The 115343-nt window shown below is 53.1% G+C and carries 103 protein-coding genes, 1 tRNA gene, 3 pseudogenes and 3 riboswitches (2 of these 110 running past the window's edge); of the genes and pseudogenes, 73 read left to right on the plus strand and 34 right to left on the minus strand.

Features of this window, described 5'->3' with window-relative positions:
• From MKY86_RS00725 to MKY86_RS00735, 3 genes are all read left to right on the plus strand, one after another.
• On the plus strand, positions 1-193 hold the 3' end of the coding sequence (locus MKY86_RS00725; RefSeq protein WP_076086685.1) for a response regulator. 1391 nt of this gene lie to the left of the window's left edge; the window shows 193 of its 1584 coding nt (coding positions 1392-1584); the start codon falls outside the window, past its left edge; the stop codon is at positions 191-193.
• Between the two features lie 107 nt (positions 194-300).
• Positions 301-1104: an aminoglycoside N(3)-acetyltransferase gene (locus MKY86_RS00730; protein ID WP_076086682.1), complete on the plus strand. Its 804-nt coding sequence runs from the start codon at positions 301-303 to the stop codon at positions 1102-1104.
• A 38-nt stretch (positions 1105-1142) separates the two neighbouring features.
• Positions 1143-1778 carry a histidine phosphatase family protein gene (locus MKY86_RS00735; RefSeq protein ID WP_076086679.1) on the plus strand — a complete coding sequence of 212 codons (636 nt, stop codon included), beginning with the start codon at positions 1143-1145 and terminating at the stop codon, positions 1776-1778.
• A 472-nt stretch (positions 1779-2250) separates the two neighbouring features.
• Here MKY86_RS00735 and MKY86_RS00740 read toward each other — a convergent pair whose 3' ends face one another.
• Both MKY86_RS00740 and MKY86_RS00745 read right to left on the minus strand, forming a co-directional pair.
• The gene (locus MKY86_RS00740) at positions 2251-3486 is read right to left on the minus strand and encodes an MFS transporter (RefSeq protein WP_076085870.1); all 1236 of its coding nucleotides are present in this window, start codon (positions 3484-3486) and stop codon (positions 2251-2253) included.
• Between the two features lie 5 nt (positions 3487-3491).
• Positions 3492-4397, minus strand: a complete 906-nt coding sequence (locus MKY86_RS00745) for an ArsR/SmtB family transcription factor (protein WP_076085867.1) — start codon at positions 4395-4397, stop codon at positions 3492-3494.
• 169 nt (positions 4398-4566) lie between these two features.
• On the opposite strand from MKY86_RS00745, the gene MKY86_RS00750 reads away from it, so the two are divergent.
• Both MKY86_RS00750 and MKY86_RS00755 read left to right on the plus strand, forming a co-directional pair.
• Positions 4567-5172: a sigma-70 family RNA polymerase sigma factor gene (locus MKY86_RS00750; RefSeq protein WP_083685774.1), complete on the plus strand. Its 606-nt coding sequence runs from the start codon at positions 4567-4569 to the stop codon at positions 5170-5172.
• The gene (locus tag MKY86_RS00755; protein ID WP_076085864.1) at positions 5159-6316 is read left to right on the plus strand and encodes a DUF4179 domain-containing protein; all 1158 of its coding nucleotides are present in this window, start codon (positions 5159-5161) and stop codon (positions 6314-6316) included. Before MKY86_RS00750 ends, MKY86_RS00755 begins: the two co-directional genes overlap by 14 nt.
• Positions 6317-6503: 187 nt before the next feature.
• Here the strand turns inward: MKY86_RS00755 and MKY86_RS00760 are convergent, their stop codons facing one another.
• Both MKY86_RS00760 and serS read right to left on the minus strand, forming a co-directional pair.
• A complete protein-coding gene (locus tag MKY86_RS00760; RefSeq protein WP_076085861.1) occupies positions 6504-11627 on the minus strand; it encodes an S-layer homology domain-containing protein in 5124 nt (1707 codons plus the stop codon).
• Between the two features lie 634 nt (positions 11628-12261).
• The gene (gene serS / locus MKY86_RS00765) at positions 12262-13542 is read right to left on the minus strand and encodes a serine--tRNA ligase (RefSeq protein ID WP_076085858.1); all 1281 of its coding nucleotides are present in this window, start codon (positions 13540-13542) and stop codon (positions 12262-12264) included.
• 407 nt (positions 13543-13949) lie between these two features.
• On the opposite strand from serS, the gene ssuE reads away from it, so the two are divergent.
• Positions 13950-14519, plus strand: a complete 570-nt coding sequence (ssuE, locus tag MKY86_RS00770; protein WP_076085855.1) for an NADPH-dependent FMN reductase — start codon at positions 13950-13952, stop codon at positions 14517-14519.
• A 91-nt stretch (positions 14520-14610) separates the two neighbouring features.
• Here ssuE and nrdG read toward each other — a convergent pair whose 3' ends face one another.
• Both nrdG and MKY86_RS00780 read right to left on the minus strand, forming a co-directional pair.
• A complete protein-coding gene (gene nrdG / locus MKY86_RS00775) occupies positions 14611-15138 on the minus strand; it encodes an anaerobic ribonucleoside-triphosphate reductase activating protein (protein ID WP_076085853.1) in 528 nt (175 codons plus the stop codon).
• Complete coding sequence (locus tag MKY86_RS00780; RefSeq protein WP_076085851.1) at positions 15135-17120, minus strand: anaerobic ribonucleoside triphosphate reductase; 1986 nt, start codon at positions 17118-17120, stop codon at positions 15135-15137. The genes nrdG and MKY86_RS00780 overlap by 4 nt, the downstream gene beginning before the upstream one ends.
• Positions 17121-17429: 309 nt before the next feature.
• A riboswitch (cobalamin riboswitch) is annotated at positions 17430-17660 on the minus strand.
• A 339-nt stretch (positions 17661-17999) separates the two neighbouring features.
• On the opposite strand from MKY86_RS00780, the gene MKY86_RS00785 reads away from it, so the two are divergent.
• From MKY86_RS00785 to MKY86_RS00795, 3 genes are all read left to right on the plus strand, one after another.
• Positions 18000-18308 (plus strand): MTH1187 family thiamine-binding protein, encoded by a 309-nt coding sequence (locus MKY86_RS00785; RefSeq protein WP_076085848.1) that lies wholly within the window; start codon positions 18000-18002, stop codon positions 18306-18308.
• Between the two features lie 48 nt (positions 18309-18356).
• On the plus strand, positions 18357-19136 hold the full coding sequence (locus MKY86_RS00790) for a sugar phosphate isomerase/epimerase family protein (protein ID WP_076085845.1): 780 nt from the start codon (positions 18357-18359) through the stop codon (positions 19134-19136).
• A gap of 99 nt (positions 19137-19235) precedes the next feature.
• A tRNA-Thr gene (locus MKY86_RS00795) sits at positions 19236-19307 on the plus strand.
• Between the two features lie 94 nt (positions 19308-19401).
• On the opposite strand, the gene MKY86_RS00800 is transcribed toward MKY86_RS00795, so the two are convergent.
• A complete protein-coding gene (locus MKY86_RS00800) occupies positions 19402-19695 on the minus strand; it encodes a tyrosine-type recombinase/integrase (protein WP_076085842.1) in 294 nt (97 codons plus the stop codon).
• A 125-nt stretch (positions 19696-19820) separates the two neighbouring features.
• Positions 19821-20334 (minus strand): annotated as a pseudogene (locus MKY86_RS00805) (transposase); the annotation flags it as partial.
• Here MKY86_RS00805 and MKY86_RS00810 point away from each other — a divergent pair.
• Positions 20333-20514, plus strand: a pseudogene (locus MKY86_RS00810) (IS3 family transposase); the annotation flags it as partial. The pseudogenes MKY86_RS00805 and MKY86_RS00810 sit on opposite strands and share 2 nt — an antisense overlap.
• Before the next feature lie 28 nt (positions 20515-20542).
• On the opposite strand, the gene MKY86_RS00815 reads toward MKY86_RS00810, so the two are convergent.
• A complete protein-coding gene (locus MKY86_RS00815) occupies positions 20543-21352 on the minus strand; it encodes a hypothetical protein (RefSeq protein ID WP_076085836.1) in 810 nt (269 codons plus the stop codon).
• 1244 nt (positions 21353-22596) lie between these two features.
• Between MKY86_RS00815 and MKY86_RS00820 the strand changes: the two genes are divergently transcribed.
• On the plus strand, positions 22597-23079 hold the full coding sequence (locus tag MKY86_RS00820; RefSeq protein WP_076085830.1) for a hypothetical protein: 483 nt from the start codon (positions 22597-22599) through the stop codon (positions 23077-23079).
• 229 nt (positions 23080-23308) lie between these two features.
• Here MKY86_RS00820 and MKY86_RS00825 read toward each other — a convergent pair.
• Positions 23309-23574: pseudogene (locus MKY86_RS00825) on the minus strand (cupin domain-containing protein); the annotation flags it as partial.
• Between the two features lie 602 nt (positions 23575-24176).
• On the opposite strand from MKY86_RS00825, the gene MKY86_RS00830 reads away from it, so the two are divergent.
• Positions 24177-25325 (plus strand): hypothetical protein, encoded by a 1149-nt coding sequence (locus MKY86_RS00830; protein ID WP_076085827.1) that lies wholly within the window; start codon positions 24177-24179, stop codon positions 25323-25325.
• Here the strand turns inward: MKY86_RS00830 and MKY86_RS00835 are convergent.
• Positions 25304-26053: a YukJ family protein gene (locus tag MKY86_RS00835; RefSeq protein WP_076085824.1), complete on the minus strand. Its 750-nt coding sequence runs from the start codon at positions 26051-26053 to the stop codon at positions 25304-25306. The two genes, MKY86_RS00830 and MKY86_RS00835, sit on opposite strands and share 22 nt — an antisense overlap.
• A 97-nt stretch (positions 26054-26150) precedes the next feature.
• On the opposite strand from MKY86_RS00835, the gene MKY86_RS00840 reads away from it, so the two are divergent.
• Positions 26151-26573: an ASCH domain-containing protein gene (locus MKY86_RS00840; RefSeq protein ID WP_076085821.1), complete on the plus strand. Its 423-nt coding sequence runs from the start codon at positions 26151-26153 to the stop codon at positions 26571-26573.
• 362 nt (positions 26574-26935) lie between these two features.
• Here the strand turns inward: MKY86_RS00840 and MKY86_RS00845 are convergent, their stop codons facing one another.
• Complete coding sequence (locus tag MKY86_RS00845; RefSeq protein WP_076085818.1) at positions 26936-27301, minus strand: hypothetical protein; 366 nt, start codon at positions 27299-27301, stop codon at positions 26936-26938.
• A gap of 751 nt (positions 27302-28052) precedes the next feature.
• Positions 28053-28145, plus strand: a riboswitch (cyclic di-GMP riboswitch).
• An 81-nt stretch (positions 28146-28226) separates the two neighbouring features.
• Between MKY86_RS00845 and MKY86_RS00850 the strand changes: the two genes are divergently transcribed.
• The 13 genes from MKY86_RS00850 (at position 28227) to MKY86_RS00910 (ending at position 44183) form a co-directional block, all read left to right on the plus strand.
• Positions 28227-30161, plus strand: a complete 1935-nt coding sequence (locus MKY86_RS00850; RefSeq protein ID WP_340825658.1) for a choice-of-anchor A family protein — start codon at positions 28227-28229, stop codon at positions 30159-30161.
• Between the two features lie 1031 nt (positions 30162-31192).
• Complete coding sequence (locus tag MKY86_RS00855) at positions 31193-31315, plus strand: LPXTG cell wall anchor domain-containing protein (protein WP_340827756.1); 123 nt, start codon at positions 31193-31195, stop codon at positions 31313-31315.
• Positions 31316-31695: 380 nt separating this feature from the next.
• The gene (locus MKY86_RS00860; protein ID WP_076085316.1) at positions 31696-32889 is read left to right on the plus strand and encodes an IS256 family transposase; all 1194 of its coding nucleotides are present in this window, start codon (positions 31696-31698) and stop codon (positions 32887-32889) included.
• A gap of 348 nt (positions 32890-33237) precedes the next feature.
• Positions 33238-34203 (plus strand): alpha/beta fold hydrolase, encoded by a 966-nt coding sequence (locus MKY86_RS00865; protein WP_083685738.1) that lies wholly within the window; start codon positions 33238-33240, stop codon positions 34201-34203.
• Between the two features lie 496 nt (positions 34204-34699).
• Entirely contained in the window at positions 34700-36235 is a 1536-nt protein-coding gene (locus tag MKY86_RS00870; RefSeq protein WP_076085360.1) for an HD-GYP domain-containing protein, read from the plus strand.
• Between the two features lie 204 nt (positions 36236-36439).
• Positions 36440-36829: a NusG domain II-containing protein gene (locus MKY86_RS00875; RefSeq protein ID WP_036700638.1), complete on the plus strand. Its 390-nt coding sequence runs from the start codon at positions 36440-36442 to the stop codon at positions 36827-36829.
• Positions 36813-37376: a Gx transporter family protein gene (locus MKY86_RS00880; protein WP_036700635.1), complete on the plus strand. Its 564-nt coding sequence runs from the start codon at positions 36813-36815 to the stop codon at positions 37374-37376. The genes MKY86_RS00875 and MKY86_RS00880 overlap by 17 nt, the downstream gene beginning before the upstream one ends.
• A gap of 19 nt (positions 37377-37395) precedes the next feature.
• On the plus strand, positions 37396-38262 hold the full coding sequence (locus MKY86_RS00885) for an ATP-binding cassette domain-containing protein (RefSeq protein WP_051477769.1): 867 nt from the start codon (positions 37396-37398) through the stop codon (positions 38260-38262).
• A complete protein-coding gene (locus MKY86_RS00890) occupies positions 38238-39140 on the plus strand; it encodes an energy-coupling factor transporter ATPase (RefSeq protein ID WP_076085363.1) in 903 nt (300 codons plus the stop codon). The genes MKY86_RS00885 and MKY86_RS00890 overlap by 25 nt, the downstream gene beginning before the upstream one ends.
• Positions 39133-39924: an energy-coupling factor transporter transmembrane component T family protein gene (locus MKY86_RS00895; RefSeq protein ID WP_076085408.1), complete on the plus strand. Its 792-nt coding sequence runs from the start codon at positions 39133-39135 to the stop codon at positions 39922-39924. Before MKY86_RS00890 ends, MKY86_RS00895 begins: the two co-directional genes overlap by 8 nt.
• Positions 39925-39945: 21 nt before the next feature.
• Positions 39946-41871 (plus strand): peptidase U32 family protein, encoded by a 1926-nt coding sequence (locus tag MKY86_RS00900; protein ID WP_076085366.1) that lies wholly within the window; start codon positions 39946-39948, stop codon positions 41869-41871.
• A gap of 126 nt (positions 41872-41997) precedes the next feature.
• The gene (locus tag MKY86_RS00905; protein ID WP_051477770.1) at positions 41998-43281 is read left to right on the plus strand and encodes an aspartate aminotransferase family protein; all 1284 of its coding nucleotides are present in this window, start codon (positions 41998-42000) and stop codon (positions 43279-43281) included.
• Between the two features lie 17 nt (positions 43282-43298).
• Positions 43299-44183, plus strand: coding sequence for a UbiA-like polyprenyltransferase (locus MKY86_RS00910; RefSeq protein WP_051477771.1), 885 nt, complete (start codon positions 43299-43301; stop codon positions 44181-44183).
• An 860-nt stretch (positions 44184-45043) separates the two neighbouring features.
• Here the strand turns inward: MKY86_RS00910 and MKY86_RS00915 are convergent.
• The 4 genes from MKY86_RS00915 to MKY86_RS00930 all read right to left on the minus strand — a co-directional run bounded on the left by MKY86_RS00915 (position 45044) and on the right by MKY86_RS00930 (position 49563).
• Complete coding sequence (locus MKY86_RS00915) at positions 45044-46024, minus strand: polyprenyl synthetase family protein (RefSeq protein ID WP_076085369.1); 981 nt, start codon at positions 46022-46024, stop codon at positions 45044-45046.
• Positions 46025-46042: 18 nt separating this feature from the next.
• A complete protein-coding gene (locus MKY86_RS00920; RefSeq protein ID WP_076085372.1) occupies positions 46043-46492 on the minus strand; it encodes a hypothetical protein in 450 nt (149 codons plus the stop codon).
• Positions 46493-46730: 238 nt separating this feature from the next.
• Complete coding sequence (locus MKY86_RS00925) at positions 46731-48608, minus strand: FAD-dependent oxidoreductase (protein ID WP_076085375.1); 1878 nt, start codon at positions 48606-48608, stop codon at positions 46731-46733.
• A gap of 49 nt (positions 48609-48657) precedes the next feature.
• Positions 48658-49563 carry a hypothetical protein gene (locus MKY86_RS00930; RefSeq protein ID WP_036722123.1) on the minus strand — a complete coding sequence of 302 codons (906 nt, stop codon included), beginning with the start codon at positions 49561-49563 and terminating at the stop codon, positions 48658-48660.
• Positions 49564-50045: 482 nt separating this feature from the next.
• On the opposite strand from MKY86_RS00930, the gene MKY86_RS00935 reads away from it, so the two are divergent.
• The 5 genes from MKY86_RS00935 (at position 50046) to MKY86_RS00955 (ending at position 54420) form a co-directional block, all read left to right on the plus strand.
• Positions 50046-50249: a CsbD family protein gene (locus tag MKY86_RS00935; RefSeq protein ID WP_036695255.1), complete on the plus strand. Its 204-nt coding sequence runs from the start codon at positions 50046-50048 to the stop codon at positions 50247-50249.
• 201 nt (positions 50250-50450) lie between these two features.
• Positions 50451-51866 carry an ATP-binding protein gene (locus MKY86_RS00940; RefSeq protein WP_076085378.1) on the plus strand — a complete coding sequence of 472 codons (1416 nt, stop codon included), beginning with the start codon at positions 50451-50453 and terminating at the stop codon, positions 51864-51866.
• Between the two features lie 101 nt (positions 51867-51967).
• A complete protein-coding gene (locus MKY86_RS00945; RefSeq protein ID WP_076085381.1) occupies positions 51968-53242 on the plus strand; it encodes an MFS transporter in 1275 nt (424 codons plus the stop codon).
• Positions 53243-53267: 25 nt separating this feature from the next.
• Positions 53268-53930: an oxidoreductase gene (locus tag MKY86_RS00950; RefSeq protein ID WP_076085384.1), complete on the plus strand. Its 663-nt coding sequence runs from the start codon at positions 53268-53270 to the stop codon at positions 53928-53930.
• Positions 53931-54039: 109 nt separating this feature from the next.
• Entirely contained in the window at positions 54040-54420 is a 381-nt protein-coding gene (locus tag MKY86_RS00955; RefSeq protein WP_036722134.1) for a RidA family protein, read from the plus strand.
• Between the two features lie 175 nt (positions 54421-54595).
• On the opposite strand, the gene MKY86_RS00960 is transcribed toward MKY86_RS00955, so the two are convergent.
• A complete protein-coding gene (locus MKY86_RS00960) occupies positions 54596-55360 on the minus strand; it encodes a tryptophan-rich sensory protein (protein WP_076085387.1) in 765 nt (254 codons plus the stop codon).
• 197 nt (positions 55361-55557) lie between these two features.
• Between MKY86_RS00960 and MKY86_RS00965 the strand changes: the two genes are divergently transcribed.
• The 3 genes from MKY86_RS00965 to MKY86_RS00975 all read left to right on the plus strand — a co-directional run bounded on the left by MKY86_RS00965 (position 55558) and on the right by MKY86_RS00975 (position 62311).
• The gene (locus tag MKY86_RS00965) at positions 55558-58008 is read left to right on the plus strand and encodes a glycoside hydrolase family 31 protein (protein ID WP_076085390.1); all 2451 of its coding nucleotides are present in this window, start codon (positions 55558-55560) and stop codon (positions 58006-58008) included.
• Between the two features lie 379 nt (positions 58009-58387).
• Entirely contained in the window at positions 58388-61477 is a 3090-nt protein-coding gene (locus MKY86_RS00970; RefSeq protein WP_076085393.1) for a DEAD/DEAH box helicase, read from the plus strand.
• Between the two features lie 39 nt (positions 61478-61516).
• Positions 61517-62311, plus strand: coding sequence for a hypothetical protein (locus MKY86_RS00975; protein ID WP_076085396.1), 795 nt, complete (start codon positions 61517-61519; stop codon positions 62309-62311).
• Positions 62312-63099: 788 nt separating this feature from the next.
• Here the strand turns inward: MKY86_RS00975 and MKY86_RS00980 are convergent.
• Both MKY86_RS00980 and MKY86_RS00985 read right to left on the minus strand, forming a co-directional pair.
• Positions 63100-63762: a GTP pyrophosphokinase gene (locus tag MKY86_RS00980; protein WP_076085411.1), complete on the minus strand. Its 663-nt coding sequence runs from the start codon at positions 63760-63762 to the stop codon at positions 63100-63102.
• Between the two features lie 284 nt (positions 63763-64046).
• Positions 64047-64421 carry a hypothetical protein gene (locus MKY86_RS00985; RefSeq protein ID WP_076085399.1) on the minus strand — a complete coding sequence of 125 codons (375 nt, stop codon included), beginning with the start codon at positions 64419-64421 and terminating at the stop codon, positions 64047-64049.
• Between the two features lie 278 nt (positions 64422-64699).
• Here MKY86_RS00985 and MKY86_RS00990 point away from each other — a divergent pair, with 278 nt between their 5' ends.
• From MKY86_RS00990 to MKY86_RS01000, 3 genes are read left to right on the plus strand one after another with little or no spacing between them, the layout of a single operon-like run.
• Complete coding sequence (locus MKY86_RS00990) at positions 64700-65530, plus strand: zinc ribbon domain-containing protein (protein WP_076085402.1); 831 nt, start codon at positions 64700-64702, stop codon at positions 65528-65530.
• Positions 65531-65566: 36 nt separating this feature from the next.
• Positions 65567-66385: a TrmB family transcriptional regulator gene (locus MKY86_RS00995; RefSeq protein ID WP_076085405.1), complete on the plus strand. Its 819-nt coding sequence runs from the start codon at positions 65567-65569 to the stop codon at positions 66383-66385.
• A gap of 49 nt (positions 66386-66434) precedes the next feature.
• The gene (locus tag MKY86_RS01000) at positions 66435-66740 is read left to right on the plus strand and encodes a hypothetical protein (protein ID WP_036722149.1); all 306 of its coding nucleotides are present in this window, start codon (positions 66435-66437) and stop codon (positions 66738-66740) included.
• Positions 66741-67306: 566 nt separating this feature from the next.
• Here MKY86_RS01000 and MKY86_RS01005 read toward each other — a convergent pair.
• Positions 67307-68290, minus strand: a complete 984-nt coding sequence (locus tag MKY86_RS01005) for a YegS/Rv2252/BmrU family lipid kinase (protein ID WP_083685824.1) — start codon at positions 68288-68290, stop codon at positions 67307-67309.
• Between the two features lie 192 nt (positions 68291-68482).
• Entirely contained in the window at positions 68483-68821 is a 339-nt protein-coding gene (locus MKY86_RS01010) for a DUF4870 domain-containing protein (protein WP_076086522.1), read from the minus strand.
• Positions 68822-69347: 526 nt separating this feature from the next.
• Here MKY86_RS01010 and MKY86_RS01015 point away from each other — a divergent pair.
• From MKY86_RS01015 to MKY86_RS01045, 7 genes are all read left to right on the plus strand, one after another.
• Positions 69348-69536 carry a hypothetical protein gene (locus MKY86_RS01015; protein WP_019913840.1) on the plus strand — a complete coding sequence of 63 codons (189 nt, stop codon included), beginning with the start codon at positions 69348-69350 and terminating at the stop codon, positions 69534-69536.
• A gap of 416 nt (positions 69537-69952) precedes the next feature.
• Positions 69953-71002, plus strand: a complete 1050-nt coding sequence (gene coxB, locus MKY86_RS01020) for a cytochrome c oxidase subunit II (RefSeq protein ID WP_076086525.1) — start codon at positions 69953-69955, stop codon at positions 71000-71002.
• 128 nt (positions 71003-71130) lie between these two features.
• Positions 71131-72969, plus strand: a complete 1839-nt coding sequence (gene ctaD / locus MKY86_RS01025) for a cytochrome c oxidase subunit I (RefSeq protein WP_076086550.1) — start codon at positions 71131-71133, stop codon at positions 72967-72969.
• A gap of 6 nt (positions 72970-72975) precedes the next feature.
• Complete coding sequence (locus tag MKY86_RS01030; protein WP_076086529.1) at positions 72976-73602, plus strand: cytochrome (ubi)quinol oxidase subunit III; 627 nt, start codon at positions 72976-72978, stop codon at positions 73600-73602.
• Between the two features lie 4 nt (positions 73603-73606).
• Positions 73607-73930, plus strand: a complete 324-nt coding sequence (locus tag MKY86_RS01035; RefSeq protein WP_036722158.1) for a cytochrome C oxidase subunit IV family protein — start codon at positions 73607-73609, stop codon at positions 73928-73930.
• 28 nt (positions 73931-73958) lie between these two features.
• On the plus strand, positions 73959-74867 hold the full coding sequence (gene ctaG, locus MKY86_RS01040; RefSeq protein ID WP_076086553.1) for a cytochrome c oxidase assembly factor CtaG: 909 nt from the start codon (positions 73959-73961) through the stop codon (positions 74865-74867).
• A 36-nt stretch (positions 74868-74903) separates the two neighbouring features.
• Positions 74904-75368, plus strand: a complete 465-nt coding sequence (locus tag MKY86_RS01045) for a DUF420 domain-containing protein (protein WP_036722160.1) — start codon at positions 74904-74906, stop codon at positions 75366-75368.
• A 396-nt stretch (positions 75369-75764) separates the two neighbouring features.
• On the opposite strand, the gene MKY86_RS01050 is transcribed toward MKY86_RS01045, so the two are convergent.
• Positions 75765-76448 carry a helix-turn-helix domain-containing protein gene (locus MKY86_RS01050; RefSeq protein WP_076086532.1) on the minus strand — a complete coding sequence of 228 codons (684 nt, stop codon included), beginning with the start codon at positions 76446-76448 and terminating at the stop codon, positions 75765-75767.
• A gap of 267 nt (positions 76449-76715) precedes the next feature.
• Between MKY86_RS01050 and MKY86_RS01055 the strand changes: the two genes are divergently transcribed.
• On the plus strand, positions 76716-77570 hold the full coding sequence (locus MKY86_RS01055; protein ID WP_076086535.1) for a phosphotransferase enzyme family protein: 855 nt from the start codon (positions 76716-76718) through the stop codon (positions 77568-77570).
• Positions 77571-78044: 474 nt separating this feature from the next.
• Entirely contained in the window at positions 78045-78581 is a 537-nt protein-coding gene (locus tag MKY86_RS01060; RefSeq protein ID WP_340825695.1) for a nucleoside deaminase, read from the plus strand.
• A gap of 259 nt (positions 78582-78840) precedes the next feature.
• On the opposite strand, the gene MKY86_RS01065 is transcribed toward MKY86_RS01060, so the two are convergent.
• Genes MKY86_RS01065 through MKY86_RS01075 form a run of 3 tightly spaced genes read right to left on the minus strand, consistent with a single transcriptional unit; the run spans position 78841 to position 82918 of the window.
• A complete protein-coding gene (locus MKY86_RS01065; RefSeq protein ID WP_076086541.1) occupies positions 78841-80430 on the minus strand; it encodes a methyl-accepting chemotaxis protein in 1590 nt (529 codons plus the stop codon).
• A 29-nt stretch (positions 80431-80459) separates the two neighbouring features.
• On the minus strand, positions 80460-82460 hold the full coding sequence (locus MKY86_RS01070) for a chemotaxis protein CheA (RefSeq protein ID WP_076086544.1): 2001 nt from the start codon (positions 82458-82460) through the stop codon (positions 80460-80462).
• A gap of 29 nt (positions 82461-82489) precedes the next feature.
• The gene (locus MKY86_RS01075; protein WP_076086547.1) at positions 82490-82918 is read right to left on the minus strand and encodes a chemotaxis protein CheW; all 429 of its coding nucleotides are present in this window, start codon (positions 82916-82918) and stop codon (positions 82490-82492) included.
• Between the two features lie 210 nt (positions 82919-83128).
• Between MKY86_RS01075 and MKY86_RS01080 the strand changes: the two genes are divergently transcribed.
• The 6 genes from MKY86_RS01080 to MKY86_RS01105 all read left to right on the plus strand — a co-directional run bounded on the left by MKY86_RS01080 (position 83129) and on the right by MKY86_RS01105 (position 88891).
• Positions 83129-84088 carry a tyrosine-type recombinase/integrase gene (locus MKY86_RS01080; protein WP_076086956.1) on the plus strand — a complete coding sequence of 320 codons (960 nt, stop codon included), beginning with the start codon at positions 83129-83131 and terminating at the stop codon, positions 84086-84088.
• A gap of 495 nt (positions 84089-84583) precedes the next feature.
• Complete coding sequence (locus tag MKY86_RS01085; protein ID WP_076083758.1) at positions 84584-85312, plus strand: hypothetical protein; 729 nt, start codon at positions 84584-84586, stop codon at positions 85310-85312.
• Positions 85313-85364: 52 nt separating this feature from the next.
• Positions 85365-85775, plus strand: coding sequence for a GntR family transcriptional regulator (locus tag MKY86_RS01090; protein ID WP_076083761.1), 411 nt, complete (start codon positions 85365-85367; stop codon positions 85773-85775).
• Complete coding sequence (locus MKY86_RS01095) at positions 85775-86704, plus strand: ATP-binding cassette domain-containing protein (protein ID WP_076083764.1); 930 nt, start codon at positions 85775-85777, stop codon at positions 86702-86704. Before MKY86_RS01090 ends, MKY86_RS01095 begins: the two co-directional genes overlap by 1 nt.
• A gap of 2 nt (positions 86705-86706) precedes the next feature.
• The gene (locus MKY86_RS01100; RefSeq protein WP_076083767.1) at positions 86707-87609 is read left to right on the plus strand and encodes an ABC transporter ATP-binding protein; all 903 of its coding nucleotides are present in this window, start codon (positions 86707-86709) and stop codon (positions 87607-87609) included.
• Entirely contained in the window at positions 87602-88891 is a 1290-nt protein-coding gene (locus MKY86_RS01105; RefSeq protein ID WP_076083770.1) for an ABC transporter permease, read from the plus strand. Before MKY86_RS01100 ends, MKY86_RS01105 begins: the two co-directional genes overlap by 8 nt.
• 48 nt (positions 88892-88939) lie before the next feature.
• Here the strand turns inward: MKY86_RS01105 and MKY86_RS01110 are convergent, their stop codons facing one another.
• Positions 88940-89824 carry an AraC family transcriptional regulator gene (locus MKY86_RS01110; RefSeq protein WP_076083931.1) on the minus strand — a complete coding sequence of 295 codons (885 nt, stop codon included), beginning with the start codon at positions 89822-89824 and terminating at the stop codon, positions 88940-88942.
• Between the two features lie 148 nt (positions 89825-89972).
• Here MKY86_RS01110 and MKY86_RS01115 point away from each other — a divergent pair, with 148 nt between their 5' ends.
• Both MKY86_RS01115 and MKY86_RS01120 read left to right on the plus strand, forming a co-directional pair.
• The gene (locus MKY86_RS01115; protein ID WP_076083773.1) at positions 89973-91631 is read left to right on the plus strand and encodes a family 43 glycosylhydrolase; all 1659 of its coding nucleotides are present in this window, start codon (positions 89973-89975) and stop codon (positions 91629-91631) included.
• A gap of 114 nt (positions 91632-91745) precedes the next feature.
• Entirely contained in the window at positions 91746-91943 is a 198-nt protein-coding gene (locus MKY86_RS01120) for a hypothetical protein (RefSeq protein WP_143803861.1), read from the plus strand.
• A 516-nt stretch (positions 91944-92459) separates the two neighbouring features.
• Here MKY86_RS01120 and MKY86_RS01125 read toward each other — a convergent pair.
• The 4 genes from MKY86_RS01125 to ytxJ all read right to left on the minus strand — a co-directional run bounded on the left by MKY86_RS01125 (position 92460) and on the right by ytxJ (position 95430).
• The gene (locus MKY86_RS01125; protein WP_076083782.1) at positions 92460-92915 is read right to left on the minus strand and encodes a hypothetical protein; all 456 of its coding nucleotides are present in this window, start codon (positions 92913-92915) and stop codon (positions 92460-92462) included.
• A 134-nt stretch (positions 92916-93049) separates the two neighbouring features.
• A riboswitch (cyclic di-AMP (ydaO/yuaA leader) is annotated at positions 93050-93219 on the minus strand.
• A gap of 206 nt (positions 93220-93425) precedes the next feature.
• Positions 93426-94757 (minus strand): WD40 repeat domain-containing protein, encoded by a 1332-nt coding sequence (locus MKY86_RS01130; protein ID WP_076083785.1) that lies wholly within the window; start codon positions 94755-94757, stop codon positions 93426-93428.
• A gap of 107 nt (positions 94758-94864) precedes the next feature.
• A complete protein-coding gene (locus MKY86_RS01135) occupies positions 94865-95107 on the minus strand; it encodes a glutaredoxin family protein (RefSeq protein WP_036722203.1) in 243 nt (80 codons plus the stop codon).
• A complete protein-coding gene (gene ytxJ / locus MKY86_RS01140) occupies positions 95104-95430 on the minus strand; it encodes a bacillithiol system redox-active protein YtxJ (protein WP_076083788.1) in 327 nt (108 codons plus the stop codon). Before ytxJ ends, MKY86_RS01135 begins: the two co-directional genes overlap by 4 nt.
• Before the next feature lie 228 nt (positions 95431-95658).
• Between ytxJ and MKY86_RS01145 the strand changes: the two genes are divergently transcribed.
• Both MKY86_RS01145 and MKY86_RS01150 read left to right on the plus strand, forming a co-directional pair.
• Positions 95659-96381, plus strand: coding sequence for an SDR family NAD(P)-dependent oxidoreductase (locus tag MKY86_RS01145; protein ID WP_076083811.1), 723 nt, complete (start codon positions 95659-95661; stop codon positions 96379-96381).
• Between the two features lie 78 nt (positions 96382-96459).
• Positions 96460-97095: a ThuA domain-containing protein gene (locus MKY86_RS01150; RefSeq protein ID WP_076083833.1), complete on the plus strand. Its 636-nt coding sequence runs from the start codon at positions 96460-96462 to the stop codon at positions 97093-97095.
• 93 nt (positions 97096-97188) lie between these two features.
• On the opposite strand, the gene MKY86_RS01155 is transcribed toward MKY86_RS01150, so the two are convergent.
• The gene (locus MKY86_RS01155; protein ID WP_076083836.1) at positions 97189-98088 is read right to left on the minus strand and encodes a CHAD domain-containing protein; all 900 of its coding nucleotides are present in this window, start codon (positions 98086-98088) and stop codon (positions 97189-97191) included.
• A gap of 223 nt (positions 98089-98311) precedes the next feature.
• Between MKY86_RS01155 and MKY86_RS01160 the strand changes: the two genes are divergently transcribed.
• Positions 98312-99217, plus strand: a complete 906-nt coding sequence (locus tag MKY86_RS01160; RefSeq protein ID WP_076083839.1) for a lipoate--protein ligase family protein — start codon at positions 98312-98314, stop codon at positions 99215-99217.
• A gap of 374 nt (positions 99218-99591) precedes the next feature.
• On the opposite strand, the gene MKY86_RS01165 is transcribed toward MKY86_RS01160, so the two are convergent.
• Entirely contained in the window at positions 99592-100374 is a 783-nt protein-coding gene (locus MKY86_RS01165; protein WP_076083842.1) for a carbon-nitrogen family hydrolase, read from the minus strand.
• Between the two features lie 108 nt (positions 100375-100482).
• Here MKY86_RS01165 and MKY86_RS01170 point away from each other — a divergent pair, with 108 nt between their 5' ends.
• The 7 genes from MKY86_RS01170 to MKY86_RS01200 all read left to right on the plus strand — a co-directional run bounded on the left by MKY86_RS01170 (position 100483) and on the right by MKY86_RS01200 (position 106609).
• Positions 100483-100911, plus strand: a complete 429-nt coding sequence (locus MKY86_RS01170) for a MarR family winged helix-turn-helix transcriptional regulator (RefSeq protein WP_051477777.1) — start codon at positions 100483-100485, stop codon at positions 100909-100911.
• A gap of 41 nt (positions 100912-100952) precedes the next feature.
• Positions 100953-101588, plus strand: coding sequence for a nitroreductase family protein (locus tag MKY86_RS01175; RefSeq protein WP_143803862.1), 636 nt, complete (start codon positions 100953-100955; stop codon positions 101586-101588).
• A gap of 37 nt (positions 101589-101625) precedes the next feature.
• Positions 101626-101922, plus strand: coding sequence for a putative quinol monooxygenase (locus tag MKY86_RS01180; protein WP_076083848.1), 297 nt, complete (start codon positions 101626-101628; stop codon positions 101920-101922).
• 283 nt (positions 101923-102205) lie between these two features.
• Complete coding sequence (locus MKY86_RS01185) at positions 102206-103834, plus strand: phospholipase D-like domain-containing protein (protein WP_083685640.1); 1629 nt, start codon at positions 102206-102208, stop codon at positions 103832-103834.
• A gap of 67 nt (positions 103835-103901) precedes the next feature.
• Positions 103902-104282 (plus strand): hypothetical protein, encoded by a 381-nt coding sequence (locus MKY86_RS01190; RefSeq protein WP_076083851.1) that lies wholly within the window; start codon positions 103902-103904, stop codon positions 104280-104282.
• A 115-nt stretch (positions 104283-104397) separates the two neighbouring features.
• Positions 104398-104724 (plus strand): ArsR/SmtB family transcription factor, encoded by a 327-nt coding sequence (locus tag MKY86_RS01195; protein ID WP_036700195.1) that lies wholly within the window; start codon positions 104398-104400, stop codon positions 104722-104724.
• 106 nt (positions 104725-104830) lie between these two features.
• Positions 104831-106609 carry a SulP family inorganic anion transporter gene (locus MKY86_RS01200; RefSeq protein ID WP_076083855.1) on the plus strand — a complete coding sequence of 593 codons (1779 nt, stop codon included), beginning with the start codon at positions 104831-104833 and terminating at the stop codon, positions 106607-106609.
• A 116-nt stretch (positions 106610-106725) separates the two neighbouring features.
• Here the strand turns inward: MKY86_RS01200 and MKY86_RS01205 are convergent, their stop codons facing one another.
• Positions 106726-107037, minus strand: coding sequence for an ArsR/SmtB family transcription factor (locus tag MKY86_RS01205; RefSeq protein WP_076083858.1), 312 nt, complete (start codon positions 107035-107037; stop codon positions 106726-106728).
• A 174-nt stretch (positions 107038-107211) separates the two neighbouring features.
• Between MKY86_RS01205 and MKY86_RS01210 the strand changes: the two genes are divergently transcribed.
• Both MKY86_RS01210 and MKY86_RS01215 read left to right on the plus strand, forming a co-directional pair.
• Positions 107212-107640: a polyketide cyclase gene (locus MKY86_RS01210; protein ID WP_083685641.1), complete on the plus strand. Its 429-nt coding sequence runs from the start codon at positions 107212-107214 to the stop codon at positions 107638-107640.
• Between the two features lie 171 nt (positions 107641-107811).
• Complete coding sequence (locus MKY86_RS01215) at positions 107812-108519, plus strand: DUF1361 domain-containing protein (RefSeq protein WP_076083861.1); 708 nt, start codon at positions 107812-107814, stop codon at positions 108517-108519.
• On the opposite strand, the gene MKY86_RS01220 is transcribed toward MKY86_RS01215, so the two are convergent.
• Positions 108516-108881 carry an MGMT family protein gene (locus MKY86_RS01220; protein ID WP_076083864.1) on the minus strand — a complete coding sequence of 122 codons (366 nt, stop codon included), beginning with the start codon at positions 108879-108881 and terminating at the stop codon, positions 108516-108518. The genes MKY86_RS01215 and MKY86_RS01220 overlap by 4 nt on opposite strands.
• Before the next feature lie 295 nt (positions 108882-109176).
• Here MKY86_RS01220 and MKY86_RS01225 point away from each other — a divergent pair, with 295 nt between their 5' ends.
• The 7 genes from MKY86_RS01225 to MKY86_RS01255 all read left to right on the plus strand — a co-directional run.
• Positions 109177-110724, plus strand: coding sequence for a spore germination protein (locus tag MKY86_RS01225; protein ID WP_340825717.1), 1548 nt, complete (start codon positions 109177-109179; stop codon positions 110722-110724).
• Positions 110721-111878 (plus strand): Ger(x)C family spore germination protein, encoded by a 1158-nt coding sequence (locus MKY86_RS01230; RefSeq protein ID WP_076083867.1) that lies wholly within the window; start codon positions 110721-110723, stop codon positions 111876-111878. The genes MKY86_RS01225 and MKY86_RS01230 overlap by 4 nt, the downstream gene beginning before the upstream one ends.
• A 2-nt stretch (positions 111879-111880) precedes the next feature.
• Positions 111881-112084 (plus strand): hypothetical protein, encoded by a 204-nt coding sequence (locus MKY86_RS01235; protein ID WP_076083870.1) that lies wholly within the window; start codon positions 111881-111883, stop codon positions 112082-112084.
• A gap of 27 nt (positions 112085-112111) precedes the next feature.
• The gene (locus MKY86_RS01240) at positions 112112-113236 is read left to right on the plus strand and encodes a GerAB/ArcD/ProY family transporter (RefSeq protein WP_076083873.1); all 1125 of its coding nucleotides are present in this window, start codon (positions 112112-112114) and stop codon (positions 113234-113236) included.
• Positions 113237-113359: 123 nt separating this feature from the next.
• The gene (locus MKY86_RS01245) at positions 113360-113980 is read left to right on the plus strand and encodes a hypothetical protein (protein WP_076083876.1); all 621 of its coding nucleotides are present in this window, start codon (positions 113360-113362) and stop codon (positions 113978-113980) included.
• Between the two features lie 57 nt (positions 113981-114037).
• On the plus strand, positions 114038-114838 hold the full coding sequence (locus tag MKY86_RS01250) for a phosphotransferase family protein (protein ID WP_076083879.1): 801 nt from the start codon (positions 114038-114040) through the stop codon (positions 114836-114838).
• 48 nt (positions 114839-114886) lie between these two features.
• Positions 114887-115343, plus strand: partial view of a DUF1697 domain-containing protein gene (locus MKY86_RS01255; RefSeq protein ID WP_076083882.1) — the 5' portion only. Its footprint extends 89 nt past the window's final position; only the first 457 of its 546 coding nucleotides appear in the window; it begins with the start codon at positions 114887-114889; the stop codon falls past the right edge of the window.

The following is a 115343-nucleotide window of genomic DNA, read 5'->3' on the forward strand; positions in this document are numbered from 1 at the left end:
CATCCGTCACGCCAAAGAGCTGCTGGCCGATAACCGGGTCAAGCTGGCCTCCGTCTCTGAGTCCGTCGGCTTCGAGAACAGCAAGCAGTTCGCACGGGTATTCAAGGAGCTGGAGGGCATCTCCCCCGGAGAGTACCGGGCGAAGCTGTTGATGGGGCGTTATCCCGGCCAGGCTGAGGATAAGGAGTCTTAGGATTAGAGCAGCTGCAGGAGTGATAATGAGCGGGAGTTAAGGGCCGGGTGGCAAGACTGGCGGTTCTGGTCTATGATAGGATAGATGGAAGGTCTGGAGGTATTTGTATGGAAGAGATCCAAGGAACATTGATTACAGTAGACAGGCTTGCCGCCGACTTCCGGCGGCTGGGTGTGCAGGAGGGGATGACGCTACTGCTGCACTCCTCCTTCAAGTCACTCGGGCAATGGGTTGCCGGCGGGCCGGTTGCCGTGATCCTCTCGCTGGAGCAGGTGCTGGGCGAGGAAGGAACGCTGGTGATGCCGACGCAATCCTCGGATCTGACCGATCCGTCAGGCTGGAGCAGACCGCCGGTGCCGGAGGCCTGGTGGCCGGGCATCCGCGAGCATATGCCGGCGTACGACCCGGACCTGACGCCTATTCGCGGTATGGGCATTATCCCGGACTGCTTCCGCAAGCAGCGGGGTGTGCGGCGCAGCAGCCATCCGATTGATTCTTTTGCCGCCTGGGGGAAGCACCGGGATGTCATTATTGACGGCCATGGCCTGGAATATGCCTTCGGAGAGCGGTCGCCGCTGGCCCGGATCTATGAGCTGGGGGGAAGCGTGCTGCTGCTGGGCGTGGACCATGGGAACAATACCTCGCTGCATCTGGCGGAGCACCGGGCCGATTATGCAGGGAAGCAGGAGGTTATCGCAGGTGCTCCGATGCTGGTGGATGGCGTCCGGCAATGGGTAGAGTTCAGTGATTACAACTGGAATTCAGATGATTTCGCTGAGCTTGGCGCGGACTTTGACAAGGAGACCGGGCGGATTGCCAAGGGCTTCGTTGCAGCATCTGCGGCGCAACTGGTCCCGCAGTGGGAGATTGTCGATTATGGGGTGAAGTGGCTGGAGCGCCGCCGCAGGTAATTATCGATACATACTTGGGTAAAGGGGAATCGGAATTCATGACTACTACGGTGTATATTACAAGACACGGGCAGACGGAATGGAATGTGCAGAAGCGGATGCAGGGTCATCAGGATTCGCCGCTTACGCCACTGGGCGTCCAGCAGGCGGAGTGGCTGGGCGAGGCTATGAAGGATGTCCATCTGGACGCGGTCTATGCCAGCTCCAGCCCCCGGGCGCTGCGGACGGCAGAGATTATCCGGGGCGGGCGGGAGATCCCGCTTACCGCTTATGATGAGTTCAAAGAGATTAACCTTGGCGTCTGGGAAGGCCGGGAGGCCGGTGAGCTGGAGGAGCAGTACCCGGAGCAGCACCAGCTATTCTGGGGGGACCCGGCGCTGTTCAGCATCCAGGGCGGCGAGACCTTCGCAGCAGTGCAGGAGCGTGCGCTCGGCAAGCTGCGTGAGCTCATAGACCTGCACGAAGGCGGCACGATCCTTATTGCCACCCATACGGTAGTAGTGAAGGTGTTGATGGCTTATTTTGAAGACCGGGCTATGGACAAGCTATGGGATCTGCCCTACATTCACCCTACCTGCCTATGCAGAATTGATATTACTGACGGCGTGCCGGAGATTGTGCTGCACGGGGACACCAGTCATTATGTGACCAGTGAGGGCGGGCTGGAGTCCTGAGTAGCAGTTACAGGATAGCAGCACAGCAGGTGAATTACGATAAACAGGCGATGCGCATGTGGCATCGCCTGTTTGGCGTGGGGCGGCGTAAGGCGTGCGCGGGAATCCTGCACATTGTGCAACACTGTGGCTCGCTAGGGGGCAGTGTGTGAGAATCCTGCATGAAATGCAACACTGGAGCTCGATAGGGGCAGCCTGCGTAGAGATCCTGCACGAAATGCAACAATCCAGCTCCCACTCGCCCCGAATCGCCGGAAATCCTGCAATAGTTGCAACAATGCGCCATAGCCAGTAACAAATTAGAAAAAATCCTGCATAATGTGCAACACTGGAGCACGATAGGGGCTGCTTGCGCGGACATCCTGCACGAAATGCAACAATCCAGCTCGATAGGAACGACCTGCGCGGACATCCTGCATGAAATGCAACGCTGCCAGCTCCTTGAGGTCCATCTACATAGAGATCTTGCCCGTCAGTGCAGCCTCTCTGCGCTGACGGTCCCGCTGCTCCAGCACAGACAGGTCGCCGTCCAGCGCCTTAAGGCCGGGCAGGCGCAGGGCCACTCCGGCGTAGAGCGCCGGAAGCAGGCCTGCGGCAAGCAAAAGAACAGGAACCCCATACAGCTCGGCGACCGTACCGGCTGCCAGGGCGCCAATCGGCGACAGGCTCCCGCCGAGTTGACCCGGCCCTGAAGCTGGCCGGGCACGAGCCGCCCGTGCAGGGAGGAACTCAGGGAGCTGAAGAAGGGCCCCATCAGTCCGGCAGCGAATACGGCGAATAAGGCGAAGGCATAGCTGGGGATGAAGCCCCACAGCATGGTGACGATGCCTGACAAGCCCAGGCTGCCCAGCATGACAGCGCGCCGCTGCTTAATCTCGCCCATGATGGAGATGACCCCGAGTCCTGCGAGGTACCCAAGCGCAGAGGCTGTAGACAGCGTGCCTACAGCCGCCGCATCGCGGTGCAGCACCTCGCGGACATAAGGGACCATCATCGTCCATATGGCTGTGGAGCTAAGATTGCTGACGGCAGCCATCATCATGATTGTCAGTATGGCCGGGAACCGCCGGTAGAATGAGAAGCCTTCGGCTACCTCCCGCAGATAGCCGGATACGGAAACGGCAACAGCAGACGGCCCGGCGGGCTTGCCCATCCGGGGCAGCCACAGCAGCATGGCAATCGCAGCCATATAGCATACGGCGTTGACCCCGAGCGCTGGCAAGGCGCCGCTGGCCGCGGTCAGGATACCGGCAAGCGCTGGACCGAGCAGCGCGGCGGCACCCTTGCAGCCGTCAATGATCGCGAAGGCGCGCATCAGCTTGCCGGTTCCGGCGATTTCCGGGATGACGGCCATGGCCGTCGGCAGGAACAGCGCGGAGCAGGCGCCGCTCAGGCTGGCGGCCGCGAACAGCTGCCAGAGCTGGAGATGGCCGGCGAGGCCCATGCCGAGCGGAAGCAGGAGCGCCAGCAGCCGAAGCACGGCGAGGCAGGCCATGAACCGCACGCGGGGCAGCCGGTCGGATAGCGGCGAGCCGAGCAGGCGCAGCACCTGCTCGGGAATCATGGAGCTGAGTGCAAGCGCCCCCATCGCCACCTTGGAGCCAGTCAGGTCATAGACCAGCCACTCCATGGCCAGCAGCCCAAAGGCATCGCCGAAGGCGCTGAGTGAAACCGTGGATAACAATCCGTAATAGCTCCGTTTCTGCAACCCGCTCACCCCTTCAGATAGTCCTCAATATGTCCGGGCAGATCGTCCAGCGCCTCCAGCCGCAGGCTGTAGGAGACACTTTTGCCGCTGGTGTGAACGATGACCAGACCTGCTGCGCGCAGCGCGATCAGGTGGTAGTGGATCGTGCTTTTGGACAGCTGGACTGCCTTCACAATCTCCGTGAAATTCATCTGACGTCCGGTAAGCTGCCGGAGAATGAACAGCCGGGTCTCATCCGACAATGCCCGGGTAAGCCGCAGGAGCGCGGCAGCAGGACGTCCTTCTCCGGGAGGGAGTGCATCGCAGGAGTAGCTGGTGAACACAAACTCATCATATTGAGAGGAGATGACCAGCGGACGGGCGTGATATTGCGGAGTGATAATAACCTGCTTCAGCGTCTCCGACGGATAGAGCCGCATCCCTTCGGTAGCTGCCTCGTAGATGGCCATATCATTCGTGCCGTCCAGCATCGCTGCCCGTGCTTCGGCCTCCTGCCGCAGCCCTTCCATAATGGCCGGTTCAATGCTGCTGAAATAGCTGTCATTCCATACCCGGATCACTTCAGCCGCAGCATCACGCAGCCCGGCAAGATTCGCAGGCACACTCTGCCCGAACTGCCCTGCAATGTCGTAGAGCTCCCCCGGAGACAGCGCTTCGAACCAATGCAGGAACTCCGCCGCCGTACGCTCTCCGGGACAGCTCCAGATGTAGGGGGAGAGACTGAAATTATCGGTGAGCTTCAGCACTTCCTTCATGCGCTGGAGCATGACAGGGGCAAACTGCGTCTGGACCTGGCGGACCCAGGAGGTCCCGGCATCCATAGCCGTATGATTTTGCTTGCCGATAAAAGCGTTCAGGCTGGTAATGCATTCATAGACAGGCGCGAAGTCCACGGTTACTTTATAATTCATAAGAAATTCCTGCTTTCTGGTGTAGTTGAGATAATTGTTCTATAAACATAGAACTTATATTTGTTTTATTATAAACGAACTTTTTGGGTTTGGGAAATGATTCTTTTTGGTGGGTCTGTCACAAAACACAGCCTTTTGCAGTTATACAGGCAGAGAGGAGAGAGAAGCTGTGGATAAAGCGGAAATCAGCGGTTCGGATAACCGGACAGAGCAGGGGGCGGAGCCGAAGCTGGCAGTGGAGCAGACGGTAAAGCAAGTCCAGCAGGGGGATGTACAGGCATACACCCTGATCATTAGACATTTTCAGCGGCCGATCTACTTGTACTGCTACTACTTACTGGGAAACCGGGAAGAGGCTGAGGATGCGGCGCAGGATATTTTTATCAGGGCACTAACGCGGCTGCAGCAGTATTCGGAGGAAGTTTCTTTCTCGGCTTGGCTGTACACCATTGCGCGCAACCATTGTCTCGACCGGATTAAGCGCAGGAATAAGAGCTTCAAGCTGCTCAGTCTCTACAGGCAACATCAACACCAGGAGGAAGAGCAGGCCGGAGATACAAGATATACAGAGATTGTCCACGGTCTGCTTGAGAAGTTAAATATGGAGGAGCGGCAGATTCTGCTGCTGCGGGCGCTTGAGGAGCATAGCTTCGAGGAGATCGGGATCATCATGGACATGAAGGCCGGGACGGTCCGCAAAAAATATGAACGGCTGCGCAAAAAGCTAGGACGCCGTCAGAATAGTGGAGGGAGAATCACCCATGAACCAAGTTAAACGGGAGGAAGCCGAACTGGAACGGATTGGACGCATGATCCGGGAGACCCCGGTTCAGATTGATCTGGAGGAACGCATCATGCGCCGGGCGCTTAGCGGGCGACTGTCAGGCGTGAAGGCAGAGCCTAGAAGGCTAAGAAGAACAGGCCGGATGCTGCGGAAAAGTGCGGGGATCGCAGCGGCTGTCCTCCTGGTTACCCTGCTGATTGCAAGCACTGAATGGATCTCTCCTACGCTGGCGGCATCCATTAAGCAAATACCGGGGATGAACTCGATCTTCCGGCTTGCCGGGGATCTGGGGCTGCGGAATGCAGATGAGCAGGGGCTCGCAGCAGTACCGGAGCGTAGCGATACCCACGGCGGGTTAACGCTCAAGGTGTCTGAGGTGATGTACGACGGAATTCGCGTGACCCTTGGGATAGAGCGCCATACGGATGTAGAGAAGCTGCAGCAGGGCGATATCAGCGACCTGATGACAGATATCAAGCTGTCGGTGGACGGTGAGGATATTAACACCTATGGTCCGCTTGGCGGCACCGGCGGCGGTTCCTTTGGTCCGTTCCTGCTGCGCGGGAAGGATGCCGATTCCAGGATCATTCAGTTCACGGATTTGCAGAATCAGGGCGGGCGTGCCTTCCCGGATACCTTCGATCTGACGATGGCTGTTGATATCCAGGGCATCGCGGAGCCTTTTGAAATCACGCTGCCTGTGGTCAAGAAGACCTATCGTAACAGTATTGCGGAGCCCATTGTCCGCAGCGTCTCTGGCATGACCTTCACGCTGGAGACGCTGGAGCTTACGCCGATTACTACAAGACTCACCACACGGATTGAACGGCCTGCGGGGCAGCCCGTCGATGCAGTGAAGGACTTCTTGGGCTATGATCTTATAGATGATGAGGGCAACGTATTGCAGGAGATTAACGGGGGTACCGGCTGGAGTGCCTCGGGAGGAACTGCTCTGCTGTCAGCAGCCCTATTCGAACCGCTGGTGCATCCGGGCGGACGGCTCACGGTCAAACCCTTCCGTACACTGTCCATCAACAAGGACGGAGTGCGGGAGAAGGAGTATATCCCCGAATTCGAAGTGACTGTGCCGGTATCAGTACCAGTACCAGTACCATTGCCGATAACGGAGAAGTAATCTTATGCTTCACAAAATAACCCCACAAAGTGGAGTTCCAGCTTCGAAGATGACTCAGGTACTTTGCGGGAACCCCAAAATATAAAAATTCTTATCTATCAAAAAAGGCGGTTCCCAAGGCGCATGATGCGCTGCGGGAACCGCCTTTACTGATTTAAACCTCGTATAACGCTGTAGCGTGCGTGCGTTAGTTAATGAATTGCAGGGACTTCAAGGTCTTCTCCAGCATCGTAGCCGCTTCCGCACGGGTAGCCAGCTTCGCCGGAGCGAACGCACCATCAGGGGTACCCTGGATGATGCCTGCGGCGGCGATCTCTGCTACCGCTGCTCTGGACCAGGCCGGGATGCTTGAGGCATCGCGGAATTTAGCCAGTACAGCCGGATCGGCCGTCAGGGTCTTGCCGGTGTATTTCATGGCTTTGGACAGGACGGCTGCCATCTCCTGCCGGGTAATTGGACTGCCCGGCTTGAAGCTGCCATCCGTATATCCGGTAATCAGACCTGCGGCTGAGGCTGTCTGTACGGCATCCGTGTACCATGCTCCAGCACGGACGTCACTGAAGGACGTTCCTGTTGCTGCCGGGGCAAGGCCCAGGGAACGGGTAATCAGTGCCGCGAACTCTGCCCGTGTTATGGACTGGGCAGGCGAGAAAGCGGCGGCGCTGGTGCCGGTAATCACCAGCTTCGAGGCCAGCAGTTCAATGGCGGATTGTGCCCAGTGCCCGGTAGTGTCACCGAAGGTCTTGGACGACTTCACCACAGTATAATAGCTGTTGCTGTTGCGCTTAATCGTTACTTCCGTATGCCCCTCTGCCGGATTACCAAAGACCGAAGGCACGAAGGACAGCTTGCCTGTGGCCGGGTCAAAGGCGACACCGGTCGCACCCTTGGCATCAAGTGCCCCTGTGGCCGTGAGGGTCCGCTTCACATAAGTGCTGCCGAAGCTGTTCAGAGGTACGCTCTTGCCGCCGGCCTGGGCAGTGATGCTGAATTCAATCACGGGCGCAGCCACAGTAACACTGCCGGCATGCACTGCGATAGCCTTGTTCAGGCTGTCAAGTATAGCGTTACCCGCCTGAAGCAGAGAGACGGTAACCGTGAATTCACTAGTGCCAAGCTGGGCAGCCAGAGCCGTTCCGTTAATAAGACCCAGCGGCAGGGAATAGGAAGCACCGCCGGTAGAGATGAAGGTCAGCACTGTGTCCGGATGGGCCGCAGCCTGCTGCACCAGCACATTGCCTGGCAGCACAGCCTGTGCGCCGCCTGCTGAAGCTGTGAGCGGGAGCTTCAGCTCATTAGTACCGGCAGGCAAGGCTGCAAACTGAGCGGTAAGCTCCGCTGCTGTAAACGTGGTAATCTGCGGCGCTGCTGCACTTGAAGCCGGAGTCGGACTTGGTGCAGGCGTTGCTGTAGGCGTCACTCCTCCGGAGCCTCCCGGATTAGATCCACCCGGATTGGTGGTTGGTGCTGGTGTTGTAGTCGGACTTGGGTTTGGAGCGGCACCCTTCAGATCGGTGATCCGTCCTTCAACGCTGGAGGTCACCTGAAGGTGTTTCTTCAGATAGGCCAGCAGAACTTCGAAGTCAGGAAGACCCAGCTCGTAATAACGTCCGTCTGCCTTGGCTGAGGCCAGTGCACGGTAGAAATCCCCGCCGCCTGCCATGAAGGAATTCGTAGACAGAATATAATAGCCTGCCGGATCAATCGGCAGGTAAGACCCGTCTGCCTGTTTGATTTCAACGGAGATTATGCGTTCTCCCGCTTGCGTGACCTTGCCGGTTAATGAATCTATAATCTCCGGCTTCTTGGTAGAGTCATACGTGTATTTCATCCCCGAGACATGGGCGAAACGTCCCTGGTCAGATTCCAGGCCGCTGACTGCGTTCTCCAGGGAGGAGATGATCTCTGCACCGGTGACCTTCAGGGCTGCCAGACTGTTATTGAATGGGAGTGTGGTCAACACCTCACCCATCGTAATATCGCCCTTGTCAATCGCTGCACGAATGCCTCCGCCGTTCTGGATGGCGACGACCCCTTTGATCGTACTCTGGTCCTCCTTGGAGACGAAGTTAGGCATTAGCTCGGTTACTTTCTCCGCAATACTGTCAGCAATCATGTTGCCGATTGGCGTCTCTTCCTTACGCACTACGCGGACGGATTTCCCGTCAATGTCGCGGTTGGTGTAGAGGTCAACGTCCGAGTAACCTACCACCTGGCTTCGAACCGTTGCCAGTTCGGCATCGTATGGGGCAAGAATTTTTTTGGCAGCAGCATCTTCACCGAACAGGTTAACATCCAGCAATTTACCTTGGTATGCCTTAACCTCACCGTTCTTATCGAAGGTAACGTCAAGCTCACCGAGGAACTGGCTGTACTCGCCGGTTTGTACAATCAGGACCTTCTTGTCCGTCCCTGCAATCACCACAGGAGTTGGCGGGTTGTCGATCTTCGTGTGGGAATGTCCGCCGACAATGATGTCGATCCCCGGAACGGCCTTGGCAAGCTCCTGATCCACGGTGTACCCCAGATGGGTGACGGCGATAATCTTGTTGATACCCTGGGCTTCAAGCGCCTGGACGGTCCGCTTCGCGCTTTCTATATGATCTTTGAAAATAATCTTGTCACCGGGAGATGCGAGGCCTACAGTATCCTCAGTCGTCAAGCCGAAGACTCCGATCTTCTCTCCATATACGTCCTTGATGACGGAAGGATAGATATGACCGTCTTTGGCGGTACTTTTGGACTCATCGGTCTCAAGAATACCAGTCACCTCATGATACAGGTCGGCAAGCTCACTGTTCTTCGTAGTGAAATCAATATTGGAGCTGGCAAAAGGGAACTTGGCTGCCGTCACGAAATTCCGCAGAATCTCCGGATTCTCCTTATTCATATCAAACTCATGATTGCCGAAGGTCATCGCATCATAGCCGATATGATTCATGAACTTGATGTCTGCCTGACCCTTGAACTGGTTGAAATACAGAGTTCCGGAGAAGACGTCACCCGCATCCAGCAGCACCGTATTGCCTGTCCGTTCGCTGCTGATGGCTGAGGTCCGCTTGGTGATATTCTCCAGATGGCTATGGGTATCGTTCGTATGCAGGACGCGCAGATTGAAATCTGCCCCGCCGAAGTCAATCTGTGCGAGCAGCGGATCATGGTCACTGATCCGGATGCCGTCTGCATCAGATACAGTACCTTGCGGATAATCTCCCGGATCTGCGTAATCGGCATTAATATGCACGATATCAAGCTTGCTGGCAGAAGCCAGCCGGTTATTGACGAGGATATGATCCAGCGTCTGGGAGTTGCCCTGGAAGTTGTAGGAATACCGTTCACTCAGCGGCAGGGTATTTACAAGATTCGTAAGTGCGCTGCCCTTGAGGATATTCAGCGTGTCTGAGAACTGGAAGTCATTCAGATCGCCGAGCACGACAAGATTTGCCGCCGGGTTCTTCTGAAGCACATCCTCAGCGAAGCTGCCTACCACCTTGGCGATCTTGGCCCGCTGAACTTCAGTCGAGAAGACCGGAGGTTGTACGGAACCGAACAGATAGTTGTCACTGCTCTTGGAGTTGAAGTGATTGGCAATCACGATGATTTCTTTGCCTCCGAAGATGAACTCGGCAGCCAGCGGCTTGCGCGACTCCTTGAAGGCTTCATTGCCGGGATCAATGCGGCCCGGATTCAGGCTGAGGCCGGAACCGGCGGTATAGCTTACAGCGTCAGTAGCATTACCAGGTGTGCCCGGCTTCAGCGAGACGCGGTTCATATTGTACAGGAAGCCGGAGCGGATATTGCCGTCCGGAACGCCGCCATCCTGGTTGTTCAGCGGTGCGATATCCGTGTAACCATAGTCAGATGCACCGCCGTCAACAGCTGCAATGGCGGCAATCAGCGCTGTGTAGCTGTTGACGGCATCCGTTCCGCCTTTGCCGGTTCCATCATTATCCTGCACTTCTGTCAGGCCGATAATATCGGGTGTTTTGAGATTGACCACGATATCTTTGGCGACATTGGCGATTTTGGCCGGATCATTATGCTGGGAGAAGTTCTCAATGTTAAAAGAAGCGATATTCAGCTTATCCGCATCTCCCGGGGAGAGCGAAGTCACTTCTCTCTTCAGCTTGCTTGGGGAGACATCCGGCAGGCCGTCTGTTTCCGTAGAAATCAGGAATTTGCCGTAATCATAGGTCAGAATACCGGTGACATTGCCCAAGAATTGTTGGCCTGTAGTGAGTACCGGAGCAGTCTTCACAGAGAGTATTAGGCGCTGCGGGTTAAAGTCGGCACCCGTCAGTACCAGCCCGCCGGCAGGGGAAGTCACTTCAGTCGTGTTGCCCGTACCGTTGACGGTCACCACTGGGATTTCAAAAGTACTGCTGGAAGCATAGTAGACTGCCGGGCCCACAGTGGTCGGCTTGGCAATCTCCAGCCGCATGCCTTCCAGACTCTCATAGAAGTCTATGGCATCGGTGGCCGGCTCGAACTTGGCCGGATTCAGACCATCATCATCGATCACGGCTGTTGGGATGAGGCGTCCGCCAGTGCCCAGCAGGGTTGGGGCCGGAAGCGGATTACCGCTGCTGATAACCGTTGTCTGGGTGGCAGTGATCTGTGTAGTGGATAACTGCCCAGAGCGGCCGAATTCCTTGACTACTCCGTCTACCGTTACAGTATCGCCTGGTTTAACGGCGCTGCTTTTTCCTTTTTGATAGATTTGGATGGCCTCTGAGGTCTTGATATCCGTATCCATATCAGCGGCTGCAGACTGAATGAAGAAGCTGTCCGCATCCTTGATGTAGGTAACAATTCCCTTGATATCAGTGACCATCTTGTCCGCGTAAGGGGAACTATGTCCTGCACCTTGAATCTGGTTAATCTTCAGACCCACCAGTGCAGAGGCGACGCTGTATTCAAAAGTGGAGGTTGGACCTTTCTCAGAATCAGGTATTGAGGAGTAGGCTGTAATCTTAAGCGAGGTAATGCCGGAATGAACGATGATTGGGGCAGTATATAATTGGTCTGCCACTTCTGGGGTAGCACTCTTGTTAGCGTAAACACTGTAATACACACTTGCCGTTACCGGGGTGCTTAGCATAATGGTTGAGCCTGTGCCAATCTTAGTACCCGAAGCGGGAGATGCAGTAACGGGGGGCGCTTGGGTCGCTACAGCAGTGTCGGCTGCTATAATCGGCTCTGCTGAGGCCGTCCCTGAGCCTCCTGATAATGCCGGGAACATCCCGGTTAATAGCAATGCTACCGCCAGGAATAGACTGAGCGGCTTCCTGCATTGTGAAGAAAGTTTCATGTGAGTATACCTCCCCATAAAATATCATTCGTACTCTATTATAATAGAGATAATATGAATCTAGCGCAATTTTTCGGCAATATTTGTTAAACTTGCATAAATCCATGGTTGGAAATGCATGAAATATATAAAAACTTACTATGTTTATACGAAATTCGTTATGTTTTCTGAAAATCATGTAAACTACATGTTATTTATATGCTAAAACAGCGTTCCTCTCCTGAGTGTGGGGGAGCGCTGTTCCACTTTCCCCTCAACGCCTTCGGTGCGCTAAAAACCGATAATAATGTGCTGGCGGGAGGGTGCGGGGGTGATCGGACCGAATGTATGCGAAAAATAGTATACAATGGGGCTGTGCGGAGGCGAGCGGACTGGATGTATGCGGAAAACAGTATACAACGGAGCTGTGCGAGGTCGAGCGGGCGAATGTATGCGAAAAACAGTATACAATGGGGCTGTGCGGGGGCGAGCGGGTGAATGTATGCGAAAAACCGATTACATTGTGTAGCGGGAGGGTGCGTAGGACGGGTGAAGCTCAGGTAAGGGCAAAAATCAGGGGCAGTATTGCCCCTGAGTGTCCCCCGAATGCCCCCAGAAGTCGGCGGATGAGTAGCCGATGGTGGTTAAGGTGAGGTTACTTGAGTTCAATCCGCTCCGCCCCGCCCATATAAGGCCGTAGTGCCTGCGGGATATAGATCGATCCGTCCTCCTGCTGGTGGTTCTCCAGCAGCGGAATCAGAATGCGCGGCGTGGCGACCGCTGTGTTGTTCAAGGTATGGCAGTATTGCAGCCGCCCGTCTTCATCACGGTAGCGGATGCCCGAGCGGCGGGCCTGGAAGTCGAGCAGATTGGAAGCCGAGTGGGTCTCCCCGTAAGCTTCTCTGCCCGGCATCCAGGTCTCGATGTCATACTGCTTATGGGTCTTCATCGCCATGTCTCCGCTACAGACGGCGACTACCCGGTAAGGCAGCTCCAGCAGCTGAAGAATATGCTCGGCATTGCCGAGAATCTCCTGGAGTATCTGCTCCGATTCTGCGGGATCATTCTTGCACATGACCACCTGCTCGATCTTCGAGAACTGGTGGACCCGGTACAGCCCGCGCACATCGCGGCCCGCCGAGCCCACCTCGCGGCGGAAGCAGGCCGACATCCCGGCCAGCCGCAGCGGCTGATCCAGCTCCAAAATCTCATCGCTGTACAGCGAGACCAGCGACACCTCCGAGGTCCCGGCCAGCCAGCGCTTCTCGCCTGTCAGCTCGTAGGTCTGGTCCCGGCCGCCGGGGAAGAAGCCGGTCCGCTCCAGCGCTTCCGGCCGGACGATCACGGGCACATCCATCGCGGTGAAGCCGCGCTGCATCAGCACATCGAGGGCCAGCCGCTGCACGGCAAGATGCAGCAGCAGCCCGGCCCCCTTCAGCACATAGCTGCGGGGCCCTCCGGCTTTGACGCCGCGCGGAAGGTCGATGATGTCGTGCAGCTCTCCGAGCCGGGCATGGTCCCGCGCGCGGAAGCCGAACACCGGCGGCGCGCCATGCCGCCGCAGCTCCACATTCGCGCTGTCATCCGGCCCGATCGGCGTATCCGCCGACACGGGATTCGGCGCGAGCAGCAGCAGCTCGCCGCAGCGCTGCTCCGCATCCAGAAGCTCCGCCTCCAGCAGAGTCAGCTGGCCGTTGATCACCCGCACCTGCTCCTTGGCCAGCTCGCCACCCGAAACGTCGCCCCCGCGCAGCAGGCGCTCGACCTCCTTCGTCAGCGCGTTGCGCTCCGCGCGCCGCTGCTCCGTCTCCCGGCGGGCCAGCCGCCGCCGGTCATCCCACTCCAGAAGTTCCTCCAGGGGGAACTTCAATCTTTTCCACTCGGCTGTCTTCCGTACAATGTCCTCATTCTCCCTGATCCAGTTCATATCCAGCATCTGCATCCGCTCCTTAAGTGTGGGTAAAAAAACGCAAAAAACGCCCTCATCCATGGGACGAGGAGCGTCAGCTCGCGGTGCCACCCAGGTTGACCTCATTCGCGTATAGCAGCTAAGCAGCGCGGAATCAGGCCCTCTTTGGTCTTCGCGGTAACGGGCGAAACCCGGTAAACTTAGGGAACAGGAAGCTGCTCCGGTCGCAGACGCCTCGCGGTTGGATGCCGGTCATTGGCCTGGTCGGGATATAGGTTTGCCGTTTATTATAACCAGAGCGGCAGCGGTTTGCAAGCATAAGAGGGGTTTGACAATATTCCTTGTACTCTGCTAGGATTATTACTAATTTAAAGTATTGATGCCCGGCGAAGCAGCCCGGTTTATCCTATCATGCGGACGGAAGAGGTGCGGAAATGGCCAAAATAGTCGTAATTAACGGAACACCCTCGCTGGTCTCACGGATCAATGCCGTGATTGAGTATGCAGAGAATGCCCTGCGGGAGCGCGGGTTTGAAGTGGAGCGGATCAATGTGGCGGAGCTGCCCGCGGAGGATCTGATCCATACGAAATTCGAGAGCGAAGCCATTGTCAAGGCGAACGGTCTTGTAGCTGAGGCTGATGCGGTCATCGTAGTTAGCCCGGTGTATAAGGCCTCCTATACCGGAGTGCTGAAGACCTTCCTGGATCTGGTGCCGCAAAAAGGGCTGGCCGGCAAAATCGTGCTCCCGCTCTTCATGGGTGGAAGTCTCGCTCATCTGCTGGCGATCGACTATGCACTGAAGCCGGTACTGTCCGTGCTGGGTGCCCGCTACATTCTTGGCGGCGTCTACGCCGTAGACTCCCAGGCGGTTCGTAACGACCAGGGCGTAGTTGAGCTGGCTGAAGAGCTGCGTTTACGCCTGAACAGCGTGCTGGAAGAGCTGGCGGAGGAGACGGAGCATAAGGTGGGGCGCAAGGCAGGGCAGACAGGAGCCGCGGAATAAGGTTAAGCTGCCGGTCCGATCATCCCCGGTACAATCAAAAGGCACTAAACCACCCGGATGCGGGAGTTTAGTGCCTTTGTTTATTTAGAAGTTATACCCCTTGAAAGCTCAGCTCCGGCTCCCACAGAACAACCCTATCTCCCGCCAGACTCGCAGGAATATCAATGATCCGCTGGTTGCTGCTTCCCCGGTAAGAGAGGGTAAGGTCTTTGAGCGCTTCGACGAACCGTCCGTCGATCACGACCTGGCACAAGGCCAGCAGGTTCCATTCCGCTGAACCGGGGGAAGCCGTAAGCTCCTCGTACGTATAACCGGTATAGATCCAGATTGGGAAGTCCGGCAGCTCGGCGCGCAGCTCGTGAATGAAGTCTGCAGCCTCCTCAGCCGAGAAAAAAGGGTCCCCGCCCGCCAGCGTCAAGCCGTCCAGCAGCGGATTGCCTGCAATCTCTTCTATGATCTCCCGCCGCCGCTCCGGGGTGAAGGCCTCCCCGAAGTTAAAGTTCCAGGTCTTCGGGTTGAAGCAGCCCAGGCAGCGGTGGCGGCAGCCGCTGATGAAGAGGACGGCCCGCAGGCCTTCCCCTTCATTGATCGACTCCGGGTAATATCCGCAGATGTTCATAGATGCTTAACACGGTCCCGGACTTCGGCTTGCTTGGCCGCATTGAAGCGGGTCTGATAGTCACCGGTCAGATACCCGGTAACCCGGCGCAGACGGCGGATATGGGTGGTATCCTCATGGGCATTGCAGGTCGGGCAATTCGTACCGATGACCCCTTCATAGCCGCAGCCGGAGCAGCGGTCAATCGGATGGTTAATGCTGAAGTAGCTGATGTCCTGCTCCAGCGCGTATTTGATGATTTTGACGAAGGCTGCAGGGTTGCTCCGGGCATTGCCGTTCAGTTCGACATAGGAGATCGCTCCGGCGTTGCAATATTCATGGAACGGGGCTTCCAGGCTGATCTTCTTGGCTGCGCTCAGTTCATGGTAGACCGGAATGTGGAACGAGTTCGTATAATATTCACGGTCGGTTACCCCAGGGATAGAGCCTAGCACCTTGCGGTCGATCTTGGTAAATTTGCCGGAAAGACCCTCGGCCGGCGTGGCGAACAAGGTGATGTTGAGGTTAAGCTCCTCGCTCTTGCGGTCGCAATATTCACGCATGTGGCGGACGATGGCTACAGCCTTGGCGTGAATCTCCATATCTTCGCCGTGGTGCTTGCCGTACATGGCCTTCATGCACTCTGCCATTCCAATGAAGCCTAGCGACAGGCTGCCGTGCTTCAGCAGTTCGCCTACGCTGTCATCGGGGGCAAGCTGCTCTCCGCCTTCCCAGACGCCTTCACGCATCATGAAATCAGAGGCTTTGGCCTTCTGGGAAGCCTGGATACGGAAGCGGTGCAGCAGGCCGTCCAGCGCAATATCCATATAGTGATTCAGGTCGTCGAAGAACCCTGCTTCATCAGCAGCGAGGCGGCGGCCGGTTATCGTGCCGTGGGCAAGTCCCAGACGCACCAGGTTGAGCGTGTTGAAGGACAGGTTGCCTTTGCCGGAGCAGTGGTTGCGTCCGAAGCGGTCGCCGAGCACACGGGTCCGGCAGCCCATCGTAGCGAACTCGGTATCCGGGTCAGCCGGATCGTAATACTGCATGTTCAGCGGAGCGTCCAGATTGGCGAAGTTCGGATACAATCTGCGCGCCGAGCACTCCGCTGCCTTCAGGAACAGCTCATAGTTGGGGTCCCCCGGCTGCTGGTTGATGCCTTGCTTGCATTTGAAGATCTGAATCGGGAACACCGGCGTCTCCCCGCTGCCCAGTCCGTTCATCGTGGCCGTCAGCAGTGAGCTGATCACAAGCTGGCCCTCCGGGGAGGTGCAGGTCCCGTAGTTGATGCTGGTAAAAGGAATCTGGCCGCCGGAGCGGCTGGACATCGTATTCAGGTTATGTACCATACTCTCTGCGGCCTGCAGGGTCTCACTTTGCGTCTCCTTCAGGGCAAAACGGAAGGCGCGCGGATACTGCTCAGCCAGATCGCTGCGGCTCATCGTAATCTCCCCAAGCTCAGACACCTCTGCATTCTCCTCGAAATACTCCAGACCTTTGCGGAAGAGCTTGGAGAAGGACTTGGTCACATAAGGAGCCAGATCATAATCCAGCTTGTTGGCGGACACACCGCCGTACTGCGCATTCTGCTGCGACTGGAAAATAATCGCCACCAGCGACATCGCCGTCATAATCGAGTTGGGAGGCCGTACGCTGCCGTTGCCGGTGTTGAAGCCTTCACGGAGAAGCCGTTCGAACGGGATGAAGATGCAGTTGGTGGTTCCGATGGCGTATTGATCCAGGTCATGCACATAGACGACATTATCCAGGGTAGCCTGTACCAGCTGCGGCGGCATGGTGAAGTTGCGGGCATACCATTTGGAGTATTCACTGCCGAACTTGCTCATTTTGCCGGAGAAGCTCTCCCCGTTCAGGTTGGCGTTCTCGCGCAGCAGATCCAGATCCCGGCTGTCGATAATATCCCGTCCCAGATGAATGACCTCTTCCAAAAGATCCTCCTGTGCAGCTTGTCCTTCGTTATAACGTTTCTCCAGCAGCGTCATTATATAACTCTCTCCTCTCGGGTATTGTAAGCGTTAAAAAAGCACCTCCGGCCGGGACGGCCGGAAATGCCCGAATGCATGATGCAAAGATCCGGGAAGCGGAAATTTGCCTGTGGTCTGGGTGGAATATACGAGCAGACAAGGGGCAAATAGCTTACGCCCGTTCTTGTATATTCCGCAGAGCCGATACCTGAAAATAATCCGCGATCGTCCTCAGGTATCGGCAGCCTCTGGCCCGATTGACGGAAGGCTAACTCTGCTATTGCAGGCCGCATACGGACACCTTCCCTGTTCCTCGCAGGAGTCTAAGCGGTGCCACCGAAACAGGCAGGTCTCCTGGCTTCCGGCAACTCCTCCGGCGCCTTCCCGGGGGGCTTATTCCGCCCCTTAGTGGCAATTAGCCGGAGAATGCAGCCCTGGGCAACGCACCCTGGGAGCATCCGGTTACAGTGGCGGGACCGCAGCGGTTTTGCACCGCACTTCCCTATTAAGTCGCACCTCTATTACAAGGGGTGAAACGCCCGTTTCTACTATATTTTGTTGTTATCTATTAAAGCTACCGCAATATATTGTGTTTGTAAATGTTTTTTTGCAATCCCGCACGGGGAGCGGGTTCGGCGCTTTTACTCACAGCTGATCCACAGTTAGTCCACAGGTAATCCACAACTTTCCTATGAATCTGCCGTGAATTTTTCATAAAATCTCCGAAAATACGCCACAAAGAATCCATAAATAGAGTGCGTCTAATCCTGGTAATCATTTTGACGGATATTAATAGAATAGAGAGGGTGCAGGTGATTTGTAGCAAGCCTGGCGAAGCGTTACAATAAGAGGATAAGTTAGAGGCAGGCACATCAGATCATTAGGAGGCAGTTCACAATGGCAATTGGCGAAGTGACCGTTATTCCGGTTGGGACAGGCAGCACCAGTCTCAGCAGCTATGTGGCCGAGATGCAGCGCGTGCTGGAGACGGTGGAGGGCATTACCTACGAGCTAACTTCTATGGGTACGATTATTGAGGGGCCGGTAGCGCGGATTCTGGCTGCGGTAGAAGCGCTGCACGAGTCACAGTTCACCGCCGGGGCGCAGAGAGTCTCAACCTCGCTCAAGATCGATGACCGGCGCGACAAGATCTCGACCAGTCGCAGCAAGCTGGAATCCGTGGAGCGCAAGCTACAGGGAGAGTAGCGGGAATACAGTATCTAATCAGAAATGATAATAAGGAGCGGATTATTCATGGCAGAAGCAGCTCAGCAGATCGGAATTCAAATGTATACACTGCGTGACCAGACGGAACGCGATTTCCTCGGCACACTGGCCAAGGTGGCAGAGATGGGGTACCAGGCAGTGGAATTCGCCGGTTATTTCGGTGTATCTGCAGGGGAACTGCGCCGTAAGCTGGATGAACTTGGCCTGGCGGCCCCTTCGGCGCATGTAGGCCTGGACTTCAGCAGTCTGGATAAGATGGAACAGGCCTTAGCCAAAGAGATTGAATACGCGGTAGAGCTCGGACTGCAATATATAATCACCCCGTCGGCACCGCTTCCGCCGAATCCTTCCATAGAGGATGTAACGAGAATCATTCCATTCCTGGAGAAGGCTTCCGCGATGGTCCGGGCGGCGGGGATGCAGTACGGCTACCACAACCATGATTATGAATTCAAAGAGGTTGACGGCAAGGCGGTCATCGATATCTGGCTGGAGCAGATTCCTGCCGAGCATATGCTGGCTGAGTTTGATCTGGGATGGGTATACCGGGGCGGAGCCCGGCCCGTTGATTATGTGTCACGGTACGCCGGACGTGTTCCGCTGGTCCACATTAAGGATTTCGGAGCCAACCAGGAGGAGACCGATCTCGGGAAGGGAGAGGTCGATTTCCGAAGCGTCTTCGAGATCGCGGAGCAGAGCGGAATTCTCTATTATATTGTGGAGCAGGAGGCCTATGAGGTATCTTCTCTTGAGAGCGCTAAGCTCGCACTGGATTATTTCCGCGGGCTGGGGCTGATGCACGGCTGATGCACGGCTGAGGATACAGCAACCAGCGGAAAAAGGGGTTGCGTTTTCCGCTGGAAGAGTTATAATATTTTTTGCTTGGCAGGACAGCAAAGCCTGTTCGCTGGTGTAGCTCAGGGGTAGAGCAACGCACTCGTAATGCGTAGGCCGGGGGTTCAATTCCCTTCACCAGCATTTGTAAGAACTCAATAGTGGCGCGGCTTCTCAAGGTTTTGGGAGGGCGCGTTTTTTTGTGGGAAAAGCTGAACTTCTAACATTCTTCTAACCTTTACTCAACTAAAGTGGTTATTTTACCCTCTTCCTTTACTTCATGGCGGGTTCCTAAGATAGAGTCACCGATGCCTCGAAGCACTGCTTCCTGCAGATTGGGCAGGACATGAGAGTAAGTATCCAAGGTAACATTGATAGAGGAATGCCCCAGTCTCTCCTGGACGATCTTGGGATGAACCCCGGCCTTCAAGAGCAGAGTTGCGTGAGTATGCCTGAGATCATGGAAACGAATGTTTGGGAATGATGGGTGTTCCTTGGTAATCTGCTCAAGTATTCGATAATAATGACGCATTAAGAGGCGTGGACCAACCGGGGTACCAATGCTGGTCTGGACAACCAACCCGGTATACCGTTAGATCTCAAGCTGAGAACAAGATGAAAATGGACAGACGGGCAGAATTTTCGGAAGATTGAAATTTAAGCGGCGTTTGTGACTTGTCGTCTCGATATAGCTAGCGCAGAAGCAAGCAAAACAATAGCATTCAAATATTGATGAGTTGTGACTTTCTGAATGCCCCAAACATGTAATTGGTCTGCGGTTAGATAGGTCTTCATTCGAGAATTGCATCGTTCTACAATTGTTCGCTTGTTGTAGAGTTCTTTCCAATTTCGGCTTTCTCGGTGTGGTAACGCATAGCGGCGAAAATCGTCTCTGCTGCTGCTGACCTTAACGACCATTCCGTAATTGGACGACTAACAGGCCGTCATACCTAAAGGACAATCCACTTGTCCGGTAGCATGTGGACGACGAAACTTCAAACGTCCTTTTCCTGTCCCCCAATACGTCATCAGAACCCCCATTGAACACAAGGTGTCCCTTTGCTTGCATAGTTGGGAGTTCCTTTTCGTTCTGCGGATTCATGGGAATAATCGCTTGGGCCTTGATGCTACGAGCCGTTTCGTAGTTTTTCATTTGGTCATTTGTAGGATCATTTTCACGGCGAGGTAACGTGGGATAACGCCCGATAAGAATCATTCTTTGGGCATTTAAAGACGAGGCCTGTCTTATAAATTATAAAAAATGGAAAAATTGAGGAAGGAAATCAAGAGCTACATGCTTTACTACAATTTCAGATATCAATGGAATTTAAAGAAGATGACTCCTGTATAATACAGAAATCACCTTCACATACCTCATATCACAGACGTGTTATAGATGCATACGCATTCTCTTCCGCAGTAACAGCTGTGTTAAACATGGCAATTACTCCTCCAGCAGTAACGGCTGATAATATTCCAAGGCTAACTAATCCAGGAGGGCCTAACCATGGGGCAGTCAATGAACTTCCTGTTAATCCAACCAAAGCCGTTGCGTAAGACGCTCTATAGTTCGAATAAGCATTTCCAAAATTATCTACATCTTGTCTAGCTCTATTAAAAAAGCCGTTTGTACTTGTAACTCCATATTTCGCAATATGATTCCCCTCAGGTTCACCGTGACCATTCCCCTCACCAACCCAGTTATAGTTCATAGATTCGTAAGCTCTAAAAGTATAACTTGTCCATGCATCGTTAGAATAGTAGTGACAAACTGCTGCAAAACCACCTGTATCCCCAGCGCGAGCGGATAAACCTTTTTGGACAGCGTCTATATCTTTCTTTTCTCCGTTAATAAACAATTCGTTATTATTTGCAAATAGAACTACAGTTTGGTCGGTAGAATCGTTATACATTGTACCATACTCTTCTTGATAAGCAGGTAAGATAGTATAGTCATAATTGATGTCGACAGTGACTTCAGTCCCATTCGTTTTTGTAACACCTGTAGAATCTGTAGTCACTGTTACACTTCCAATTATTTCCTTAGAATCACCGACCACAACATTATTCGTAAAACTACTGGTTTCTTTCACTACTTCTGGAGTTACTATTTCTTCTGCAAGTGCAACAGAACCCATGCTAGAAATTATGATAACTAAAGCGACAAATGATGAAATTAACCTTTTCATTAATGTAACCCCTCTTCTTAATATTATTGAACTTTTAGAAAGAACGATTTTTAGATATGCACCAAACAATTCACCACCAATCCGAGAATGAGTGAGTAGTAACTGCCCTAAACTTGAAATTTTCCGATTAAACAATATAATTGGAATTATATCCATTATGAACCAATGGAATCTATGTTTAAATAGGTATAAATGATCAAATAATAGAAAAAAATGTCGAATATTAGGGGCGCTGCTGTGTGTAGAACATTTAAGGAAAAAGGGAGATTCAGGTTATGCTTGCAGAAAAACTAATCCGGATTACTGGAATAGTTTTAGAGAGAGTTTTTCGCTCGTGTTATGAATACTTATAAGCTGCAGCAAATGAATAATAGACTAGGAGTTGGCCATTATAAGGAAATCAGTCATGTTCGAATATCATTTGAGTAGTTTCGTTGATTTATTTTTACAATGTTAAACACAGAACACGGAGATAGAATCCAACTCTTAGAAGGTAAGGCAGAGGAAACTGAGAGGTCCTGCCCTTAAATTGTCTAATCAACACAACGAGATTAAAGAGCCTGACAGACCAGAGGATCTAATGAATGAGGAACAAGTGGATCTGCTAAAACTTAACACTGATCAACTGAAAGAGATTGCCAACATTGGTCAATTAAATGGTAAGTACGAAGATATCCTCACAGAAAATCGAGAACGCATAGAACGTTTCTCAAGATGTAATTATGCTGAACTATAGATTTTGTGCTTGTGCTGAAACATTGGGCTAGGTTTTGTACACATTTCCAAACCAGCCTCAATCTTAGTGATGACAAGTAGTAGTGGGGAACATTATAGTGCTCGGGATGAACCCCTACGGGCAGGAAGGTTCGATCCGGCTACCTTAATTCTTAAAGCTAATGAAAAGGGATCAATCAGAAAGAACTGGTTGATCTTATAATCACAAAGAGGATATTATGAACTGATCTGCTGAATTACACTTAAAAATAATGTTACAAAATATGGATATTTTATGAATCCCTTATTAATTCTTTATAATGCTATGGAGGGAATGGTTATTAAATTTATGTATTGGTTGATTTTATGGGCGTATAGGCGTTAGCGGGCGAATACAATAGAACTATAGAAACACAGTAGTGTGTTAAACTGTACATTCAAGGGAACAATTAGTTTATCCCGCATCAGCCATAGATGTTTGATTGCTTATTATTGAAGTGGACAATATCTCAGGAGGGATTGGAGAAAGTATGAAGAAAAAAGACTGGATTTTAGTAATTTTAGTAGTTTCTCTATTCGGGAATGCTGCATTATTTATGAATCAGAAACGTGTCAGCAGAAATGAAGATTTGCAATATGAATTATTGAATGCTTACATTCAACGAGATCTAGCTCAACTTGAAGAAACTATACAGTATCAACAAGATAATAATTGGAAAAATGAAACTCTTGTTACACAGAAACTAGATGATGCCATCGATTCAATTATCTTGCACAGTGGAATGGAACGACATAAGGATAGAGAAGATATCCTTATGAAATTGTACGATTACATGAATGAGTTCAAGGTTGGTGACACTACTTTTGATGTTAGCCTAAACGATAAGCAACGAGCCGATTACATCCTTTTAGGTCAAAAGCTGCGTTCTAACGGGTGGAATTATGGTGTAGGATATGATACAAGCTGGGATTCTTTTGCATCAAAAGTTAACAAGTTCGTAGGAGAATCATAGAAGTTATTATATGAATCACTCTTTCTCTAATTGGGATGTTTTATGGTGGAATTACAATAGCTCTCATACACATATAGTTTAAGAGCCTGTTCAAAAAGCTATCAATTTCATAAAAGAAACAAAAATGTACCGCTGCATTAAATGGTAAAATGGAGGTATCCCTACAACCATCAAACCAACTATGCGAGGTGCATTTTCATGGAGTTGCAGTTAGAACTGCTACCCTACCTAAACCGATATCATCGCCAACATTGATACTCATCAAAGTCACTTGAAATGTTTCCCTGTCCATAAAGTAGTACGGTAAGTTTGGTTTTGCTTTGCTACCTGGTCAATATTCACTACAAGTGGACATTGTCTATAATCTCTTAAGTTTATTTTTCCATAGGGGTAACAATTATAATAATGTTGAGGCTGATATGTTTGATAGTTGTTATTCCAATTGTTATGCATAGGGTAATGCAATTGATACTGGTGGCATGAATTATGGTACATACTCATTCTCCTCTTACGATTTTGTGTGTACTTTAGTCAGATGCATTTGCCTATACAAAGGAGTGCAAAACCTGCAAAAATGGGCTGCAGGCATAAGGAATTTACAATTAGATTCTTCCTTCGTTTCAATGGAAGGTTAAAGACGTTTATAATAAACGTGTTAACACAAGGACGCTCATGTTCAAGGAGATTTAGGAAGAAGTGATATGCTGGCCCCAATACTTAGTATTATTCCAGCGGGAACGTGGTGTTAAGGTAGCGTTACGTTGCGGTTTTTCTTCTAACAAAACTTCTAACCAATCTTCTAACAATCCAAATATCAACAATACTTTAGAAGTAACTATACGCTTAAAACACGCGATTTATTGCCCAACAGACCCCAGGAAAACCTTATAAATCTATGCTGGGTCGCACTCGTAATGCGTAGGCCGGGGGTTCAATTCCCTTCACCAGCATCTTACAAAGTCGATAGTGGCGCGGGTTTCCGTTTTTTTGGAACTGCGCCTTTTTTCTATGCAAGCATCAACATCTACCATTCTTCTAACCTTTAGTTAAGTAAAGTGGGGAGCATAGGGTTGGATGCTAGGAGGCAAGGATCTTATATGGGAAACCGGACATTCCTGTGTGTTACCAGTGCCGATACAGATTTGATTAATTATGAGAATACAGCTTTCGAAACGAATAATTTTCTCGCTCCAATATGGTTTTGTCTGGTCAGCCAAGACCAGTTCCAGCGCTATAGCAGACAGCTTATGCAAGCTTGGAGCAAGATTCAACCCCACATGGACCAACCGGATGTGGAGGATTTGCCTGAGTGGGTACATTTTTCAGAGGCCTTCCAATGGCAGATTCCATGGGCGGATGCTGCAGAGCAATTGCGCCTGAGTTTACCCGGCACGCTGGCCCATTTCCCAGCGCTTTCCACTCCTGTACATGAGTGGCTGGAAACCTTATCGACCCATGTACAGCGTTATTCTGCTCCCGTTATTCATCTGGAGCTTTCGCAATATTTCTCATTCACGGGCGATCCCGCCTTGTATCTAAAAGACATTCAAGAATACGTTACCCTCTGGCAGTCGCCGCATCCCTCGCAGGAGAAGGTCTGGCAGGGAGCAGCCGGTAACTTTTATATGCTGAATGGGGAGCATTTGCCTAGGAGGGAACGAACGGCAGCTCAACCGGAGCAAGCTACCGATATTCAGCCAGCACAGTCCATTCCTCCAGTATCCGGGAAGCGCCAGTCCAAATGGAGGCAGGAGCTCTACATCTGGTTGCTTGCGATTCTATCCGCAGCCCTCTTTTTTGCCGTCTATTTTAAGACCTCCAGTGGTTGGTTGGCGGCGCTCTGCTTCTTCATCCCCTCTCTGTGTATCGTTTTGTGGAATATAATTATCGGTCGTAAACAAACCTCCCGTCATCAGCTCGAAGCGGCTAGGACCTTGAAGAGGAACAGTCCCCCTTCTGATGCTGTGCTCAGAATTGAGTATTTCGCTGGGCATTCCCCTATTGGGGTGGATGGCATGGAGACCGGTCCTTCGGAGGATAAAGCGTTACCGGATCTTATCCCCTGGCTGCAAATCCTGCAAGCGAAGGTGCTTTCATCTCATGAGGTTGAGCTTATCGTTTCTGTTAACCCTTCAACAGTCGCTACCTTACAACTTCATTTGAAGCTGGATGAACAGCTGGATGCCAAGGATACCGTATCAGCGGTTAATGCGTTGGTGTTGGCTCATGACAAAGCATTGGTATGATTACATTCACTAACCGGCTTGGTGGCATCTCCCTGGTCGTTAGTACACCAGGATTGGGACTGGAAGGCCAGGAAGATAGCCACCCATCTGTGTTCATTCTCGAAATGAATAAGCACTCCGCCGTCTTGCCACGTGCCATTTTCACTGGCGTACCCGCCTGCATTGCCTTGGTTCATATGAATATTATGAACCCCCTGTCCAGGGGAGAAGCCGAAGTATTTATCGGATTTATCCTCAGGTCCCCAGGGTTCGCCGAACACATACAGGGTAGCACTCTGCTTTCTTGCTTCCTCGATATAAGAAGTTATTTTGTCATAAAAATTGTTGTGGGGATCATTGTCTTCCTTGTCATCTTGGTTCGTATTAGGCAGAGCTACCATCTTACTGGGAATCACCAGGTTTCCCCTGATATAATCAAGGGCAAGGCTCCGGTTATGCCTGGTGATCTTCGTGAAGCCGGATTCAAGCGTGAGCCAACGGGCCGTTTCTTCCGCTTTGAAATCTTCGCCCACATAATACAGCACCTGATTGGCAGTGTCTTCCGGTAAATGCTCGGCTTTATTGCTTGATCGGATGTTGATGGCCAATCTATACTTTTTGTGGTCATCGTCTTCAACGTCAACCAGCACCTGAATATGATTGTTTTTGTAACCTAGCTTATAGACATTATCCTCATTGGATAATTTGCATTTTAATACCCCGTACCCTTGATCTAATCCGTTACCCATAGTTCGTCAGTCCCCCTTCTTAGCTATTAATGTTTCCCATAGAAGGCCATAGTAATTCTGAGTAAAAAGGTGTTCATCAGAGGAGGCAAGCTACATTATGAAATGCCTGACCATACGCCAGCCGTGGGCCACGTTAATTGCGCTGGGAGAGAAACAAATCGAAACCCGGACCTGGCGGACCGCCCACCGGGGAGAGTTAGCCATTCATGCTGGGATGCAGGTGAATAAGGCGATCTGCCGGATGGAGCCGTATCAGTCGTTGCTGGCACGTTACGGTTACACTGCGGACAACCTGCCAACCGGCAAGATCATTGCAGTCAGCCGCATTGCGGATTGCTGTGAGGTGACGCCGGAGCTTGCGCAGCAAGGCTGGCCGGGTGGCAATGAATATGTATTCGGTAATTATGCCGAAGGAAGGTATGCCTGGAAGCTGGAGGAGGTTGTTCCGCTGGTACATCCCATACCTGCTAAGGGACGTCTGGGTTTCTGGGAATATCCTGTTGTGGAAGAGGAATTGTGAATTTCTTGACGGCCATGTGCAGAAAAATTGCTCCAGATTGGCTGTCAGCTGGTATAATTGGGATATTCGGCGGGAAATCTTCCTATATATAAGGAGAGTTGTGCTCTGAGGCGGTCTACCGCTGGAGAGGGGCAGGAATGCCGGGAAGGAGCGTATGCATAATAGATGGGAAGCCTTCTAATTGCATGGCTTTGTATGCTTTGTTTGTTTCTTGCGTTCAGGGATCAGGTAAGCCGGAGAATCCTGTACCCGGTAGCTGTGGTGGTGATATGCGGCACATTGGGGTATTGGACGTTGTTAATGTAGCCGCATCCGGGTGATCATTTCATGCAGAAGTCTGCCGCTTGCGGCAGGCTTCTTTGTTATCGCTGCTCCATCTTCTCCATACCCAGATATCTGCGCATATGCAGAGTGGCCTGGGCGGCAATCACATCATCCAGCAGCAGCATCCGTTCGTGATAGCCCCTGCAGACAAATTTGGCTTCAACACCCGTCTCCAGCCGCTGCTGTTCATAGACCTTCAGACCACGGGCGCGCATCCCGGCACGGACCTCCCGCAGATCGGCAGAAGCGGCATGAGCGGCCGACTGGATTACCTCCAGATAAGGTGCAGGCGTGCGCAGCTCAGAGGCTATAGCAGAAGCATCGCGCTCGAAGGCGGATAGAATAAGCGGCAGCAAAATATAGGATTTGACCAGCAGGTTGTCCTGGCTCTCTACTCTTTGCATCCTTCTCAACCCCTCGAAGAGAACGTATATTCGCATTGTAACTCATCCTTCAAAAAATAATCAATGGGTTTTATAAATTAACTCAAATAATGTGATATATTTCACAAAAAAATAAGATGAATTATTTTATATTAAAATTGAAATATTAAAGATTGAAAAAATAAATCAGCTCAAAGGAGAATGGCAATGAGTCATGAAGGAAGCCTCCGCCGTGGTTTGGTATTCGGGATCATTCTAAGTGTTCCGCTCTGGGTATCGATGATTGGCTGGGTTCAGCTGTTCGGGTCTGCCTAGGCGACATTTTATTCAAAATATATGAACTCTATTAGCAGGTGTCGTCCCTATGGGCGGCACTTTTTTTTCGAGCTGAGCTGCCCATAAATAGGTAAAATTTCATTGAACAGGAGCAGATGATGAGTAGAGGTGGGCTGAGGGCGATAAAATAGGACAAATGCATCAAATTTAAATAATACAAATTAATATTATTATAGGTAAGAGAGATAAACGGCTACAGTCAATCCTCTGATTTCTCGACTTTTTTCGTCAGTAGATAAAAAAGAGACTCGCCCCCGAACCCTTATGGTACAAGGGATCAATGAGCAACCGTCGCAAAAATAATTTCAAAAAATATACTGGGAACGGATTGACAACAGGGTGGGGGAGCGGATAAACTGAAATTAGTACAAAAGTAACAAATGTCATAGACTCAACAATGATCTTACATAAGCAAATCTCAATTGCATACCGAAATCATGTACAAACGCAAACCGTATCGAAAGAACGGGACGCAAAGTCAGGAATCTACTGTCTCTAAAGTTGAGGCTAGGGTCGTCCGGCCGCCGTGAAGCTAACCCTTCGTGGCGGTCTTTTTGTTGTTATAGTCGTGTGACAGATTCATAGAATAGTAACTAGGAGGTGTAGACTATTGAAAAAAGGAGTACGTAAAACAGCCGCCATCATTATGGCGGGCCTATTGACCGTATCCAGTGCTTTTACGTGGGGGACGGATGTCAGAGCAGCTTCAGGGGTGCCGTATACGCCAACACCGGTTTTGGGGGTCGCAGGGAATTTTAATGCTTTTATCCTCGGGGATTTTAAACAAGCCAATGATCAGATTGAAGGCCGCCTGGCAGCGGCAGGGGACATTACCCTCTCCGGAGGTTACGGAGTAGCTAGGGCATACAGGGATGCTTCACCGACGGATGTACTTGTGGCCGGTAAGAATTTTGTACATTCAGGCAGTGGAGAGATCTATGGAAATGTGGTATTTGGGGATAGCTTTACAGCCAATGAGCCTGGTGTCAACATCAAAGGCGGGAAGAAAAATGCCAGCCCGATTGATTTTGCAGCCGAGCAGGAGATTCTGATCTCCCGTTCCACAGAGTATGGGGCCTTGGCTGACACGAATGAGATCGGCAATAACAATTATGGACAGCTCAAGATCAGTGCACCGGATCGTTTCAATGTAGTTCATTTGGATGCCTCGACACTGGCGAAGACCAACTATATCGAATTCAACATTGCCCAGAACGCCACGCTGATTATTAATATAAGCGGGTCTACAGTCAATGTGCCGAGCTTTTCAATGAATAACGGCAGAGCCAGTCAGGTATTGTTCAACTTTTACGAAGCTTCTGAGGTGAATATCGCTTATACCTCATTCTTCGGGACGATCCTCGCACCTAGAGCGGATGTTCATTATGCCGGAGCAGAGCTGTACGGGACTCTGATTGCAAAATCTTTTAGCGGCGGGGTTGAGATGCATCTTGGAATGTACGAGGGAGAGGGGCCGCCGCCGAGTCCGACGCCTACCGCAACGCCGACACCTAGTCCATCACCGACACCGACGGCTACACCGACACCGACGGCTACACCAACACCAACGGTAACACCAACACCTACAGTGAAGCCGACACCGACGGTAACGCCTACACCTACAGTGAAACCAACACCGACGGTAACGCCTACACCTACAGTGAAGCCAACACCGACGGTAACGCCTACACCTACAGTGAAGCCAACACCGACGGTAACGCCTACACCTACAGTGAAGCCAACACCGACCATAAAACCGTCACCTACACCTGTGTGCACTCCAACTCCAAAGCCAACACCGACTGTAAAGCCGACACCAACGCCAACGGTGAAGCCAACACCAACGCCGACTGTGAAGCCAACACCAACGCCGACCGTGAAGCCAACACCAACGCAGACCGTGAAGCCAACACCAACGCCAACGGTGAAGCCAACACCAACGCCGACTGTGAAGCCAACACCAACGCCGACCGTGAAGCCAACACCAACGCCGACCGTGAAGCCAACACCAACGCCGACCGTGAAGCCAACACCAACGCCGACCGTGAAGCCGACACCAACGCCGACTGTGAAGCCGACACCAACGCCAACGGTGACCAACACCAACACCGACTGTAAAGCCGACACCAACGCCAACAGTGAAGCCAACACCAACGCCGACTGTGAAGCCAACACCAACGCCGACCGTGAAGCCAACACCAACGCCGACCGTGAAGCCAACACCAACGCCGACCGTGAAGCCAACACCAACGCCGACCGTGAAGCCACACCAACGCCGACTGTGAAGCCAACACCAACGCCGACCGTGAAGCCGACACCAACGCCGACTGTGAAGCCAACAGCGACACCAACAGCGGTGCCGACGCCAACACCAACGGCCGAGTACCGACACCAACGCCAACAGCGGTGCCGACACCAACACCAACGGACCGTGAAGACACCAACGCCGACACCAACACCAACGCCACCGAACCGACACCAACGCCGACAACAGAACCGACACCAACGCCAACGGCAGTACCGACACCAACGCCAACAGCGGTAGGCAGACCGACACCAACACCAACGGCAGAACCGACACCAACGCCGACAGCAGAACCGACACCAACGCCAACGGCGGTACCGACACCAACACCAACGGCACCAACGGCAGAGCCGACACCAACGCCGACCGACACCAACGCCAACGGCGGTACCGACACCAAGAAGCCGACACCAACACCGACGGTAGAACCGACACCAACGCCAACGGCCACACCAACACCGACGGTAGAGCCGACACCAACACCGACGGTAGAGCCGACACCAACACCGACGGTAGAACCGACACCAACGCCAACAGCAGAGCCGACACCAACACCAACGGCAGAGCCAACACCAACACCGACGGTAGAACCGACACCAACGCCAACGGCGGTACCGACACCAACACCGACGGTAGAACCGACACCAACGCCGACGGTGGAGCCGACACCAACGCCAACGGCAGAGCCAACACCAACACCGACGGTAGAGCCAACACCAACACCAACACCGACGGTAGAGCCGACACCAACGCCGACGGTAGAACCAACACCGACACCGACGGTAGAACCGACACCAACGCCGACGGTAGAACCGACAGCAACGCCGACGGTAGAACCAACACCAACACCGACACCAACACCGACGGTAGAGCCGACACCAACGCCGACGGTAGAACCGACACCAACGCCAACGGCAGAGCCAACACCAACGCCGACGGTAGAGCCGACACCAACACCAACGCCAATTCCGACGCCGACACCAGATCCAACACCAGTAACAACGCCAGCGCCAACATCGCCGCCGTTCAGTTTCCCTCCAGTGCCTACGCCGACTCCGATTATCGGATTTATCGTGAGCAATGATGTGGTTGTGAATGATGATCCGCTGCCGCTTGGACCTGTAGCAACTCCAATAGCTACAACAGTGCCTACGCCAACACCAGCTGTTGCGGTTGCGCAAATAGCAGCAACACCGGAGCCAACGCCTTCAGCAGAACCGGCACCCGATGTAGTCCTTATTGATGATGAGGTTCCTCTAGGCGGTGTGCCTGTGGATGGAACCTTGCCGAAGACGGGCGAATCCAGTCCTGCGCCTTATTATTTTGCCGGTTTGGCACTCGCTGGTCTGGGCTTGATTCTTAGAAGAACCACCAGAAACAGCAAACGTAAGTGAGTGACCCGAACTGAGATTTATACAAACAAACGATGATCCTGTAATTTGACAAGGGCTGCTTTCGGAGAAGATGTTCTCCTGGAAGTAGCTCTTTTTTTCGTTGGAAGTAAGTGCCCGGATACAGAATGTATGCGAAAAACAACATACAATGTGCCGGTGAGAGAGTCAGCGGACCAAATGTATGTGGAAAACAGCATACAATGTGCCGGTGAGAGAGTCAGCGGACCAAATGTATGCGAAAAACAATATACAATGTGCCGATGAGAGAGTCAGCGGAGATGGCGTAAAGTAAGTTGTGTACCAAGATTTGGAGCCTAGTCAGGCACCAAAAAAGTAGGGTATCCTCGGGATTGCGAAACCACCAAGGAGGAACCCTACCAATGAATATTTTACCCGAAAGTTCTCTGAATAATCTATTTGAAAAACTTGTTAAAGATTTTGTGAAAGACAACATGGAACGCCTGTTGCGGGCCGAAATCCAGGGGTTTATGGACAGTGAAGAAGCCGGTGCCAGCAATAGTCGCAACGGCTACTATACGCGAGATTTACACACGAAATACGGCCATATCGAGGAGCTTCAGGTGCCCCGGGACCGCCAAAGCCTTTTCCAGACGCAGTTGTTTGAGCCGTACCAGCGGCGGGACGGATGGTTAGAAGAGGCCGTCATCCAAATGTATAAATCGGGCATGGGTACGCGGGATGTGGGCCGGTTCATTGAAAGTATGTTTGGCAGCCACTACTCCCCCACCACGGTCAGCAATATTACGGCTACAGTGCTGGACGATATCCACCAGTGGCAAAAGCGGCCACTGAGCAAACGGTACTCTGTGATCTATTTAGATGGGCTGTACGTGAAGCTGAAACGGGGCACGGTTCGTGGTGAAGTGGTCTACTTTGCGATGGGAATTGACGAGGAGGGACAGCGTCAAATTCTCGGGTTCTACGTGGGTGGCCAAGAGAGTTCGAATGGCTGGCGGGAGGTACTCAAAGACCTGTACGACCGCGGAGCGCAGGAAGTCCTGCTGGGTGTGTTTGACGGGCTACCGGGACTGGATGCGGCGTTTAAAGAGACCTATCCTCAGGCGGATGTACAGCATTGCGTAGTGCACAAAGTGCGGGCCACGTTTCATAAAATTCGGGTGGAGCACAAAACCGATGTCATGGAGGCGTTGAAAACCGTATATACCGCACCGGATGAAGTGGTAGCCCGGGCTAACTTTGATACGGTCAAAGCGAAGTGGGACAAGCTGTATCCGAAGGAAATGAGGTCCTGGGAGGAACAGTTATCCACACTCCTGACGTTCTACAAGTATCCGCAGTCGATCCGTAAAGCGATCTACACGTCGAACCCCATCGAACGGATGAACAAGGAAATCCGCAAGCGTCTGAAACCGATGAACAGTCTGACGAACATGGATGCGGCAGAGAAAATCGTGTACCTGGAGATGCTGGAATACAATGAACGTCATGCAGGGCGGGTCGCCCAAGGCTTTGGCATGGATGCCGTTAAAAAGAAGCTAAAAGAGCTATTCGAAACACGCTACCCCTCTTTGCCCACACCGGAAGAGGCGTAACAGAGAAATCCAGTTTCTGGGGGTCGGGGTTCCCCCTTCCCCCAGAAACACTACATCCCAACCCGTAACCCGGGGGAGGCACTTCTACTCTTTTACACAAACTTCTTGACGCTACCTCAGCGGATCAAATGTATGTGGAAAACAGCATACAATCTGCTGCAGGAAGACGAGTGTACCCATTGGAGTCCAGCTGCTTCTTTCAAGAGTCTTGCAGAGTAGAAGGGGGTTGAAGTTTGTGTATTTTTAGTTGGCCTTACTCCCGTGCTATACTAGGCTCAAATTAATTAAGCAAGAGATCCTATTCCCTGGCTGGAATGGTTGCTTACTGAAGGAGGAACGTTGATGTGGATGATATACCTGCTTGTGGTGCTGATCGTGGTGGCCGGAGGGGTGGGGTATGCCGGATTCTATTTTTATGGAGTAGCCATTAAGCGGGCCCCTAAGGAATTCCTGGCCAAGACCCCAGACCTTAAGATCGATCCGCCGCCGGTGGCCGGAGCCTCGTGGGGAGAAGGAGCGGAGTGGGTGTCCCGGCAGACCTTCCGTGAGGTAGAACTGGTGTCTGAGGACGGGCTCAAGCTGCAAGGTTATTATCTGGCGTCAGAGCGTGCTGCGGGACGGACGGTCATTGTTGCCCACGGGTATTCCGGGAAGGCTAAGGATATGGGAGCGACCGCCAAGAACTATTATGAGAACCTGGGGTATAATGTGCTGTTGCCTGATGCCAGGGGACACGGGAAAAGTGAAGGGGATTATATCGGCTTTGGCTGGCCGGAGCGCCGGGATTATCTGAAATGGATCGGATTCGTCCTGCAGGAGAACGGCCCGGACGCGCAGATCGTGCTGCATGGTGTATCTATGGGCGGAGCCACGGTGCTGATGACGTCCGGCGAGGAGCTTCCTCCGCAGGTCAAGGCCGTTGTCGCCGATTGTGGCTATACCTCGGTTCAGGCACAGCTGGCCTACCAGCTGCGGCGGATGTATCGTCTGCCAAGCTTCCCGTTTGTGCCGAGTGCCAGTCTGGTGACCCGGATGAAGGCCGGTTATTCCTTCGGGGAGGCGTCTGCGCTGAAGCAAGTACGCAAGGCCAAGGTGCCAATTCTGTTCATCCACGGGGATGCGGATAAGTTCGTGCCTTATGCGATGATGAATGAGCTGTATGAGGCCTGTAAGAGTCCGAAGGAGAAGCTGGTGGTGCATGGAGCGGGGCATGGTCTTGCCTATGATACGGATAAAAACACATACATCCGCACAGTAGGCGAATTCGTGGAACGCTATGTACACAGCCCGGCTAAGGCTGAATTCGTCCGGTAAAAAAGTCCCCAGAACGTAGACGCGCCCGATATCCGCAAACAGCGGGTATCGGGCGCTAATTATGTTCCACACACGGGGCCTTTCCCTGAAGAACAGAGAAGCAGCCATCCATGTCTTATCGGTATATTAATCCCCCGCCGTCTGTGAGCAAGACGGGTGTCGTTATTCCTTGTTATTTCCAGCAGCCGTGTGGCGAGAATAATCCTTCCAATACGACAAAAGCCCTACCTCTCTTTTGTCCTTGCGGCTCCGTGGCCGCGCCAGTGTGAATCGGAATGCTATGTTCGAATTTAGTCTCATAAAAGGGATAAGTACTGCAAGAAAACGTAAGATATTGTGTCCAAACCGCCGATAATATAGAGAAGTGATTCATCGGCCTGACATCTTCTTGATGGGGATAAACATACTCGAAAACAAATATTATTTTATTATAGCATGGTCTTTACATAAATGCAACTGTATATTGGGCTGAGGCCGGACGGGGATGAGGGGACAGATGAGACTATACAGAAGCTTTTTGAGAAATCAGATCCGGAACTATATCTTCGGCTCAGCTGTAGCGGTACTCGCGGTCGGGAGTCTGCTTATGCTATCTTCCCTGGAGATCAGCCGGGTTGAATATTACCGCCTCTTGCTGGTGCTTGCTTGTTCTTTTGTAATAATGGCGACGATAGAGATTACTGTCTTTCTCAGACAGATCAGGCCCATACGGGCTGCGCTCGTTCAGGAGAATGCTGTGCTAACGATGCTGGAAGAAGCATATCTGCACACGCACCAGCTGCCCAAACGGGCCATACAGCGGATTATGGGGCCGCATCTGCTCGGCTTATCCGTTCCGGCCCTGCTGTTAACGTTCTGGATGATTCATACGGGCTTGGTTACGTTCCCTTATATCTATCTGATTCTGGCGATGTGCTGCGCAGTGCTTGTGGCTTGTATGCATTCCCTCATTGAATTCTTCCTGACCTGCACCTCCATTATTCCGCTGATCAAGGAATTCAGGAACCGTGCGCTGGAGCGGTATGGCGTGGATTTTTCCCTGGAGGGTCATGTGTTCGTGCCTATCCGCCCCAAATTCCTGGTGAGCTGTATGCTGATCGGCACGTTCCCGCTGTTCCTTTTTATTATGGCGACACATATCCGTATGAACGGTGAGGGGGATTCGATAGTCGTCGTCGGACTTCAGAGCTATTGGGCCTGGGCGGGGATGGTGCTGCTGATCGGCACGCTGTTCTCCTCCATTGCGGCCTGGCTGCTGACGAACAGCGTACAGCATCCGATCCATGAGCTGTATCAGGCGATGAACCAGGTGAAGGACGGCAGTCTGGTCCAGGTGCAGGATGAGTATTCCGATGAGTTCTCGAAGCTGGTTGCGGGCTTTAACATGATGGTCCGCGGGCTCCAGGCCAGGGAGCAGCAGAGCCGCCAACTGCTGGACAGCTACTTCTCCACCCTGGCTGTGGCGCTCGACGCCCGCGATTCCTATACGGCAGGACACTCGCTCCGTGTAGCGGAGTATTCGGTGATTATCGGGCAGCTGGCCGGACTGAGGGGGCAGGAGCTGGATGATCTGCGCAAGTCGGCCCTGCTGCATGATATTGGCAAGATCGGGGTGAGAGACAGCATCCTGTTCAAGGAAGAAGCCTTAACGGATGAGGAATTCCTCCAGATTCAGAGTCATACTGTGCTGGGAGAGAATATTCTGCGGCAGATTGAACCGGCGGACAAAATGGCACCCTATCTGGGCGGCGTCCGCTCGCATCATGAGCGTTATGACGGCCGGGGCTACCCGGATGGTCTTGCAGGTATGAATATTCCGTTGCACGGCCGGATTATCGCTGTGGCGGATGCTTATGATGCGATGACGTCGGACCGGCCTTACCGTAAAGGGATGGACCATGAGCGGGCGCTGAATATTCTGGAGCAGGGCAGGGGGAGTCAGTGGGACCCTGAATTCGCCGGACTGTTCCTGGGGTACTTCGGCCGGAATCCGGAAGCCCGTAAGGGTGCTCAGCCCGTCCAAGCCGGGTAATTCTATAAATGATTGCATTATCCTTATATTCCTTGCCGAAGCGGATACTATCCAGTTTATGGAGGATCCGCTTCAGCTTTGCGTGCCTATTTTGTGAACTGACATGGAATTGCGACAATTAACGACTACATTCATTGAAGGATTGAGGGCAGACCGTTATAATTATTAAGTCTGGATTTTAATTAAAAAATAAGGGAGATTTCTATGAAACGCGCAGATGTGCTGCTGATTTCTATCGTTCTGATTGCTGCGCTCGCTTTTCTCGTGCCAAGGTGGTTGTCTAACGATGCTGATAAAGGTGGGCCGGGCAAAGAACTCAAGGCCAATATAACGGTAGATGGTAAGTTATTCAAAACGATAACCCTGACCAAAGAAGAGCAGACTATTGAGGTCCGCACCGAACGGGGCTATAACATTCTGAAGGTGCATGATTACGGGGTCGAGATGTTCGATGCCGATTGTCCCGATAAGGTATGTCTTGGCTTCGGATTCATCACGCTGCCCAAGCAGACCATCGTATGCCTTCCACACCGGGTATTGGTTGAGATTGCAAGTGCGGCCGGGGAGGATGAAGTAGATGGCTATGTCCAGTAGTGAATCGGCTACAGCGCTGAAGCGGACCGTAATTATTGCTATATTCGCTGCCGTTGCTGTCGTGTTGAGTATTGTGGAGGCACAGATCCCGCTGGCTGGAGTGGGGCTAATGCCCGGAGCGAAGCTGGGCTTCGCCAATATTATGATTTTGACCTGTATTTACTTTTTGCGCGGACGGGATGTATTGGTTCTGGTGATCCTGAAGACACTGCTGACCGCCTTCCTGCTCGGCACGCTGTCCAGCCTGCTGTTCAGCCTGTTCGGTTCCCTGTTCAGCTTCATCGTGATGTTCGCGCTGGTGAAGCTTGGCCGCAGAAAGTTCAGTGTCATCGGCATCAGCATTGCGGGCGGATTGGCTCATAATACGGGACAACTGCTCGCAGCCTCGTTCGTATTCAATTCAACCAGTATTTTCTATTACCTGCCGGTTCTGCTGATTACCGGTATTATTACGGGCATTGCTGTCGGCTTCGCCGTCCGGTATGTGGTTGACTCGCTATCCAAAATATCCTTGTTTGAAGAGTTCCTGAACGGACCGGGTCACTAGCTGCGGAAGGATGAGTAACATGAACCAAGCGTACAACGATACAAAAGCCGGTGAGAAGCCGGCAGTGATTGCCCTTGAGGGAGTATCCTTCGGCTATGACCCGGAGCATCCGATTCTTCATGATATCAATGTGTCGATCCCGCAGGGCCAATGGGTGAGCATTGTGGGGCCTAACGGCTGCGGCAAATCGACCCTGGTCAAGCTGTTGAATGCGCTGCTCCCGAAGAGCGCCGGCCAGATCTCTGTCTGCGGGCATACGCTGCAGGAAGAGACGGTCCAGTCCATCCGGCAATGCATCGGAATGGTCTTCCAGAACCCCGATAACCAGTTCATCGGGCAGACGGTGGAAGAAGATATTCTCTTCGGCCTGGAGGGCCAGTGCCTGTCCTACGAAGAGATGAAGGAGCGGCTTGAATTCTATACCGGTAAGCTCGGGATTGGCCATCTGCTGTCGAAGCATCCCGGAGAGCTGTCGGGCGGGCAGAAGCAGCGAGTGGCCATCGCCTCGATTCTCGCCATGAAGCCAGGCATCGTCATCTTCGACGAGGCCTCTTCTATGTTGGACGAAGGCAGCCGCGATGAGCTGATGGGGATTCTGCGGGACATGCAGGCCGCGGGCAGCTACACGATTCTGCTGATTACCCATGATGCCGATGAGATTCTGGCTTCGGACCGGGTGCTTGCGCTGCACGGGGGAAGCATTGCAGCAGATGTATCACCTGCGGAGCTGTTCCGTGATGCGGAGCTGCTGGAGAAGTGTCATTTGCGGGAGCCTTATACTTGGCAGCTAGCCCGTGAACTGGAGAGCCGGGGAATTACGGTGGATGTACCCGCCAGCGAAAAGGAGCTTATAGACACACTATGGCAATACAACTACAGCAAGTAAGCTACACGTATGCTGACCGCAGCATGTGGAAGCAGACGGCGCTGCACGGGATTAATCTGGAGATTGCCGAGGGTTCGCTGACCGGCATTGCCGGAGCCACCGGCTCCGGCAAATCTACACTGCTCCAGCTGTTCAATGGCATTCTTAAGCCGACGGAAGGCACGGTGCAGGTGCTGGATGTAACGATAACTGCTGGGGAGAAATCACCGAGGCTGCTTCCGCTGCGGCGGAGGGTAGGCCTCGTCTTTCAATTCCCGGAGCAGCAGATGTTCGAAGATACGGTGGAGAAGGATCTCTGCTTCGGGCCGCTGAACTTCGGAGTCAGTCTGGAGGAGGCCAAGGCACGGGCCCGCAAGTCGATGACGGACATGGGGCTGGATCTGGCGCTGCTGGAGCGCAATCCCTTCCGGCTCAGCGGAGGACAGATGCGCAAGGCGGCTATCGCTTCCGTGCTGGCAATGGACCCGGACATTGTGGTGCTGGATGAGCCGACAGCCACCCTGGACCCGGTAAGCCGCGCGGAGCTGATCGCGCTCTTGGAGCGGCTGTGCCGCGAGCAGGGCCGGACGATCATCATCGTGACGCACCGGATGGATGAACTGTTGCCGTATGCCGACAACTGGGTGCTGCTTAAGGATGGGGAGCTCGCCTTCCAGGGCAGTGGCGGCGAACTGGCCGCTGATCCGGCGATTCTGGAGCGCTGCGGACTGCGGGTTCCGCAGTCTCTGCGTTACTGGCAGGCTGCCGCCGAGCGCTTTGGCCTTAGCGGTGAGAAGCCGCTCCTAACAGCAGAGGGCCTCGCGGGGCGGCTTGCGGCCTTGCTCGAAGAGCGCCGGCACACAGCCGGAACGGAAGAAATGGGGAATGGCCATGAATGAGCGTCTGCTGCTGGGACGCAGCATTGATACGGGCTCCTGGGTCCATAAGCTGGATGCCCGGTCCAAAATCACCGGGATGCTGCTCTATGTAGCCATCATCCTGCTGTCTACTTCGTGGATATCAATCGGGCTGGTTGCGGTCTTCTCCATCGTGGTGATGGCGACGACCCGCATTCCACTGAAATATTTCATCAAGGCTGCGAAGCCTCTGCGTTATCTGATGTTGTTCATCTTCATCGTACAAGCGCTGTCCGTGAAGGAAGGGGAGGTGCTGTGGTCGCTTGGCTCGTTCTCGCTGCATGCGGGCGGCCTGCGGATGGGGGCATTTTCTGTGATACGCATGTTATTCCTGCTGACCTTCACAGCCCTACTGACCTTCACGACGACACCCGCCAAGCTGAATCAGGGACTTGAGGGAGTACTGGCCCCGCTTAAGAAGCTCAGGCTGTCACCCGACCGGATTACGCTGATGATCAGCATCGCGCTCCGCTTCATCCCGACGATTCTGGATGAGGCGCAGATTATCCTGAAGGCGCAAGCCTCGCGCGGAGCGGATCTGAAGGAGCTGCCGCTGAAGGAGAAGGCGCGGATGCTTGTCTCGCTGCTGGTCCCGGTTATCGCCAGTGCGTTCCGGCGCGCCCAGGACCTGATCTATTCCATGGAAGCCCGGGGCTTCCGCATGGATGCGCCGCGCAGCCGGTATCACCGGCTCAGGTGGGGCGCGGCGGATACGCTTTTTGTTGCTATGTTTGTTGTACTGGGAGTTGCAGTTGTATTATTGTAAGACATTTAGGGGGATACGGGAATGGCACGTTATTTTAATGGTAAAGAAGTAGAGTTATTGGCACCAGCGGGAACCTTCGAGATCTTCAAGGCTGTTATTGAATCGAAGTGTGATGCGGTGTATTTCGGCGGTCCGGTGCTGAACATGAGAATGATGCGCAAGGGCTACAACTTGAGTCATGAAGAGATTATCGAAGCCCTGAATATCGCTCATAGTATGGACAAAAAAGTATATATCACGGTCAACAATCTGTTCAGCGAAGAGGATGTGGAAGAGGCCAGAGCGTACCTTAGCTTCCTGGACACGGTCCGCCCGGACGCGCTGATCGTGCAGGATATGGCGGTGCTGGAATTGATCCGCGAGATGGGGCTGAATCTGCCGGTTCACGCATCCGTCATGATGAATGTGCATAATCTGGAGATGATCCACGCGCTGAAGGAGCTGGGCGTCAGCCGGGTCGTTACCTCGCGGGAGATGGATCTGCAGACTGCGAAGCTGCTGGGACGCCAGAGCGGTATGGAGCTGGAGTATTTCATCCATGGCGATATGTGCTCTGTCCACGGGGCGAACTGTTATTTCAGCTCTCAGGTGTTCGGGATGAGCAGCAACCGGGGCAAATGCATGAAGCCTTGCCGCTGGGATTACCGGATCAAGCGTGACGGCTATGTCTTCCCTGCGGAATATCCGCTGGCGGTGAAGGATATGTTCATGTATGAGCATCTTCCGGAGCTGATTGAATCGGGCATTACTTCCTTCAAAATCGAAGGCCGTATGCGCGATAAAGACTTCATGGTGATGCTGTCCAACAGCTACGGCGATGCGATTGACCGTTATATCGATGATCCGCTGGGCTTCGACCGGACCCAGGATTCCAAAGAGCTGTATAACAACCGTAAGCGTGATTTCTCCACGGCGTATGCTTTTGGCAGACCGGGACTGTCGAATATCAACCGCCGTTATGAGGGAACAGGCAAGTTCTACAGTACCGGCAAAGTGTTCAGTACGCCGACTGCCGAGCGTGAGCTATCTGTGGAGCGGGTGACGGAACTGCGGGCACGAATGGCTGAAGACAGACGCAGTACCCTTATCAAGCCTGAGCTGGCAGTGCGTGTGAATAATATGGAGCAGGCTCGTCTCGTACTGGAGATGGGAGTAGACAGCTTGTATCTGCCGGGCGATGTGTTTGAGCCGGACCGTCCTTTTACGAAGCAGGATATTAAGGATCTTGGAGCGGTAAAAGGCCATACCAAGCTATATCTGGGTCTGCCGCGGATGATGAACGAGCTGCATTTCGACCAATATGATCATCTGCTGAACGGGGAACGGCTGCCGATTGACGGCCTGATCATTACGAACCTGGGGGCGATCCGCCGTTACCGTGGCACCGGTTACCCGATGATGGGCGATGCCAATCTGAATGTATATAACCATCTGTCAGCCGGACTGTATGCCGGACTGGGCCTGACGAAGCTGACCGTTTCGCCGGAGATGACGCTGGAGCATTTCGCCTCCTTCACCTCGCACAGTGACTTGCCGCTGGAGGTTGTGGTTCACGGAACGCCTGCATTGATGTATATGGAGCATGATCTGTTCGAGAATACAGAGGTGATGGAGCCGATTGGGGAGGAAGACAACCAGTATGTCCGTAATGAAGTGCTGGTGCTCAAGACCGACAAGGGCGAGAACCCGGTCTACCGTGACCAATATGGCCGCTGCCATCTGCTGTTCGCCAAGGAGCTATGTTATCTCCCGATGCTGGGTGAAATGAACGGCCTGGGAATTACAAGCTTCCGGATTGAAGGTGCGACATACAGCATAGAGGAGCTGCGTACCATTATTGCTGCTTATCAGGCTGCAATGGATGGGGCGAAGCCGGAGGAGGAACTGCTGGGCGGGCTGAAGCCGGTCTATGCGGGATACACCCTCGGTTCACTGCAATTCAACTAATGCTAATAATTCAATTTTAAAATAACGCCGAGGAGAGTATAATAAGGGCATATGGCGCAATTATAAGTACTTTTTTTCACAAACTAATCATCTTGAATTATCAGCAGTTGAAAGTGAGGGATTTACATGGAACAGAGCGTCATCATTGGAAGAGAAGCGGTAGCTGCCAAAAGAAAGCAGTATTTCTACCCGTGCACCGCACATTTTTACCGGGATGCCCCGCAATTGGTACGCGGAAGCATGCAGTACGTCTACGATGAGAACGGCAAGGAATACACCGACTTTTTCGCGGGAGTCTCCGTGGTTGCCTGCGGCCACTGTAATCCGGCTATTACTTCCCGTACGATAGCACAGCTTCAGCAATTGCAGCACACTTCGCCGATCTACCTGACCCAGCCGAATGTAGATTTGGCGGAACGCCTGGAAGAAGTGCTGCCGGGCGCGCTGCGCCGGACATTCTTCGTCAACAGTGGCTCGGAGGCGAATGAAGGGGCGCTGCTGCTGGCGCGGATGCATACCGGCCGCAAAGGCTTCATCGCCCTGGAAGCTGGCCTGCATGGCCGGACCAATCTCACCATGAGTGTGACCGGGCTGCAAATGTGGAGAACCGATGCTTACCTGGATGAGGATGTAACGTTCATTAAACGCCCGTATCATCCGGAATTGACGCTGGAGGAAGCGGCGGCGCAGTCGATCCAGAATCTGAAGGAGGTACTCGCTGCCCAAGGAGACACCATTGCCGCCATGATCGTGGAGCCGATTCAAGGGAACGGCGGGATCGTCATGCCTGCGCTGTCCTATTTCCGTGAGGTGAAGGCGCTGCTTGAGCAGTACGGTGTACTGCTGATTGACGACGAAATCCAGACCGGCTACGGCCGGAGCGGAGCTATGTTTGCGATGGAGCATTTCGGCGTCGTGCCGGACATTATCAGCATGGCCAAGGCGCTGGGGAACGGAGTGCCCATCGCTGCCTTTTCCACAACGGATGAGATTGCGGCATCGCTGAACAAGCCTTCCGCCTCGACGTTCGGAGGGAATCCGGTCTCAGCGGCTACGGCGCTGGCGGTGCTGGACTACATCCGTGATGAGCGGCTGGCAGAACGTGCGGCTGAGCTGGGCGGGCAGCTGAAGCAAGGCTTGCTTGCTCTCCAGGAGCGTTACCCTGCGTTGATTACCGACGTACGGGGCAGCGGACTTATGCTGGGGGCCGAGCTGGCCGGTTCGGAGACTGAGGATGCCGCTGCGGTGACAGACTATGTGCTGGAAGAGCTGAAGGACCGCGGATACCTGATCGGCAAAAACGGTATAGGCCGCAACGTCCTCGCCTTCCAGCCGCCGCTTGTGGTCACTTCCGGTAATATCGATGCCCTGCTGGATGCACTCCATGAAGTGCTGCAAGCGATCCACTGAGAAAGAGGCCTAACAATATGGTTATCATTAATGCTTTTAAACATACGGCGCTTAAAATGAAAATGTTCAGCGAACTGGTGATGTTCTCGCATACGCTGTTCTCACTGCCTTTTGCCATCATCTCGATGGTATGGGCGGCGGGAGGCTGGCCTTCCGGCCATATGATGTTATGGGGACTGATCGCGCTGATCGGGGCACGCAACGGGGCGAATGCGTTCAATCGCCTGGTAGACCGCACCTTCGACGGCAACAATCCGCGAACCGCCCACCGGCATCTGCCGCAGCGTCTGCTCGCAGAGAAGGAAGTCATTCTGTTCATTATCATCAATTATGCCCTGTTCATTGTGGCCTCCGGGATGCTGAACCTGCTCTGTCTGGTGCTGTCCCCGGTAGCCATTGTACTGATCTCATCCTACTCTTATACGAAGCGGTTCACCTTCCTGAGCCATCTGTATCTGGGCTTCGTGATTGCTTCGGCGCCGATTGGCGCCTGGTTTGCGGTTACCGGGAATATCGCGTTCACGCCATTCGTGATCGGAACCGTGGTGATGCTCTGGATTGCCGGGTTTGATATCATCTACGGGACTCAGGACATTGAGTTCGACCGGAAGAACGGCTTATGGTCCATACCGAGCTTCTTCGGCCTGGAGAACGCGCTGCGGATCTCCAAAGGGCTGCATTTCATTATGGTTATGCTGCTGCTGTTCCTGTACGTCTGGCGTGATCTCGGCTGGATGTATCTGGTGGGCATCGGCATCGCTACGGTACTGCTTATGACAGAGCACAAGATTATCAAGCCTGCTAACCGTAAGCTGATGAAGGTGGCTTCTTATAATTTGAATCAGGTGATCAGTATGGTGATATTGCTGTGTACGCTGATTGATTATTTTTACGTTAATTAGGGTGGGGCGGCGCGTCGGAGTGGGGCGCGTGCTGGAGGTTGGGGAGCTGCACTGCGCGGAATATTTGGACTTCCGGTCGCTGTTATATTTGGATTTCCTGATTAGAACCGCTGGCCGAGGTAGAAATCCAAATATAAAGGCGGACGCTACCGCTCCTCCAGTTCCAAAATCCCTCTCCGTTCCGTCCTAACCTCCCCCAGGCAGGATTAACTACAAAAAGACAACAGGCCTACCCAGAGGGGGGAGGCAGAAAAAGCGCGAATAAGCTTAGAGCTTCGCGCTTTTCTTCATTTTTTGGGGCATTCCAACCCCCAACCCCCAATAGCCAAAGCTCCCTGCTAAACTCACTCACGTACGCTCCGCTGCGTTCGCTATTTAGCGGATAGGTGAGATGTGGGCGGTTAAGTGTATTTCGTACAACTAAAAGACATCCAAAAAGCTAATTTCGTATGATACATGTATTCTGTACAACTAAAAATAATGAAAAGTAGCTTTTGAGGGCATTCCAGCCTAAATAGGTGTACAGAGTGCAATTAAAGCACCTGCCAGCTCATTAGAGGGGATTTTAGTTGTACAAAATACAATTAGCGCGGCGAAGTGTGATAAAAAACAAAAAAACGAGCCTTACTCAGGCTCGTTTACTTAATATGTGTTAATACATATAGTGTGAAGGGTAGAGCGTACAGTATGAACTAATAAAGCAGCGTGGAGCTTGCAGCATCATAATACAGCTGAGCTACGTAAGCATTGTACGAAAGCTTACAGATGCTAACCGATTGCAACAGCCTTGGCCAGGTATTCCCTGCTGACGGCCACAATGCGTTAGAGCATCGCTGGCTATAACCCATTCAGTCCGGAGCTCAGCGGTCACGCCCGGCGAAGTATTGCAGCAGGGTCCTCAGGTCGGCATGGGCCGGGAAGCTGGAGAGCTGCTCCACAATCGCAGCAGCCTGGGCCAGATAGTCCTGGCTGACGGCCTCTGAGCGGGTTAGGGCATCACTGCCCCTTACCAGCTCCAGGACTTGCTCGATGTCCGCAGGAGAAGAGCCAGGGCCTATTCTGCGGATGACAGGGGCAAGCTCGGCATCCTCTAAGGCGAAGAGCACCGGAAGGGTAACCTGGCCGTGGCGGAGATCGCTGCCGGCCGGCTTGCCGAGTACATCCGCCGATTGTGTGAAGTCCAGGATATCATCCTGGATCTGGAACGACATCCCCAGCGCTTCGCCGAAATCATAGAGGAGCTGGGCTGTCTCTGCGCTGCTCTCCGCCGACAGTGCGCCTACCCGCAGGCAGGTGGCCATTAGCAGCGCGGTTTTGTTACGGGATTTCTCCAGATATTGCTCCAGCGTAAGATCATAATCGAAGGCATGCTCCAATTGCTGATATTCACCAAGACATAACTGGGCTGTGGCGACAGAGGACAGATCGTGAACATAACGATCCTTATCCCCTGTGTACTTGCTGAGCAGTTCAATGATACGGGCTGACATATAATTACCGATATGAACAGCGGATAGAATACCGGTCTTGATATGCAGCGCAGGCTCGCCCCGCCGCAGCTCGGCGTTATCAATAATATCGTCATGAATCAGTGAGGCCACATGGATAAATTCAGACGCAGCGGATAATTGCAGAGTTCGGCGTCCGGCAGGTCTCAGGCCAAACCGGCTGCCGACAATAACCATCAGCGGGCGGAGGCGTTTACCGCCGGAGCCAGTTAATTCGAGAATGCTCTGCGCCAGCTGCGACTTTTTGGGAACATCCTTATCATGGGTGACCAGATTCTTAATTTCACGGTTAATTTCATTCAGATCAATATTCAAGGCTTCATGCAGCTTCATCGTTCATGTTCCCACCTGTCAAATGGCTTTACTGGTACGGCTTCGTTGTCTGCGCTCCTGAATGAGGAATTCATCCAACTCCCGGGCCGGATTGTGTTCGGTGAACTCTCCATTTGAACGTTCGATCTGCATTTTTTTGATGGAAGGGGCCATGTAGGCCACCAGATCCAGCTCTCGGCATTTCACTGCAAACTGCAGATAGAAGCTGTACAGATAATCTCCATCCAAAATGTTACGGGTCAGGTCAGGATGATGTGGGACACATTCCATATGGCGCTGTGCTGCCACGGTAAGAATGGTATAAATGCCTAGCAAATGGGTTTTGCGGTCATATTCCAGATCATGGCGTTCCAGTACCGAGAGCATTTGCTCACATTCTGCCGGAGAGAGAGACAACTGAATTCCGGCGATCTTAGACATCTCAGCCTGAAGCAACCGGAATGTATCTTGGGCGATTTTTTGGTTCACAAGCTTCTCTCCTTCATGTCGGTTTTGCTGGATGGAACCGAATCCTGATTATCCCTACAAAACCATTTTGTTGAAAACAAACATATAAATGTACTTTCACCTCGTTAAACAAGGAGAGTAATGTGTCCTAGGGACACATTACTCTTAAGAATATCCTATTCAGCTTGCAGCAGCGCAGCTTGTGCATACGCTGCTGTTATAAATGAATGTAGTTCTTAACCACCGGTTACCTGGTTCATCAGTCGGTATACAGATACCAGCGCCGGACGAGAGGTATTCTCTTCCACTGCTTTTTGAGCCAAGGAAGAACATAGTAATCCAGGCTGAACACGGTGCCGGAACCGCCGATGCAGGCAATCGCTGCCCCAACATACCAGAGCATTTCTGTTGCTGCCATCTTGGTGGTCCAGATCATAACCGCCATACCTATCGTGGCTATAGCAGAGATAGCTGTGAACAGACCGACGATCAGCATTACACCGAAGACGATCTCGGCACATACCATACCGATTTGGAACCATTTGGCGAGGAAGGTGTAAGAACCATCCGGGTTATAGAACATGAGATCCATGAACCAGTTAGAGATATCATAAATGAAGCCTGGAACCGGAAGAGCCGATACAGCTTCTTTGGCAGTGGATACTGCGGAAGCGGCAGATTGGGCATCTACGGTAGTTTTGACTGCATCCACAGCCTGACTTGCTGCCGATGTGGCGTCTGCATAAGGAGCCGCAGGAATCAGGAAAATCTTATTCGGATCAACCCAGATTTTGCGGATCTTCTCTATACCTTCATATAACCACATTCCCCCAAGGAGCATACGGAGTGGAACGAGCCAGAAGTTCGGCGAGCGCTTGGAGAAGTAACCGCCGACGAAGCTCTTGCGGTTCTCAACATGGAAGAACTCGTGCATCATGTAGGTCCAGACCTTGTTGAAGCCTACAACCTGTGACAGATAGAACATATTGATGAAATGTTTGGACAACATAGCCATGAAGCCGGTCAGCATGAAGAACTTGCCTGGAAGACCGACGTTCGCTACACCGTAGCGGCTGCCGATCGAAACCATGGTGCCGTGGAAGCCTGGTTTGTATGCTTTTTTAGGCGTACCCTTGATATCGGCAGTGATATTGCCTGCGATAACCGGAGCCGCTTGTTCAGCATTCTCAACCATTTGCGGAACTGGACGTTCTTCGCCTTCAGGGATGAAGAAGATGTTATCCCCTACAACATACACATTCTTATGGTCAACACTTTCTAGGTGTTCATTGGTAACAATACGTTTACGGCCTTGCTGCTGAACATCAAGGTTGCCGACGATTTCGGAGCCTTCAACACCGGCTGTCCAGACGATTGTCTGTGCATCCACGATGTTCTTCTCGCCGAGGGCAACAGAGCCTGCGCCTACTTCGGTGATTTTGGCGCCTGTAACAATTTCTACCTTCAGCTTGCGCAGACGGGCTTCGGCTTTCTGAATCAGCTTATCCGGCAGGATAGGCAGAATCTTCGGAGCCATATCAGCCACAACCAATCTAACCTCAGAAGGATCAATGAAGAATTCCTTGCAGAGCTCCTCGCGCTGCTCGGCCATTTCACCTACAAGCTCAACGCCGGTAAAGCCGGCACCGATGATTACGAAGGTCAGCATAGCGCGGCGTGTAGCCGGGTTCTTTTCCTTCGCAGCTTTGGTGTACATGTCGCGGATTTGACGCTTCAAGGCAACTGCATCATCGTAGGACCAGAAGGAGAAGGTGTTCTCTTCTGCTCCGGGGATTCCGAAGAAGGTTGGCTTGCTTCCTGTGCCGATGACCAGATAATCATAAGCATAAGTGGCTTTGTCGGACTTCAGCTTCTTGTTCTTGAAATCAATGTTGCTGATTTCGTCCAGAACAACATCTACCTTCAGGCCGGCAAAGATTTTCTTCAAGTCAATTTTGATCGAATCCTCAGGTGCGCGATTCGCAGAAACCTCATGCAGCTCAGTCAAAAGAGTGTGGTATGGATTTCGGTCGATCAGTTTGATTTCTACATCTTTGTCGTTCTTAAATTTCTTTGCCAGTTTCTTAGCCGTGAGTACGCCGCCGTAGCCGCCGCCCAAAATGACTATTTTCTTCAAGAGAAACTCACCTCATTCATCTGATTAGCTGCAAAAGGGTAGCGAATAATTATTTCGCGCCTTCGAGTGCTTTTTGTGCAAGTGTGAAATATTCACCAACGTGGATGGATACGCCGGAGATTGCATCTGTTTTACCTTCAGCATCCAGAGTAGGAGCTACGCCTTTGTTCTCAAGGAAGTATTTCTCGGCAAGGGCGATTTCTTCATGCCATTCAGCAGCAGCGCCGCCGGCTTTCATGCCGTATTTGCCATCTACAGAATATTGTTTCTTATCGTCGCCTGCAGCATTCACACCGCTGAAATTAACAGCTACAACGTTGCCGTTAGCAACAGAGAGAGCTACTGTGGACTTCCAGCCGGATTTAGCATCCATTTCACCTTCAGCAGTATATCCGCCATCTTTGTATGGGCCTGCTTGTGCAGGGCCGGCAGCAAGTGCAGCCTGAGCCGCGCCAACGAAATCACTAACGTGTACGGATACACCGGAGATTGCATCTGTTTTGCCTTCAGCATTTACAGTGAGAGCAGCAGGATCTTGTTTTTCAATCAGGTAGGCTTCAGCAAGAGCAGCCTGTTCATGCCATTCGGACTTCGCTCCGCCGATTTTTACCAGGCCGTAGTTGCCGTCTTCAGATACTTTTTTCTTTAAATCGCCCGCTTTTTTAACATTGAAAGCATTCCAGTCAGCTTTGGTGATTTTGCCGCCTTCTACAGTCAGTTGTGTAAAGGTCTGCCAGCCAGTCTCTGGATCGGCATCCACTGTACCGTAGTAGGTTCCGTCCTGGTACTTGCCTGTTTCGGCTGCAGGTGCAGTAGTTGCTTCAGTTGCAGCAGTAGCAGTTGCTACAGGTGCTGTTGTTGCAGCAGCGTTCTCTGCTTTGTTGCTGTTGCCACAACCTGCGAGTAAAGTACCCAATACCAGAGCGCTCGACAAGATTACAGAAGCTTTTTTCATTTTGATATGACCTCCAAGAAAATAGTTTAAAATATATATATTAAAATGTAAAACATTTTAATAGCGGTGGAAGTGATAAAAATCACTTTATAAATGATAAATGTCACTTTCATCTCGGTCTTAAGTCCCTTTTTGTAGCAGGCATACGACATATATCGGCAGGCAATAAGAAAAAATTGAATCAAATCGTTTCTTGTTCGATGGCATTTTAGCACAAGCTATGGAACTATCATGTGAAAATAATCACTTAAATCATAAATAAATTTACTTCTGAAGTATATCAAATTTTAAGATAGTTGAATAGCTTTTTAAAAAGACTTTTATGTGACAAAAGTTGAGTTATTCTGCATGGTTTCATGCAATTGCAGGTGCAGCCCCTGCACAGCCTGGAGATTCAGCCAAAAGTCATGGGGGTAATAGTTCACAAGCAATTATAAGCTTTCGCCAGACATTAAATAGACAACTAAGGAGATGAGCTTGTAGTGGATAACAATGTGATCAAAGGTAAATGGCTGCAGATTAAAGGTGAAGCCAAGAAGCAATGGGGCAAGCTGACAGATGACGATCTGGATATCATCGATGGTGAAAAAGACAAGCTGGTAGGCAAGCTGCAGGAGCGTTACGGCCATTCCAAGGATGAAGCCGAAGCGGAGTACCATAAATGGGAGTCCTCCCACCGCAGCTAATCAGCAGTTAACGATAAGCAGGGCAAGGAAAGAGCGCAAATCGTATCTGATTTGCGCTTTTTTGCTGTCTCCCGGACATTCCGCAGCCATCACTCTCATACATATACATATGCAATAGCCCTCACGCTTCATGTTTTTCATTCCTCCAGTATGATACTATAAATATTATTGTGAACTTATTTTCGCTGCAGGAGTGAAGCCATGGAATATGTCAAAATCTTTTTTGTGAATACAGCTTTACTAATCACTCTGTCGTATCTGGCGAATCTAATATACAAGTACACTGTAACCCACGCATCCGAGCCTGTAAAAAGAGTAAGCTGGGTGCTGCTCGCGGTCTTTGCAGGGTGGATCAGCACCTTTTTCGGCTACAGACTGCATGAGCATGTCATTTTTGACCTGCGGTATGTACCGCTGATCATCTCTACACTGGCTTACCCCCAGCCCTTGGTTCTGATTATCATCGGAATCGCCACCGGGCTTACGCGCCTGACCTTTGGAGTGAACGAGGCAGCGCTGGTAGGCGTGCTGAATCTGACTATCCTGGGCTTTGTCTGTGCCGCGCTAAGCGTATGGATGAAGCGTTCGTCTTCGTCGGTGATGTATAAGGGGATTGCTACTATTCTGGTAGTCAATGTAGTGAATGTGCTGAATATTGCCGTATTTGGGGTCATTCCCACACATGATTACATAACGAAGATTCTGCCGGTTACCTTTCCCGCAGGCCTTGTCCTCAGTGCGTTGTTCGCGCTGATTATCCGCGATTTCCATCTGGACCTGATGCGTACAGGACAGATCATTAGAGCGAATAAGCTGTTGTCCGAGCAGACGGAGGAGCTGCATAAGAATAAAATTGTGCTCGAGGAAAGAGCCAAACAGCTCATGCTCGCCTCACAGTTCAAATCGGAGTTCCTGGCGAACATGTCCCATGAACTAAGAACCCCGCTGAACAGCATTATCAACCTGTCTCAGATGATTGAAGAAGGCGATGAGTCCCTGAGTGCGGAGGAGCTTGCTGAATATGGCGGGATCATTCACCGCTCCGGGGAGGATCTCCTGTCGCTCATCAATGATATTCTCGATCTGTCCAAGGTGGAGGCAGGGAAGCTGGATATTATTATAGAGGATTTAAATACCAGCGAGGTCCCTGATCTGCTCGTCCAGCAGTTCGGCGTTTTAGCCAGACAGAAGCAGCTCACCTTCAGTGTCTCCCTGGACGAAGGGGTGCCTGCGGTAATCTACACGGACCCCCAGCGGGTGCAGCAGATTCTGCGCAATCTGCTCTCGAATGCGTTCAAGTTCACGATGACTGGCGGGGTCACTATGAATATCCGTGTAGTGGAACGTCAGGAGGGGGCTGCTGCACAGAAGTGGATTGCCTTTGAGGTGCAGGATACCGGAATCGGCATTCCCCCGGAGAAGCATGATCTGATCTTCGAGGCCTTTGAACAGGCGGATATCAATGTCAGCCGCAAGTATGGCGGTACGGGGCTGGGCCTGTCTATCAGCAATGATCTGGCCAGGCTCCTGGGCGGCTTCATTACCCTGCATAGCCGCGAAGGCCAGGGCAGTATATTCTCCTTATATTTACCACTGCATTCAGGCGCGTCCGTATAATCCCCGCAGCTCCAACTTTATTTGTGATTTCGGTGTATTGACAGGAACCTGGTGCTGAGTAGAATGAAGCAAAAGCCGCATCAAAGGAGAGTCAACACCCCATGAACATCATGAGAAGCCAGCCGCTGCGGAACCGTTCCAAGGATTTGCGCAAGGCCTCCGTACACCGCAAGAATCTGCAGATCGCTACCTTTGAGGGGATACCATCCACCATATTCCAGGTGCTGCTGCAAGGCCAATTTCTTACAGGATTTTTGTTATACCTGGGTGCCAGCTCCAGTCAGATCGGATTTGTCCTCGCGCTTACTACGCTGGTGAACGTCGCACAGATCGGTGTGGCTTTCCTGATTCAGAAGCTGCCGAGCCGCAAGTGGGCGCTCGTGACTTTTATTGGCTTACACCGGCTGTTGTGGGGATCTACGGGCCTGGTTCCGTTTATTTTTCCGCAAGAACACTGGGTTACTGCCTTCATCGTACTATATACCATTGCCTTTATTGCCAACACTGCCGGCGGTGTGCTCTGGAATTCGGTCATCAGTGACCTGGTGCCTGCAAGGGTCCGGGGCCGGTATTTCGGTATTCGCAATACGTTCCTTAATGCGCTGGGAAGCCTGGTGATGTACGGAGGCGGTATTATTCTTGACCGTTATCCGGGCGGACACGGATTCCTTATCCTGTATATTGTAGTGTGGATTTTCTCGATCTCGAATATTGTGGTGTTCTTCTTCTACCCGGATGTGCCGTTTGAGAAATCGGAAGAGAAGGCCTTCCTGCCGATGCTCAGGAAGCCGCTTCAGGACAAGCTGTTCATGAAATCCACACTGTTCCTGTCTGCTTGGCTGCTGCTGCAGAACCTGACCGTGCCGCTGTATTCCTATGTCATGCTGCAGCTGTTGAATATCAATTATGAGAAGCTGTCCCTGCTGAATGTCGCGCAGACGGTCTTCATGATGGCCAGCTTCTATGTATGGGGCAATCTGAACGCCAGGCACAGCAACAAGAAGCTGCTGCTGTGGACGCTGCCGATTATCGCGGTCTCTTCCCTGATCTGGGGACTCTTGTCTGTGCTGCCGATGCTTCCGGTATTATTTGCGGCCCATATTGTGTTCGGCGTGGGTGTGGGAGGCTTCAACCAGCTCGCCTTCAACTTCATTATTGGCGATACGCCTAAGCGCGAACGGCCGATGTATATGGCGATGTATGCGGCGCTTACCGGTCTGGCGGCCTTCTTCGGCCCGCTGCTGGGTGGCCGTATCTATGAATGGATTAAGGAATGGCCCCAGTGGATGCAGATCTACGGCATGCAGTTAGTGGTAGGCGTGCTGATGATTCTGCTGGCACTGCTGCTGGGCCGCCGTATTCTGCGGGATGAATAAGGAGGAATAGAAGGAGGCTATTTCGGTGACAAGAATTGCACTGGTACTGGGAGCTACAGGGCTGGTCGGCAGTGCGCTGACCCGGGACCTGCTGGGTGGGAATTGGGACGAGGTCCGTGTACTGGTCCGCCGTCCTCTTGCCCTTGAGCATCCGAAGCTGAGACAGATTCAAGTGGATTGGGACCGGCTTGAGCAATACAGCGAGCAATTCGCCGGTGTATATGCAGTATTCTGCTGCCTGGGAACGACGATTAAGCAGGCGGGCTCGCAGGAGCAGTTCGAACGGGTGGACCTGGAGTATCCGCTTGCGGCTGCGGCCCTGGCCAAAGAGCATAACGTGAAGCAGTTCCTGGCCGTGTCCTCTATGGGAGCCAGCGCCAAATCGCGCACCTTCTATAGCCGGATCAAGGGGCGGACGGAGGAGGGCTTGATTGCTGCCGGATTCCACGGCCTGCATCTGTTCCGGCCTTCGCTGCTGCTGGGTGACCGGGCAGAATTCAGGCTGGGGGAACGCGCCGCGGCTGTGCTGATGAAGGCGCTGGATTTCGCCATGATCGGCAAGGCTGCGAAGTTCCGGGCCATACCGGCCGCCACGGTAGCGCGGGCGATGATGAACATTGCCTTGGCCGATACAGGCGGCGTTCATATCTACACCAATGAGGTCATTCATGTGATCGGCAAGCATTAGAGGGGCAGCAGGGTTTGCAAACTGCAGACCCCAGGATTTACAATAAACATACGATTAGAATGTACATAGCGGTCTACAGGCCGCGTACAGCATGCAGGAGGCGTTCACTATGACCAAAAAACAAGTAGCTACAAAGAAAGCTCCAGGAGCGATCGGCCCTTACAGCCAGGCCATTGTTGCCGGCAACTGGGTCTACACTTCAGGCCAGCTGGGAATGGACCCGGAGACGGCGGAACTGCCGGGCAGTGTGCAGGAGCAGGCACGCCAGTCGCTTAACAATGTGAAGGCCATCCTGGAAGAGGCCGGAGCATCAATGGATCAGGTGGTGAAGACAACCGTGTATCTGAAGGATATGAATGATTTCGCGGCGGTTAACGAGGTGTATAGCACCTTCTTCACCGAGCCTTACCCGGCCCGCAGTGCCGTTGAGGTAGCCCGTCTGCCGAAGGACGCGCTGGTCGAGATCGAAGCGGTAGCACGCAAGAAATAAGCCAGGCCGGATGCATCCGGTAAGGGCATAGTACAACGAAATCCCCCGCACGTGAATCACCCGTGCGGGGGATTTGGCGTGCCAATATAAGCGAATCTGCATAGATTGAACTTGAATCAAAACTTCTCTGGAGTCACGGCTAATCCTAAAATAGAAAACCATTAGTTCAATTTATTTAGTATCTGCTGCGGGAACGGCGCGGAGTCAGTAGCAGCCAGATACTGTAGAGCAAGAGAAGTCCTGCTGCAATCAGACCGGTGAAATACACCTCATTCGTGTCCTTATGCTCGATAGCAATGGCGATATAGGCCCAGACGAAGACGAGCGGATAGATGCTGTCCCGGTACGGGAAGCTTACCAGCACAGCGAGCACAGCACCGACGCAGAGCATGATGACGGCCCAGAACGGGCCGCTGAGTCCGAAGCCTCCCCAGTCGTTCTTCACCAGCACAACGCTGACATTGACGATGGTGGCTACCGAGATCCAGCCGAGGTAGAGGCTGAACGGCAGCTTCACGAGCCATTTCTCGCCTGTCGTGGGATCTGCGATGAAGCGGGTTTTGCGGTAAATGACGATCAGGGAGAGCAGCAGAAGCACCATCGCCACCAGCGACAGCTCAATGTACAGGTAATGCCAGAGGAGCAGCCAGCCCATATTGAAGAGACAGCTGAGCATGAACCAAATTCCGATCCGCTGGACGGAATCCCTGCCCCCGGTATCGCTGCGGAACTGATAAATAATGAATCCGGCCAGCAGCAGATAGATCAGGGACCAGATGGAAAAAGCATATCCGGCCGGTGTGAGGTACGTATGATACCTGTCCGAGATTTCGGCGGTGCTGTTCCCGCCAAGCGGCAGGACGACCGAAAGGGTATTGACGGCAATGACGCCGAGGAAGAGCAGTAAATTCCCCCACTTATAAGGATTAGTTCTAGTCATATGACCACTCCCTAACTTGTTTGATAACTACGTTTTGGCCTTGGCCTATATAGAATATACCCGCTGTGGCGGCAATTCAGACTAATCCGGCAAAAAAATGACCAATTGGTCATAAGAATCGCGGATAGTATTCCTTAGGCCCGGGGTAATATGTAGTCAAGAAGTAGATCAGCAAGCAGCGAAGGGAGAGAAGATTCATGGAGAGCAGTGAGGCGATACGCCCCGAGAAGATGGGGCCGATGGTGATGAAGGAGACCTGGAACACGCCGGGCAGCGTGGTGTCCTGGGAACGCTCCGAGAATATCTACATCGTCCGGGGGGAATGCGCCGGGATGGCTTTTATCTTCCTGAGCGATGATATGTTCCGGATGAAGGTCTTCCATAGCAAGGTACCGGACCTAACCACCTCGGAGGCTGTGCTGAAGGAGTGCTGTATTCCGCATCTGTTTCCGGTAGAGGAGACGGAGGAGCAGCTCATTTTTTCTACAGGCGCCATCCGGCTGATTATTGAGAAGGCCTCGTTTCTGCTCCGTGTGGAGAATACATCCGGGAAGGTGATCATGCAGCAGAATCTGGCGAGCTGGAACCCGCGCGGCGCAAGCCATGCGGAATATGATATGCAGCCGGACTCGCATTTCTACGGACTGGGTGAGAAATCGAGCTTCCTGGACAAACGCGGGGAGCGTTATACGAACTGGAACACCGATGTGTTCGCCCCTCATCTGCCGGAGATTGAAGCGCTCTATGAGTCGATACCGCTCATTATCCACATGCACGGTGACCTCTCCTACGGGCTGTTTCTGGATAATACGGGCCGGAGTGATTTCGACATGCGCTCGCACGGCGTTGCTTTTACCATTGGCTGTTCTACGGGAGCGTACGATATCTATTTCATTAATGGGCCCGAGATGAAGGATGTCGTCCGAAGATACACCACGCTCACCGGCCGGATCGCACTTCCGCCCAAGTGGGCGCTCGGTTATCACCAGTCCCGCTACAGTTACATGAATCAGCAGGAGGTGCTGCAGCTGGCCAAGACCTTCCGTGAGAAGAACATCCCATGCGATGTGATCTATCTGGATATCCACTATATGGACGAGTACCGCGTATTCACCTTCGACCCTGTCAACTTCCCTGATCCGCAGAAAATGATCTCGGAGCTTGCGGAGCTGGGTGTGCGCATTGTCCCGATTGTAGATCCCGGCGTCAAAAAAGACCCCAAATACGAGGTGTATAAGCAAGGGGTGCTGGAGAAGCATTTCTGCCGCCGCCTGGAGGGCGATATTTTCTTCGGTGAGGTGTGGCCGGGGATCAGTGCCTTTCCTGATTTCAGCGACAGCCGGACCGCCGAGTGGTGGGGAGATCTGCACAAATACTACACAGAGCTTGGCATTCAGGGTATCTGGAACGATATGAACGAGCCTGCGGTCTTCAATGAGACCAAGACGATGGATCTTGATGTGATGCATTTCAACAACGGGCGGCCGGTGACGCATGAGGAATACCATAACCTGTACGGGATGATGATGTCCAAAGCGACCTATGAAGGGCTGGCCGAGCATATGGGGGGTGAGCGTCCCTTTGTGCTGACCCGTGCCGGGTATGCGGGCATCCAGCGCTATGCAGCCGTATGGACCGGCGATAACCGCAGCTTCTGGGAGCACATGGCGATGGCGATGCCGATGGTGCTCAACATGGGGCTGTCCGGGCTGGCCTTCTCGGGACCGGATATCGGCGGGTTTGCCCATCATACGTCGGCGCAGCTGCTGGTGCGGTGGACGCAGATGGGCGTCTTTTTCCCATACTGCCGCAATCACTCCTCCATCGGGACGCTGCGCCAGGAGCCGTGGTCCTTCGGGGAAGAGGTGGAAGGGATTCTGCGTGAATTCATCGGGCTGAGGTACCGCTGGATGCCGCATTTATATAATCTTTTTCATGAAGCGGAGAAGAGTGGTCTGCCTGTCATCCGTCCGCTGGTGCTCGAATATCCGCGTGATCCGCATGTCAGTAACCTGTGCGACCAGTTCCTGCTGGGTGAAAATGTGCTAATTGCCCCGGTCTACCGCCCGGATACGGATCACCGCTCCGTCTATCTGCCGGAAGGCTGCTGGCTGGATTATTGGGATGGGGAGATCCATGAAGGCGGACGGCATATTCTTGCGGCTGCACCGCTGCACATCATGCCGATGTATGTGAAGGCCGGCAGCTTCGTGGCCGAAGGCCCGCTGAGACAGTATGCGCTGGAGGACACGGAGGAGACGATCATCTTCCACCTCTACGGGGCGGAAGCGGCTGCGGGCTTCTCTTCGTCCTTCAAGCTGTACGAGGATGATGGCCACAGCTTCAGCTACCGCAATGGGCAGTATACGGAGCTTGCCGTGCAGGCCGAAGGCGGGGAAGGTCTGCTTGCACTGAAGTGGGCGTATGCGGTGCATGATTACAAGCCGCGCCGGGAGACGCTCCGCTTCGCGCTCTGCTATCCGTTCTTCACTGTCGCTGCGGTGGAGGGACTGGCAGAGATTAGCCTGGAGCAGCTGAATGAGGGGGCGCTGGGCTGGGCCCGGAACGGCAAGAACGGCGCGATCATCGTTCAGGTAGCGGATGCTGCCGGGGGCGGGGAGCTGCGGATTCTGGCAGGTACGGATTAGAGGGCAGGTAGCTGTAGCCCATAAGATTTTGGTAGTCCAGTACGAGTTGCTGCACAGGATTTCAAGACCGGCTAGCCTGGAGAGGGCGGGCCGGTTCTTTATGCTGCAACGCTATCTGGACAGTAATCGCCTGATCTGAACAACAATCTGCTGAAAATCACAGAAAATGTGCAGAAAAGTTTTTAAATATAGGCTTTTTCGTATAAGATGAAGGGATGAAGAAAAAGTTGCAGCAGATAACGTAACAGGAAGGCTGTACGGCTAGAGCTATTACTGCCGGTGCAGCTTCATAATATATTTCTCGCGCAGCAGGAGGCAGTCTTCCGGATTGGAAGGGCTGCTCTTGCTGTTTGCTCAAAAGAATGGAGATTAACCAACAATGATTAAGCATCTGTATGCAATATGGTTAGGGGACGTATTATTCTGCTTCTCGGGCGAAACCTCCGAGCCGAAGGTGGACGCATGGACACGCGTGATCAAACGGCTGGAGCTCCGCAGCGGCTGGCGTCCTTTTGCGGGTGCTGCACTGCGGCTGGCGGAAGTGAAGTATCCTGCGGCCGCCGCCGTGGAGGGCAAACCGGCGCGGCGCGGACTGCCCGGACGCACGCTGGAAGGACTGGCGCTGTCGCCGAAGGATGCCTTCGAGCTGCTGCTGGCCTGGGATGAGCAGGCCAGCCGTGCCCAGGGCATTGAACCCGGGGGGGAGCTGCGCTACTGGTCGGCAGCCGCCCGCTTCGCGCTGGAGCTGATGGGCAAGGGCGGGATTGTGCCCGGCGCCCAGCCGCCGCGCAAGGTCGGCTCGCGTCGGCGCGGCGGCGAACAGGCCGCTGCCGTATGCTGGTCGCCGGCGTTCCGGGAAGAGGCGGATAAGGAGTTCTTCCTGCAGATGGCGGCTTCTATGCCGGTGCTTGCACTTGGCACGCACGTAGCCGAGGAAGGCGACCTGTCCTCGCGCGAGGAAGCGGGAGGATATGTGCTGTATTCCTTCTTGCAGGCAGTCATGACCGCCGAGATCAAGAATGTGGTTGCCGCCCATGAGAGCGCGCTGTCGCAGTATAAGGCCAATTACCGCCGCGGCTATTCTCCGCTGACGGAGCTGTGGTGGAACAGTCTGCTCACGGGCAGCCGGGATATCCCCGTGCAGGGGACTCCAGCTGAGGTAACGGAGCTGCTGGCAGTGGTGAACGAGACGGCGGGCCATGAGGTGCCGCATTTCGAGACCGAGGAGGCCCGCAGCGGACAGCTAAGCCTGGGCCTGCGGCTGGAGCCGCCGGCGGAGGAGAGCGAGCTGTGGCAGCTGACCTTCTGGGCGGAGAGCCGGGAGGAGGGGGAATTCTGGATTCCGGCGGAAGCGGTCTGGAGCAGCAGGGAGCGGGAATTCACTCTATGGGGCAAGCGTTACCGCAATATTCAGCAGCAGCTGCTGGCTGCGCTGGGACGGGCGGCGAAGAGTTCGCCGGACATCCGGCGCTCGCTGGCAGAACCGGCCCCGCGCGGGATTGAGCTGCCGCCGGAGCGGCTGTATTTCTTCCTGAAGGAGAGCGTGCAGCAGCTGCGTGAACGGGGAATTACCGTGCAGATGCCTTCGCGCTGGAGCAAGGAGGGACGTCGGCGGATCGGCATGAGAATGAAGATGCAGCTCCCGGCGGGTGTAGCGGATGGCCCGGTGCAGTCTGCGCTGGGTATGGAAGAGCTGATCTCTTTCCGTATTGAAGCCTCTCTGGGAGATTCAGACATCACAGAGGAGGAACTGAATGCCCTGGTGGAAGCAGGCGTGCCATTTGTGCGCTTCCGGGGAGAATGGATTGAAGTGGACCCGAAGGAAGTTCGTCAGGTCCTGAGATATATTAAGCGTGGCGAGAGCGGAGAGATGACGGCGGCCGACTGGATGCGCCTGGAGGCTGAAGATGGTGAAGAGCGGCTGTGGAAGGGCATGTCGGTTACCGGCATGGAGACCTCTGGCCTGCTGGCCTCCCTCATGCACGGCGATGTGCTGCGCGGGATGCCGCTGCGTCCGGTGCCGGAGGATCTGAACGGAACGCTGCGGCCATATCAGGAGCGGGGTTATCAGTGGCTTACGGCACTCAGCAATCTCGGCTTCGGCGTCTGCCTGGCTGATGACATGGGCCTCGGCAAAACCGTGCAGGTCATCACCTGCCTGCTCGACCGGGCGCTGAATGCCCCGCCGGGCGAGAAGCAGGAGCCTGTGCTGATCCTCTGCCCGACCTCGCTGCTGGGCAACTGGCAGCGGGAATTGCAGCGCTTCGCCCCTTCGCTTAGCTTGCATATTCACCATGGAGGGCGGCGGGTGCGCGGCGAAGGATTCAAGGAACTGGCGGCCAGCCATGAGATTGTGCTAACTACCTACCATCTGGCGGGCCGGGACAGCGAGGATCTGGCCGGGGTACGCTGGTCCACGGTTGTGCTGGATGAAGCGCAATACATCAAGAATCACCGCACCAAGCAGGCGCAGAGCGTCATGAAGCTGAGCGCGCCGCACCGGATCGCAATGACCGGGACTCCGGTGGAGAACCGGCTGGGTGAGCTGTGGTCGATTTTTCACTTCCTCAACCCTGGCTATCTGGGGACGTATCATTCCTTCCGCCAGCGTTATGTGTCGGGAGAGGGCGGCGAACGGCTGCGTGAGCTGCACCGGCTGGTCTCGCCCTTCCTGCTGCGGCGTCTCAAGAGCGACCCGGATATCTCGAAGGATCTGCCGGAGAAGCTTGAGCTGAAGTCTTATTGTCCGCTTACGGAGACCCAGGCCGCGCTGTATCAGGGGGTTGTGGATGAGATGCTAGGCGTCATCGGCGAGCGTTCGGGCATGGCCCGGCGGGGGCTGGTGCTGTCTTCCCTCACCAAGCTGAAGCAGATCTGCGATCATCCCCAGCTGTTCCGCAAGGACGAGGGACGGAGCCTGCGCAGTGAGCCTTCCGGCAAAATGGATGTCATGTTCGAGGTGCTCGACAGCATCTCCGAGCTTGGCGAATCGGCGCTGATCTTCACCCAGTATGTGGCGATGGGCGAGCTGCTGGTCAGCCGGCTGGCCAGACGATACGGGCAGACACCGCTGTTCCTGCATGGCGGCATCTCGAAGCGCGAGCGCGACGAGATGGTGCATGCTTTTCAAGAGGGGGACGGTCCGGCTTTCTTCGTTCTGTCGCTTAAGGCGGGAGGCGTAGGCCTCAATCTGACACGGGCGAATCATGTGCTGCATTATGACCGCTGGTGGAACCCGGCTGTAGAGAATCAGGCGACGGACCGCGCCTTCCGGATTGGACAGCACAAGAATGTGCAGGTGCATAAGCTGATCTGCCAGGGGACGCTGGAGGAGAGAATCGACGAACTGATTGAACGTAAAAGGAGCCTGTCCGAGCAGGTCGTTGGCTCCGGTGAGAACTGGTTAACCGAGATGTCTAACCATGAGCTCAAAGAGCTGATTGAACTCCAGGGACAGGACTGGATGTAAACAGGGCAATAGATTGTAAGGCAGAAGGAGGCAACATCTATGAATGAGCTGCTGGAGCTGCGGCTGGAGGTGCTGCCCGGGGTCATTAAGGCCACCGGGAGTGTGGGGCCTGCTGCTGAAGGGGCAGACAGACGCAGCAGCAAAGCCGGAGCAGAGATAGAAAAGCAAGGGGAACAGGGCCAGCGGGCGGTTGTTACTCTGCGTATTCCGCAGTGGACACCCGCCCGGAAGAATGAAGTGCTGCATCAGCTCGCTGCGCATCCGGGCGAATTGTATGATCTGCTGCAGGGCAGCCTGAATGGCGGGCTTGCTGCGCTGGAGCTGCTGCCTGTAGATGACGAGCTGAGGCTGGCTGCAGAGGAACAGGGCACGGGTCTGCTGCCTGCTGAGGAGTTGGTGCAGCGGGTCCGGCAGCAGCTGACCCAGGAGCCGCTGCTTGCGTTCGCCCTGCGCGGACTGTCCAAGGAAGAGCTGCTCTCCGGCGTATTCGCCCTGTGGGCGGAGCGGGAGAACGAGCGGAGCGCTGAAGAAGACGCGCCTGCGTCTGTGTCGCTCGCGTCCGAGCTGGCCCGGTTGGAGCGCAAGGGTCCGGCCGTATCCTCTGGAGAGTGGCTGGCCGAGGCAGCGGCTGAAGGCTCTCTGCATCAACCGGGGCCGCTGTTTCACGAGATCTCCTCACGTCCGTTTCCGGCTATGCCTGAGGTAATGGAGCCGGAGGAGGATTGGAGCGCACTCCTGCCACAGACACCCAAGGCGCGTGAAGGGCTTGCGCTGCTGATGCGCCGGGTCTCGGAAGCCGCCGCGAAGCGTGCGGCGGGCTTGAATAAGCTTTAGCTGCGCGGGGCGTGAGATGGACCTAAGTAAGCTGTAGGTGCATGGGTTCGTGAGGTGGGCTTGAGTAAGCTGTAGGTGCATGGGTTCGTGAGTAGGGGCTTGAGTAAGCTCCGGGTTGCACGGATAATAAGTGCGGTGGGATTGAAGGAGCTATAGGCTACAATGTTTGTGCGGCGACTAAAGCTGCTCTTTAAGTAATATAGAGTGTAAACTGGACCAACTGGTGGAATTGAATCGGATGCCGGGACACGAACGAACGTAAGAACTGATCTCACAAGTAATATTAGTTTTGTGAGCAGTGCGCCGGAGAGGATTGGGGATGGCTGCACGAGAATAAAGTGGATAAATCCCTCTGAATCGGCTGGAAGTCGGCGTGCGGACATTTAGCTACTATTCAGCAGGCGGGAATGAGGGGCAGAAGTGCTCCTGAATTGGCTCAAACCGTGCGGTGGGCGGGAATGAGGAGCAGAAGTGCTCCTGAATTGGCTCAAACCGTGCGGTAGGCGGGAATGAGAAGCAGAAGTGCTCCTGAATTGGCTCAAACCATGCGGTAGGCGGGAATGAGGAGCAGAAGTGCTCCTGAATTGGCCTAAACCGGGCGGTAGGCGGGAATGAGGAGCAGAAGAAGTGGCAGAAGTACACCTCATTCCCGCCCTGATTGCCACAAAGCAGCCAACAAATACAAAAGAGGAGCACAAAAGTGCCCCTCTTGTTGCCGGATGATGACCCGGCTGCTGTTATGTTGCCTTAAAAATATGTCTGTTCAGTTATGCAGCTGTAATGCGCGCTTAAGACTCGCTACCGCCGCTGCCTTCTGACAGCTCCAGAATCTCCCGGCGCAGGCGGAGCATCTTCTGGTCCAGCTCATCGGCAGCACGAGCGGCTTCCTTCAGCTCCTCGGCCACATGGGAGGGCAGCTGTTTGTCGAATTTATAGTAGAGAATATGCTCCATGCTGGCCCAGAAATCCATGGCTAACGTACGCAGCTGCATTTCTGCCTTCACCCAGCGGGTGCCATCAAGCAGTACCAGCGGTATAGCCACGATAAGGTGCAGGCTCTGGTAGCCGTTCGGCTTCGGGTGGGCAATATAATCCTTAATCTCAAGCACACGGATATCCTCGCGGGCGCACAGGTGGTCCACCAGCCGGTAGATATCCTTCACGAAGGCGCAGACAATCCGCATCCCCGCAATATCATGGATGTGCTGTTCCATATTATCCAGGTTAAGCTCATAGCCCTTACGCTGCATTTTTTGCACAATGCTCTTCGGTTCTTTGATCCGGCACTTCACATGCTCAATCGGGCTGAAGCCGTCACGCACCTGCCACTCGGTCCGGATGATATCGATTTTATTCTCAAGCTCATTCAGAGCATGACGGTACAGCGCCGGCAAAGCCTTGAAATTCTCAACCTGCTTGGCAAAATCCTCGTTAATCTGCCACTTCTGCATATCCTTCACATGGACCTGCAACTTGTTCAATGTTACTTGTGTACTATCATATTCTTCCACTGAAACTCTCCCGGTTTTCGTTATTTGTGACTGTAGACCATGAATGGATGACTACGGCAATCTTATACAGCGCTAGCTGCGGTTCTGATTCTATTTTAACCGATGTACAGCCCCGGAAGCAAAATAAAACCGTAACCCTGACCGAAGAGAAACATTCTTCCCTCCGGCGCGTATTAGCTCAGTATAGGCTTTAGGCCGTCCTTATGGCGCAACTCCGTTCATCCTTATTTGTTGGTGGGAGAGCCTGTGCCGTAGCCTTCATCCTGATAGCCTGTATTCTCCAGCTTCTGCAGGACGTTCAAGCCTTCGATCTGAAGGCGGGTCTCGTCAGTGCCATGGTCGTGCAGATACTGGAACAGGCGGATGGTGGCGTCATCGAACTGCTCTGCGGCATCATCATGATCGGCTGACTTGTAGGGGACCAGAGCACGCCGGAAGGCGTAGTCATCCCCGCTGGCCAGATCGGCCAGAAGATCCTGAAGCACAGTCAGCCCGTCACTGGACAGCAGAACCTCGTACTCACTGGAGTCGCCTCTCTCTTCCTGAATCAGACCGTGATTCACAGAGACGAAATATCGGTTAAGGTTATCGTCAGGCACAATTCATCCCTCCATCATTCGATAATGTACGGGTACGCAGGAACGGATCCAGCAGAAGGCAATATGTATGATTGCTTCTTCCGCAGCATACTCATTCCAATAAGAACGCTAGCCGCCTCTACTTGGTATTTACCACATGACGACAAATAATGAATCTGCCGTGGACTTTTGGTATGATAGAATCACGTTTCCGCTGCTGCGTGGGGCGGCAATCGGAATGTAAGGATATACGCGGCTGCGAATCAGCCTATTCTCACTCTGGAGAAGGAGGAACTACAATGAATTTACTGCAACGCATTAAAGACGGTGCCAGCCGGGTGAGTGAAAAAGCGCAAAGCTCGGTGGAAGTGAGCAAGCTGAATGGGCAGATTTCGGATATTGAGCATGAGATGCAGGTTGAATTTCTGAAAATGGGGAAGCTGTTCTACGAGGGATATCGTTCAAGGGATATGTCGGTAGCTGAAGGCCAGATGATCGAGCTTGCGCGGGGCTGTAACAAGCTGCAGGAGCAGATCGAGGACGTACGCTCAAGAATTGCCGAATTGAGAAATGAACGCTTGTGTGCCTGCGGTCAGATCGTAGGGCTGGATGCCAATTTCTGTCCGCATTGCGGACGTAAGCTGGAAGCACGCAAGCCGGAAGATAAGGAGATTTCACTGCGTAAAGAGCCGTCTTCGGCGGCCGCCGCTACCGCAGCACCGCCTGTGGTTACCGTACATACGGTGCTGGAGCATGAAGATGAGGAAGACCAGTACTACGGTGAGGAAGAGCTGACCGAAGCGGAACGGGAGCTGGCCAGAAGACCCGAAGCACGTGTTCAGTATGCGGAGGTGCTGCCTGAACTGGAAGAAGAGGCAGAGCTGGAGGAAGCGGACCGGATGGCTTCAGGTTCTGACCGGAGCCGCCGGGAGGCAGATGAACTGGAACGGGAACGGGAGCGGCAACTGGAGCTGGACCGCCGGATCAGGGACTGGAAGGCAAGTGAGCCAGCCGAAGAGCGGGTAGCCGGAGACGCGGACACACGGGAGATCGTGAATTGCCAGATCTGCCGCGCCGATCTGCCGAAGGGCTCCATGTGGTGCCCGCGCTGCGGCTCGGAGCAAATATAGACAGTGTAGTACTGACAGCTTAGGGGGACAACATAGATGGAACAGTTGCTGCTGCATCTGCGCAATTTGGGTTTCACAGAGATGGAATCCAAAATTATGGTTGAGCTGGCCACCAAGGGCCAGGCTTCGGGCTACGAAGTGGCAAAGCAGCTAGGAGTATCAAGATCGAACGTATATGCGGCGCTTCAGCGCCTGACTCAGCAAGGCTACGTGCGCTGCGGAGAAGGGGAGCCGGCACGCTACAGTGTGCTGGACCCGGAAGAGCTGGCCACGATGATATCCGGCCGGGTGCAGGCCTCGCTTGCCTATATGGAGAGTGAAATGCCGCGCGGAGGTCCGGTCAGCCCCTCCTTCTACAACGTGGAGGGTGACCGGAATGTCATTGGAGAGCTGGTCCGCCAGCTGAATCTTGCCGCTCAGGAGATTGTAGTGGATGTGTGGCGGGAGGAAGCCTCGCTGCTGCGCAGTGAGCTTGAGCAGGCGGAGAAGCGCGGAGTGAAGCTACTGTGGGCTTTTGATGGCGGTGATGCTGTGCCGGCACCTTATCCGGTATGGCCGCCCCTGCCGGGGAAGCCGGAACGCAGCGGAGGCCGGAAGTTCTCCTTCGTCGTGGACCGGAGCTGGTGCATGCTCGGCATGCGTTATGAGGACGGGAGCGCCCAAGCCGTAATTACCGAGCATCCGGTGCTGGTGGAGCTGCTGCTCAAATCTTTTACACAGGAATTGGTATTGTTCGAGCTGGAGGAAGATATGGGCCCCGAACTGCAGCGACGCTACGGGGAGCGCTATAGCCGGATCTACAGCAAATATGTGCTGCATGATCAGGAGGAACCGGGGGAAGAGCCGGAGGAATAGGGCTGCAATAGTTAGTGCCCAAGTTCACTAAGCAAGGGAGGTGACAAGCATGGAGTGTATTGTACATTTTGAAGTGCAGCATGCAGAGGGCGTCAAGCCGCTGCGCGGACTGCTGTTCCTGGAAGAGGGCAAGACCCCGGGAGAGCGGGAGCTGGTGGAGATGTTCAAGGACATGAAGTTCAACGTCCGGCTGGATAACCGGGAGAAATGGATTTTCAAGCCCGTGGCTCCGGGAGAAAGTTATTCCGAGATCCGCATTACCAGCTTTGACAACGGGAAGAAAAGCAGCACGACGGAGGGTGAGCTGAAGTCGATTGTCGGCAACCTGCTGCCCCAGAAGCCAACCGGGATATAACCGGAGCAGCGGGGTTCCAGCGGTTTTTGTCCGCCAGCAGAATTACTGCTGCTAGCGGAAGATATCTTTGTGATGAAGGTCTATTCCTGCACGAAGCAGGAAACGGACCACGCGGAAACGTGAAATATGTAACAAAGAGCAGGCCCAGGGGAATACCCGGGGCCTGCTCTTTGTGTTGGGAAATATCATTCCAACTTCTTCATTAGCCAGACCAATCTGCTCCTATCGGACCTGAGAGACCTTATCCCCTGGAAAACACCACTTTTGGTGTCTTATCGGACCGAGGAGACCTTAAGGTAGCTCAAAACGATACTTAAGAGCAGTATTTCAGAGAATAAGGTCCGTGTGGTCCGTTACCTGCCTAATTTATGACTTTCATCCAGAATAAGAGCGCCTCAGTCCGTTACGCGGAGCCACATATGTGCCCCGCCGCGCCCGTCCCGCTACGCCTGTCCCGCCGCGCCCGTCCCGCCGCGCCCGTCCCGCTGCGCCCGTCCCGCGGCGCCCGTCCCGCCGCGCCTGCCCCGCTGCGCCCGTCCCGCCGCGTCCGTCCCGCCCCGCCCGGCCTAGCCGCCCGCGCGGCAGGCCCCCGCGGCGCCAGCAGCCACTGCCGAGGCCCCCGCGGCGCCAGCAGCCACTGCCGAGGCTGCCGCCAGCGGCGAGAGCACGCGCAGCGCGCCCGGCTCGCAAGCCACGGCCAGCGGCGCTGTGCCGAGCGCTTCGCCGTCGCCGATGGCGTGGCGCGGCTGCGCGAAGTGCACGGCTACGCTGCGTCCGCGCAGCATGGTGACATAGGGCAGCTTCGTGTGCCTGCCCTTCACCACCGTCGGGAACAGCCGCAGCAATTGCCCGCGGCTGACCCCGTGTACAACGCAGACGTCAAGCAGGCCGTCGCCTGATTCCGCCTGCGGGCAGATCAGCAGCCCGCCGCCGTAGCTGGGCAGGTTGCAGACCGAGACCAGCCACGCCTGGTCATAGGCCTGCTCCTTGCCGTCACAGGTCACGCTGACGCGGCAGGGCTTGAAGGTCATCAGCGTATGCAGCACGCCGATGATATAGGCTAGGCGCCCGGCGCCAATGGCGTTGCACAGCCGCTTGTAGCGGCTGCCGTTCACATTGACGGCCACCTGCGCGTCGAAGCCGCTGGCCACCGCCGTCAGGGTGAGCCGGCCTGCCGCGCTGATCAGATCGGCTTCGATGCAGTGTTCCTGCAGCGCGGTGTCCAGCGCAGCCTCAGGCGCGAGCGGGATGCTGAATCCGCGCGCGGTGTCATTGCCCGAACCCGCCGGGATAACTCCCAGCGGGACCCCTCTGCGCCGCAGTGCGCCTAGCACACTGTGGATCGTGCCGTCGCCGCCGACAATGATGGCGGCGCGCCAATCCTCGCGGCGGGCAAGCGTCTGCAGCACCTGGCTCTCCGCGCTGTCAGCGCTCTGTGTGAATAGTGCTTCATACGCAGCGGCCCGCTTCTCAAGCAAGGCCTGGATGGTGTGCCAGGTCCGCAGCCCTGCTCCGCCGCCGGAGCGGGAATTTATGATGAACAAATACATGGATGCTTCCCCCAGCCTGTAGATTCCTGCATGTCTTATCCCATTGTAAGGAGCGGACAGGCAAAAGGGAAACTATTTTGAAATACAAGAAATTATATGTTGCACACGATAACTTATCCTTCTATTTCTCGCTGAAACGAATGCCGTCCTTTAAAAGGACGGCAAAGCCGTTTCCACTTATGTACCACACAGCTACAGCTGCCGCAGCTGGCTTTCGGCGATCTCTCCCACCCAGGGGAGCTTGAACCATCTGCTGCCAAGGGCATGGTAGATCATCAGGAGCCAGACTGCGAAGCTGCATAGGGAGATCAGGGCGCCTGCCAGATTACCGAGAAGCGGAATGAAGCCGCTGAGCACATGGGCGATCATAAGGACTCCGAAGGCAATCAGGGATTGAAGCGAGTGGAACAGGACAAAGCGGCTGCGCTTCTCCAGAGCGAGAAAAATAATCGCACCGATAAACGGGAAAAAATAACACAAGGCGGCGGCAAGGTTATCGGGCAGTCCGGTCGAAGATCTGAAAGGCGACAAAGGGCTCACTCTCCTTGGATTGTAGAAGAAAAAGGCAAAGATTATTCGTGCTTCTTCCCTACAAGCCTATGAGGTGTCCGGGCAAAGTATGAGCTGTGCGGAATGCTGTCCAATAATTTTTGGGGATAGGGGGCATACTATGATCAGGTTCCCAAACGGAAGGTCAAGCATATACTATAAAAAATTTCCATTTGCATTTTTACATGGAAAGGTGGAAGTTAATCTGGAATATGATACAATATAACGATAAGGCCCGAAAGGAGTGATTCAGCAAGTGGCTCTTCGGGTAATTAAAGTGTCAAGGTGTCTTTGCAGTGGGACATCCTTACTCTCAGCCCAAATCACGACGAACCTGCTTCACCGGCAAGGCGGATTTCCAAGTTCATGGAATGGTAGTCTGGACGGGTAATGCAAGCCGCGTATGTGTAATGGTTTCTTACTTGCATTTCAAGGTTACGGCGAACTTTTCATCATGCATTCTCTACAACGGAGCATTCATTTTCAATGTTTTGGGAGGGAACTGATCATGGCAAGTAAAGGTCATAACGAAGTCAAGGAAAGTCTGCGGGAAATGACACGTATTTTCCGGCCCAAAGATCCCAAGAAATTTGTGAAAGAGTACGTCCGGAAGTATCGGATCACGGGAGGATACGAGGAAGAGCTGACCATGGTTGTGGAGCATGAGCTGGTTAGAATGAATTCTTCCGTCTCCTGAAGAAGCGGGCAGAGAGAGTGATTCTGTTTCGTGCTGTTTGATGCCGACAACTATACATTTAATCTACATTCAAGCGATAACATCCATGAGGATTCTCATAAACCGTGCCCGGGCAGCGTTCTGCTTCTGGAATCGGTTTTTTTTGTATGCATTTTGCAGATCATCTTCGTATGTCAAATGAATATTTAGACACAAATACATATGAATACGCTTCAAAAGTAGTTTAACAGTTTTCCGGAAAAATTGAAAGCGCTTATAAAATCAGTATTGACAAGCTTTCCGCGACTTCAAAATGATTATGTGAATTTGTTGTGAACGATTGACAAAAACGGTGACCGAACTTATATTAATAGTGATTGTTATAATTGACAGGAAAATACTCTAATCTACGAATTCGGGAAAAGCGGGGTAGATCAATGATGAAAACGTGGCAGGCTGGTAAGCGGCTTCTTCCCATGACAGCAGCACTTGGACTCCTTCTGGCCGGATGCGGGCGGGAGGACTTGTCGGTACTCAGACCGCAGGGACCCGTAGCGGAAAGCTCTTACGGACTGATGAAGCTGTCAATCACGATCATGATTGTGGTGCTGCTGATCGTCTTCTCCATTGCGGCTTATGTATGGATTCGCTTCCGCCGGAAGAAGGATCAGGATGAGATTCCCAAGCAGGTGGAGGGCAGCTTCAAGCTGGAGGTGCTATGGACGGTCATCCCGCTTATTCTCGTCATTGTGCTGGCGATTCCTACGGTGAAGGTGGTCTTCGCTGCCGGCAATGATCATTCGGATGACAAGGACGCCATCAAGGTCAAGGTGACCGGCCACCAGTACTGGTGGGAGTTCGAATATACGGATTACGGAATAACGACCGCGCAGGATCTGATTATTCCTACAGGTAAGCACATTGCATTTGAGCTCAGCACCAAGGATGTGCTGCATTCCTTCTGGGTACCCTCTCTTGCCGGAAAAATGGACACCAATCCTGACGGCACGGTGAACCGCTTCAGCTTCAGTGCACCGAATGAAGGCGTTTACCGGGGGAAATGCGCGGAGCTGTGCGGACCCTCCCACGGGTTCATGGAGTTTAAGGTGAAGTCGGTCAGCGGTGAGGCCTTTGACAAGTGGGTGGCTTCGATGAAGGAGCCGGAGTCTGTAATGCCTGAGGACCCGGTGCTGGCTGAGAAGTTCAAGTCCCAGTGCCTGAGCTGCCATGCGATTGGCAGCATGCCTGCATCACCGGTGGCTCCCAGCCTGACAGGAATCGGCTCCCGTGAATCCGTTGCCGGGATTTTGCTTAATGATGACACCCGTGAAGATGGGGCCCCGGTTCTGGAGAATCTGAAGACCTGGCTGCATGATCCGCAGAGCGTGAAGCCCGGCAACAAGATGCCGAGCCCGAAGGATATGGGCTTAAGTGATGAAGAGATCGACGGCATTGCCGAATATCTGGCCGGTTATACGCTGGAATAGGGGCCTATGACTGAAGCGGAAGCAGCATATTTGATAAGGGGGTACATACCTTGGCTCACGCAGCGCAATCCTTGCAGCCCTCCCAGCCCTTGCAGCCCGGCCACAGCGCCAAGCGGCATACCGGGCTGATGGACTGGATTACCACCGTCGACCACAAAAAAATAGCCATCCTGTATCTATGGGCCGGCGGCCTTTTCTTCGGCATTGGCGGCCTGGAGGCGATCCTGATCCGTATTCAGCTGATCAAGCCGATGAATACCTTCCTGGATGCCCAGACCTTCAACGAGCTGATTACTATGCACGGCACGACCATGATCTTTCTAGGAGTCATGCCGGTTATTTTCGCGCTGATGAATGCGGTGATTCCGCTGCAGATCGGCGCGCGGGATGTCGCCTTTCCTTTTCTCAACTCGCTGGGCTTCTGGACCTTCCTGTTCGGCGGTCTTCTGCTTAACCTGAGCTGGGTGATGGGCGGCGCGCCGGATGCGGGCTGGACGGCCTATACCCCACTTTCAAGTACGGGCTACAGTCCCTCACACGGAGTGGACTTTTATACGATAGGGCTGCAGATTGCCGGTCTCGGCACACTGATCGGCGGGATTAACTTCCTGGCTACCATCATCACGATGCGTGCACCGGGGATGTCCTTCATGCGGATGCCGATGTTCGCCTGGGCTACCTTCATTACCTCAGCCATTATTCTGTTTGCATTCCCTGCGGTTACCGTAGGACTTGTCCTGCTTACCTTCGACCGGATTCTGGACGCCAATTTCTTCAATGTTGCCGGAGGGGGCAATCCCGTGCTGTGGCAGCATATCTTCTGGATCTTCGGTCATCCCGAAGTGTATATTCTGATTCTCCCGGCCTTCGGCATCATCTCCGAGGTCATTCCGACCTTCTCGCGCAAGCGGCTGTTCGGGTACAGCTCCATGGTCTTCGCGACAATTCTGATCGCCTTCCTGGGCTTCATGGTCTGGGCGCATCATATGTTCACCACCGGACTCGGTCCGGTCGCGAACGCCTTGTTCTCCGTCTCTACCATGCTGATTGCCGTCCCGACCGGGATCAAGATCTTCAACTGGCTGTTCACCATGTGGGGCGGACAGGTACGGTTCACGACCCCGAATCTGTTCGCGGCCGGGTTCATTCCTACCTTCACGATGGGCGGAGTAACCGGGGTGATGCTGGCCTCCGCGCCGGCAGACTTCCAGTTCCATGATACGTACTTCGTGGTGGCGCATTTCCACTATGTAATCGTTGGCGGTCTGGTGCTCGGGCTGTTCGCCGGTCTGCACTACTGGTGGCCGAAGATGTTCGGGCGGATGCTCAGCGAATCCTTGGGCAAGTGGACCTTCTGGACCTTTATTATCGGGTTCCACTTAACGTTCTTCGTGCAGCATTTCCTGGGACTGATGGGGATGCAGCGGCGCGTATTTACCTATTTGCCGAACCAGCAGTTCGATACGCTCAACCTGGTCAGTACGGTGGGGGCGTTCCTGATGGGAGTGGGCATGATTATCTTCCTTGTAAATGTGTTCTTGACCTCCAGACGGCCGGCGGATGCGCCGGAAGACCCGTGGGAAGACGGGCGGACCCTGGAATGGACGATCCCTTCGCCGCCGCCGGAATATAACTTCAAGCAGACGCCGCTGGTGCGGGGCCTGGATGCTTTCTGGAAAGAGAAAATGGCCGGGCATAAGGCGATGACCCCTGCGGAGCCGATTGGCCCGATTCATATGCCGTCAGCCACGATTCTGCCGTTCCTGATGTCAGTCGGTATCTTCATTGCGGGCCTTGGCTTCATGTTCAGCCGTGATGAATTCAGCAGCAGCATCATGAGCTTCCTGTTCAATAATTATATTGTTACAGCGCTGGGGCTTCTTATTACCTTCGGATCGATGCTGATGCGGTCGCTGTTCGACGATCACGGCTGGCATATTGAACCCGAAGAGCTGGAAGGAAGGTGAGTAGAGATGACAACGGCACATGCTGAAGCGGCGGATGGTACACTCCCGCATGAACCCGAGAAAGCGACCCTGGAAGGACGCAATAAAGTGCTGGCCTTCTGGCTGTTCCTCGGAGGGGAAGCGGTGCTCTTCGGCACCCTGTTCGCTACCTTCCTGGCGCTGCGCAATCAGACGAATGAGGGACCCTCGGCGGCTGAGCTATTCCATCTGCCGCTGGTTGCGGCAGCGACCTTCCTCCTCCTGGTCAGCAGTCTGACCAGTGTGTTCGCCATTCAGGCCATGCACCGGGGAAATGTGGCCCAGCTACGGAACTGGCTGGTGGTGACTGTCCTGCTCGGCCTTGCCTTCCTGATCCTGGAGATCTACGAGTTCAGTGTATATATCCGGCATGAGGAATTCGGGATGACGACGAGTGCGTTCAGCTCGGCCTTTTATACGCTGGTCGGGTTCCACGGTGCCCATGTCGCCTTCGGGATTCTGTGGATCGCCGTGCTGATCGGGCAACTGATGCATAAAGGCTTAACGGTCGTTACTGCACCGAAAATCTATGTCTCGGCGATGTATTGGCATTTCATTGATGTGGTGTGGGTCTTTATCTTCACAGTCGTATACCTGCTCGGAAAGGTGGGGTGAAGCCATGACGACGAAGCAGCCTTCTTCAGATTCTGCGGTGAAGCACCGGCACCGTCCGGAAGGACCGCAGCGGCATATTGTGGTGTTTGTGTTCTCTGTGGTGCTGACGCTGATCGCTTTTGCAGCGGTGGCAGCCGGAGGGGTGAATGCTACCTTTGCGATCATCCTGCTGCTGGTAATGGCCGTACTGCAGGTTTTCCTGCAGATGGGCTTCTGGATGCATCTGAAGGACAAAGGGCATATGCTCCCGATTATCTTCATGCTGGGCGGCTTTTTTATCGCAGGCACCTGTATTGTAATGGCACTCTATTGGGTATGGTGGGATTGATTCTATCTCCGGGGAGGTCTTGAGGATGATACCGGGATTGCAATATTTCAGCTTTACGGAACTTTGGAGTCCGCTGTTTCTGGCCCTGATGCTCCTTCTGACTGCCGGATATTTTGTGCTGATCGGTCCGCTGGCCTCCCGTTTTGAGGGCAGCATTGCAGTCCCCTTCTGGCGGAGGGGGCTGTTCTTATGCGGAATGCTGGCCCTCTATCTTGCGCAGGGAGGACCTGTCAGTCTGCTGGGACATATCTTATTTTCCTTCCATATGGTGAGTATGGCCTTATCCTATCTGGTGGCGGTCCCGCTGATTATGCTCGGTATCCCCGACTGGTGCTGGCGCGCTCTGCTGCGGGTGAATCCGCTGAAGGGACTGGCTTTTCTTGCGAAGCCGGTGGTGGCGGCCCTGCTCTTCAATGGCCTGTTCTCGCTCTACCACATCCCCGCCATCCATGATTATGTCATGCTGCATTTCACCGTTCACCGTCTGTATTATGGCGTCCTGTTCCTGACCTCGGCGCTGATGTGGTGGAATCTGATCAACCCCTTGCCGGAATACCGGGCGCTTAGCGGTCTGGGACAGGTGGGATTCATCTTCCTGAACATGGTGCTGCTGACACCGGCCTGCGGGCTGATTATTTTTGCGGGCACCCCCCTCTATGCTACGTATAGCGACCCGGGCACCTGGGCGAAGGCGATGGGCTACTGTGTACCGCAGAGTCCGGCTGCATTATTGCAGGCTTTTGGCGGTCCCGGCTTCTTCGGATCTCTGTCCCCCAAGGTAGATCAGCAGGTCGGCGGCATCGTGATGAAGTTCATTCAGGAATTTATTTTCGCCTCGATGCTTGCTTATGTGTTCTATCATTGGTATAAAAAAGAGAATGGACAGGAGGACACGGAAGTGTCCGCGCCATCCTCTGCCCTGGCGGAGGAGGTCTGACCTATAATGAGCTGGTAAGTACCGAGGGGGATATTCATGGATATTTTCACATTGTTTCCTACGATCAGTACATCGTTCATCGTCATAAGCGCGGTGCTGGTGGCCATCGGCTGGAGACAGATCATTCAAGGCAAACGCGAAGCACACAAGAAGACGATGATTGCGGCTGCGGTGGCAGCGATTCTGTTCTTCCTGGTGTACTCGTCAAGAACAGTGTTCGTAGGCAATACCTCCTGGGGAGGACCGGATGAGCTGACGACGATCTACCATGTCTTCCTGATCTTCCACATTGTACTGGCTACCGTCGCTGCCGTATTCGGCATCACTACGCTGACGCTCGGCTTCAAGGCCAAGTATGCCAAGCACCGCAAGTGGGGCAGAGTGACCTCCGTCATCTGGTTCATCACCGCCATCACCGGAGTCGCTGTCTATGTATTGCTGTATATCTTCTATCCGGGCGGACATACGAAGCCGGTCTGGGAGATTATCCTGGGCGCTTAAGCCGAGGGAAGAGAAGCTCTGGATCATGGGGGGAAAGCCTGTCCATCTGCCGCTGCTGCGGGGGAGGGGCGGGCTTTTTTTGGGGTTGACGAAGTCAAAAGGATTAGGGCATTATATCTTTTTCGTTGCTACCAATGATAAAAAAATGTGCTCCATTATCGCTGGTAACTCCTGATGATGCACATTAGGATAACGTGTCATATTAGTAAGTTTGGCATCTGCGGGAGGATGAATATGATAAGGTTCAGTGGAAACGGGACAGATCCGTGAACACGAATGTGTGCCTGGTAAATGAGAGGGAGGTGAAAAGACCGCTGCCATCCCCATCACATGAGTTCATAATAATATTAGAAAAGTCTTTCTCCAACTGGCTGATGTTGGATGGGGGGCGAGTATTCAGTTCCATTTCCTTTCAATGGAGTACAGCAGACTGGACCATTGTACTGCGTCCCGAGATTGTTCTGGGGTTAAATCAGTTTTTTTGCCCAGTGTCTCTTCGAATGTTCCGCCATATTTTTTTTCAAAATGAACGACAGCATTAAGTATTTCAGCCATTTCCTCAGCTGCTGTCATTTCTTTATTTCTGCCTGAACGTATTTGCTCTGCTTCATAACGTTTTGCAACCTCTGCTATAGCTGACTTCATTCCAGTAGGAGAAGTATAAACTGCGTTCTCAGGAAATCTAATTTGTTTGTAACGCTCTCCTTTTTCAACACCGTCAAATCGCCCAAGTGCAATCCAATTATGGATCGTAGCAATACTTACCCCGAAGAATCGAGCTACATCTCCTGTTGTGTAGACTTTAGTGCTTAATACTTCAGCCTCCATCCCTATAGTAACCATGTGGATTAGCACCCGTTGCAGAGCCTGCTCGGAATTACCGTGAACCAAATGACTGTCCACGGCCTGAAGCACTTCTGAAGGATTATGAATGGAGTTCCTTTCAATGTAATTGGCCAAAGCCTTAATAAACAATGACATCTGTGTTTCGGTCTCATGAAGATGTGTCTTGAATACCTCCGAGATCACCAAGGCTTCCGACAATGCAATTTCCTTCTCTGCCACATTAAACATATACATCACCTCAGCTCCATTCTAACACTTTTGCCCCAAACTTCAAGTAACTTAAAATTTACTGCGATTAACTTAAACTCAACTTATATTATTACCTGTTTTAGAATGATATAACGCATGCTCTAAAAAAATCCTGGAAATAGATGATGACAAGGGGTGACTTCTGGAAGTTGCATTATTATTTGAAAAAGCTCAGGATTATTATTGTATTCAATCGTTAGCAGTCAGGCTACCGATCTACAACGACCTAATTATACATACTAAGGAGAAAACATGGACCCACACATCAAACGAATGTTCCTGGACGAATATGCTGCTGAAGGTGCTAGGCGCTTTGGGGTTAGCCCCAAGGATCTGAACTTCATTGGAGGCTTTCAAAACTTCATATATTCTTATACTCTCGGTGAATCCCAATATATTCTTCGATTTACTCCTGGGACACTTCGTACCTCCGAAGGACTTGCAGCTGAAATCGAATGGATTCGTTACCTCGCGGAGAAGGGAGTGTCAGTTTCAGCTCCGGTTCTATCGGTGAATGGAAAGGATTTTGAGCGTATTCATGGGAATACGATGGATTTTTACGCAGCAGCGTTCAATTTTGCACCCGGCACAAAAGTCGGATATCCGGAATGCCTGGGGAACCCGATGCTATATGAACAATGTGGCCGTATTACAGGCCGTCTTCATGAACTGAGTAAGCGGTACAAACCGGTATTCAGAAGACATACCTGGGAAACTAATGAATACCTTGTGCGGGCGAAAGATTATTTGCCGGCAGAGCTTGGGCCCATTCTGCATGCCCTAGACGGACTAAAAGCTGATTTGAGCAGTTTGCCTGTTACCTCAGATAATTTCGGTTTAATTCACGGGGATATCAACGTAGGTAATTTCTTGGTAGATGAGTCAGGGCGGATAACGCTTTTTGATTTCGATGAGTGTCAATACAGCTGGTATGCTGAGGATATTGCTATCCAGCTCTATTATTTACTGTATGTATTTGGGGAGGATTCAAGGTCTGAACGTAAGGCGCAATACGAGCTTTTTATCCGGCATTTCGAGCTGGGCTACGCGGAGGGATGGCCGGCAGCTCCCCGATGCCTGGAAGAGTCAACTGGATTTGTTTCTTAAACTGCGTGAAATTATCGTAGTCGTCGGCATGCACCGGAGTTGGGATTTAACCCAGGCTGACGATTGGACGCGTGGGTTCTTGCAAGAGAGTACAGTGCGTATTACCAAGGGGATTTCATTAATTGATGGGTTCGGCGAAGAGGGGCAACGATGATAGTTGGAAAAAGCACACTTAATTCCAGCGAAACGGAGAGTTGTGGGTAAGCAATTGGAAAAAGTCCACCTAATCCCCCGAAAATCATCGAATTGGACGGAATCGTAGAAATTAAGTGTTGTTTGTCCAACTGCTGTCCGGGAATGGGGCGATGCCGCAGGATTGGATGGACAAAATCCAATTAACGCCACCGGCTGCGTTCAGAACTGTACACTAAAGCCATTGAATCGGTGGATTCCTGTTCTGAAACGTTCCTGGGTATGATACTTTTCTTATGGGTACCCGAAAAATAGAATGAAATTTAGTTAGGATGGGTGAAAATGGACAACCACTATGAATACCTTCTGCTTGCCTTCGAAGAAGCTGAAAAAGCAAAAGAAGAAGGGACTTACCCAATTGGGGCAGTCATTATTGATTCTAACGGAACCGTTGTTAGCCGGGGTAGAAATAGAGTTTTTTCCAGCTATGATACAACTTCACATGCAGAAGTAGACGCTATAAGAAAGGCTGGACATAAGATATTAGATGTTGAAAGTAAGAAATTTGTTGTAGATAACGGGCTTACGTTATATACGACGTGCGAGCCCTGTCCAATGTGTACGGGGACTATAGTTCTCTCCAAGATAAAAAAAGTGGTGTGGGCTGCAAATGATGCTGAAATCGGAGCATTTAAAAAATTCAAAGAAAGGACAAGTCCGTTGCCGATTTATAATGACTTATTTAATGACATTGAAATTGTGGCTGCTCCCTACTCTGATTTAGAAATTAGACAAAGACTAATGCTGGCTGAATGGAATAATAATCGGGGTTACACCGATAATCATTGGAATAAAGAATTCATACGTGATGCGGAGTGATAATTTACGAAGAGCATATTCTCAGGCGGTTAAGCTCTAACGACCAAGGCATGATCGACACGGCTCATCAAACCGTGGCGGAAAGCTGGATGTTGTTACGTGAACAGCTAAATCTGAAGAATATCGTTAATCGATTCAGCTAACGGTAACCGTCAGCTCAATAAACAGCGACAGTCTAGGACTTGAATTTCTGTCCACCACTGCCGCTGTTTCACTTTCAAGGTCTGTCTAAATATTGTTGCTTGGAGCAAGGATGAAGCTACAACCGGAACGAAGACACCGTGCTCTGCAGCTCCTCGGCCAGGCTGGCCAGGGACTGAGCGGAAGAGGCGGTCTCTTCGCTGCTGGCGGCGGACTGCTGGGTGGTGGCGGAGATGCTCTCCACAGCAGCAAGGACGTTGGTGGACTGGGCGGCCTGTTCTTCGCTGGCGGCGGCGATTTCGGATATCTTCTGGCCGGCGTTGTTGACCATGTTGACGATTTGATGAAAAGAAACGCCGGTCTTCTGCGACAGCTCCGCACTCTCCTGCACAGCGCTCACGCTGTAGCGTGTATTCACCTGCATCCCCTTGATGATGTTTGTGATCTGCTTGGTGGCCTCGCCGCTGCGTTCGGCCAGCTTGCGTACCTCATCGGCCACCACCGCGAAGCCGCGGCCCTGTTCCCCGGCTCTTGCAGCCTCAATGGCGGCATTCAAAGCGAGGAGGTTGGTCTGATCTGCAATATCCTCGATGACATCGATAATCTCGCCGACCTTCTGCGAGTCCTCCTCTAGCTTAGCCATCTGCCCGCTGACAGCCTGCATACTCTCCATCGACTCCTGAATGATGCTGTTCCCGTTCTCGGCAATCGTAACGGTCTCATCGGAGATCACCGAGGCCTGCTCGGTATTCTGGGCTACTGAGTGGATCGCGCTGGAGAGCTCTTTGAATAACTCGCTGATCGTCCCGGCATCATCCGCGGTGGTCGTGCTGCCGCTTGCCACCTCTTGCGTACTGGCGGAGATCTCTTCGGCGGCGGCGGACAGGCTCTGGGAATGCAGCAGGATAGAGCCCACTGTGTTGCGGAGGCTGCTGACCATCTCGTTCACCTTGGCAGCCAGGATGCCGATTTCATCTCTGGTGTCGATATCGGATTGGCTGCGCAGGTCGCCGTCAGCCACCTTCGAGAGAATGTTCACGACCTTCGCCAGCGGGCTGGAGATAATCCGGGAGATGATATAACCTAGCAGGATGCACAGAATTACCGCACCAACAATGATGCCAAGGGTAATATTGCGCGAAGAGCTGTACAGGGAAGCCCCATCCTGCCGGGCCTGATCCGCTTCCTTGGTGTTGGTGAGAATCAGTTCGTTCAGAATATTCTTCAAGGTATCACCTTGGTTGTTAAGCGTGCTGCTGCGCAGCATCTCCAGCAGCTTCTCGTCCTGTCCCGTCAGGGAGAGGCTGACAAGAGAATCGTACGTTAACAGATATTCATTCCATGCCGCTTCAAAAGGGGCAATGGCTTGAACCGATTCCGCGCTTAGCTTGGTTTTGCGGAACGCTGCTATGTTATCGAGTACGTTCTGCTTCTCTTTTTTATAATCGTCCACCCGCTGCTGGCGTTCCTCAGGGGTCTTCTTAATGTACAGATCCCTGACGATAACGCGCATGACGGAGAAGCTGTTCTGTGAGCTTTGCAGAGATGAGACGGGAACCAGATTATTCTTATACATATCGTCCAGACTGTTATTAATCGAGCCGAGGTTGCTCAGTCCGTAGAGGCCCACGAAGGAAAGAATGACAGCGACGGTCAGGAAGGACGAGATTAACTTCACGCTTGTTTTTAGATTATAGAACCATTTCATACTTGTTTCCCCCAGTAAAGATGATTTTGTTAAGCGAAGACTCCCGTATTGAAAAATAAGCTGGCTGTATCTATGATCAGAGCGATATTGCCATTTCCCAGGATGGTAGCTCCTGATATGTTCTCAGTCTTGCCCATGTAGGCGCCGAGCGATTTGATTACGATGTCCTGATTGCCGATAAGCGTATCCACGGCCAGTGCCAGCCGTTTCTCTCCCCGCCCCACGATAATCAGTGGAATGGATGCTGAACTGCCGCCCGCGCCTGCGGGGAGCCGCAGGATATCCTGCAGCCAGACCACCGGTACGAGCTGCCCCCGTGCGGTAATGACAGGCTGGCCCCGGACAGAGCTGATCTCCTCTGGAGTGACGCGGACAATCTCGGCCACACTGCTCATGGGAATCACGAAGGTGGCTCCCCCGGCATGAACGAGAAGACCCCGGATGATGGCGAGCGTCAGGGGCAGGCGAATCCGGAACCGGGTGCCTTGCCCCCGCTTGGTCTCGATATCGATCATGCCGTTAATCCGTTCAATGTCATTGCGGACGATATCCATCCCGACTCCGCGGCCGGAAATATCGCTGATGTGCGGGGCTGTGGAGAAGCCGGGCCGGAAAATAAGCCGCAGCGCCTCATCCTCAGTCATTCCGCCGGCCTCTTCAGCCGTAATGATGCCCTTTCGCAGGGCAGACTCTGCAATCAGGCTGGAATCAATCCCGGCCCCGTCGTCCTCGATGACCAGGATGACCTGATTATCCTCATGGGAAGCCGCGACGCGGACGGTTCCGGTCTCGCTTTTGCCGGCGCTGCGGCGGATTTCAGGGGTCTCTATGCCGTGATCAACGGCATTGCGCAGCAGATGGATCAGCGGGTCGCCAAGCTCTTCAATGAGCGTCCGGTCCAGCTCCGTCTCCTTGCCTTCAAGAACCAGCTCAACCTGCTTGTTCAGGGAGCCGGACAAGTCCCGGACCATGCGGGGCAGGCGGTTGAACAGCTGCTCTATCGGCAGCATCCGCACCTTAATCATGCTCTCCTGCAGTTCCCCCGTAATCATAGCCAGATGGTCGGCAAGCTGGCCCAGCTCCTCTGTCAGATCATTAGTTCCGTATTGCTGGTGGAATCTGCGGTTCAGCAGATGGAACCGGGTCTGGTCGATGACCAGCTCACCCGCCAGGTTCATCAGCTTCTCCAGACGCTCCACCTGGACGCGGATCGTTTGCGGCTTGGTTTTGTCAGCGGCAGACGGCGGGGATTCTGGTACTTCCGGGTGCTCCCGGCTCCCCGTCTCCGGATGTGGCGGTCTCACGAATTCACCGGGACGCGAAGAATCGTTAAGCACTTCATCTATGTATATACGATCAACATCCATAATGGATAAGACCTCCTGACGGAGCTCCTCGATATCAATCTTAGGCGACAGCAGCCAGGAGGCCTCGTCGATCCGGCTGTCGTGGTCCTCTATCTCTTCCAGCTCCGGCTTCATGCGCAGGACCGCAGCGACACTCCGCAGCTTGGCATCGATCAGATGAAGACGGGGCAGCTTCATCTCACAGCCGGGAGAGAGCCACACATGCACCCAGAACAGCTGGAGGGGAAGCTCTGCCTGACTTGTCTGCACAGCGGGGACCTTATCCTTCAGCTTGTGCAGCTCCTCCGCTGCGAATGTACTCAGCCGTTGCACCAGACCGGACACATCTGTGGTCTCCTGATCCGTAGCAGCTATCTCGCTCTGCAGCGCGCGCATTCCATCCAGCGCTTCGAAGAACAGGCGAATCAGTTCCTGCGTGACCGTCCGTTCCCCTCCCCGCATCTGATGAAGCAGATGCTCCAGATGATGCGTGACTTCCTTCAGCCCGTTGTAGCCCATAGAGGCTGAGGAGCCCTTAAGGGTGTGGGCCGCCCGGAAGAACTGCTGGATTCCGTCTTCTGTCTCCCCGGCCTGCTCCAGCCTGAGCACCTCATCCTCGATCAGCTGCAGCTGGTCCTCCAGCTCCTCCAGAAATATCCCTCGGTATTCCGATAAATCAACCATGGTTCGCCTTCTCTCCGTTTAGCCTTTGTTTAGTCTCGCAGCAGGATCTCATCCAGCCGCAGAATGCCGACCAGCTCGGAAGAAGAGAAGCCTACTCCGTTGAAGAAGGAGCCGCTGATTCCAGAGATGCTGCCCTGTGCAGGCTGAATATCGCTGAAGGTCGTCACTTTATTCACGTTGTCGACAATAACGCCCAGGGATTCCTCCTGGTGATGGACCACCAGAATGCGTGTGTGCTTGGTCGGGTCCACTTCCTCCATCTGAAGCAGCACTCTAAGGCTGAGTACCGGCACAATTTTACCCCTGAGGTTGATAATGCCCTTCACATAGTGACGGCTGCTGGGGATTTCCGTTATTTCCTGTATTCTTATAATTTCATGGACATCTGAGATCGGGATCGCATAATGCTCGTGATCTACCCCGAATTCAACATATTGTTTCTGCAAAACGGTCTCCATAGTTACCCTCCGGCTTCTCATATTACTTAGCTGGCCCGCAGCCGCTATTTTGCCTCTGTCCCCCTCCTGAGTTCTTCGCGTTACCTTCTGCTGATCTTGTGTATTCCGGTCTTTAGCCATTCCTGTGAGATAATGGGACAAAATACCACGAGAATGTCGTACAATATCACTTATGCGACATGTCTATTCCTGAGGAGTGATGAAAAAAGAATGAGCCAGACCGAATTTAGCCGTACGGCGCTCAGCTTGGTGTACCCGGAAGAAGGCTACCTAAGCGATGATCAGATTGTTCAGATGTTTATGGCTACCTGCTGTACGAATGTTAATACAGGTCGGAATTATAAGCGGGCGATTGCCGATTTCCGCAGATTTATTGCAGGCACCTCCTTACGGGCAGTGACCTGGAGGGAGATGGAGGCGTATAAGATTTTCCTGACGCAGGGGGGCTACAGTTATCAGAGGCAGCTGGCGCCGGCAAGCATAGCGGCATTCCTTGCTCCGTTGAAGTCTTTTTATAAATGGGGGAGTGATCAGCATATCGGGATTTTTGCAGTAAATCCGACCTCTTCGGTACGCATCCCCAAAATAACCGTGACCAGCCGCAAAAACTTCCTGACCAAACGGGAGGTGGGAGAATTACTGAATGTGCTGGAGCAGCAAGGACTGCGCAATTATCTGATCGGGCTGACGCTGGTAGTGCTCGGTCTGCGGGTGTCAGAGCTGACGGCGATGAAGTGGGGGGACTTCCATAATGATCTGCTGGAGACCTCGGTCTGGCTGACCGTGGAGAACGGCAAGGGGGGCAAGCCCAGAGAAATTAAGGTTCCGCCGACCCTGTGGCAGCTGTATTCCAAGTTGTCTGATACCCTGCCAGGCAAGGAAGAGGTCACCCCGGAGCAGAGGATGTTTCCGTTATCTTCAAGGCAGGTGGAACGGATTATCAAGAATGCCGGAGAAGCCAGCTCAATTGAGAAAAAGTTGACCCCGCACTGGCTGCGCCACACGAATGCCACGCTGGCCTTGCTCCAGGGAGCGTCGCTTCAGCAGGTTCAGGAATCGCTGGGACATTCCCACATCAACACCACTCAGCGTTATCTCCACACCGTTCAGCAGATTCAAAAGGCTGCCCCGGATTTTGTAGAGGACAGCCTGCGCACGTTCATTCAATAGATTAGATTCGACAAAAATTGCAGAGGCACGAATGGAACATAATTGTGGAAGCAGAGGGGCTGAATCAGCGAAGTTTCTATACAGAAGTTAGGAAATGACCTATAATAAACGCATTGCTGCTTGAGTATGCGCAAGTATGCATGGGTTATCGTATTTTACTCAAAAAAAGTCGCATAAGTGATATTGTACGACAAAAAACGTCAAAGTATACATACAGACTTAGCTTCATGTGGTTTGTTGCAGCCGAATCAGGCACATGTTCCGCAATTCCCTCGCATGCTCCAATAATAAAGCCCAGACTCCGCCTATGTGCGGGGTTTTTTCGTGCGTGGAATCGAAATACTAAGAATAGTAGAGGTTTTCTGTTGACAGTGGAAAACACAGGTCATATACTGTGTATATAGATATATACAGTAAGCACACACAGATACACACTGAGGCTAGCTGATCTGCCGGCTCCTGCCGTTCAAGATGAATAAAGCGAGGTTAGAAGTTATGACAACATTAAAGCAAGCGTGGGTCATCGTACGCAGCGAATTCCACGGTGACCGCTGGAAGCTGCTGTGGGCACTGCTGTTTTCGCTCTTGTTCATGGGATATTTTGCCGCACTGTCAGGAATGGTCATCGACGATACGCTAACAGGACATGACAAGCAGTTGCTCAGCGATGTTCTGATGGTTACGATGATGCTCATGCTCACGATCACCTTTTCCCGGCGGACCATGAAGTATATCTCGGAGGATTCCTATACCCGGATGCTGGCGTATATGCGGGCGTTGCCGGTACCGGTAGCAGCTATTCTCTGTAAAAGAAAGCTGGACACCCTGTTAGCTGTTGTCATGAACAGCACGCTGTTCTTCAGCCTGCTCTATGCGGTCAGCCCCGGAATACGCGCTGAACTGCCCCCTGCTTCGTATGTGGCTTTTGCCTTTACCTGGATCGGTTACAGTCTGATTGTCGCAGGCATGTATATCATGGTCGAGTACTCAGTCAGCGGTGTCATGTACTTCTGGATCATCTCCGCCGTCATGCTGCTGGCACTGGCCGTGTCAGGACTGGTCCACCTGGGAGGGAGCAATATTCTGCTCGTTACGGTCAATGTCTCCAGATCCTGGGGGATGGGCTCTCCGCTGATGTGGGGGGCGCTTGGAGCGGGTGCCCTGTCCATTCAGCTATTCTCCAAGTGGACGATTCACCGGCTGAAGAGCCGTGATCTCGTATGAGACGGGGCAAGGCGTTCATCCGCGGACCGGGCCTGGAAGGCAGGTGTAAATAATGTGGATACCTATACAAATTAATGAGAACAGCGCAGAGCCGCTGTACCACCAGATCGAGACACAACTGAGGTCGCTGATCATCTCCGGCGCAATAACGGAAGGAACGCTGCTTCCTTCCATCCGCGAATTCGCGGGTAACCTGAAGTGCAGCGTCATTACCGTCCGCCGCGTCTATCAGGATCTGGAGAACGAAGGCTTGCTGCGGACCCGGCAGGGGACGGGCACCTTTGTATCCCATATCGGGACCGGGGCAATGGAGGACTATAAGCAGGAGACCGTCCGCAAGGCGCTGGAGAGCGCCGTGGAGGCGGGACTATCCGTCCATTGCAGCGAAGAGGAACTGATCAGGCTGTTCACAGAGATCGTGAAGAACAAATACGGGAAGCAGGCAGAAAGAGGGGGAAGCTGATGGGACAGCAAGCCATAGAACTGCGGGATGTCTGCAAGAAGCGGCGGAACAAGACCATCGGGCCGATGAATCTCCGGTTGCCGCAAGGATATATTACGGCACTGGTGGGCCAGAACGGAGCGGGCAAAAGCACGCTGCTGAAGATGCTGCTTCAACTGATTTTGCCAGATGAAGGGGAGATCGGCTGGTATGAAGAGGCTTACCGCAGCGTGCTGCCGCTGGAGCTCCGCCAGACCATCGCATATGTGCCGGAGATGTCGCAGCCTGAGGAAAACTTCTGGACACCCGGGGAGGCGGCCGCCTTCCGCAGCCATTGGTATCCTTCCTGGGACCAGAGCTACTTCGAGGAGCTGATCCGTAAGTTTGAAGTGCCGCCGAATGCCAGACTGGGCAAGATGTCCAAGGGCGAGCGCCGCAAGTTCGAGCTTGCCGCCGCCCTCGCGGCGAAGCCCCGGCTGCTGCTGCTGGATGAGCCGTCATCGGGCCTCGACCCTTTTGCCTGGAAGATTATGATTGAGACGCTTCAACGGTACATGGAGGAGAACGACGCCACGATTATCATCTCCACTCATATTGTTGAAGAGGTGCGGCGGCTGGCCGATTATATCGTGCTAATGCACCAGGGACAGCTGCTGGGAATGACCGAGAAGGACAGTCTGTTTGGTTCATGGAGTGAAATATGGGTTCAAATTGAGGGAGAGCAGGAGCTGGAGGAGCTGGCAGCCGAGCTGCCGCAAGCGCTGGAGCTGAAGCTGGAGGCGCCGGGTGTGGCTTCATTTTTAACCCAACAAATTTATCTGTATGAGAAACGCATTCACGATTTGGGCGTAAAGGTACTCAAGAGCCGCAGCCTGGAGCTGGATGAAATCCTAAGCTTATGGACCCGGGGACATCGTCCGGTTCTGATTGACCAGAAGAGAGGGGAATAAGAATGGAAGCATTGCAGTTGAAGCAGGTAGTGAAGCAGTACGGTGAGAAGACAGCCGTCAACGGAATCAGTCTAAAGGTGGAGCAAGGCGAGATTTACGGTCTGCTGGGTGCCAACGGCGCCGGCAAAACAACGACCATGCGCATGGTGCTCGGCCTGATCTATCCCGACGAAGGGAGTATCCTCTATAATGGCAAGCCTTATAGTAAGGAGCTTCAGCATCTGATGGGCTATCTGCCGGAAGAACGGGGATTATATCCGAAGGTTAAGGTAAGCGATCAGATTATCTATCTGGCTCAGCTGCGCGGGATGTCCGCCAGTGAAGCGGATAAGAGCCTGAAGTACTGGCTGGAGCGCTTTGATGTACCGGAATATTACAATAAGAAGATTGAAGAGCTGTCCAAGGGCAATCAGCAAAAGATGGGCTTCGTCGCTGCTGTGGTCCACAAGCCGAAGATTCTGATCCTGGATGAAGCCTTCAGCGGCCTCGATCCGGTCAATGTGGAGCTGCTGAAGGATACCGTCAGAGAGATGCGGGATCTGGGAACGAGCATTCTGTTCTCCACGCACCGCATGGAGCATGTTGAGGAATTATGCCGGAATATCACGATTCTTGACCGCTCGAACACCGTGGTTCAGGGAGATATCCGTGAGATCAAGAAAGGGTATCCGCGGGAAGAAGTTGTATTGCGCACCGCCGGGGAAGTGAACGGACTTGCCGAGATTGCCGGAGTTACCGGAGTGCAGCGGCAGGAGCGCGGGTATGTGATAACCATCAGTGACCTGGGAGCGGCGCAGCGCATTCTGCAATCGGCTGTGGCTCAGGGCGAGGTCGAGCATTTCGAGATTAAGGAACCGACGCTAAACCAAATCTTTATCAGAGCGGTGGGTGAATCCAATGAATAAAATGGCAACTATTATCGGCTTCACATTCAAGAATAAGGTAAGAACGAAATCCTTCATGATTACCACCTTAATTCTGGTGCTTCTGCTTAGTATCGGGATGAATATTCCTTATCTAATCAAAGTGTTCAACGGAGAAGACGGGGCCAAGGACGCGACACAGATCGGAGTCGTTGCCCAGCAGGGCTTCCGGCCTGCCGAGCTGCTGCTCGCTTATACTCCGCCGGCTGAAGCAGACGATAAAGTCGTATTTACCGCTTATCCTTCCGCTGAGGATGCTGCGCTGAAGCAGGGGCTGGAGGATGAGAAGATTGAGGGGTATCTTACCTTTGCCGACAAGGGCAGTGTAGGGGTGCCTCCGGTAACGTATCACAGCAAAGACGGAGACATCAGCAGCCAGCTTAGAACGAATCTGCAAGCCGCTCTGCAGCAGGTGAATACCGGCCTGATTGTCGGCGATAAGCTGACCGAGAGCCAGGTGGCGGCGATCTTCGCTCCGGTCTCGATTGATACCACACAGCTAAGTACTGACGGGGCTGCAGGTGGCGCAGAACAGGATCAGTCCAAACCCATTATCAACTATGTCATTGTCTATATCCTGCTGATTCTGTTCTTCATGTCGGTGATGATGACCGGCAACATGATTTCAGCCGAGATTACCTCGGAGAAAAGCTCGCGCATTATGGAGATTCTCATCACCAGCGCCTCGCCACTCACTCAGATGTTCGGCAAGGTCATCGGAATCTTCCTCGTCGGCCTGATGCAGATCGTCATTATCTCGGCTGCCATCGTGCTCAACCTGATGCTGCCGCATAATTCCACGATCCTGAGCGATTTCGACCTGAATCTGGGACAGCTTAATGTCAGCATGATAGTCTATGGCTTCATCCTGTATATCCTGGGCTACTTCCTGTACGCGCTGATGTATGCCGCTGTCGGTTCAATTGTCAGCCGGACAGAGGATCTCGGGCAGGCCGTGATGCCAGTCATGATGCTGGGCTTCGTCAGCTTCTATCTGCCGCTGTTCAGCATCTCGAACCCGGATACGCTGCTGGTGAAGGTAGCGAGCTTCGTCCCGTTCACCTCTTCGCTAAGCCTGCTGCTGCGGATCGGGGTCGGGGAGGTCGCCTTCTGGGAGATCATGGTCTCGCTGGCGATCCTGCTGGCGACAACCTTCCTCTTCGGCTGGCTCGCCGCCAAGATCTACCGTACCGGCGTCTTGATGTACGGCAAGCGCCCTAGCATCAAGGAGATCAGAAAAGCGATGAAGGCTTATAAAATCTAAGGAATATTTTGTAGGAAAGCCCGTCTGGTTTAATGGACGGGCTTTTTGCTATACACCATTATTTTTACGATAGTCGGAGGGGTTAATTCCCGTCCATCTTTTGAATTGTCTGCTGAAGTGAGAGAGGTTCTTGTAGCCTAAACGACTTGAAATCTCATTTAAAGATATCTTGGGCTGCTGTAGTAATATTTTGGCTTCCTGCAGCTTTAAGTCAGATAGATAGGTGCGGGGCGACATCTTATATATTTTTTGAAATACCTCTAATCCATAGTTGGGGCTTATTCCTAGCGAAGCAATGATGGGCTGGATGTGAATGGTGTAATCCGAATTTCCCTGGGTGCAATTTTTCTTAAAAGCCCTTTTGATGGCTTCGGCAATTTCTTTGGCATATTTCGCTGTGGTCATGGATTCGTTGGCACGTATCTCCGTCTGTACCGGCTGGATATCTACAAGCACCTCCAATAACTCGAACAAGACCATTTGTGCTTTTAGCTTTGCTTTGGTGAACGACAACTCAGGCTCATGCAGAATATCGATCCATTTTTGAAGGCATTTTTTCAGCTGGCTATGATACAAATGGGAGGACTTATAGACCCAGTCACAGTTCTTCATAATTCGCATCCGTAAGGAAGGCTCGTCTATATCAAAATGAGCGCAGAAATAGGTCATCGATGTAGCGGAAATGCATTTATTCGTATGCTCGAACCCAGGCGGAATCAGCAGAATATCATCACTGTTCACAATGAATGGTTCATGATCTATCCTAGTCTCTTGAGCCCCATCCAGCACAATTAGAATCTCAAAGGCATGGTGGGATTCTGTAGTCATGCTCCAATCGGCAGGAACGGTCTGTGTATGTGCGCCAAAAAAGCGTATATTCCAATCAATGCGCGGCAGCAGCAGCGTCTGTGCACCTGTGAGATAGCTATTCATATGTTCCAATTTGCAGCACCTGCCTTTGATTTGGGTAAATCTAGCCGTACTCATCCCATCGCATAAGTACGTTAGTAGTTATTATAATATACATAGACAACAGGAAAAGGGTAAATAATATGGCTAAACAGCGAAGGGAAGCAGAAAAATGACAAAGATTAACAATCCTATAATCCCTGGTATGGCACCAGATCCATCTATTATAAGAGTCGATGATGTATATTATATTGCGACATCCTCGTTCCATTGGAATCCCGGCGTTCAAATTTTCAAATCAACCGATTTAGCCCATTGGACGCTGATTGCCTCCGCATTACATAAAGGCGAAGTGAATCTAAGAGGCACCAATACTCCGGCCGGGATCTGGGCGCCGCATCTATCCTATGATTCTAGGGCGAAGCGGTACTGGTTAGCTTATTCGCATATGTTGAACATGGCAGGCCGTGAATTCAACTCGGATTCCTATGCCATGTGGGCAGAAGATATCCATGGACCCTGGTCGGAGCCCATCTATCTGACATCTATAGGCTTCGATCCGGCGCTCTTCCACGATGAAGATGGCAAACACTATGTGTCCATTCTTGAATGGGAGACCCGTGAAGGGTATCAGGCGCCTGGACATATTGTGATCGCTGAATTTGATTTGAATGACGGCAAGCTGGTTGGACATTGGCACCGGGTGACGCAAGGCTTCACCAGCCGCGGCTGTGCTGAAGCACCGCAGATCTATAAATATAGAGAGATGTACTATCTACTATTAGCAGCTGGCGGAACGGGTTATGCTCATGGTGTTGAACTGGGGCGTTCGGAGAATATTTTTGGTCCCTATGAACCGCATCCGTCGGGAGAGCCGATTATCACCTCCTCGCCGCGCCATCTATTTTCACTTGGCAATCCGGATGCCGGGCATTTTGAGATGTATAATCCAAGTTCAATTATGCAAAAAGCAGGTCACGGCTCATTAGTGCAAACTCAAACAGGCGAATGGTATATTGCTCATCTCATGTCACGCCCTGTGGAAGGAACGCTAATGAATCCATTAGGCCGTGAAACCTCTATTCAAAAAATGCATTGGACAGAGGATGGCTGGCTGGAAATGAAGGATGGATCCAATATAGCGAAAATGGAAGTTGAGGGGATGACAGGTGTTGAATTAGAGGCCGATGGAATCTCTCATGACGTATTTGATGATTTTAATCAGGAGAAATATGATCTTCATTTTCTGACTCCGTACCGGGACCAGCAAGCGGCATGGGTGAATACGATTGAACGTCCGGGTTACTTACGAATTCATGGAGAGAATTCTTTTTTCTCGCAGATCAATCCGGCGATTATGGCTACGCGTGCAACCTCCCTTCATTATGAAGTGCAAACCAAGGTGGAGTTCCACCCCGATCATTACTCGGAAACGGCCGGTCTGGGGCTATACTATGATTCGAATAATTGGCTGTATGTTCACTTGACCCACTCCGAATCAGAGGGCACCGTTCTGTATGTACTGCAGGCCAAGCTGGGAGAGCGCATCGAGCTGGTCCACAATTACATTCCAGTCCCTGAAGACACAGCGGAGCTCAAGATTATCTATCATTCAGGCATCGCTAGTATCCTTTACCGCTTCGGGGATAACGGGGATTGGCAAGTTTTTGTAGAGAATATTGATGCTCTCTATCTGTCGGATGAAGGCGTGAACGGGGAGCCGGGGGAGATTGGCGGATTTACAGGCTTGTTCAATTTCATCGGTTCCGTGGATGCTCACCAGCATGACTCCTTCGCTGATTTTGACTACTATGGAGTGAAGAATTACTAGCCAAGGACGCCATACGTTCTTCCGCCCGGGTGTGCCCGGAGCCGTGGTGAACTGGTGAAAACGCCGGAGATGGTGTACCTTAGTAGTATTAGTCTTTAGGAGTGGTGAATGGTTGTGAAGAAAAGTAGACAAACCCCCGTGCTGGTCGCGGCCTCTATCCTGCTCATTATTGTTAGCAGCCTGATCCCTTCGGATCAGTCGACTTGGTTGGGGGCGTTACAGACCCTTCTGCTGGGAGCCGGACTGCTCGGCTGCTGTATGGCTTTTTGGCGGTTTGCCAAGGGCGGCAAGGGTGGTAAGGGCAAGAGCTGAGTTCTATGTACTGAACGGCCGGTGGAGACAGGATCACTGCATGGGATGGTTGAGCTATGTAAGGTGAGCCAAGCACTGTATGAGCGCTGGCGCTGAGAGTCAAGGACTAAGTCGCGGCGGATGCTGCGGCTTTTTTTGATAGATAATGAATTTATATGTTTTGGGGTCCCCGCAAAAGTACCTGAGTCATCATCGAAGCTAAAGCCCCACTTTGTGGGGGGATTTTGCGGACTCAGCGGCCCTTATTTTGTGAAAAAGACTGATTATCTTCCCGGTGCGGACTGAGAGGACCTTAAAGGGCTGTATGGAGCGCAAAATGAGGCGGAATTGGTTAATTAAGCGCCCCTCAGTCCGCATGGCCTTCGGAATGGTCCCATTTGCTGAAATAGCGGATCTGTAGTCCGCATGGCCCGCTATCCATCTCCTTTTGTCGCATCCGTACCCTAATTCCGCCACATCCAACTCATTCCGCCGCACTCATTTCTATATCCCGCATATCCCGCGTTATCCCCCACCTCAACCCGCCGAAGGGCGGTGGACCGCAGGCAAGGCTGAATGTGCGGCTGCCATCTGTTCGCGTATTCCTCTGAGCCGGGCTTTGAGCTCGGGGACGCTGCACTCAAGGATCTGGCTGATGTCGGAAAGGGGGAGCTGGATGCCGTACCATAAGGCACTGGCAACGTGATCGTCCCAGCTCAGCGGCGCAGAAGCGCAGCGGCCGCGGTCGTGGGCGAGCACTGCGCATTGGCGGATGCACTCTCTGTAGGCAGCCGCAGCAGCGCCGTCACCTGAGAGGCTGCCCTTCAGCCATAGTGTATGGAGTGCTACGAAGGTGGCGATTGCAGCTTGTTCGGCGCGGGCGCCTTGCTCCAGCAGCAGGCAGCTAAGCGCATAGACGGGACCGCTATATTGCTGGGTGTAGGGGTTGAATCCGGCAGCGGCTGTTAGTTTGGGCGATAAGGGGTCAGGCATGTGGTCACATTCCTTCCTGAATCTATACTGTGCAGTTCATTCCAGCGCGCAAAAAACCGCAGGCAGAGGAGGACCTCTGCCTGCGGTTGTGGGTAACAGGCTTAAGACGCCTGGCACAAAAGCGTGGCGGATCAGGGCTCTCTCCTTACGCTTACGAGGTTAGCTGTCGGATTCGGACGGTGAGAGTCGCCCTACCTGCCGGAGACCTGCGCGTGGCATTCTCCTTCGGATTCACCCCAAGTCGGCCTGACGGCCGGATGGTTCCCCCGTTTTCCACATGACGGAAATTCAGCGTGCATGCATATGCTCATTTTCATGAATGCGTTCATTTGCTTTCAACACGAATCATACTCTCTTCAGAGGGGGTTTGTAAAAATGGAAAAGAGTGCTATTCGTCTTATTTTCAGCAAATGGCTGAATGGATGTGCATAGGGAAGCCAAAACACCTATATGTAGCAGATTATCTGCCATTTATCTCGCTCAAGCGCTGTTTTTTATTTTTGGCAGAGCTCACCACCAAAGCGACTCATTCTGATTCTTCCAGGCAATAATCCGCTTCATCTCACGAACGGTTCCTGTTGTAATCTCATAGTCGCTGCGTTCAGTGGCATGAAGGTCCAGGAAATGCAGCATCCCTCCATAAGTCCCCACGGCCAGTATGGTCTCATCAGGATTGACAGCTAATCCAGAAATGGTGCTTCCGGCATAATAACGCCACAGCTCCCGCCCCTCTGCATCAATGAGCCTCAAGTATCCATAGGCATCGCCAATGACAACACCGTCCTTCAGTGCCGCCGCCGCATATACCCGGGCTTCCTCGTTAACGACCGGATATTCCTGATCGGACGAGAGTTTACCTGACTCCGCATGTTCAAGGGACACAGCAAGGGTAACGCCATTATAGAAGTGGCAGGCATTGTACCACACGCTGTGCTGGTCCTTCGTAAATATAGTATAGTGCGGGTAACTGGATTCCGGATTGAATAAGTGAACCTGCCTTAAAGTTGTGTCATATAAAAGATGATCACTGCCCTGGCTGCCATAGGCAATCCATCTTCCATCCGGAGAGACGGCACCATGCGGCATGTCAATTTCAATATGCTCCATCTCATCTGCTTTATATTCTTCGAGATCAGGATGCAGCAGCTTCACCTCCCATAGCTTCTCCTGCGATTGCTGGACCAGGAATATCCCCTGGCTTGTAACAAGCAATAACGCTTGGCCCCCGTTAAAAGGAATGACTTGCTCCAAGGGTAACTCCTGATCCAGGCTGTCTATGTCCAAAACGGGGAAGTCCGGGTCCAGCGCTTGAATCGTGCCATTCAGCTCACGCCATGTGAGATCTGCTACAACTTTTCCTTGTAGAGTGCTGTTCATGGATTGCATAATGGTAATGCCTTGAGTTCCGGCGAGTGCATAGAACTGATTGTCAGGAGATGCCCCAACCAGGCTAAACTCGTCGAATACGGAAATAACATCCTTATGTACAGCCACAACTGCATTCTTCTCCCAAGGTGAGCCGGTGCTGAACACCACAGCATCATCACTTATGAAATGGATACCGCGAATCGCCTGCATCTCCTTCTGGAAGTGCCCGGAGAGCGGCCACGTTGCCGCCGGTAGTTGCTCCCGCAGCTCAGCAATCTCACCGTGCTCATTAGCTCCTCGAATCATCTTATAGATTTTGGCGGCGAGGGCGCCGCGTGTATCCTCTGCGGGTTCGTTTCCCGCTTTGTCCCAGCCTTCTGTCAGTCCCTTATGTACGAATTGATTGACGTCGCTCACATAACGTTGTCCTTCTTCACGCCATTTGGCGGCACGCTCATCCTGTAGCCACTTCAAAGGATCAATCCTCCTTGTCCAGATATATATAAATATACAATTATTTCATCGATGAATCGCAAAAAAAAGGCGCTGCTCCTGTTGAGAGGACAGCACCTTTGCGTATATTACAGAACAGCAGCATCCATAAGCTCCTGAAGCTCAGGGAGATTGAAGCCCTTGACCGCCCGGTCCCCGGATACGGTGACTGGAATGCCCATGAAGCCCAGCTTCTCCACTTCCTCCTGATAGACGGAGCTGGTCATCACATCCCGGACCTCGAAGGGAATGCCCTTGCTCTCCAGCAGCTGCTTGACCTGATTGCATTCGCCGCAGCCGGAGGTCGAATAGACAATTACGTTCGCGCTCATTGTTCCACTGCTTCCTTTATCGCTTTTTGGGTAATCTTCCAGTGTGAGGTGTTCCAGCGGACTTCGCTGTCCTCCAGCAGGAAAATCTGCGGGGATTCATGCTTGATCCCGAAATCCTCAGCAATCTGATTGGAGACAGGACGGTCTTCGATCACATGAACCACGGCTGCAGGCGTATCTGAATGCTGTGTATAGGCCTGGAACTCCTCGTTGGCCTTGGCGCTGATCGGGCAGGTGGTGCTGTGCTTGAAGAGCAGTTTTTTGCCAGGCTGCCCGATATATTGCTGTAGTTCTTCCTTAGTGTGAATTTGTTGAATAGACATTGGAGGATCACCTTCCTGGGTAAGAGTTAATGAAACCTGTTGTCAACAATTGTGTTGTTAACAACTATTAATCATGATTGTAGCATAGTTCAAAATTAAAGCAAAAGTAAAGTTCTGCTTAGCCTTCCCCTCCCTTGAAGGATGTTGTTAAAGGCCTGCGGCCATGCTAATGTGGGAGGGATGAACCTAGGCTCGGTGCATAATCATGCAGATATGAGGGGGGAGCTTATGAAAAGGGTTGCTTGTGTTACCGGTGCTGACCGTGGACTGGGATTGTGCCTCGTTCGATCTCTTTTGGAGAGTAAGTACATGGTGTTTGCCGGACAGTATTTGCCGGATCCTGCGCTACTTGAAGCTTTGAAAGCGCAATACCCGGATAGCCTGAAGCTGGTTCCTCTCGATATCGGCAGTGCAGGGAGCGTAAAGGAGGCCGCGCGGAGTATTGCCGGAAGTACAGGGCACCTTGATATGATTATCAATAACGCAGGGATTATCCACAAGTCTGATGATGCAACAGTGCTCGTGGATATGGATGATGAAGCTATGGCGGAGATTTATAACGTGAACACGCTGGGTGCGCTGAGGGTGAGCAATGCATTGATGGGCTTACTGCTGCAAGGCCGCCAGCGTCTGGTGGTTAATATCTCGTCGGAGGCCGGAAGCATCGGGCGGAACAAGCGGATCAATATGTATGGCTACTGTATGTCGAAGGCCGCGCTTAATATGCAGTCTTCGCTGCTGCACAATCACCTGCGTGCGATGGGCGGACAAGTGCTGGTCTTCCATCCCGGCTGGCTGCAGACCTATATGAACGGGGAGAAGGATGCAGAGGCGCCTGTAACTCCTGAAGAATCAGCAGGCAAGATTATGACGATCGTTCATAACCACAAGATGTATCTGGCCGAAGAACCGGCTTATATCGATCTGGACGGCAATCTCTGGCCCTGGTGACAGCGGCAGAGGGAACGAATCAGGGGTGACACTGACTTTCCGGTCAGGCTAACTTGGCAAAAGAGAGGTGTGTGTAGCATGTCTTCATACAAAGCATTGGCGTTCGGCAGCTATACCGAAGTGAAGTATCATCCCTTCGAGGGGGTAGACCGTGAGCTGGAGCAGCTCCTTAAGCCGGAGCTCCAGGTGGTCTCTACGGAGGATTACGGACGGATGAACCAGGCAGAGCTGGCAGAATGCAGGCTGGTGGTCTCCTATACGGAATTCTCAGAGGAGCAGTTACCCGCTGCGCAGAGCGGAGCCTTACTTGCTTATGTGGCTGGCGGCGGCGGGTTGCTTGTCGTGCACAACGGCATATCCCTGCAGCGTAATCAGGAGCTTGGGGCGATGCTCGGTGCCCGGTTCACCCATCATCCGGCGTTCACGACGCTTCAGATGAAGGTGACTGCGCCGGAGCATCCGATTATGGAGGGGATCTCTGATTTTGTGATCGAGGACGAGCCTTACTATTTCGAGCAGCATCCCCACTTCGAGACAACGGTACTGGCCGAATATCCTCATGACGGAGCGATGAGACCGGCGGCATGGTGCCATACCTTCGGCGAAGGCCGGGTGGTCTATCTGATGCCTGGGCACCATCTGCCTTCCTTCTCTTCAGAGCCGCTGCGCCGGATGATCCGCAGAGGCGGATTATGGGCTGCCGGAATGCTATAGTACGTGACGCTTATGATAAAAGGCAGGATACCGCTTGGATAACATGCGGTGTCCTGCCTTTGTGTAAATGATAGGATGATCAGCTATGATGCCCTATTTTTGGGGCTCAGCACCAGCAACAGGGACGACCTCGTTCTGATGAAGAGCTTCCAGTACCTCTGCACGCAGCGTATCGGTGAAGGCGGCCCAGACTTTTTTGCCGACATCCAGCTCTTCGCGTCCAATCGATTGCAGCGTCTCAAGCCATACCCGCTTGTCATTAATGAGTCCGAGCTGGTCCTGGATGTCCTTATAGAAGGCTTCATGGGCATGGAATTTCTGATTCAGCGCAAAAGCAGCCGCATTCGCCGTATATCGCAGTTCCTTGGCGGCGATCCTCAGCTCATGAAGAGCTTCAAAGGCTTCTTTTGATTCAGCTTGAGGACCCTTGAATAAGGTCTTGCAGGCTTTTTTCTTCTGTTCAAAGGCGACTTCAAGCTCGCGCATGGCGACATTGGCGTCTTTTTTGGCAGCGAGGGGCTCTAGCCCTGTCTCGATAAAAGGGGTCCACAGCGCTTCGAGCGCTTGGCCGGACAGCTTGGGCAGTGCCTTCTTCAGCTTCTTGCGGGCGTCCTTCCGTGTGTCCTTCTGGTGTTCAATGACCGCCTTCAGCAGCTTGGCAGTCTTCTTATCGCCCGCCGCCTTTGCTGCCTTACGCCGGGCCTCAAACGATCCGATCAGCACATCTGCATCACGGACTCTGCCGAGCTTCTTCTGGGCCTGCTTGAAGCTGTCATACAAGTCTGCCGTTGCAGTATGGCCCGGATCAAGAATGGACAACAGGGTCAGCAGCTTGCGGCTATTGACTCTGGCCTGATGAATATCCTCATCGTTGAACCCTTTGCATGCATCCTTGCTATAGTCCTGAAAATTAATGTACAGCTTGCTCATGGCCTGTTCCCATTGCCTGGATTTGCTTAGTTGCCTGTCCTTTGCCTGTGGTACGGTGTTCATGCAGCATCACTCCTAGAGGTTGTGTATAGCATGAGCTTATGCGCGAATCTTATGGCTGGTATATTCTTCTGTACTACATTAAGGATAACGGGTTCGCTCCACCATTTCAAATCTGTAAGGGGATACACTGCCTGTTATACGGTGCGGGGAGAGATCGGTTACAATGTGAATAGTTAACGGAGTTAAGATTGGCCAGGGCTTATAGATAGAAAGGGGAATCAGCATGCGGAGTGAACCTTATGATGTACTGGAGAGCGGGGCTGCGGGTAGTCTGCCGGAGCAGATGGTCCTCTTCACGCATACCGGCGGAGAAGCAGGAGAAGAAGGGGAAGAGGCATCTGCGGAGGATATGCTGATTCCGTTTGCTTTTGAAGAGGTGCTGTGCCGTGATGTCGGGGCCGGTAAGGTCCCGCCGGTGCTGCATCTCTGGAGCCACCCCGGCGGAGTAGCGCTGGGGCTGCGGGACAGCAAGCTGCCCCGCGCAGCAGAGGCGATGCAGGCGCTGGAGCAGCAGGGCATCCGTACGGCAGTCCGCCATTCGGGCGGCGCTGCGGTGCCGCTGGATGCGGGAGTGATCAACGTGTCCCTGCTGCTGCCGAAGCCTGCGGGCAAGCTGGACTTCCACGATGATTTCCGGCTGCTGGCTTCGTTGATTACCGAAGCGGTAGCCGCGGGCCATCCGCAGGCAGCGGCGCAGATCCGGGCAGAAGAAGTCACCGGGTCGTATTGCCCTGGTGACTTCGACCTGGCGATCGGCGGCCGTAAGTTCTGCGGCATTGCCCAGCGTAGACAGAGTAGCGCATACTTCGTCCACGCGTTCGTGATTGTGTCCGGCACGGGGCTCGCGCGCGGAGAGTGCATCCGTCGCTTCTATCAGGATGCAGCGGACGGCGATGCCTCCCTGGACTATCCGCGCGTGCGGCCGGAGACCATCGCCGCGCTCGCGGAGCTTGGCGGCCCGTCTTCGGCGGCCGCCTTCATCGCAGGCATCCGGCAGGCGCTTGCCGGCCGGGGAACCCGCCTGCTGCCGGAGGAGCTTCTGCAGCAGGCGACAGGCTACAGCCTGCGGTACTGCGACCCGCAGGTGCTTGAAGCAGCGCGTATGCTGCGGGAGAGGTACGCCCGCTGAAGCGGGCGGCTACTGGCGGCAGCGACGGGTGGCTGAATGTATGCGAAAAACAGCATACAATGTGCAGGCTGGGGTGTGCGCGGCTGAATGTATGTGAAAAACAACATACAATGTGCAGGCTGGGGTGTGCGCGGCCGAATGTATGCGGAAAACAACATACAATGTGCAGGCTGGGTGTGCGCGGCCCGAATGTATGCGGAAAACAACATACAATGTGCAGGCTGGGGTGTGCGCGGCCCGAATGTATGCGGAAAACAGCATACATAAAATCAGCAATGCGTGCGCAGGCCGGAGGCAGTCCAAGAGGATGACCGCGGGGGCAAGAGATGCCGCCCCCCCTGCGATCAGCCTCTACATATCCCCTGCCGCCCCAACTACATATAAAACTCCGGACGCCGGTCCGCGAAGACCGGGATCTGCCCCCGTACCTCCCGGACCCGGGCGAGGTCAAGCTCGCCGCGGAGGATCTCTTCGCCCCCGGAGGCCTCGCTGACAATCTCGCCCCAAGGATCGATGATCAGGGAATGTCCAGCGAAGGTATTCGCCGGATCTGCCCCTGCCCGGTTACATGCTACAACGTAGCACTGGTTCTCAATCGCCCGGCTGATTAACAGCGCGCGCCAGTGAGAGAGGCGGGGCAGCGGCCATTCGGCGCTGATGAACAGGATCTCCGCCCCTCCGGCCATATGGACGCGGACCCATTCCGGGAACCGGATGTCATAGCAGATCAGCCCGGCACAGAGAATGCTGTCCAGCGTGAACAGTCCTTTCGCACCGCCAGGCTGGAGGTAGAGATGCTCCTCCATCAGCTTGAACAGATGCAGCTTGCTGTACTCCCCAGTGCACGCCCCGCTGCGGTCAAAGACATACATACTGTTCGTAACGCCGCCGTTCTCCTGCCTGACGGCAATGGAGCCGGCAACGATATTCACGCCGTATTCCCGGGCCAGGCCTGACATCAAGGCACCCGTGGTATGTCCGCCGGGATCTGCGATTTCGCCCAGCCGGGTCAGGTCATATCCCGTTGTCCATAGCTCGGGAAGAATAATGAAGTCTGGACTGCCGGCGGCAGCCTCACGAATTTTGCGCTCGGCGGCAGCATAATTCACCTCCGGTTTGCCAAATGCTATATCGAGCTGGATCAGAGCTATTTTCATACTGGCAGCCTCCTCCAAAAATTATTAGTTGACGGGTCAATGAATTAGGTGTAAAGTATGTTTTGTCGAAAAGGTTTTGCACAATTTATTTGCGTGAGGGGGTTAATTTTGAGCGAAGTTCAGCCCGATGAACATAAGATCTTCGAACTGCTACAGGCCCTGCACAAAGAAATCGGCCCCAAATTCGAGCGCTGCGCCGGCATGACTCCGACCCGCTTCAGGCTGCTGCAAGAGCTGTACCGGATTTCCGAGATCAGTCAGATTTCCCTGCAAAAGCTTCTGGAAATCGATGCAGCAGCGGTTACCCGCCACTTAAAAGGGCTTGAAGAGAACGGGATGATCGCCCGCCGCAATAATCCAGCCGATAATCGGGTGACTCTCGTCTCCCTGACTGGTCAAGGCCGTGAGCATATCAATGCCTACCGGGAGAACAAGACCGAGTTCATCAGCGATCTGCTGAACGGATTCAATGAACAGGAGCGCACTGTGCTCGCAGAGATGCTTACCCGGCTGCAATATAACATTAATTTACTGTAGCCGGAAACAATAATCAAACCATTTTAAAGGAGCAAATTATCATGAACACTACCAAAAACAATGATTACATCAGCATTATTACAGGACGCCGCTCTATCCGCAAATATGATTCATCCGTCAAAATCAGCAAAGAGGAAATGACAGAGATTCTTACTGAAGCCACGCTGGCGCCTTCCTCCGTGAATATGCAGCCTTGGCGTTTTGTGATCATCGAAAGCCCGGAAGCCAAAGCTAAGCTGGCCCCTATTGCCAAGTTCAACCAGACTCAGGTCGAAACCTCCGCAGCGGTGATTGCCGTATTCGGTGATATGAATAACTTCGATTACGCTGAACAAATCTACGGAACGGCTGTAGAACGCGGACTTATGCCTGCCGAGGTGAAAGAAAGACAGCTGGCCGCCCTGGGCGCCCACTTCGCCAAGCTGCCCGCAGATGTGAACAGAGAGACCGTGATGATTGACGCGGGGCTGGTCTCCATGCAACTGATGCTGTCCGCCCGCGCACACGGGTATGACACCAATCCGATCGGCGGATTTGAAAAGGATCAGATCGCTGAAATGTTCGGTATGGACAAAGAACGCTACATTCCGGTCATGCTGATCTCGATCGGTAAAGCGCTGGAAGAAGGCTACGCCTCCGTCCGTCTTCCTATTGACACGATTGCCCAGTGGAAATAATACTCCATACCCATGAAATTCTAGGAGGAATATCCAAATGATTATTATCCATGCGCTGCTTCATGTGAATCCTGCACGGGAGGAAGAGTTCCTGGCCACAGCGAAACCGCTGATTGCCGCCACGCACGAAGAAGAAGGGAACCTGTCCTACGAACTGTATAAGCATGCAGCAGACGGAAGTCTCTATATTATGGTTGAGACCTGGCGTGACCAGGCCGCCGTTGCCGCTCACAACACAAGCCCTCACTTCACTGGCTTCGCCGCCAAAGCGGGAGAGTTCCTGACCGCACCGCTTGATGTTAAGGTGTATAGCGCTGAGGAATTGAGCAAATAATTACGAATTAAGCGGTTCACCCTATATGATCTGGAATCCCGGGATGCTCCGGCAGTCTAATGACTGCTGCGGCATCCTTTTTTAAGAGAATAATTTATATGTTTTGGGGTCCCCGCAAAGTACCTGAGTCATCATCGAAGCTAAAGCCCCACTTTGTGGGGTTATTTTGATAGGTGCCATGCCGTTTATAAAACGTACAAGCCGGGTATCTTACCTTACCCTTACTTGGATTGTCATTTGCTGACGAAGCAAGGCGGGGAAGAACGAAGGAGATGAAGACAGCATGACTAATCTACATACCAATCACCGGTTAACCTCAATCCCGGCTGCTGCCGGGCAGGACGGGCAGCTTCAGCAGGATCTCATAGATTACGTGAATTATTATATTTCGGGCGGCTCCCTGGCCTCACTTACCGAAGGTGCGAAGGAGGCGGAGCCGGCGTTTGCCCCTCTTTTGCAAAGTGATGCCGCCCGCGCTTACCGGCAGGAGTGCGGGGGCGTCATAACCGATATGCAGCAACTCGAACACCTGCCGGGTATAAGCCAGGAATGGCTTAATCAGCTCGCGGATACAGTAGCAGGACTCGATTCCGGTAAGCTCAGGGCTCTGGCCCCGCAGACCAGCCGGCATAACCGGGTAGATCCTTATGTGAACGGACCACAATGTCTGGACATGCTGCTCGGCGAGATCGGCAAGGCTGAGCGTTACATTCATCTGTCCGTGATGCTGTTCTTCAATGACCATTCAGGGAACCTTATCGCTAGTGAGCTGCTTCATGCACTTGAACGCGGAGTAGAGGTTAGAATCATGGTGAATTATACGGTCACTGCGCTCGGATACGGCCAGAACCTGGAGGTGGGGCAATTCTCCAAGATTGCCGGGCGTCTGGAGCAGGCAGGTGCAAAACTGCTGGATACCTTCCACTCCTATTACCGTGCAGAGGAATGGGCTGCGAAGCGCAAGGTGCTGAAGTCACAGGGCGTGCCTGAGAGCATCCTTTTTCTGCAGGATAAGGTTCAGGAGGATGTGGAGGTGACCGGGCTGAATGTGATTGACCACCGCAAATTCATGATTATAGACGGAATAACTTCCATTATCGGCAGTCTGAATATCGGGGACCAGTATACGTTTGCCACCCCCATTCAGGAAGCCCCGGATCAGCAGGTAGATGGGCGTCCGCTCGGTATCCCCGCCAGGGAAGAGGAATGGCATGACGGCTGCTTCAGGATTCAGGGGGCTGTGGCCCAGTCGCTGAACGCTGTGTTTCACTCCAGGTGGCTGTTGCTCGGGGGAGATCACTTTGACCTGGCGTCACCCTTCTATCGTCCTGCGGTGGACTATGCATTTGGGGAGGAGGAGTGTACGCTCTTCGCGAGCTTTCCCGGCAACCCGGTGAATCTGATTCAGCAATATATTCTGGATGTGATCACCTATGCGGCCGATGAGACCCTTATTGTGAATCCGTATCTGATCGATCAGGCCTTCTGGGACCGGCTGGGTGAAGTGGGGCCGGAGCGCGCCTGCCATCTCACCATCTGCAATCCGCTGGAGGTTAATGATCATCCGACAAACCGGGCGGCGGTGCGCAGCAACATGTACGTTCCCTTTTGTAACGGCGTATCCTTCTATGATTATAGTGCGACTGAACGCTTCTCCCACTGGAAAATCATCTACGACCACAGAGCGCAGGCGGTATTTCACGGCTCTTATAATATTAATGAACGGAGTGCCTGCCATGATTACGAGCTGGGCCTGCTGGTGAAGGGCAGAAGCCTCGCGGAGAAGGTGAAGCGCATGATTGATTATGACCTCAGCGTATCGCGCCAGATCACCGGCAAACACGAGTTCTTCAAGCATCCTTGGCTGCATCCCAGCACCTATCTGAACAAAGCAACGCAGAATTACACCTGATATCCTCTCCGGTGCCCGGTCATGTATAATGACGTTATACCAATGAACGAAGATGGAGCTAATGAAGATGAACATACACATTCTTGGACAAGGTCCCCGGACCGGGGAAATCAGATTCGCGGCAGCGGAATGGGGGGAAGCCAGAGCCATCTGGTGCGGACCGCCTGTTCAGCAGGGTGAGGAATGGGTGGCAGAATGGGAGCTGCCTGCGCTGTTCATGAGCTGGGTCGATATTGTGCCTGCTCCCGGCGCTGCCTTTGGCCTGCGTATCGAAGGGGACACGGTCATCCTGACAGGCGTGCTGGAAAATATAGAGGAGGACGGCACGGGTTATCTGCGGATCGGCCGCGACCTGATCATGTTCGAATGCCTGGGCGAACCGATGGCACTGGGCGGCTTCGTCGAGCTGAGGACCCGTGAAGCCAGGCTGTATCCGGTGAATCTGTAGGGGCCGCAGGGCCCCCGGCGGACGAACTATTTCCTGCCCCGGCATAGCCACCTTCAGGCAAATGAGCTAATATAATATAATTGAAACAAGTAACAGCATAAGGAGCAGAAGTCTGATGAACAGCGATATTCAACAATTTAAGACGGAATTCTTCAAGGCGCTGGCTCACCCGATGCGGATTCGGATTCTGGAGCTGCTTAGCGAAGGCGAGAAGAATGTGAACGAGCTGCAGGCGATCCTGGGTTCGGAAGGCTCTGCGGTATCCCAGCAGCTGGCCGTCCTCAGGGCCAAAAATGTGGTCACCAGCGTCAAGGAAGGGACCACTGTCATCTATGCCCTCCGTGATCCTCTGATTAAGGAGCTTCTGGCTGTAGCCAGACAGATCTTCGACAATCATCTGGTGAGTACCATTTCCCTGCTTGAAGGCATCCGCAGCGAATAACCCCGGCCTCCGGGGGCGGATTACCCCGTTGACAAGAGCAGCGGGCAGGAGTAATGTGGGTATTATATTCAAATAATCAGATATTCAGAGAAAAGAAGGTTATAGGATGACAGGGTGGGGCCGTTTCAAAGGCTATAACATTGCTTCGCTGCGCAAGGATATCATTTCAGGGACAATCGTCGGCGTTATTGCCATCCCGCTTGGGATGGCATTTGCTATTGCTTCCGGTGTGAAGCCGGAGTACGGAATCTATACAACCATTGTGGCCGGCATACTGATTTCCTTATTCGGCGGCTCCAGGTTCCAGATTGGCGGGCCTACGGGTGCATTCATTCCTATTTTGTTCGCTATTGCCATGCAGTACGGGTATGAGAATCTGCTGATTGCCGGAATGATGGCCGGGGTGATTCTTGTCTTGATGGGTGTTCTGCGGCTGGGGGTATTGATAAAGTTCATTCCGAAGCCAGTGACCATTGGTTTTACAGCGGGGATTGCCGTTATTATCTTCAGCGGGCAGATTGCGAACTTCCTTGGCCTAAGGGACATGAAGCGGCATGAGAGCTTTATCGACAATATGAAGGAGATCGGGGCGCATCTCTCCACAATCAATCTGTACAGCATTTTGACTGCGGGAGTATGTCTTGCTGTAGTGGTGCTGGGGTTGCGGTTTGCCCCGAAGGTGCCGGGTTCTCTGATTGGACTGTTGTGTGCCACGGTTATCGCAGCCCTGTTCTTCAGCGGCAAGGTGACGACCATCGGCTCCGCCTACGGAGATATCCCGAATACACTCCCCAGCTTTCACTTCCCGGTCATTACGTGGGAAAAAATCAAGCTGCTGATCCGTCCGGCCTTTGTCATTGCGCTGCTGGGGGCCATTGAGTCGCTGCTCTCCGCAGTCGTGGCCGACGGCATGTCGGGCAGCCGCCATGACAGCAACCGTGAGCTGATCGGCCAGGGGGTCGCCAATATCGCCGCGCCGCTCTTCGGCGGGATACCGGCTACCGGTGCGATTGCCAGAACCGCCACCAATATCCGCAGCGGTGCCGCTTCTCCGCTCTCCGGGATCATTCACGGTGTGGTGGTGTTCCTGATCCTGTTGCTGTTCGCCCCGTACGCCTCCAGCATTCCGCTGGCAGCGATGGCCCCGATTCTGATGGTCGTAGCCTGGAATATGAGTGAACGCAAGGAATTTCTCCACCTGCTGAAGCTGAAGACCGGGGATTCACTGGTGCTGGCGATTACCTTCCTGCTGACGGTATTCGCTGATCTGACCGTGGCGGTAGAGGTGGGGCTGATCCTGGCCGTTGTCCTCTTCGTCAAGCGTATGGGTGAGGTGCATAGAATCTCCAAGGTGCTGCCTGACCCGTCTTCCGTCAAGGTCGAGGCCCATATGGTAACAGAGAGCCACGACTGTCCGCAGATCGGAATCTACAATGTGGAGGGACCGCTGTTCTTCGGCGCTGCCTACCGCTTCGACCACACCATGCCCGAGCTCGGCCCGGATCAGCCTAAGCTTATCCTGCTGCGCATGGGCAAGGTGCCGCTGATGGATACGACAGGCGAGGCCAATCTGGCAGCGCTGGTGAAGGAGCTGCAGGCCGCTGGAGGCAGACTGATGATCTCAGGCATCCAGAGCCAGCCGCTGGAGCTGCTCAAGAGAACGGGGCTGTACGACCGGATCGGTGCTGCCCAGTTCTATGATCATACCGGCGAAGCGATCAATGAAGCGCTGGGCAGCGTGAATCCGAGCCGGTGCCGGGGCTGCGCGCATGCGGCCTTCAGAGAATGCAGCGCCCTCTCGGGGCTGGAGGAATCCTCATCGCGCAGCGCTGCCTTCAAGGGGCGCACTCCGGCGGTGGCCCGCAAGCTGAGCGGCGGGGTATAGCCCTTGTAATCCGGAAAAAGAAATCGCCTTTTTGGTAAAATGGAGGGTTCGCCTTCCATCCCAAAAGGAGCGATTTCTTTGTCGTTTAATATACCAAGTACCCGCTTTATCATATATTATCCTAAGTCTCCTGTGTGCAGAATCATATCGACCAGACCTGGGAAACGGGTATTTAAGTCATCTTTTCTGAGCGAATAAAAGTGCTGTTTGCCTTCTATGCGCGGCTGGATAATTCCAGCTTCACGAAGCATTTTAACGTGGTGGGACAACGTTGATTTTGAGATGTGGTCGACTTCAAAGGCGGAGCAGCGTTTCTCGCCAGAACTGGCTAGACAATAGGCAATCTTCATACGCAACGGGTCACCTAATGCATTACAGACCGTGGTCAGACGCATCTCTGAAACTGCAGGTATCGATAAATTTCTCATAAGGTAGATACTAGCATAATGAATATCTTCTTTCAATGTTCGAAAATTTTCGAATTATCATTTACGTTGCTTATAGAGTGTGATATAGTTCTTCTTATGTTAAATAGTTCGAAAATATTCGAACTATAAAACCCGACTAAATATAACACTACAGAAAATTCAGGAGGTAATAAAATGTCTAACACAACAACTGCCGGTAATACCACTAACGCTCAACACAGGGATAAGAACATAACCATGTTAAATAACTATTTCCGTTTGTATGATGCCTCTCGCACCGATGATCGGGCTATGCACGACTTGTTGTCACTGTTCACGCAGGATGCTGAAATTGTGTCGGGCGGGAGAAGCCGCACAGGATTCGAGGTAGTGATTAAGACTTTTTATGAACACAACAAAGACATTAAACATATGTGGGACGCATGGGTACTTCAGCCTGACGGCAGCTACCTGACCAACTGGGCAGTATGCGGACAAGCTGCCGATGGCACGGTCTATGCGAAGGCGGGTATAGATATTGTGCGTGTGAATGATATGGGGCAGATTATGTATCTGAAGAACGTGCAGACGACTGAGGAAGAGTACAGTGAATTTAATTCGTAAGCGAAATGTATGTCTTTTCAAAATATAAGAATATCCTTCTATTAAAAAGACGGCAAAGCCGTCTCCACTAGTCACCGCATTTCCCGCTAAACCTCCCGATATTGGACACTCCAGCCCCATATTTGTACAATTACAGAAATGGACTATATCAAGGTTAGGAGATTATCCTTCATGAAAGAACTGAATTATACCAAGGTCTTTATACTTTTGGCTGGAATGTCCGCGGCAACCATTGCAGTGTATCAGGTAGTTTCGCTGCAGACGGATACGTACTATGCGTTTCTGCTCTGGAATCTGTTTTTGGCTTGGGTGCCGTTCTTCTTCTCCATGGCTGCGCATGAGCTGGATAAGCGGAAGATCGGGGGGCTGCTGATTTTGCCGCTGGGCGTAGCCTGGCTGCTGTTTTTTCCGAATGCGCCTTATATTATGACTGATCTGATCCATCTGACTGTCCGCAAAAGCAAGTATATCGTCGGCGGAACGATCCAGAACCGGTACTGGTATGATCTGACCACCCTCCTCCTGTTCACCTGGAGCGGCTGGCTGACCGGATTCTTCTCCCTGTACCAGTTCCAGCACGTGATCTACCGGAAAAGCAACATGCTGCTCTCGTGGGTCTTCGTCCTGTTCGCCTGTGTCATGGGCGGCTACGGCGTCCTGCTTGGCAGAGTCTACCGGCTGAACAGCTGGGATGTGCTGACGGACCGCCATCAGCTCTACCGGCTGGTCATGGACAGTCTGAACCGGCAGTCAGTGTTCTTCAGCCTATTCGTCGCCTTTGTGCTGCTGGTGATCTATGCCACGATGTATTGCCTGCTGAACGGGCTGGCGGGCGGGAGCCGCAGGAGTTATTCCGAGGGCCGGAGGAAGATAGGTTAAGCCTCCTCCTCATCGCCGAGTTCAGGCGGAAGCTCCATGTCCATCTCCAGCTCAGGAGCCGGAACATACTGGTAGCGCTCCAGGTCAACCACGCCCCGTTCATCGAAGATAACGCCCTCTCCGGTTAAATATAGCTGCTGCAGGGAAGCGGATTCGTCTTCGGTGAGCGAGATCATTCCTTTGGCGTTGATGACCCTGTGCCACGGCAGCTTGTACTTCCTGCTCATGGAATGCAGAATGCGCACGACCTGCCTGGCCGCCCGGGGACTTCCGGCAGCCCGGGCAATCCCGCCGTAGGTCATGACGGAGCCTTCCGGGATCGACTGAATAATGAGAATAACTTTTCGCGTGAATGGTGTCATTTTACGTGCTCCTTTTACCTTTCTCTGTCTGTAACAGTCCCACCGCTGTTTTCTAACTGTACTAACCATAACATAAAGCGGCTGCTGCAAGGAGCATTTGCCTTAGTGGAGCAGCGGCTGACGATATCATACGAAGCTTGGTCCAGCCGGCCCCTCTGTTACAGAGCGGGCTTATTTGCTGTGCCGTTCAAGGGCCGGGCGGCTTCTGCTTCTCCTATCCAGCAAATTCTGGCGAATAGGAGTCAGAGAGACGGGGGATAATCAGAGCAATAGATCTCTGAGAGGAGTGATAGCGGTGAAGAACAAGCAACCTGCACTGAACAGCGAAGCTGCCGGTACCCTATCAGCGTATCCCCCGCTAAGCCCTTCGCTGGAGGAGACGGTGGATCGGCTGCGGAAGATATTCAATAACGACGGGACATTAAGAGTAAGGATTATAGAGAACAGCCAGGGCGCTCCCGTCCGCTGCGGGTTAATCTATGTCGATGGAATGGTGGACCGGAATCTGATTCAGACGGGGATCATCAAGCCGGTACTCGCTTACCAGCCTGAAGAAGAAGAGCACCGGGATCCTAAGGTTCTGATGGAGAGAATCCGGTTGAGTGTCATTGATACCCCAGATGTCATGGTCTCCGAGGAGTTGGATGGACTGATCGGGGCGGTCGTCAGCGGGAAGGCGGTGCTGCTGCTGGAAGGCTATGCCGGAGGGCTTCTCATCAATGTTCAGGGATGGGACTCCAGAGCGATAGAAGAGCCTACTACAGAAAAAGCGGTACGCGGCCCCCGTGAGGGCTTCACCGAATCGCTGCTTGTGAATCTGACCCTGATCCGCCGCAGGGTACGGGATCCGGATCTGAAAATTGAATTCACGGAAATCGGAACACGCAGCAAGACGCAGACCTGTATCTGCTATATGGGGAGCCTGGCCTCTCCCGATATTATTAAGGAGGTGTATGACAGGCTGGAGAAGGTAGAGCTTGATCTGATTCTGGACACGGGTTATCTGTCCGAGCTGATCCGCGACGAGCCCTACTCTCCGTTTGAAACCGTTGGAAGTACCGAACGGCCGGACACACTCGTGAGCAAAATCATGGAGGGCCGGGTTGCGGTCCTCGTCGAAGGCACCCCTTTTGCGCTGACAGTTCCTTATGTATTCGTTGAGAACTTCCAGGCCAGTGAGGATTATTATATCAACTATTATTTTGCATCGTTTAACCGTGTGCTTAGAGTGTTGGGAGCCTTCATGTCGATCAGTATCCCGGCTGGTTATATTGCCCTTGTAACCTATGCCCAGGAGATGGTCCCTACCCTGCTGCTGCTTAGTATTGCGACTGCCAGGCAATCGGTACCTTTTCCAACCATAGTGGAAGCGCTGCTTATGCTGACCATCTTCGAGGTGCTGCGGGAAGCGGGGGCACGGATACCGACATCGATTGGCCAGGCTGTAAGCATTGTCGGGGCGCTGGTGCTGGGCCAGGCTGCTGTGGATGCGCGGATTGTCAGTGCGCCGATGGTCATTGTGGTGGGATTGACAGGGATAACGACGCTGCTCAATCCGAGGCTGACCGGACCGCTGATCATCGCCAGACTGGTGCTGCTGGGCACCACCTTCTTCCTGGGCCTCTACGGGTATTTCTTCGGTCTGCTCGGTCTGGTCATTCACCTAATGAGCCTGCGCTCCTTCGGCGTCTCATACATGCTCGGGGTAGGCTCGATCCGCCCCCAGGATATTAAGGACACCGCTGTCCGTGCGCCCTGGTGGGATATGAATCTGCGGCCTGCGGTGATTGGCATGCGTAACCGAAGAAGGAAGCCGTCCAAGAGACCGGCCAAGCGGTCATGAGATCTTTGCTGAGAGGGTGTACCTCTCTTATCGCACTGTTGCTGCTGCTGAGCCTGGGACTCACCGGCTGCTGGAATTATGCCGAGGTGGATGATATGGCGATTGTCGCCGGAGTGGCCATTGATAAGAATGAGGATGGGAAGCTGCTGCTTACAGCAGAGGTAGTGGATACAGGCGGGTCGGCGGACAAGGCCCAGGCGGGCTACAAGATGGTCAGCCTCAGCGGGAATACGATGTTTGAGATCGTCCGCAATATGATCTCTATGACAGGCAAGAAGCTTTTCTGGAGTCATGCGAAGGCCATAATCATCAGTGAGGAAGTCGCCAGAGAGGGGCTGGTCAAAGTCATTGACTGGTACAGCCGGGACACGGAGACCCGCTCGGATGTGTTCATCTTCGTGTCTGGAGAGAAGACGGCCCGCGAGGTGCTCAATATGAAAAGCACCACGGAAGCCATCCTGTCCTTTGAATTGGCCCAGATGATGCGTGACGAGAAGTATACGAACATCGCTCCAGCTGTGGAGATCTGGGATTTCATCGACAAGCTGGAGACTTCGGGGATTAATGCGACGGCCCCAATCATTCATATTCACCGAAAAAATGGTGAGCAGAGCGAAAGGGTGGCAGGTACCGCCGTATTTGTGAAGGACCGGATGGTGGGCAAACTGAGCGGCGATGAGACGAAGACGATGCTTATAATCAAAAATGTAATGCAGGGAGGGGTGTTGGCTGTAGATGATAAGCGGGGGAATCCGGCGTATTCCCTGGAGATTGTCTCCAATCAGACCAAGCTGAAGCATGAAATGGTGGATGGCAAGCTCCAGATACAGATTCATACGGTAACCAAGACAGGGCTGGATGAGGTTATGATAACGGAGGGATTCCTTGAGGATGAGACAATTCAGGATATCGAGCAAAGGGCAGCTGAGCGGCTGCAGGCGGATATTCTGGCGTTAATTCATAAGATGCAGCAGCGATACGATGCTGATATTTTTGGCTTTGGAGAGAGCTTGTACGAGAATCATCCTAAGCTCTGGGCCAAAGTGAAAGACCACTGGCCTGAGGCCTTTGCCGGTATTGAAGTGAGCGTCAAGTCCAAGCTGACAATACAGAGCAGTGCCAAGACTTCGCGGGCCATCCGGCTGGGGGATTAAGGATGTTCATTTACGTGATATTGATCTACGCATTGATAGCTGTAATTGATCCATATGGGCTGCGGAAGAAGGGAATGAAGCGGGATTTCCTGGTCTGCTCCGCCCTGTACCTGATCTCCTTCGGGCTGGCCTTCGCACTGTCGATGCGCTGGGAGATTCCCAGTCCGTCACCGCTGTTTGTGGAATGGGTGAAAAAGCTATATTAGAGCGCACCGCTGAAGGAGGAGGAGAGTGTGAGCAAAGAGACTATTCCGGCTGGCCAGTCCATCAGCATCGCTGTATTATTTGTCACCGGTGCTTCCCTGTTCCTGGGAACCTCGTCACAGTCCGGCAACAGCAGCTGGATTGCCCAACTGCTGGCAATTCTGCTGGCCGTTCCGCTTATGCTGGTCTATGCGAGACTCCATGTCCTGTTTCCGGGCAAGGATCTGTATGACATGCTGATTGAAGTGTTCGGCTCCGTCCTGGGACGGATGCTCTGTTGTCTGTATATCTGGTATGCTTTACATCTGGGAGCGCTGGTGCTGCGCAATTTCGGGGAGTTCAGCAAGACCGTGGCTTTAACCGCAACTCCGATGCTCGCACCCATGCTTATGATTGGCCTGCTCTGTATGTGGGTGGTCCACGCCGGGATCGAGGTGCTTGGAAGAAGCGCCAAATTCCTGCTGCTGTTCTCGCTGATTGTAATTGTGGTCTTACAACTACTCTCCGTACCCAAATTTGAATACCATCATCTGAAGCCGCTACTCAATACCAGATTTAACCTTATTCTTGCAGATACAGCAGGCTCGTTCACCTTCCCTTTTGCCGAGATTGTAGTCTTCCTTGGCGCATTCAGCGCCATTCCGGCCAAGGGCTCTGCCAAGCGGGTGCTGATCAGCAGCACATTGATTGCAGGGGGGATCATTATTATGATCACGCTGCGCAACCTGCTGATGCTCGGCCCTGATATTCTGTCCAGCCTGTACTACCCCTCTTACGTGGCGGTCAGCCGGATTAATATCGGCGATTTTGTCACCCGGATTGAAGGCTCCGCTGCCATTGTGTTTGTTACGGCGCTCTTCATCAAGGTCAGTCTGTGCCTGTATGTAACCTGCAACGGTGTGGCCAAGGTATTCAAGCTGGAGAGCTACCGGTCTGTAGTGCTTCAGATGGGACTGATCATGGTCTATCTGTCGGATTTCATCTATTCCAATATTATGGAAATGGAGTATTTCGCGTATCATATCTACAAGATATATGCACTCCCGTTCCAGGTAGTTATCCCTGTACTGCTGTGGCTTACAGCGGAGCTTCTCGCCCGCAGAAGGAACAGTAGACACAAGGCCCTTCCAGAGCAGCAGCCAGAAGGTTTATAGAGCAGCGTCAGCTATTCAGCCCCGCCCTGCGGGGCTGTCCGGTTTTCAACCTGTGCTGAAGTTAGCTATAATGAGAGGCAAGAGAGAATCTCATAGAACAGGTAGGAAAGGCGTGGATTATAGATGAGCGTATCGAGCATTGTAATGTCCTCACATTGGGGCAGAGAGGTCAGACATAAGCTTATCACGCAAGGCTCCAAGGTGCTGGCTGTGGTGTTCCCGGGACAGAATTATTCCGCCGAGCGGCCGCTGCTGGATTATGCGGGCAAGCTGGCCCGGGAATACGGCTGTGACCTGCTGCTGCTCGAATACGGCTACCAGGCTGCGAGAGTAGCCTTCAAGCGCGAGGAGATTGATATTGTTGCCGAGGAATGTAAGATTGCGCTTGCTTCACTTCCCGACTACGAGCAGCTTTTGTTCATCAGCAAGAGTATGGGGACGATTATTGCCGGTAAGGTGGCGTCGGAGCCCGGAATGGGCGAGAAGGTCTCACATCTGTTCCTTACACCTGTTGCGGAGAGTCTCCCGTTCATCCGGCAGAGCCGGGGCAGTGTGATTTACGGCGGGAGTGACCCGATGTTCACCGGGCAGCATCCTGCCGAGCTTAGCAGCATGAAGCAGGTAAGGGTATACAGGATTGACGATGCCAACCACGCTCTGGAAGTGGACAGTGTCAACGAATCGCTGGCTGTGCTGCTGGTTATTATTAATTTCTATCATGAGTTTTTCCGCGATTCATTATAAAGGGAGATGAGAGCATTTACTCGCGGATCAGTCTGGATTAGCCGGGAGGGCATTGATATGCAGGGGAAGGTAATTGGTCAAGGCAGAACGGCGGAAGTGCTGGAGTACGGGGAAGGAATGATTCTTAAGCTGTACCGCGATGACGTTCCGGAAGAGCATGTGGACTTAGAATACCGCTTCAGTAAATGGGTCTATGAACAAGGTGTTGCTACTCCGCAGCCTCATGAGCGGGTAGTGGTAGAGGGCAGACCGGGAATTGTGTATCAGCAGATCGCCGGTCCGACCCTGTTACAGCAGATGAACCGGAAGCCGTGGCTGAACTTCAGCGGCTTCAAGCAGATGGCCGGCCTGCACTACAGTCTTCACCAGCTTGAGGGCATGGGAGAAGCTGGAGCGCAGAAGAAGCAGCTGGAACATCAGATCATAGCTGCACCCATGCTTGCGACAGAGGAGAAATCACAGATTCTGTCCCGGCTTGCAGAGCTGCCGGACGGGGAGAAGCTATGCCATGGCGATTTCCACCCGGACAACATCCTGATGGACAGTAAGCTGTGGGTTATTGACTGGATGACAGGCGTCCGCGGCAATCCTGCAGCGGATGTTGCACGGTCGGTAATCATGTTCAGTATCGGGGCCTTGCCTGAGCGGGCTTCTGTGTTCACTAAGGGGTTCCTGGGGTTCGCCAGGAAGCGGCTGACCGCGCAATATGTCCGCAGGTATCTGAAGCTGTCAGGCTTGACGCTTGCAGATATCAACCCGTGGATACTGCCGGTAGCAGCCGCACGGCTGGTTGAAGGACTTCCGGTTCCCGAGAAGGAGCTGCTGGTCCGCGAGATCCGCAGACGCCTGAGAGCATAGCGCTGCGGGCAACAGAATAATAGATGATATAGAGAAGGCGGAACGCAGATGAATACATACATTGCCTTACTGCGCGGCATTAATGTCGGCGGCAACAAAATCATTAAGATGCAAGAACTGAAGGCGATGTTCGAAGCGCTTAAATATGAGAATGTGCGCACCTACATTCAGAGCGGCAACGTTGTGTTCGAGAGTGAAGGAGCCTCCGCTTCCGGGCTCGCCGGGACCATCAGCCAGCGGATCCAGGAGACCTTCGGCTTTGAGGTGCCTGTCATCATCCGTTCTCTGGAGGAGCTGGAGGCGGTCATCGCCGGTAATCCGTTCCCGCAGAGTGAACAGGAAGCCTACAAGCGCCTGTACGTCTCGTTTCTGGCAGCAGAGCCATCCGCTGAAGCACTGGAGAAGCTCCGTCCCTATGAGGATGGAGCCGATAAGGTGCAGGTGATCGGCAGGGAGCTGTATGCCTTCTATGAAGTGAGTGTGAGCGAGTCGCCGCTGTTCAAGG

It is taken from the genome of Paenibacillus sp. FSL R7-0333, assembly GCF_038000365.1.
In the GTDB taxonomy this organism is placed as follows: Bacteria; Bacillota; Bacilli; order Paenibacillales; family Paenibacillaceae; genus Paenibacillus_AQ; species Paenibacillus_AQ silagei.

Excerpts from the sequence above, each read along its gene's own strand:
- MKY86_RS00730 (WP_076086682.1), top strand. The coding sequence starts at position 301 with ATGGAAGAGATCCAAGGAACATTGATTACAGTAGACAGGCTTGCCGCC.
- MKY86_RS00735 (WP_076086679.1), top strand. The coding sequence starts at position 1,143 with ATGACTACTACGGTGTATATTACAAGACACGGGCAGACGGAATGGAAT.
- MKY86_RS00745 (WP_076085867.1), bottom strand. The coding sequence starts at position 4,397 with ATGAATTATAAAGTAACCGTGGACTTCGCGCCTGTCTATGAATGCATT.
- MKY86_RS00755 (WP_076085864.1), top strand. The coding sequence starts at position 5,159 with ATGAACCAAGTTAAACGGGAGGAAGCCGAACTGGAACGGATTGGACGC.
- MKY86_RS00760 (WP_076085861.1), bottom strand. The coding sequence starts at position 11,627 with ATGAAACTTTCTTCACAATGCAGGAAGCCGCTCAGTCTATTCCTGGCG.
- serS (WP_076085858.1), bottom strand. The coding sequence starts at position 13,542 with ATGCTGGATATGAACTGGATCAGGGAGAATGAGGACATTGTACGGAAG.
- ssuE (WP_076085855.1), top strand. The coding sequence starts at position 13,950 with ATGGCCAAAATAGTCGTAATTAACGGAACACCCTCGCTGGTCTCACGG.
- nrdG (WP_076085853.1), bottom strand. The coding sequence starts at position 15,138 with ATGAACATCTGCGGATATTACCCGGAGTCGATCAATGAAGGGGAAGGC.
- MKY86_RS00780 (WP_076085851.1), bottom strand. The coding sequence starts at position 17,120 with ATGACGCTGCTGGAGAAACGTTATAACGAAGGACAAGCTGCACAGGAG.
- MKY86_RS00785 (WP_076085848.1), top strand. The coding sequence starts at position 18,000 with ATGGCAATTGGCGAAGTGACCGTTATTCCGGTTGGGACAGGCAGCACC.
- MKY86_RS00790 (WP_076085845.1), top strand. The coding sequence starts at position 18,357 with ATGGCAGAAGCAGCTCAGCAGATCGGAATTCAAATGTATACACTGCGT.
- MKY86_RS00800 (WP_076085842.1), bottom strand. The coding sequence starts at position 19,695 with ATGCGTCATTATTATCGAATACTTGAGCAGATTACCAAGGAACACCCA.
- MKY86_RS00815 (WP_076085836.1), bottom strand. The coding sequence starts at position 21,352 with ATGAAAAGGTTAATTTCATCATTTGTCGCTTTAGTTATCATAATTTCT.
- MKY86_RS00820 (WP_076085830.1), top strand. The coding sequence starts at position 22,597 with ATGAAGAAAAAAGACTGGATTTTAGTAATTTTAGTAGTTTCTCTATTC.
- MKY86_RS00830 (WP_076085827.1), top strand. The coding sequence starts at position 24,177 with ATGGGAAACCGGACATTCCTGTGTGTTACCAGTGCCGATACAGATTTG.
- MKY86_RS00835 (WP_076085824.1), bottom strand. The coding sequence starts at position 26,053 with ATGGGTAACGGATTAGATCAAGGGTACGGGGTATTAAAATGCAAATTA.
- MKY86_RS00840 (WP_076085821.1), top strand. The coding sequence starts at position 26,151 with ATGAAATGCCTGACCATACGCCAGCCGTGGGCCACGTTAATTGCGCTG.
- MKY86_RS00845 (WP_076085818.1), bottom strand. The coding sequence starts at position 27,301 with ATGCAAAGAGTAGAGAGCCAGGACAACCTGCTGGTCAAATCCTATATT.
- MKY86_RS00860 (WP_076085316.1), top strand. The coding sequence starts at position 31,696 with ATGAATATTTTACCCGAAAGTTCTCTGAATAATCTATTTGAAAAACTT.
- MKY86_RS00865 (WP_083685738.1), top strand. The coding sequence starts at position 33,238 with ATGATATACCTGCTTGTGGTGCTGATCGTGGTGGCCGGAGGGGTGGGG.
- MKY86_RS00870 (WP_076085360.1), top strand. The coding sequence starts at position 34,700 with ATGAGACTATACAGAAGCTTTTTGAGAAATCAGATCCGGAACTATATC.
- MKY86_RS00875 (WP_036700638.1), top strand. The coding sequence starts at position 36,440 with ATGAAACGCGCAGATGTGCTGCTGATTTCTATCGTTCTGATTGCTGCG.
- MKY86_RS00880 (WP_036700635.1), top strand. The coding sequence starts at position 36,813 with ATGGCTATGTCCAGTAGTGAATCGGCTACAGCGCTGAAGCGGACCGTA.
- MKY86_RS00885 (WP_051477769.1), top strand. The coding sequence starts at position 37,396 with ATGAACCAAGCGTACAACGATACAAAAGCCGGTGAGAAGCCGGCAGTG.
- MKY86_RS00890 (WP_076085363.1), top strand. The coding sequence starts at position 38,238 with ATGGCAATACAACTACAGCAAGTAAGCTACACGTATGCTGACCGCAGC.
- MKY86_RS00895 (WP_076085408.1), top strand. The coding sequence starts at position 39,133 with ATGAATGAGCGTCTGCTGCTGGGACGCAGCATTGATACGGGCTCCTGG.
- MKY86_RS00900 (WP_076085366.1), top strand. The coding sequence starts at position 39,946 with ATGGCACGTTATTTTAATGGTAAAGAAGTAGAGTTATTGGCACCAGCG.
- MKY86_RS00905 (WP_051477770.1), top strand. The coding sequence starts at position 41,998 with ATGGAACAGAGCGTCATCATTGGAAGAGAAGCGGTAGCTGCCAAAAGA.
- MKY86_RS00910 (WP_051477771.1), top strand. The coding sequence starts at position 43,299 with ATGGTTATCATTAATGCTTTTAAACATACGGCGCTTAAAATGAAAATG.
- MKY86_RS00915 (WP_076085369.1), bottom strand. The coding sequence starts at position 46,024 with ATGAAGCTGCATGAAGCCTTGAATATTGATCTGAATGAAATTAACCGT.
- MKY86_RS00930 (WP_036722123.1), bottom strand. The coding sequence starts at position 49,563 with ATGAAAAAAGCTTCTGTAATCTTGTCGAGCGCTCTGGTATTGGGTACT.
- MKY86_RS00940 (WP_076085378.1), top strand. The coding sequence starts at position 50,451 with ATGGAATATGTCAAAATCTTTTTTGTGAATACAGCTTTACTAATCACT.
- MKY86_RS00945 (WP_076085381.1), top strand. The coding sequence starts at position 51,968 with ATGAACATCATGAGAAGCCAGCCGCTGCGGAACCGTTCCAAGGATTTG.
- MKY86_RS00955 (WP_036722134.1), top strand. The coding sequence starts at position 54,040 with ATGACCAAAAAACAAGTAGCTACAAAGAAAGCTCCAGGAGCGATCGGC.
- MKY86_RS00960 (WP_076085387.1), bottom strand. The coding sequence starts at position 55,360 with ATGACTAGAACTAATCCTTATAAGTGGGGGAATTTACTGCTCTTCCTC.
- MKY86_RS00965 (WP_076085390.1), top strand. The coding sequence starts at position 55,558 with ATGGAGAGCAGTGAGGCGATACGCCCCGAGAAGATGGGGCCGATGGTG.
- MKY86_RS00970 (WP_076085393.1), top strand. The coding sequence starts at position 58,388 with ATGATTAAGCATCTGTATGCAATATGGTTAGGGGACGTATTATTCTGC.
- MKY86_RS00975 (WP_076085396.1), top strand. The coding sequence starts at position 61,517 with ATGAATGAGCTGCTGGAGCTGCGGCTGGAGGTGCTGCCCGGGGTCATT.
- MKY86_RS00980 (WP_076085411.1), bottom strand. The coding sequence starts at position 63,762 with ATGCAGAAGTGGCAGATTAACGAGGATTTTGCCAAGCAGGTTGAGAAT.
- MKY86_RS00990 (WP_076085402.1), top strand. The coding sequence starts at position 64,700 with ATGAATTTACTGCAACGCATTAAAGACGGTGCCAGCCGGGTGAGTGAA.
- MKY86_RS00995 (WP_076085405.1), top strand. The coding sequence starts at position 65,567 with ATGGAACAGTTGCTGCTGCATCTGCGCAATTTGGGTTTCACAGAGATG.
- MKY86_RS01000 (WP_036722149.1), top strand. The coding sequence starts at position 66,435 with ATGGAGTGTATTGTACATTTTGAAGTGCAGCATGCAGAGGGCGTCAAG.
- MKY86_RS01005 (WP_083685824.1), bottom strand. The coding sequence starts at position 68,290 with ATGTATTTGTTCATCATAAATTCCCGCTCCGGCGGCGGAGCAGGGCTG.
- MKY86_RS01015 (WP_019913840.1), top strand. The coding sequence starts at position 69,348 with ATGGCAAGTAAAGGTCATAACGAAGTCAAGGAAAGTCTGCGGGAAATG.
- coxB (WP_076086525.1), top strand. The coding sequence starts at position 69,953 with ATGATGAAAACGTGGCAGGCTGGTAAGCGGCTTCTTCCCATGACAGCA.
- ctaD (WP_076086550.1), top strand. The coding sequence starts at position 71,131 with ATGGACTGGATTACCACCGTCGACCACAAAAAAATAGCCATCCTGTAT.
- MKY86_RS01030 (WP_076086529.1), top strand. The coding sequence starts at position 72,976 with ATGACAACGGCACATGCTGAAGCGGCGGATGGTACACTCCCGCATGAA.
- MKY86_RS01035 (WP_036722158.1), top strand. The coding sequence starts at position 73,607 with ATGACGACGAAGCAGCCTTCTTCAGATTCTGCGGTGAAGCACCGGCAC.
- MKY86_RS01045 (WP_036722160.1), top strand. The coding sequence starts at position 74,904 with ATGGATATTTTCACATTGTTTCCTACGATCAGTACATCGTTCATCGTC.
- MKY86_RS01050 (WP_076086532.1), bottom strand. The coding sequence starts at position 76,448 with ATGTATATGTTTAATGTGGCAGAGAAGGAAATTGCATTGTCGGAAGCC.
- MKY86_RS01055 (WP_076086535.1), top strand. The coding sequence starts at position 76,716 with ATGGACCCACACATCAAACGAATGTTCCTGGACGAATATGCTGCTGAA.
- MKY86_RS01060 (WP_340825695.1), top strand. The coding sequence starts at position 78,045 with ATGGACAACCACTATGAATACCTTCTGCTTGCCTTCGAAGAAGCTGAA.
- MKY86_RS01065 (WP_076086541.1), bottom strand. The coding sequence starts at position 80,430 with ATGAAATGGTTCTATAATCTAAAAACAAGCGTGAAGTTAATCTCGTCC.
- MKY86_RS01070 (WP_076086544.1), bottom strand. The coding sequence starts at position 82,460 with ATGGTTGATTTATCGGAATACCGAGGGATATTTCTGGAGGAGCTGGAG.
- MKY86_RS01075 (WP_076086547.1), bottom strand. The coding sequence starts at position 82,918 with ATGGAGACCGTTTTGCAGAAACAATATGTTGAATTCGGGGTAGATCAC.
- MKY86_RS01080 (WP_076086956.1), top strand. The coding sequence starts at position 83,129 with ATGAGCCAGACCGAATTTAGCCGTACGGCGCTCAGCTTGGTGTACCCG.
- MKY86_RS01085 (WP_076083758.1), top strand. The coding sequence starts at position 84,584 with ATGACAACATTAAAGCAAGCGTGGGTCATCGTACGCAGCGAATTCCAC.
- MKY86_RS01090 (WP_076083761.1), top strand. The coding sequence starts at position 85,365 with ATGTGGATACCTATACAAATTAATGAGAACAGCGCAGAGCCGCTGTAC.
- MKY86_RS01095 (WP_076083764.1), top strand. The coding sequence starts at position 85,775 with ATGGGACAGCAAGCCATAGAACTGCGGGATGTCTGCAAGAAGCGGCGG.
- MKY86_RS01100 (WP_076083767.1), top strand. The coding sequence starts at position 86,707 with ATGGAAGCATTGCAGTTGAAGCAGGTAGTGAAGCAGTACGGTGAGAAG.
- MKY86_RS01105 (WP_076083770.1), top strand. The coding sequence starts at position 87,602 with ATGAATAAAATGGCAACTATTATCGGCTTCACATTCAAGAATAAGGTA.
- MKY86_RS01110 (WP_076083931.1), bottom strand. The coding sequence starts at position 89,824 with ATGAATAGCTATCTCACAGGTGCACAGACGCTGCTGCTGCCGCGCATT.
- MKY86_RS01115 (WP_076083773.1), top strand. The coding sequence starts at position 89,973 with ATGACAAAGATTAACAATCCTATAATCCCTGGTATGGCACCAGATCCA.
- MKY86_RS01125 (WP_076083782.1), bottom strand. The coding sequence starts at position 92,915 with ATGCCTGACCCCTTATCGCCCAAACTAACAGCCGCTGCCGGATTCAAC.
- MKY86_RS01135 (WP_036722203.1), bottom strand. The coding sequence starts at position 95,107 with ATGAGCGCGAACGTAATTGTCTATTCGACCTCCGGCTGCGGCGAATGC.
- ytxJ (WP_076083788.1), bottom strand. The coding sequence starts at position 95,430 with ATGTCTATTCAACAAATTCACACTAAGGAAGAACTACAGCAATATATC.
- MKY86_RS01145 (WP_076083811.1), top strand. The coding sequence starts at position 95,659 with ATGAAAAGGGTTGCTTGTGTTACCGGTGCTGACCGTGGACTGGGATTG.
- MKY86_RS01150 (WP_076083833.1), top strand. The coding sequence starts at position 96,460 with ATGTCTTCATACAAAGCATTGGCGTTCGGCAGCTATACCGAAGTGAAG.
- MKY86_RS01155 (WP_076083836.1), bottom strand. The coding sequence starts at position 98,088 with ATGAACACCGTACCACAGGCAAAGGACAGGCAACTAAGCAAATCCAGG.
- MKY86_RS01160 (WP_076083839.1), top strand. The coding sequence starts at position 98,312 with ATGCGGAGTGAACCTTATGATGTACTGGAGAGCGGGGCTGCGGGTAGT.
- MKY86_RS01165 (WP_076083842.1), bottom strand. The coding sequence starts at position 100,374 with ATGAAAATAGCTCTGATCCAGCTCGATATAGCATTTGGCAAACCGGAG.
- MKY86_RS01175 (WP_143803862.1), top strand. The coding sequence starts at position 100,953 with ATGAACACTACCAAAAACAATGATTACATCAGCATTATTACAGGACGC.
- MKY86_RS01180 (WP_076083848.1), top strand. The coding sequence starts at position 101,626 with ATGATTATTATCCATGCGCTGCTTCATGTGAATCCTGCACGGGAGGAA.
- MKY86_RS01185 (WP_083685640.1), top strand. The coding sequence starts at position 102,206 with ATGACTAATCTACATACCAATCACCGGTTAACCTCAATCCCGGCTGCT.
- MKY86_RS01190 (WP_076083851.1), top strand. The coding sequence starts at position 103,902 with ATGAACATACACATTCTTGGACAAGGTCCCCGGACCGGGGAAATCAGA.
- MKY86_RS01195 (WP_036700195.1), top strand. The coding sequence starts at position 104,398 with ATGAACAGCGATATTCAACAATTTAAGACGGAATTCTTCAAGGCGCTG.
- MKY86_RS01200 (WP_076083855.1), top strand. The coding sequence starts at position 104,831 with ATGACAGGGTGGGGCCGTTTCAAAGGCTATAACATTGCTTCGCTGCGC.
- MKY86_RS01205 (WP_076083858.1), bottom strand. The coding sequence starts at position 107,037 with ATGAGAAATTTATCGATACCTGCAGTTTCAGAGATGCGTCTGACCACG.
- MKY86_RS01210 (WP_083685641.1), top strand. The coding sequence starts at position 107,212 with ATGTCTAACACAACAACTGCCGGTAATACCACTAACGCTCAACACAGG.
- MKY86_RS01215 (WP_076083861.1), top strand. The coding sequence starts at position 107,812 with ATGAAAGAACTGAATTATACCAAGGTCTTTATACTTTTGGCTGGAATG.
- MKY86_RS01220 (WP_076083864.1), bottom strand. The coding sequence starts at position 108,881 with ATGACACCATTCACGCGAAAAGTTATTCTCATTATTCAGTCGATCCCG.
- MKY86_RS01230 (WP_076083867.1), top strand. The coding sequence starts at position 110,721 with ATGAGATCTTTGCTGAGAGGGTGTACCTCTCTTATCGCACTGTTGCTG.
- MKY86_RS01235 (WP_076083870.1), top strand. The coding sequence starts at position 111,881 with ATGTTCATTTACGTGATATTGATCTACGCATTGATAGCTGTAATTGAT.
- MKY86_RS01245 (WP_076083876.1), top strand. The coding sequence starts at position 113,360 with ATGAGCGTATCGAGCATTGTAATGTCCTCACATTGGGGCAGAGAGGTC.
- MKY86_RS01250 (WP_076083879.1), top strand. The coding sequence starts at position 114,038 with ATGCAGGGGAAGGTAATTGGTCAAGGCAGAACGGCGGAAGTGCTGGAG.